Below are 113316 nucleotides of genomic sequence, written 5' to 3'. Positions count from 1 at the left end.
GTTGCCTTTTTCCCGCCCGTTACCGGCGGCTAAGAAAAAGCCACCAACCGCATGCGGTTCGTGGCTCTTGCAATCTTCAAATCATTTCGGACGTTGGATCAATTAGGCGTGAACCAATGCGCTATAGCCTTCAACCATTTTGCGGCAAATTTCACCCGGGGTGAATTGATAGTCACCGATTCTAGAAACCGGCGTAACCTCGGCTGCCGTGCCGGTTAAAAAACATTCCCGCATTGCGCCTAACTCATCTGGCTTAATGTGCCGTTCGACCACTTCAATTTGCATTGATTTGGCCATCGAAATCACGCTTTGGCGCGTGATGCCATTCAAGAAACAATCGGCAATCGGTGTATGAAGCGTGCCGGCATCATCAACAAAAAACACATTGGCGCCGGTGGCCTCGGCAACATAGCCGCGATAATCCATCATCAATGCATCTTGAAAGCCCTTGCGCTCAGCCTCATGTTTCGACAGCGTGCAAATCATATAAAGACCGGCTGCCTTGGCATGAACCGGTGCTGATTCGGGCGATGGCCGTTTCCAGCTCGCAATATCAAGCGTAATGCCCTTCATTTTGGTTTCAGGGTCAAAATAGCTTGGCCATTCCCATGCAGCAATCGCCAGATGCGCGGTTGTTTGCTGCGCAGAAATCGCCATCATTTCGGAACCGCGCCAACAATAGGCCCGCACATAACCATCAACAATGTTATTGGCTTCGATAACCGCCTGTTTGGCAGCATCCACCGCATCATCTGGAATCGGCAGATCAAAATCCAACAATTTGCTTGATTGGCGGAGCCGAACCGTATGTTCGCGCCCTTTGAAGATTTTACCGGCATAGACGCGCTCGCCTTCGAACACCAGACTGGCATAATGCAGCCCGTGACTTAACGTATGCGCTTTTGCGTCACGCCATGGCACAATTTCGCCATCCATCCAAATGCTACCATCGCGATCATCAAACGGAATCAATGCCATATCCTGCTCTCCCTAAAAACAGCCAAAGCGTTTATCTCACGAATTTAAATGGTTCCATTTCGGCCATTTCATGCTAAAGACTAGATGTTTTTTTTACCACTTACATTCTATATTGGTCAACATGGCTGACGTAAAACCAATTGGCAAGGCTCTTTTTCTCCGCGAAGAAGAATTGCGCCGCGGCATTGAATTAATGTTTTTCGCTTACCGCGATTTCACCGGTGAAGCCGACTCGATTCTTGCTGAACAGAATATGGGGCGTGCGCATCATCGGGCAATCTATTTTATTGGTCGCAACCCCGGAATCACGGTAAGTGATCTTTTGACCATCCTTTGCATCACCAAACAAAGCCTGTCGCGTGTTCTGTCTGGATTGATGCAAGATGGCTATGTCGCGCAAAAACCGGGGGCAACTGACCGCCGCCAGCGTTTGCTATATCTTACCGAAACCGGCATTGCGCTTGAATCACGCCTAACCTCGTTGCAGGGGCGCCGTTTTGCCGCTGCCTATCGTGAAGCCGGTGTTGATGCAGTTGATGGCTTCCAACGGGTATTGCGAGGATTACTCGACAGCTATACGATTGACCAGATTGCGCAGCAAGATCAGGCAAGTGATATCTGATTACGACGATTACGCCAATCGAGTCGAAATGACCAGAATTGGGCTAAATTGAATTGACGTGAAATTGAGTTGAATTGACGGGCCTTAAATTCACTGAACCCAGCATTCAATCATAGAGGGGCTTTATGTCAGAGCATCACATCCTTGTCATCGATGATGATGAACGACTTCGCATTCTGCTTCGCCGGTTTCTCGAAGAAAGCGGCTTTCGCGTCACTGATGCTGGCAATGCCAGCGAAGCGCGCAAAATTCTGCAAGGCATTGCCTTTGATCTTTTGGTTGTTGATATCATGATGCCTGGTGAAACGGGGCTTGAATTTCTGGCTGATATTCGGAAAAACAATGCAGTGCCTGCGCTGTTCCTAACCGCAATGTCCGACACGGAAAACCGCATTGAAGGGCTAGAGGCGGGTGCTGATGATTATATGTCAAAGCCATTTGAGCCGCGCGAACTTGTGCTGCGGATCAAACGTATTCTCCAGCGCAACCGCAGCAATGACCATTTTGACATGCAAATCAATTTTGGCCCGTTTCTGTTTGATCCCGATACCGGCATGTTATCGAAATCAGGCGACCGGCTGCATATCACAACGGCCGAGCAACAGCTTTTGACCAGTTTCGGCAAACGCCCCAATCAAATCCTATCGCGTGATGATCTTGGCGCAGCGCTTGATGGGCGCATGGAAGGCCGGTCAATTGATGTGGCTGTTGCCCGACTTCGCCGCAAGCTAGAGCCTGACCCCCGCCATCCTGTTTATCTGCAAACTGTGCGGAACCGTGGCTGGATGCTGCGCACCGACAGCGCCGCACCAAAACGTTAGGCAGGGCTGATCATGCAATTGCGCGAATTTCTTCCCAAAACCCTGTTTGGCCGCATGCTGTCAATCATTTTGGTGCCAATGATTTTTGTGCAGGTCATTACCGTTTTCATTTTCTATGAACGTCACTGGGATACTGTCACCCGCCATATGGCGCAAAACCTAGCTGGCGAAATAGCCTTGCTGATTAGTGATATTGGCACAAATCCAGATCCTGAGAGCATCACGGCCATCACCGAAAAAGGCTGGAAATATTTTAGCTTTCCGATTGATTTTCAAGCGGGCGCGGTTTTGCCTGCCACCTCAATCGCCCCGCCGGAAACCTATGCCGAAACCATGCTTCGGCGTGAGTTGAAACGGCAGATCAAACTGCCCTGGATTCTTGATATCAGCACTGACCCAAATCTGATTTTCATTGATCTGCAAATGGAAAATGGCGTTTTGCGGATCTATGCAGGTCGTAAACGGATCTTTAGCTCAACAAGCTGGACCTTTATTGGTTGGACGGTTGGCAGTTCAATCATTCTGTTTGGCATTGCCTTGATGTTTCTTCGCGGACAGGTGCGCCCAATCCACCGTTTGGCCGCAGCGGCACGCCAGCTTGGGCTTGGACGCGCTGCCCCCGATTACCGGCTTGAGGGGGCGCGCGAGGTTCGACTTGCTGGCCGCGCCTTTCAGGCAATGCGCTATCGCATCATGCGGCAATTGAATGAACGCACCGAAATGCTTGCCGGCGTTAGTCATGATTTGCGCACGCCACTGACTCGCATGCGTCTTCAACTGGCCTTGATGACCGATAATGAAGACACCAAAGCTATCAGCAGCGATATCAGCGAGATGGAAGAAATGATTGACGGCTATCTTGCGTTTGCCGCTGGCGAGGGTGACGAGACTCCGCAAGAATTGGCGGTTGATGAGCTTTTGAACCGGCTGGTGACACAAGCGCAAAAAAGCCACAAATTTGATATCACCCTATCACCAGTCAAGGATGAGATTCCGGCGTTCCCGATGCGGCGCAATGCCATCCAGCGCGCCTTTTCCAACATCATTTCCAATGCCATTCGCTATTCAACCAAAACCATTGTGGCAATCCGCATACGCAATGATGAAGTGATCATTACCTTTGATGATAATGGTGCTGGCATTCCGCAAGAACGCCGCGCCGATGCAATACGCCCCTTTATCCGGCTTGAAGAATCACGCAACCGACGCACCGGCGGTGCCGGTCTTGGCCTGTCGATTACCAGTGATGTGATCCTAAGCCATGGCGGCGAGCTAACGCTTGGTGACTCGCCGCTTGGCGGGCTTCGTGTTGCGATCAAATTACCTGTCTAAAACAGTTTTCCACCATCTGGCACCGGCTGATCTGGCATGACCAGCACAACCTCGCCTGCGGCATCCGGCACGCCAAGCGTCAAGACTTCTGACATAAATGGCCCAATCTGGCGCGGTGGAAAATTGACCACTGCCATGACTTTTTTGCCAATCAATTCGTCTAGCTGGTAATGGGTGGTAATTTGCGCGGATGATTTGCGCGTTCCCAGCGGCGCACCAAAATCAATCTCCAGCTTATAGGCGGGCTTGCGCGCTTCGGGAAAAGGCCGGGCCGCAACAATCGTTCCGCATCTGATATCGAGTTTCAGAAAATCGTCAAATGACGCCTCAGTCATTATCAACACCATACCACCTCGCTGATGCGTCATCATGATGATCTTGATCGGCTTGGTCGCCATGCTTGCCGCCAAACAGGCGAAGGCTGACGCCCCATTCTTCGGCTTTCACCATCCGTTGATCGAGCATTTTCATGGTTGCTGCAAGATCAGGACTGTCATCTTTCATCCAAACGCGTGCTGTTGCCAAAAATACCGCAACAACCCCTTTGACCCGCAACATGCCTTTTAACCCCTGCGCAGGATCACCAGCCATCACCAGAACACGCCGCACCACGGCTTCCAGCCCATCAAGCAAACGCAACGCCAATTCAGGATGGCAACGAGCCGACCGGTTCAACTGATCAATCTGCGCACGATATGGGGCATAGGTTTCAAACCGGTGAAGCAGGCCCTCGATGATTTTCTCACGAATAGATACCTCACCAGCATCCTCAATATCGTCAAAACTTTCCATGACTGATTGGTGATCCAGCGCGGCCATCTTGGCCAGAGCCAGTCTTTGCACACTGCCGCCAAGGGCGCCTGCCAAACCATGCTCAATACCTGCCATATCGGCAACCATATCAAGACTAATCTTATCGATTTCATGCGTGGCCAAAAGCGCCCATGCCGCATCGGCAAGCGCGGCGCGTTTTTCATCATTTGAGTGCGGAGAGGCAGTATCCTGCAACATCAGACATCCTTTTCATAAATTTGTATAACAGTCTGAACAGATGATGGCACCGTTCAACAGCTGCAACAAATATAGCACAGATTCGGCATGAAATCTAAATAGAGGATATTTTGGCCGTCTTTTGGCCTATTCGCCAAGTTCGATTGACCGTGCTTTTGCCGCGGCAACTGCCTTTGTCATCAAGCTTGCCAACCCATCATCGGCCATCAAAACCGCCAGTGCCGCCGCCGTTGTACCGCCTTTGCTTGTCACATTTTCACGCAGAATAGAAGGTGCTGCATCAACCGCCGCCATCAGCGCGCCAGCGCCACAAACCGTTGCCTTTGCCAATTCAGCTGCCAAATCATCGGGAAGCCCTGCTTTGATGCCTGCCTCGGTCATGGCTTCGACCAGTAAAAAAACATAGGCAGGCCCTGATCCGGACAAAGCGGTGACGCCATCCATCAGGGCTTCATCTTGAACATACACAACCTGCCCGACAGCCGCCAAAAGCTGGCTTGCCAGATTACGCGCTTGATTGGGCGCTTGATTAGGCGCTTGATTGGGCGGCTGATTTGATGCCTGATTTGGCGCATCGGCATAAAGCGCGGTAATGCCTTTGCCAATCGCCGCCGGTGTATTCGGCATCGCCCTAATGACAATCGCCGCATCACCAAGCCGTTGTTTCAACCAGCCTGTTGAAATGCCAGCAGCGATCGAAAGATAGGCGCAATCAGCATGTTTCATCACGCCAAGATTGGCAATGGCGTCATCCATCATTTGTGGTTTAACGGCAAGAACGATCATTGTGCTAACCGTTGCGCCATCGGCAATCGCCGCCGAACAATCGGCATAAAGCCGAACAGTCTTTTGCCCTTGCAGCCAACCAAGATGGGTTTGATGCGGTTCGATTATGGTAAAATTGGCGTCAAGGTTAGTATCGGCAAGCCAGCCTTCCAGCATTGCGCTTCCCATCTTGCCACACCCCAACAGCGTGATCTGCTGCTGCGCCATGATAATTAGGCCTCGCCCTCGGTAGTGAATAAGGCTGCCGCTGCCGCATCACTTGCCGACAGCTGGTTACCCGCCACCTGAAAAATTGCTGGAAAACAATGTTCACATTCGCCAAGCATGATATCGACAACATCTTCAATCTGTTCAGGTGTCGCTCCACCAGCCCCGCGAAGCGGCAAAGTATGCCGCAATTCCAGCTCGCCAGTGCCAATATCGAGTGCCAGATGCCCCATGAATATCTGCTGGTTCAACAATGCGGCAAGAAGCGCGATCTCGCCAAGACGGTCAGTTTCACATTGAACATCAATGCGACAAGTGACTTGCATCGCTTCTTCATTGTTCTGCCACGTAACAGCCAATTGGTAATCACACCATTTGCCCGGCACCTCAACAAGAACCGCATTTTTGGCACGCCGTTGCAACAGCCAGTCCTGATTGGTGACAAAACGCGTGACCAATTCGATGGGATCACCAAGAGGGATATCATGCTGATTTTGGCTAGGTGCCATGCGATGCATTCCAATAATCCGGGTTCGGCTTCATTGCCGATGACCAGCCTTAAAATGCCAAATTCGGAGCGCGCATTCAATCTAATTCAATACAATATTTTGTGGCTCAAACAGACATGACCCACATGAAATTGTGTTTTTCCCGCCTTTTCCGCTGATTCGCGGCGGGTTCAAATCATCGATTATTTTCTAGTCTTTTTTGCTGCTGACTTGGCTTTTTCCACTGGTTTAGCAGCCGCAGCGGCCTTGCCCGCCGACTCGGCCGGTGATGCCATTGTCGATTCGAGAAACGCCAAGCGCGCCGCAAGCGCTTCATGGCGGGTACGAAGCGCGTCAAATTCTTCGCGCGTCACAAGACCGCGGGCATTCAAGGTCCGTTCCATACGCTGGCGAATCAGATTATCCACTTCTTCGCGCATCCCGCCAAAGGCTGACGCCGCACCATTTGCCATTTGCGCAATATCGGCCATGAAATTTGAACGCGGTGCCATGATATCTCTCCTACTCGGTTTTCACCGTCCGGTTTACGCAACCAGTAATTGTTACGATCTTTTCGCGTGACTGATGTTTCTTATCATAGATAATGCCGCTAGAGTAACGTTGCAATCGTTGTTGATGGCGACAAATCGTGTCGCAGATGCATATTTTGATGACAAATGCCATTGTGGTGCTGCTGAAAACCCGAAAGACACGATATGACAATCCAGCCGAAGCCCGTTGAATTTCTCCATAGCGCCATCACGCTTCCTGAATTTAATGTCTTTGCCATTGATTTTGGCGGGTTTGGTATTCGTTGGTATGCGCTTGCCTATATCGCTGGGTTGCTTATAGGCATCTATATTCTGCGTCGTGAAACGCGGTCACCGCATGCGGTGATGACAGCCGACCAGACGGATTGGCTGCTTAATTATCTGTTGGTCGGCATCATTCTTGGTGGGCGGCTTGGTTATGTGTTTTTCTATAATACTGACTATTATCTGGAAAATCCACTTTCGATCCTGCATGTCTGGCAGGGCGGCATGTCCTTTCACGGCGCGTTGATCGGCGTTGGGCTTGCGCTTTTCACGATGGCAAAGCGGCATAATATTGCGTTTCTGGCCTTAAGCGATAGGGTGGCGATGGTCACCCCCATTGGCCTGTTTTTGGGGCGCTTGTCCAATTTCATCAATGGCGAGCTTTATGGCCGCGTTACCGATGTGCCTTGGGCAATGATCTTTCCGCATAGTGATGGCTTGCCGCGCCACCCAAGCCAGCTTTACGAGGCTGGACTTGAAGGGATTTTGCTTGGGCTTGCCATGTATCTATGCTGGCGGCGGGGCTGGCTAAAGGCAACCGGACGGCTGACCGGCCTATTCTTGTTTGGCTATGGTCTGGCGCGGTTTCTTGTCGAGTTGGTACGCCAACCCGATGCGCATATAGGCCTTCTTGCGGGTGGGCTTAGCATGGGGCAGATATTGTCATTGCCGATGATGCTTTTGGGATTATATCTGCTTCGACATGGGTTGCGGCCAAGCCGTGATGAAAGCAGTGATCATGAATGAGCCGCATCCGTCGCAAACTGCAAAAGGCAGCCCCCTATTTGAAGCAATTGCCAGCCAGATTGAACAAGATGGGCCAATATCAGTGGCAAAATATATCGGCCTTGCACTTGGTGATGCGGATCACGGCTATTATCACAAACAAGACCCGTTTGGGGCAGATGGCGATTTTACCACTGCCCCTGAAATTTCCGGCCTGTTTGGCGAGATGTGCGGGCTTTATCTTGCGCATATGGCTGATCTGTGCGCCCTTGGCCAGCCGGCCATTCTAGAGCTTGGCCCGGGTCGCGGCAGTCTGATGGCCGATATGCGGCATGTCTGGTCGCAAATCATGCCGCAACTGGCCAAAGGCCCTGTGCATCTTGTCGAAACCAGCCCCACGCTTCGCCAGCGGCAAAAAGACCGGTTAGCGCCAGCCGATCTTTATTGGCATAAAGATCTTGATGATTTACCAGCCACACCAATTTTTGGCATTGCCAATGAATTTTTCGATGCCTTGCCAATTGATCAAGCGATTTGGCGCGACGGTCAAAATGGTACCGCCGGTTCATGGCGGCACCGGCTTGTTGGGCTTATCGATGGGCGGCTTGGCTTTGTTGATGGCGCACCGCTTAGCAAAGCCGAAATCGACATTTGGCATTTGGCGTCACAACCCACACCAGCCGATGGCAACATTGCCGAATATTGCGCGATGGCGGATGCCTATGTGGCCAAGTTGGCAACACATATTGCATCTTATGGCGGGGCTTGCTTAGTTATTGATTATGGGCGTGATGGGTCAATTGGCGACAGCCTGCAAGCCGTTGCCAATCACCAGCCCGTTGACGTGTTTCACCAGCCAGGAGATGCCGATTTGTCGCATTGGGTTGATTTCAGTGCTTTGCGTCGAACCGCAACAAATTGCGGCGCTCGCCTTGTGGGGCCCGTAACACAAGGTGATTTTCTGCAAGCCATCGGCATTGCCCAACGAACCGAAGCGGTCACAAAACTTGCCGATGCCGAAACAAGGCGCGGCCTTTATGCCGCGGTTGACCGGCTTGTCAGCAGCCAGCAAATGGGATCGGCTTTCAAAGTTGCCATGATACTTCCATCCGGAACCGGCCTGCCCCCGGCTTTGCAGCTGCCGATGATCAAGGATCAACAGCATGATCGCCACGGTGCCAGTCAATCTTAAAGGTGGACCCCAATGTTATCAGCATGCTGGCTGGCAGGATGACGCGGCGCGGAGATGGCACATAAGGCATGGGTTTTTCACCGCCAATGGCGGGGTAAGCACCGGTCTTTATCAAAGTCTGAATTGCGGTTTTGGATCGAATGATGACCCGGCATTGATTGCCGAGAACCGGCGGCGCGTTGCCAACAGCCTTGGGCTTCAACCTGACCAGATGTTTGGCCTTCGCCAAACGCACTCGGCACGCGTTGTGACGATTGACTCGGTCAGCGACGCCAGCATTGATGCTCGCGCCGACGCTGATGCGCTGATCACAAACAAAAGCGGCTATGCACTTGCAATCCTGACCGCCGATTGCGTTCCGGTGCTGTTTGCCGCACCGGAAATGGGGGTGATCGGTGCGGCGCATGCCGGATGGCGCGGCGCGGTTGATGGTGTTTTGGAAGCAACGATTGCCATGATGGCCAAACAAGGGATTGCGCCCGATCAAATCGAAGCCGTCATTGGCCCCGCCATTCAACAGGCCAATTATCAGGTTGGTGATGATCTTCGCTATGCCGTTCTTGCAGCGCATGATGATGCTGAGGTTTTTTTTGACCCCGATCAGGATATGGATGGGAAACACCGGTTTGATCTTCCCGGATTTGTCCAATCCCGCCTTCGCCAGGCCGGGCTGGGCAAAGTGACCGATCTTGGCATTGATACTTATGGCGAATCATCTGGCCTGTTTTCGCATCGTCACGCAACACATGCGGCTTTGCCCGATTCAGGCCGCCAAATTTCGGTGATCGGCCTTGTGCAAAACCCAACCCCAAAAATGACCTAAAAGAGACAATAACCATGCCGCATCTTTATATTTTCCTTGGATTGATGTTTCTTGCATTGATGGCATCTTGCTTTATTTCCTAGGCATGATGCGACAGTTTTTAACAAAATTCTGGCATATCTTCTTGCCCCGTCCGACCGTGATTGCTATAGCAATCGTCCAAGCAAAAGCGGGTCGTCCTACACAGGTTTTTGACGCATGAAGATTTTATCCTGCAATAGCAATCGACCGCTGGCTGAGGCCATCGCCGCCTATTTGGATGTTCCCCTTACCAAAGCCGATGTAAAACGCTTTGCCGATATGGAAGTTTTTGTCGAAATTGGCGAAAATGTCCGCGGTGAAGATGTGTTTGTTGTGCAATCAACATGTTTTCCGGCAAATGACAATGTGATGGAACTCTTGGTGGCACTTGATGCGCTTCGCCGTGGATCTGCTCGCCGGATTACCGCTGTCATCCCTTATTATGGCTATGCGCGCCAAGACCGTAAGTCTGGCCCGCGTACGCCAATCTCAGCGAAATTGCTAGCCAATCTTATCACCTCGGCGGGGGCTGATCGTGTTTTGACGATTGATCTTCACGCTGGGCAGATTTAGGGCTTTTTCGATATCCCAACCGATAATCTGTTTGCCGCACCGGTTTTTGTAAGCGATATCAAAGAACGTTATGACGGCTCGAAACTGATGATCGTATCACCTGACGTTGGCGGTGTTGTGCGGGCGCGGTCATTGGCACGCCGCCTCGAAGCTGATCTTGCCATTATTGATAAACGCCGGCCAAAAGCCGGGGTTTCTGAAGTGATGAATATCATTGGCGATGTAGAAGACCGCCATTGCATCATGGTTGATGATATTGTCGATTCCGGCGGCACGTTATGTAACGCTGCGGTTGCCTTGATGAAAGCTGGTGCGCTTTCGGTTGATGCCTATGTGACACATGGTGTTTTGTCGGGTGGTGCAGTTAGCCGTGTTGCCGCCTCACCGCTGAATTCGCTTGTCACAACCGATTCGATTCCGGCCACTGAAGCGGTTCGGGTTGCCCGCAATATCCGGCAATTATCGATTGCGCCACTTCTTGGCGAAGCGATGCTTCGGATCAATGAAGAACGGTCAGTTTCGACGCTGTTCTAGGCGGCCTTGTGAATCACTGCTGAAAACGCAAAAACGCTTGTATTTTCCCGATAATAAGCCTATTAATCCGCTGCCGCGCACCCCTGGAGGCGCGGTACATTGTTTTTAAAAAGGAGTTAGCAATGTCTGACAATACAACCATTAGCGCAGAACAGCGCGAACGGGTCGGTAAGGGGTCCGCCCGTGCGGTACGCCGTGCAGGTCGAGTCCCTGCCGTCATTTATGGCGACAAAAAGGACCCATTAGGCATCACCCTAGAGACACGTGAGATCACTAAGCTTGTTCATCAGCCCGGCATTTTTGGTCGGCTTTTAGATATTCAGGTTGGCAGCGGTAAACATACTGTTCTAACCCGTGATATTCAGTTTCATCCGGTGACCGATAATGTCCTTCATATGGATTTCCTCCGCGTATCAGGTTCGGCCAAAGTGGCTGTTGCTGTTGCTGTTGAATTTATCAATGAAGACGAATGCCCGGGAATTAAGGTTGGCGGCGTATTGAACGTTGTTCGTTACGAAGTTGAACTGTTATGTCCAGCAACGTCAATTCCGGAAAAAATCACGGTTGACCTTAGCGGTTTGAAGATTGGTGATTCGGTTCATATCAGCACCATCGAACTGCCGGATGGCGTTACCCCGACAATTACCGATCGTGACTTCACCGTTGCGACCATCGCCTCACCTGGCGGCGGCGTAAAGAATGAAGATGACGAAGATGCCGAAGCTGGTGAAGGCGAAGACGCCGGTGCCGCAGACGATAGCGCATCTGACGACTAGGCTTTTGCCGATCCAACCCGAACGGGACAATCATGCGTCTATTTGCAGGACTGGGAAACCCCGGATCAAACTATGCCATGAACCGGCACAATGTCGGTTTTTTGGCTATTGATCGTCTTGCCGACCGGCATGGATGTTCACCGTGGAAAAAAAAGGGGCCATCGCTGATTAGTGATGGCCGCATCGGGTCTGAAAAAATCATACTTGTGAAGCCGCAAAGCTTTATGAACAAATCCGGCTTACCAATTGCCGAGATTGCGCGGTTTCACAAGATCGATACCAATGATATTTTTGTGTTCCATGACGAGCTTGATCTTGCAGCCGGAAAGCTGCGCGTCAAAACCGGTGGTGGCCATGGCGGTCACAATGGGCTTCGTGATATCGACCGGCATATCGGTGTTGATTATTGGCGCGTCAGAATTGGCATTGGTCGCCCCCCGCATGAGGCGATGGATGTCAAATCATGGGTTTTGGCCGATTTCGGCCGTGATGAACAAACGGGCTGGCTGCCAAAGCTTTTAGATGCAATGGCGGATGAAGCCGACCGGCTTGTTGCGCATGATGATTGCGGCTTTATGAGCCGCGTTTCCTATCTTGCACCAGCACCACAGCCAAAAGGCGATAACGGCAAAGACCAACCCGCTGGCGCCGGATCAAAACAAAATTAACCAAAGACAGGATTTACCGGATATGGGATTTAATTGTGGCATTGTTGGCCTGCCAAATGTGGGAAAATCAACCCTGTTCAACGCTTTGACCCAAACAGCGGCGGCCGAAGCGGCCAATTATCCGTTCTGTACAATCGAGCCAAATACTGGACGCGTTGCGGTGCCAGATATCCGGCTTACCGCATTGGCCGAGCTTGCAAATTCGAAAACTGTTATTCCGACCCATCTCGAATTTGTTGATATTGCCGGCCTTGTTCGCGGCGCATCCAAAGGCGAAGGGCTTGGCAATCAATTTCTTGGCAATATCCGCGAGGTCGACGCGATTGCGCATGTTTTGCGCTGTTTTGAAGATGGCGAAATCACGCATGTTGATGGCGATGTTAATCCGGTTCGCGATGCTGGCACTGTTGAAACCGAATTGATGCTTGCCGATATTGATTCGCTTGAACGCCGAATGACGGCGCTGGTGAAAAAATCACGCGGCGGTGACAAGGACTCAAAGGCCGATCTAGCCCTTATGGAAAAGATCTTTGCCCATCTATCAGATGGCCAACCTGCCCGCAGCACCCCCGGCCTGACCGACGATGAGACTGCCCGCCTTCCCCATTTACAGCTATTGACCGCAAAGCCAGTTCTCTATGTCTGTAACGTTGCCGAGAGCGATGCAGCAACCGGCAATGCCTATTGCCAGCTTGTTGCCGACAAGGCCGCTGCCGAAGGCGCCGCCTATGTGATTGTCTCGGCTGCGATTGAATCGGAAATCGCCCAACTTGACGAGGCTGACAAGACTGAATTTCTGGGCGAGCTTGGGCTTGAAGAAGCCGGGTTGGCGCGGCTTATTCGTGCTGGTTACAGCTTGCTTGACCTTTTGACCTTTTTCACCGTTGGCCCAAAAGAGGCACGCGCATGGACGGTTGCCAAAGGCGCAACTGCACCACAAGCGGCAGGTGCAATCCACACTGATTTCCAACGTGGCTTTATTCGGGCGGAGACGATCGCCTATGCCGATTATCTGGCCTGTAAGGGCGAAAATGGCGCTAAGGAAGCTGGTAAATTACGCATCGAAGGAAGCGACTATAAAGTCGTTGATGGCGATGTGTTTCATTTCCGCTTTAACGTCTAGGCCGCCAGTTAGGGTAGCAGTTGAGATAGCCGTAGGGCTAACGCTTAAGCCACCAGCACAGGCGCGATTGCTCATAAGCACCAGCGATATGATCATTTACCAATCATTGCCCACATTTTGCGGCCAATTGCGTTTGGCCATTGGCAGCATTTTGCCAAATCAGCAAAACCTTAAAACAGCTAAGGCGTAAAAGCTGATAAGAAAAAACCCCGTCACAAGAACGGGGTGATTTCTTTTCAATATCTAGCCCCTTAATGGAGCTTGTCGCTTAATGGACGTCAGCCCATACGCGGCGTTTTGCCATATATGACACCACCACAAAGATGCCAAGGAAGAACACCGCAGCCACACCAATGCGTTTGCGGACTTCCATCTTTGGCTCGGCAGCCCACATCAAGAACTGCACCAGATCACTGGAAATACCTTCAATCGAAGCATCAGCATCACCGCTGTAGGTCACATCTTGACCATAGAGTGGCTGGGGCATCGCAATCAGACGACCAGGATAAGCCGCGTTATAATACATGCCGTCTGGCACTGTCATGCCTTCAGGTGCTTCTTTGTAACCAGCAAGAAGGCTGAACAGATAATCTGGGCCATTACCACGTGCCTTGGCAATCAGTGACAAATCGGGTGGCAGGGCACCATTATTGCTGGCACGTGCTGCATTGTCATTGGCATAGGGAGATGGAACATGGTCGGCAGCAATACCGGGACGCATAAACATTTCGCCATCGTCATTCGGGCCGTCCTGCACTTCATATTCGGCGGCAATCGCCTTGATCTCGTCATTGTTATAACCAAGATCGGCAAAATTACGGAATGCAATCAGCTTCATGCCATGACAGCCAGCACAGACTTCACGATAGGCCTGAAATCCACGCTGCATGGCGGCTTTGTCAAAAGTACCGAACGGGCCAGAAAAGCTCCAGTCGCGCTTTTGCAATTCAACATCGCCACCAGCGGCCATCGCTGGGCCTGCCAAAGTCACGGCAAGCAATGCTACAAAAAGACGTTTCAACATTAGGCTGTCCTCCCCGATGATCCGAGCACCGGTTCCGAAATCGATTTCGGCAAAGGTTTGGTTGTTTCAAACATGCTCAACAGCGGCAAAATGGCTAAGAAATGCAGGAAGTACCAAGCCGTCGCAACGCGCGACAGAATGACGTAGATTCCTTCAGCAGGCTTGCCGCCAAGATAGCCAAGGGCGATGGCATTGACAAAGAACAGCCAGAAGAAAATACGGAACAAAGGTCGGAACCGTGCCGAGCGAACAGGTGATCTGTCAAGCCACGGCAGGACAAACAGAACAGCAATCGCACCAAACATCAACAACACACCGCCAAGCTTGTCAGGCACCGCCCGCAAGATCGCATAGAAGGGCAGGAAGTACCATTCAGGAACGATATGCGCCGGCGTCTGCAAGGCATCCGCCGGAATATAATTGTCTGGGTGACCCATTGCATTCGGGAAGAAAAACACAGCCATCGCCAGCAAAAGCAAGAATACCGCAATGCCGAACACGTCTTTGATTGTGTAATAAGGGTGGAATGAAATTGTGTCTTGCGGGCCTTTTGTGTCGATGCCGATTGGGTTGTTTGACCCAAATCTGTGCAAGGCAACAATATGCAGAACCACAACACCGGCAATGATGAATGGCATCAAATAATGCAAGGAGAAGAACCGGTTCAATGTTGCATTATCAACCGAAAAGCCACCCCACAACAGGGTAACGATGCTTTCACCGACATAAGGAATGGCCGAGAACAGGTTGGTGATAACGGTCGCCCCCCAAAAGCTCATCTGACCCCAAGGCAGAACGTAGCCCATGAAAGCAGTTGCCATCATCAGCAAGAAAATAACCACACCAAGCATCCACAGCAATTCACGCGGCGCTTTGTAGGACCCGTAATAAAGCCCCCTGAACATGTGGAGATAAACAACAATGAAGAAGAAACTCGCCGTATTCATATGAATATAGCGAATCATCCATCCATGGTTCACATCGCGCATGATCCGTTCGACTGAGTCGAATGCGTAATCAACATGAGCCGTATAGCTCATGGCAAGCACAATACCTGTCACAATCATGATGGCCAGCGATAGGCCTGCAAGGCTGCCAAAATTCCACATGTAATTGAGGTTTTTGGGCGTTGGATAATCATGCGCTGTATGATGCAACATTGAAAAAACAGGTAGCCGATGATCAATCCATCGTACTACCGGGCTTTTAAACTGAGTGGCAGACATCGTTTTTGCACCTTTAATTTTCAGTGATTAGATAAACAATTAGCCGATACGGACGACCGAGTCGGATAGGAAACTATAAGGCGGGACTTCTAGATTTGTCGGCGCAGGGCCTTTGCGAATCCGGCCTGACGTATCATAATGTGATCCATGGCATGGGCAGAACCAACCATCATAGTCACCACGCACCTCGCCAGTTTTCTGACCAAGTGGAACGCAACCAAGATGCGTACAAACACCAACCAGAACTAGATATTCAGGCTTTTCAGCGCGTGCCGTATCAACTTCTGGGTCACGCAGATCATCGAGATTCGTATCATTTGCACGGGCAATTTCATCGGCGGTACGATGCCGGATAAACACCGGCTTGCCGCGCCATTTCACAGTGATCGACTGGCCAACAGCAATTTTCGAGATATCAACTTCGATATTGGCAAGTGCTAAAGTATCGGCAGCTGGGTTCAACTGATCGATCAGTGGCCAAGCAACCGCTGCAAGCGCCAAGGCCTGCCATCGCATAGGTTGCCACAACGATAAAATCACGACGTCCAGGTTCTTGAACATCACCTTTAGCGGAGTTTTTGTTTGTATCCGAATTAGCCATCTTGTCCTCTTTAACGCTGTTTTCCGAACATGTTATTCGACATGAATAAAAGTCATTTCGATCTTGCGAGATCAAACATGCCGGCTGGCAAAATTTCTCGAAGTTTTCCTAGCATGGTCACGCCCTGTTTTCCTACCCTAATTTTGCATGATTCGCGCAAAAATTTGCCGAAAACTAGCCAGTCTAATGATTTCAAACACCAAAACCATCACGGCCAGCGCACTTCAGGCGGTAAACTCATCAAAATCGCTTCGATATTTCCGCCAGTTTTCAAACCGAATAACGTGCCTCGGTCATAAAGCAAATTAAATTCAACATAACGGCCGCGGCGCACAAGCTGGGCATGACGATCTTCGTCAGTCCAGGGTAAATCCATGCGGCTTTTGACAATCTCGGCATAACCATTTTTAAATGCGGTTCCAACATCGCGGGTAAAGGCAAAATCCTTGGCCCAATCGCCGCTATTCAAATTATCATAGAAAATCCCGCCAGCGCCACGCGGCTCATCCCGATGTGGTAGATAAAAATATTCATCACACCATTTTTTATATTTTGGATAATAATCAGGATCATGGCTGTCACAGGCGGCTTTTAACGCTGCATGAAATTCAGCGCCCGCCGCCGCATCGGGCAAAAGCGGGGTTAAATCGCCACCACCGCCAAACCAGTTTTTTGAGGTCGCAATGAACCTTGTATTCATATGGGCAGCTGGTACATGCGGATTGCGCACATGCGCTACCAATGAGATGCCGGACGCCCAGAACCGGCCATCATCTTCAGCACCGCTGATCTGGCCTTTAAAATCATCTGAAAATGTGCCAAAAACGGTAGAGATATTTACCCCAACCTTCTCAAACACGCGGCCATGCATAAGGCTGATCTCGCCGCCGCCGCCGCCATCACGCTGCCAGTTCTTGCGCGCAAAACGGCCAGCCGGACGATCATCATCCCGGCCGGCATCTTCAATCGTTTCAAAAACTGCGCAAATCTCGTCACGAAGCGTTCGAAACCAGTTGCTTGCGTCAGTCTTTTTCTGCGCAATTGATGGCGTGGATTGGCTTGCTATTGCGGCCATGATTACCTTCATCTAATTTCCAAAAAGCCATTCCAGCAACGTTGCTTTTCCGAGCGTGAAATTCGACGTCACCCAGCGGTGTTCGGCTTCTTTTAACATCTGGCCCAGACCCGGGCCATTGTCAACGCCGTGCGACAATAAGTCTGCCCCGCAGATTGGGTTTTGTGGCGGCGTCCATGCGGTGAATTCGGCAAGGCGCGACGCATCTAGCACTTGGCCATTGCGCCATGATTGAACGGCGAAAAGCAACGCCGCCATATCGCCAAGATAATAGACAGCTTGCCGCCATCTTGCGCCGCTTAACATCGTAATGTCATCTTCGCCAAGTCCACGATCAAGCCGGGTAAGACAGCGTTCTTCAGCGCGGCTTAGCCGCAGCCGCTTTGCCAAAAGCGCGGCTGACCCAGACGGCATGGCCACAGCCAAATTGACCAGCCACGCAAAATCGACATTCTCGCCAAGACCAGCAATCATTGACCCAATGTCATCATCATTTGCCAATCGTGATGGATCAAGCGATAGGCCAAGTGCAGCTTGGTCAATTTTACTGTCTTGCATCAGACCAATGACATCTTTGAGGCGGCCACCAACCATGATGCGCCGCATTTCATTGGCCACACGCTCACCAGACAGGCCAGCGCATAGGCTGCCATATTCGCGCAACGCGTTTTCGGCCTGCGGCTCAATACCCATTGCTGCAAAGCGCGGCAAAAACCGGCAATAGCGAATCATGCGCAAGGCATCTTCTTGTACCCGCAGGCCAGCATCACCAGCAAAGCGCAACCGGCCAGCCTGCAAATCTGCCCTGCCGTCAAGCGGATCAAAAATGCCGCCAGATTTATCAAGATATAAGGCATTGATGGTGAAATCGCGCCGCGCCGCATCACGCGCCCAATCCTGATCATGCGCCACGATTGCATAACGCCCATCGGTTTCCAGATCGACGCGTGTTTGGGTTAATTCGATATGATCATCATCGTCATACAGCGTGATTGTGCCATGTTTCAGGCCGGTTTCAACAACGCGCATGTCGCAAGCCACCATATGACTTGCCACAGTTTCGATTGGCAAATTAATCGCCATATCAATATCACCAACTGGATAATTGGCAAGCCAATCACGAACCGCCCCACCAACAATGCGCGCCTCACCGCCTAGCGCCTGCGCGTGGGCAAAAATTTGCATTACAAGTGGCCGACGCGCCCAATCGGGCAAGCCGCCAAAATCATGGTTACTTCGGCTGCTCAAAACCGCCCCCGGTCACTGTTCCATTTTCAATTTTAGCAGGCGAATAGGTTGCATTCGCCGGTGCGCTATCTGATTCCAACCACCAGACGCCAAGCGCAAACACGACGAATCCGACAAGCGCCCCTAAGATGTAATTATTATTGATCGCTTCAACTGGCTTGCCGGTTTTGATGGCCTTTCGCATCTGCCAGTTTCGTACATATCCCATAACCAGAAACGCCGCGCCAAGGGCGGACAAAATTACCAGTAAGGCTCGCATCTTGAATCCACTCCAATGTTGCTTCTATTTTATGTCACCATTTTGGTGATTAGCTTATCGCCATATCGATTATATATGGGGTTTGCGCGCGGCAAGATCAAACAGCTTCACCGATGCGCCGATGAAGATCGTTCAACACGCGCGCCGAAAGCCCCCAAATCAGATGATCATCATGGTCAACAACCCAATAATCATTGCGCCGACCGTCGGTTTCGCGCGGTACCAAACGGAAATTGCTGGGATTGATGACATGCGACAGGGGAAGGGTAAAAATTAAATCAACTTCGGCCGGATCAGCCACTAAACCATCCAGACCGTCATCCCCACCAACAATACCAACAATAGGCTGGACGATAAATCCCGCCGGACTGCGCACCGCGTCAAGCCTGCCAGCGATGCTAACCGATTGTGGCATCAGGCGCACTTCTTCAAAAGCCTCACGAAGCGCCGCCGAAACCGGCCCATCATCATCAGGTTCGACCTTGCCACCGGGAAAGCTGATCTGTCCTGCGTGATGCGCCAGATGGTCGGCGCGCTTGGTCATCAAAACATGCCAGTGTCCCGCCGATCGCAGCAACGGAACCAGAATCGCGGCCGGCCGATCAGGCACTGGCGCCGCGTCAAGCCCCATTGCCGCCATGTCGCCAAGCGGGTTCAAACAGGCATCAAGACGCTGTTGCAGATCCAGATGGGTGATTTGCAACGCGGTGCTTGTCATTGTGGCTGGATTATCAGACAAGCGGGACATCAGGCCTCTAACGCAAAAAATCGATCATGGCTCCATACACCAAGCCGGCCATCTGGCCCGACCTCGGCATAATCGGCAAGCTGGTAATAGACCGGCCGCGATAATTTGGCCAGCAAACCGTCACGCACCTCAATATAGGGACGAAGATCGGGCGATTGCTTAGCAGCGCGCAATTGCAGCGGGTGTTCAATGTCCAGCAAAACCGTTTGATCAATATTGCTGTGAAAGCATATTTCATTTTGCTGGGGTCGGACGCCGGTTTTTACCGTCATATCACGAATGATAAAAGGCGCGTCATCAACCGTAATCCGCCCCTTTTCGGCAGGCGTTGCCAGCCAGTAATCACCGTCGTCATCAAGAACCAGAATTGAGGCAAATAATTTGACCAGCTCAAAACGGCGAATTTCATCACCTTCATGGAACCAGCGGCCATCACTGGCAATCCGAATGTCAAATTGCTGCGCGGCAACATGGCGCAAACGCTCAAGGCTGATTTTAGGTGAAATGGGTGTTTTCATGGCCGCAGTTTAGCAACTCTTGGTCTCTTACCAACAAAATTTTGCAAAAAGCACATCACAGAAACGCATGATCCGCCGCATGGCTCGCAAAAATTTGAAAAGAAATCAGGAGAACAAAATGGCAAGATCACCTGACTTTGAAGGTGAACAGTCAAAGGTCACTTCAATATTAAGGGCAATCGGCAACACCAAAAGGCTGCGCATCCTGAATGAATTATCAGATGGTCAGGAACGATCCGTGTCTGAGTTGGAAAATATAATCGCAACACTTAGCCAATCGGCTTTGTCGCAACATCTAGGTCGATTGCGACGCGCCAACATCGTGCGAACACGCCGCGAGTCGCAGACGATTTACTACTCAATTGATGATCATGATGTGCTTCGCATTTTGCGCTTATTGTCGCATATCTACGAAGATGGCCCAGTGATGCGCCTAACCCGTCATTAACCGAATTTTGGCGCAGATTTATCTGATTTGTTTTTCGCAAAGCAACGCAATTCAATGATTTTACAGCTTTATCGTTGCTTCATTTACCCTTGCGTCAAAAGCTTTTGCACCCTTGATCGGCCAAATTAATTTCGCAGATCAAACCAGAAATCGACCCATTTCGGCACAAGCGAGGAGCAAACCAAAGAGGCGGATTGCCCTTGCATCGAATGACACTCTATGCGACACCGAATTAGCAAAACGGTTTCATGTTTTTTGGGTTTCCCCCGACCTGCCCTTTTGCGTCAAATCCACATTCCTGATGCTGGCATCAATGTATATTTATTTACCTATTGCTGAAATTTCGATGCATATCGGCATCATCATCGGTCTGGGCGGTGGTGTTGGGTTCCTATCCGGGCTTTTCGGCGTTGGTGGCGGCTTCTTGATGACGCCATTATTGATCTTTTTTGGTATTCCGCCAGCGGTTGCGGTTGCGACCGAAGCCAATCAGATTGTGGCATCATCAGTATCAGGCGTTTTGGCGCATATGCGGCGCGGCAATGTTGATTTCAAAATGGGCGGTATTTTGCTGCTTGGCGGCGTCGTTGGATCATCGCTTGGCGTGGTGCTTTTCACCACGCTTCGCGAAATGGGTCAGATTGATCTTGTGATCAAGCTGTCTTATGTGGTGTTTCTTGGCATCATCGGGTTTTTGATGCTTTTAGAGAGCGTTCGAACCATTTTACGCACGCGTCGCCCAGGCAGCCGCAAAACCAAACTGCATCAGCATAATTGGCTTCACGGCTTGCCGTTAAAAATGCGGTTTCGCCGGTCAAAGCTCTATATCAGCGCACTTTTGCCACTTGCCATTGGCGCCTTTGTTGGTGTTTTGGCGGCGATCATGGGTGTTGGTGGCGGCTTTATCATGGTGCCGGCGATGATCTATCTTCTTGGCATGCCAACCTCGGTTGTTGTCGGCACATCTTTGTTCCAGATTATTTTTGTGACAGCAAACGTCACTTTCTTGCAATCGGTACAAACCCAGACGGTTGATTTCATGCTTGCCGGATTGCTGTTGTTTGGCGCGGTTATTGGTGCGCAGTTCGGCACAAGGGCAAGCGCATTATTGCGCGGTGAACAGCTTCGCGGGCTATTGGCGCTGATAGTGTTGGCAGTCTGTATCAAGCTTGGTTTTGATCTCGCCCTTCGGCCAGATGATCTGTTTAGCGTGGAGCTGTTGAAATGATCCGCGCACGCCATTTTATGCTCAGCTTTGGTCTGCTGCTTGGCATGAACAGTCTTGCCGCGGCAAATTCCGGCCGTTTGGTTGCTGATCTATCAAAATCAAATATCGCCATTACTAGCGGATTCCACGGCACTGATTTATTGTTATTCGGTGCAGTTGATGGCGCGGTTGGTGATGATATTCTGGTCGTGATTAGCGGTCCGCCAACCAATATCGCCCAGCGGCGCAAAGCAAATCGTGCTGGCATCTGGATTAATGTCGAAACAAATATTTGGCAAAAGGCACCAAGCCTTTACACCATTCTTGCCACCAGCCCGATCGACAAGATTGCCAACCCTGAAACGCTTGCCTCGCTTGCGATTGGCACAAATAATATTGGGCTGGAAATCGCGGCCGAGACGCCTGTTGCTGGCCAGTCGAAACCAACGGCAAATGAGTTTATTGCTGCGCTTCAGGCCAATATGGCAAGCATTGATTTATGGCCCGATCAAACTGGTAATGTCACCTTGACCGAAAACGCCCTGTTCCGCGCTGAGGTGAAATTGCCAGCAAATATTCTGTCTGGTACTTATAATGTACGGGTCTTGCAATTCCGCAATGGTGTTGCAATCAGCGAAGACATCACCAATCTCTATATCAAGAAAGGGGGGTTGAGTGCTGGCATTTACAATTTCGCGCACAATTATTCAGCACTGTATGGAATATTTGCGATCCTATTTGCGGTTGCTGCTGGCTGGTTGGCCGCAGTGGCATTCCGACGCAAATAAACCTTCATGCCCCCGATGATTGTGGAGATCTAGATATTATGGCAAAAGCAACAGCGAAACCAAAACAGCCGGTCTTTCTTGTTGTTGTTGATGATAGCGAGGAAATGCATCAGGCATTGCAATTCGCCTGTGGACGCGCCCGTTCGGTCGGTGGTCGCGTAGCATTAATGTATTGTATTGTTCCTGCTGAATTTGAATATTGGGCTGGTGTCGGTGAATTAATGCGCGAAGAAGCGCGTGAAGAAGCCGAAGCAAAAATGGCCATCCATGCCGATTATGTTAAAAAGCTGACCAACGGGACGCCAATCCTCTATGTCCGCGAAGGTGATATTCGTGATGAATTGTTGGAATTGATTGATCAGGAACATGAGATTAGCCTTCTTGTTCTTGGTGCCGACACCCAGTCGGAAACGGCTGGCCCTCTGATTACATTCCTGATGGCACACGGCGCATCACGTTGCCGTGTTCCCATCACTGTTGTTCCCGGGAATCTGACAGACGAACAGCTTGATGCGCTGTTCTAGTCACATTGCCTTTTTTGCAAGGATTTTGGTATGAAGTCTTTTCTGTTACGCATGCTAGGAGTTGGATTTTTAATTATGAGTGAAACAAGCGTGGCCGCGACCGGCTCAAATCTTCTACTTGAAACAAGTCAGGGACAGATTGAAATCAAACTGCTTCCCAACATTGCCCCAAACCATGTTGCCCGCATTTCCGAACTGGCAGCGTCTGGATTTTATGACGGCATTATTTTCCATCGTGTGATCCCCGGATTTATGGCGCAAACAGGCGATCCAACAGGCACCGGCATGGGTGGATCAGGAACCAAATTAACAGCCGAATTTAGCGATTATGAATATCGCAATGGTACTGTTGGCATGGCACGCTCAATGAGCCCTGATAGCGGTGACAGCCAGTTCTTTATCTGCTTTGACGGCTGCGGCCACCTAACCGGTCAATATACCGTTTGGGGACAGGTTGAAAAAGGCATGGATGCTGTTCAAAAGCTGGCCGTTGGTGAGCCGCCTGCCGAACCCGATCAGATCATTTCAGCAAAATTAATTGATTAGGCAATCGCCAATCGCAAAACAAAAGCCGGACTTTTGTCCGGCTTTTTTCATCCCACGTCAAAGCACCCGTATCAAAGCGCCCAATTATCGAGACGCTCAAATGTTACGGTGCCGGAACGGCAAGCCGCGCCACCCGCGCCCGTGTTGTGAAATAAACTGCAATCCCGATCCATATCAGCCCAAAAGCCACTAAATCACGCGGCATAAATTCCTCGGAAAAAACCACCACGCCAAGCAAAAGCTGCAGGGTGGGATTGCTGTAAAACAATAGGCTTGCCATCGTCATATGCAACGCGCGATTACCCTTTAAAAACAGCACAAGCGGCAAAACCGTAATGCCACCAGCCAGCAGCGCCAGCGCAATATTGACCGCACCACCGCCAAAAAACGGCACTTGCCCATTTGCCGCCATCCCCAATAGAAACCCAATGGCAAAGGGTAGTAAAAATAGGGTTTCAATAAACAGCCCTTGCAACGGATCCATATCCATCCGTTTGCGAATAACGGCATAAAGCGAAAAGCTGCCTGCCAGTGCCAAAGAAATCCATGGCACATCCATAAACATCATCGCCTTTGCCATCACGCCAAGACAAACAAGCCCAATGGCAAGCCACGCCCATTTATCAAGCCGTTCGCCAAGCACAAGAATGCCAAGCAGCACTGTGCAAAGCGGATAAATGAAATAGCCAAGCGCTGCCGACACCACCTGTCCGGTTTGCACGGCATAGACATAAATCCCCCAATTCAGCGATAAAAACAATGTTGTAATAAAAAAATTTAACAAATTCTTAGGCTGCTTGATCGTGATCCAAATCTCGCCAAGCTGACCCGCAATCCAGCAAATGATAAACAGCAATACCGCCGACCAAAGCGACCGATGCGCGACAATTTCATAAGGATCGTCAGCATCAATGAATTTGATGTAAACAGGAACAATTCCCCATAAAATTCCGGCACTTAGCGAAAAGCAAACGCCCGTCAGACTGTTTTTCTTGGGATTTTCCATAAATCGGCATCCACCACCAAATTACGACATATAATGGTCATTTAGATTGACATCGCGCCATCACTGTAGGCCCTGCCACCCCCCTCATTTTTACGCAGAAAAATAGCCCCGACGCCAGCACTCAAGCCATCGACGATCATTTATTGTTTGACTTTATATATTGCTGTTCCCATATGTATTTTGCCGAAAGGGCTTTATGAGACTAGAATCCAACGAAGGTTCGATGCCGCATAGAAGTCGTGTTAAAAAGATAATGGGCTGCGATCACCGGCAGATCAAGGCTGAAGTTGGAGACTAGATAATATGGCACAGGGTACTGTGAAGTGGTTTAACACCCAAAAAGGTTATGGCTTTATCAATCCGGATGATGACGGCAATGATGTATTTGTACATATAACTGCCGTCCAGAATTCAGGCCTGAACGGTTTGAACGAAGGTCAGAAGGTATCTTACGAACTCGAAGAACAGCGTAACGGCAAAATGGCCGCTGTTGGTCTCTCAATCGTCGAATAAGCCATCGCCTTTTGCGATAAAACAAATTGTACTTTGGCCATGTTAATCATGGACTAGATACAGGTGGGTCGCCCAACGTTTTGGGGCGACCTTTTTTGCTATTCAGGCTCGGCTGGGTTGGACGGCAGCGCAACAGGATTATGAATCCGATAGCGAACCACCAGATAATGAAGCATCCCACTCCATAAGGGTGATAAAAACAAGCTTGCGGCAATCACCGCCAGCAAGAAGTCTGCTTCAAAACTTGCAAAAATGCCCGATGCGACCCCGCTTGCTGTCAAAACAAAGCTGAATTCGCCGATTTGTGGGGTGACAAGCGATGACACAAGCGCCCGTCCCGCCGGCTCGCCGCCAATGGTTAAAAGCGCCCATCCAAGAAGGGTCTTGCGTAAATTTGTGTGGGCAAGCGCCAATCCATACCAGCAACGCCGCCAATATCACTAATGCAATCACCACCCGCACCAGCAATAATGGCCATTGCTGCAACACATCGATGCCCGATTGTGCAAAAACCAGCATCGGCACAACCGCGATATCCTGCGCCACCAGCACACCAACGGTCAGCTGGCCTGCATGGATCCGGCTCTGGCAAAGCCCTTGCAATACCATCAGGACCACCGCCGTTGATGATAATGTCAAAATAAAACCGATCAGCAGGATTTGCGGCAATGTCCAGTTGAAATAGGCATTCACCGACAGCGCCAAAAGAATTGATAAACATATAGCGTCAATCAGCGGCGTTGATGCGAGCTATAAGTTTTTCCGCAGTTTCGACGCGCTCGCTATATCTATCCGTAAGATAATCTGAGCAAGAACGGGTCAATAGTGTGAATTTCATCAACTCCTCCATCACATCGACCATTCTGTTGTAAAATGCCGATGGCTTCATTCGGTCATTTTCATCAAACTGTTGAAATGCCTTTGGTACTGATGATTGATTTGGGATGGTTATGCACCGCATCCAACGCCCTAATATCCGCATCTGGTTGACGGCGTTGAAGCTTTGTGAACCTCCATTCACCTGCATAACCGCCAAGACCTTGCCCTGTGTTGGGCGGATAGCGCCAAGCGACAGGGGAATCCAATCAATTTGCGCTTTCATTATGCCGGTCATTGCGCCGTGCCGTTCAGGGGAACACCAAACCATCGCTTCACTCCAGCTGACTAAATCACGAAGCTCGGCAACTTTAGGATGTGTTGGTTCAGCATCATCCGGTAACGGCAGTCCAGTTGGGTTAAATGTTTTTGTTTCAGCCCCTAGCTTGGATAAAACGAGCGTAGCCTCTTCTGTCATTAGCCTGCTAAATGAGCGCGCTCTCAATGAACCATACAAAAGAAGCACCTTTGGCTTGTGGCTTACTTGTTCAGATTTGCGTAGACGCTCGCCATCTATCGGTTGAAAACTATTTTCATCAATCTGATATGTATCTGACATCTATTGCTTTCTTTGGATTTCTATGCTGGAAAGTGCTGATTACCATTGCGGCATATAAAGTTGTCGCATGTTACTACAAAATATACCGGGTTTGACATCGTCTCTAGGGAGCAATTACGGTATTGATGCATCGCACATAACCCGCTAACGCCAACTCACAGCGCGTCAAACGGGTTTCGCGCCTTGGCGTCAGTAACCGCAATAATAAAGGCATCGTGATCCATCTTAGTTTCAGCGGCAAGACGGCTTGCGGCGGTTTCGCCATCTACCCATTCGGTGCTGGTGATAATCTGCCAGGCGTAATTGCCATCAAAATCAAGGCTTCGCGCCAGTAATTTATGACGCCCATCAAGCGCATCAATATGCACAAAAATGGCACCCGCATCGGCGTCGCCGCGGCGTGCCAGAACGCAATCAATAAAATTCGCGCTGGCGTGCCGAAGCGCCGCACTTACTAATATGCCCGATTTCACCCGTGTCATCACAACGCCTCATTTGCTAGCTGGCAAGCCGAAAAGCCAATCCCGCCAAAATCACATGGCTTAAAAATCGGTGCAACGTCCCTTTTGTTCCCAATCGCCATAGCGCGTTGGCTCGGGTCCTTTGGGACCATTCACCTCGGGTGGCAGTTCACTGTCAACCGCCTTATCCGGCAGATTATCGCTATTTTGCACGGTTTTATCGATCGCTTCACCAGCCATTGCAGGCGTGTTTTTCTTGTCTCTTTCCATAATTGGGTATATGCCCCTTTAAACGCGCAAAAACAAGTCATCAGCCGCTTTATGCAGATGAACCATCGGAATTTTCAATGCCTGATCGCAAAACCTCATCGACACCGACCCGCCTCGACAAGCCTCTTTTGCGTTTGGAAACGCCGAAACGTGCCGCAAAGCCGCGGCCAGCAAACCGTGGTGAGCGCCAATCCGCTGATCATCCCTCTTCGGGAGGTAAACCATCTTCGGGCAAACCATCTTCGGGGGGCGCACCATCGGCAAATAACAATCGGCCAACCTCGCGCCCGACTGGTGAGAAAACAGCCAGCCCCGCATCGCGGGCAAAGACCGGTGGCAAACCGGCAAAACCAGCTGGCAAAAGCCACGATGCAGCGCCAAAAAAAGCCGTTCCAACATCGCTGACAAGCCGCCGTATCGTTTATGATCTGTTGGTTGCTGTTGATGAAGGCATCCAGCTTGATAAGGCGCTTTCATCCAATCATGAATTACCCAAATTAGAAGATCGTGATCGCCGTTTTGTTCGTTTGCTGGCAACGACCAGCCTTCGCCATCGCGGCCAATTAGAGCGCGTGCTTGCCCCACTTGTTGCGCGCAGACCTTTTGGCGCACAAGCCAATGCCAATCTTATCCTGCTGATGGGCGCAGCGCAGCTTTTACTGTTGAAAACAGGGGCGCATGCCGCCGTTGACAGCACGGTCGAGCTGATGCGCCAAACCGGGTTTGACCGATTATGCGGGCTTGCCAATGCGGTCATGCGCCGCCTTACCCGTGAAGGCGAGGGCTTGTTTGAAGCGACCAGCCATATGGATAATCTGCCGGGCTGGCTGCAACAAAGCTGGCGGCATTATTGGGGCGAGGAAGCCACCACCGCCATTGCCGATCTTGCCATGCTGCCACCGCCGCTTGATATTTCCGTCAAAGACGATGCCGCCGGATGGGCGTTCAAGCTTGACGCCCGCGTGATTGATACTCACAGCCTGCGCCGTGAATTTGATGGCGACCCATCTTTGCTTGTTGGTTTTGAAGAAGGCGCATGGTGGGTGCAAGATGCCGCCGCTGCCTTGCCAGCCCGCCTGTTAAATATCGCCAAAGACGAGGCAGTTATTGATTTATGCGCCGCGCCCGGTGGCAAAACCGCGCAATTGATTGCCGCTGGTGGCCGCGTCACCGCGATTGATAATAGCCGCAAACGGCTCGACCGGTTACGGCGCAATTTGAAACGCCTGAAACTACCGGCTGATCTTGTGCTTGCCGATGGCGCCGGCTACAGCCCAGATGCGCCGGTTGACGCGGTTCTTGTCGATGCGCCTTGTTCGGCAACCGGCACGGTGCGGCGGCGCCCTGATATTTTGAACCAGCGCGAAGCCGAAGACATTATTGCCTTGCAGCAAATCCAATGGCAACTCGTGACAAATGCGCTTGGCTGGCTTCGTTCGGGTGGCCGCATGGTTTATGCCACCTGTTCATTACAACCCGAAGAGGGTGAAGATATCATCAGCGCAGTCATTGATGCCGCTGATGGGCGCTTTGGCATTGACCCCATCACCGCCGATGAGGCCGGCATCTTTGCCAAATCAATCACTGAAACAGGGTGTATCCGCATCCTGCCAAGCGACTATGTTGACATTGGCGGGGTTGATGGTTTTTTCATCGCGCGGTTAATGTCTTTAGAATAGGCAGCAAGGCCTTCATTTCGTGATCGTGATAAACGACAGGCAGTAATGGCGAAACGCGACAAAAATCCTGAACCATGGCGTGTTGGCAAGCTTGAACAGCTATTCCGGCATACCGGCCTGTTTTTGTGGAGTTTACGCGGCAGCAAGCCAAATGTGATCATCACCGGCTATTCCGATCATTGGCGCGGCGCGGCAAGCAAGGGATCGCAAATCATGACCAGCGATTCCAGCTGGCGGGTCAGCAGTGACGGCTTTGACGATTTTGAATGGCTTCGTGATTTACGCACATTTGGCGGCAGTCAGGCGCGCAGTCGGGCGCGAAGCCTGATCAGCAACTGGCTTAAGGTCAATGGTCGCTGGAACGCCAAAAGCTGGCAACCTGATATCATGGGAAAACGTCTGGCAAACCTTGTTTTTTGCTATGATTGGTATGGCAGTTCTGCCGATGAAACATTCCAACAGAAAATTAGCGACTCAATCGGGTTGCAGGCACGCTGTTTGGCGATTGATTGGAAGCGGCTTTATGACCATGATGCCCGCGTTGGCGCGTTACGCGGGCTGATCATTGCCAACGCCGCGCTTGGTGCCGAGGCCAGCGACCTTGATAATCTGGTAGAATTTCTGGTGCCGTTGATTGACGGCATGATCTATGCGGATGGCGGCCATAAAAGCCGTATGCCCGATAGGCATCTGGCCATCATGCGCGACCTGATTGAAATTCGGAACAGCGGCATTGCAAACCAGCTTGAACAGCTTGCTTGGCTTGATACAACCATTGCCAAAATGGGCGCAATCTGCCGCATGTGGCGTCATGCTGATGGACAATTTGCCCGCTTTAACGGTGCTGGCCTTTGCAATCCTGAGATAATCGAAGAAACGCTGGCGCGCGCAGGCCAAAAGGGCAAGCTGTTGCAACAAGCCCCCTACAGCGGTTTTTTGCGATTCTCATCGGGGCGATCAACCGTGATCATGGATGTTGGACAACCAGCTGAACATGCCGATGTGGCAGGGCTTGGCACGCTTGGTTTCGAATTTGCCGTTGGGCAGAATCTATTGGTGGTAAATCCAGGGCAGATAACCGGCGATGTTAACCTTCAGCGCCTGCTAAGCTCGACCAAAGCGCATTCGACCCTGACCCTTGATGGCCAGAATTCATCTGATTTTGCCACCGGCCGTCTTGCCAAAATATCTGATGTTGAAATGGGGCCAGCCGAGGGCGGGCTACTCGCAGTTGCCGGCCATAATGGCTATGAGGCATCGCATGGCATTATTCATCATCGCAAATTATACCTATCAACCGGCGGCGGCAATCTTCGCGGGGCTGATCGGCTGGAATATTCCGGCGCGCCGGGTGAAATTGCCCGTATGGCTGTTATTCGGTTTCATTTACACCCCCGCGTAACTGTTGCCATGCTTCGCGACCAGCGGGTTTTGATCAAGATTCGTGGCAATCGCGCAGGCTGGGTATTTCGAGCAAGCGCACCGGTAGCATTGGATACATCACTGTTTTTTGATATTGATGGGCGCAAGAATTGTCAGCAGATTGTTATTAATGTTCCGCTCGCCGATCTCCGGTCAATCGGCACAATTGACGTCAAATGGGCATTTCAGCGGAACGAGCCGTTGTAAAACACGATCTTGGCGAGTAATAGTCGTTGCAGCATATGTTTGACCCAAGAATTTGACCTTCATTGAAAGTTTGCATTTTTGACCCAGACCCCCCCCCAATCCAGACCAGATCAGATCGGCACAACTACACCGCCACCACTTGTGCAATCAACGGCCATCTGGGGCAAGATCGGGCTGTTGTCCTTTGGCGGGCCAACCGCACAGATTGCGCTGATGCATCGGCTGATTGTTGCCGAACGACGCTGGCTTAGCGAAGCGCAATTTTTGAATGCGCTTAGTTTTTGCATGTTGCTTCCGGGCCCCGAAGCGATGCAGCTTGCCACCTATGCTGGCTGGCGGATTCATGGCTTTCTTGGCGGGCTTATTGCTGGCTTGTTATTTGTTCTGCCCGGTGCCTTGATCATGCTTTGTCTTGGCATTGCCTATGTCTATTTCGGTACGTTCGGCATTGTTGGCGCGCTGTTTTTAGGGGTGAAAGCGGCGATTGTCGTCATTGTTTTACAGGCCTTGATCCGGCTTGCCAAAAAAGCCTTGCAAAAACCGCATCAATGGGTGACTGCCATCATCGGCTTTTGCGGCATTTTCATTCTTGCCCTGCCCTTTCCCTTGATCATTGCGATGGCAGCAATCTATGGTTTTGTCAGCAATCGCCAACCCCAAGCAACATCAACATTGCCGCCTTTGCCAAACGGCAAAGACACCGCCAAAACCATTTTGATCTGGGCTGGAATTTGGTGGGGGCCATTATTGGCAATTGATCTTTTTGCTGATGCGCCTCTGCTTGCCGAAATTGGCTATTTCTTTAGCAAGCTTGCCGTGGTGACTTTTGGGGGTGCCTATGCGGTGCTTGCCTATATGGCACAAGATGTCGTTGGCCAGCTTGGCTGGCTGCAACCAGCTGAAATGATGGACGGGCTTGGCCTTGCCGAAACCACCCCCGGCCCATTAATCCTTGTGACTGAATTTGTCGGCTTTCTGGCGGCGTTTAAAACAGCGGGCATTGCCTATGGGATCGCGGGTGCCGGCATTGCGCTTTGGGCAACTTTCATTCCCTGTTTTTTATGGATTTTTGCGGGTGCGCCCTATCTTGATTGGCTAACATATCAACCAGGTTTGCAAGGCGCATTGGCAAGCATTATGGCCGCCGTTGTTGGCGTGATTGCCAATTTATTCGCGTGGTTTGTGCTGCATTTGTTTTTTGCCAAAACCAGCATGACCGATCTTGGCATGATTCACATCCTGACCCCCGATCTGGCAAGCCCTGACCTGCGGGTGATTGCGATTACGCTGGTTTGCGCATTTCTGGCCTTTGGGCGCGGGCTTGGGCTTTTCTGGCTTTTGGGATTGGCCGCCTTGGCTGGCGCAATGATGCATCTTATCCCGCTTGGCTAGGTTGCTTGAACGCGTTTTATGGCGATCGGCAATTGCCTTTCCAGCCAAGCTCGGCCATAAAGACCGCCGTAAATTCAACCTTTCTGCTAGGCAGGATTGGCAAGCCATATCATGACCTCTTCTTCATCTGTTCCTATTCGCCGCGCCCTTCTTTCGGTTTCAGACAAGACCGGCCTTGTCGAACTTGCCACCCGGCTTGCCGCGGCCAATATTGATCTTTTATCAACCGGCGGGACGGCCAGCCTGCTTCGCGATGCCGGCCTTCGCGTTACCGATGTTGCCGATGTAACCGGATTTCCTGAAATTATGGGTGGGCGCGTCAAAACGCTTCACCCCAAAATTCATGGTGGGTTGCTGGCGCGGCGCGACCTTGATGACCATGTTGCCGCCATGACGGCCCAAGGCATCGAGGGAATCGACCTTCTGGTGGTAAATCTTTATCCGTTTGAGGATACATTAGCGCAAACCACTGACCATGATTCGCTTGTTGAAAAAATTGATATTGGCGGGCCTGCAATGCTGCGCGCTGCGGCTAAAAACCATGATTTTTTAACCGTTCTTTGTGACCCTGCCGATTATGGTGATGTTGCTGATGCCATCGAAAATCAGGGTGGAACAGACCTTGCACTTCGCCGGCGTCTGGCTGCAAAAACCTTTGCCCGTACGGCCGCTTATGACAGCGCCATTTCAGGGTGGATGGCAACAAGCCTTGGTGAAGACCTGCCGCAAATCACATCGACCGCTGGCCGGAAAATCATTGATTTGCGCTATGGCGAAAACCCGCATCAGCAAGCCGCCCTTTATAAAACCGGCGAGAACCGACCCGGGGTTGCCTCGGCTTTGCAAATTCAGGGCAAGCCATTATCCTATAACAACATCAATGATACCGATGCGGCGTTTGAACTTGTTGCCGAATTCGACAAGCCAACGATCGCCATTATCAAACATGCCAATCCGTGCGGCGTGGCAAGCGGTGAAAATCTTGTCGCGGCATGGCAAACGGCATTAGCGGCTGATCCTGTTAGCGCTTTTGGTGGTATCATTGCCATGAACCGGCCACTTGATGCCGAAACCGCCGCCGCTGTTGCCAGCATTTTTACCGAAGTGGTGATTGCCCCTGATGCCAGCGATGAGGCCAAGGCCATTATGGCGGCAAAGCCCAATCTGCGGCTGCTAATCACCGGCGACATGCCCGATCGAAGCACAAGCAGCATCAAAATCAAATCAGTTGCGGGTGGGTTTTTGGCGCAATCACGCGATGGCGGCATGGTTGGTGCTGACAATCTGAAAATCGTTACCAAACGCGCCCCAAGCCCAGCGGAAATTGCCGATATGTTGTTTGCGTGGAAAGTCACCAAACATGTGAAATCAAACGCCATTGTTTTTGTGAAAGACGCTAGCACCGCCGGCATTGGCGCCGGCCAGATGAGCCGTGTTGACGCTGCCCGCATCGCCGTTCACAAGGCGTCGGACATTGCCAAAATTCATGGGTGGCCGCAATCCCGCACGATTGGATCAGTCGCGGCGTCAGATGCGTTTTTTCCATTTGCCGATGGTCTTGAAGCCTTAATCAAAGCGGGGGCAACCGCGGTGATTCAACCCGGCGGATCAGTCAAGGACAATGACGTGATTGCGGCGGCTGATGCTGCCGGTATTGCCATGGTATTTACTGGCATACGCCACTTTAATCATTAAGAGCGCAATCATCAAAGGTCGCCGCTAGCGGCTGGCATGTGGCGGTAACAACATTGCCGCGGCGGCTTTCCATATTTTGCGCATCAGGCTTGGCAAATCGGCTGGACGCGGTTTTGCCCAATGACCTTTGATATCATCCGCGATTGGTTGCGGTGTCCCCTCAATGCTGGCAAGGCAAATTTTCATCTCAAGTGCAAAATGCGTAAAGACATGCAAAACAGGTTCATCCAGCAAAACCCAATCAGCGGCAAATGGTGCCATTGTCTGATCAAGATTTTGATCCGCCTGTTTTGACGCAAGGCCAATTTCAGGAAAGGCCAGCATACCGCCAAGAAGCCCTTGATTGGGGCGGCGATGCAAAAATATGTCGCCTTGATCATTGACCGCCACAAAGGCAATCGCCCGCCGAACCGGCTTGGGTGTTTTGACCGGCTTGACCGGCAATTGATCAACCAAGCCGCGCGCCAAAGCCTGACATGATTCGGCAAAACAACAGCCATCACAAAGCGGCTGTTTCGGTGTACAAACCGCATTGGCAAAATCCATCAAGGCCTGCGGCCAATCCGATGGGCGATCAACTGGCAAAATAGCCGCATAGGCCGCGGCAATTTCAGTTTTAGCCGCTGGTAGCGGGGTTGTAATCGCAAAATAGCGGCTGAACAGCCGTTCGATATTCCCATCAACAACCACCGCCTGCTGGCCAAACGCGATGGCAGCGATCGCACCGGCAGTATAGGGGCCGACCCCCGGAAGAGCGCGCAAATCAGCAACTGCATTGGCATGGCGATGATCACCGGAAAATTGTCCGCCCCATTCAGTCGCCACCATCACCGCCGCTTTATGCAAATTGCGCGCGCGGGCGTAATAACCAAGACCCGCCCATGCTGCCAACACATCATCAAGCGGTGCTGAGGCAAGGTCATTGATGGTTGGCCAGCGGCGGGTAAAATCGAGAAAATAGGGAATCACCGTTGCCACAACGGTTTGCTGAAGCATGATTTCCGACAGCCAGACGTGATAGGCCGAGGCTAAATATGGCCAGCGGCGACGCCATGGTAAATCGCGCCCATGCTTGTCATACCATCCAAACAAAGCGGCCGTTGGGAATGTTTGCGATTTTTGATTACCCACGCGATTATGTCCTGTTATTCGAAAAATTGATTTAGCGTTATGGATGTCTATCTATTTGGTCTGGCATATTTTGCATCAGGGATCGGTCATGCTAGTATATTCGGCAATCGGGTCAAGTCGCCCAAAACCTTTATTCTTATTCATCAACCAACAATTGAACCGGCATCGTAAATTATGGTGAAACCGCCCAAAAACCGATTGAATAAAATGCGGCGGCTATCGACCATGATCGAACCTATGGTCGCGCCATCGGCGAATGAGCGTGGTTTTGCGATTAGCCGCCTTATTTCGCATTGGCATGATATTGTTGGTGATACGGCTGCATGGTGCCGACCGGCAGATATTCACTTTCCGCGTGGCAGCAGCAATAACGGAACGCTGAAATTGCAAATCACCTCGGGTCGCGGCCCACAAGCCCAAGCCATATCAGCCCAAATCATTGATCAGGTAAATGCCGCCTTTGGATATCAGGCTGTTGGCCGGATTACCCTTGTGCAAAATCTGCCACCATCAACCCCCAAAACGCCGCCCAAAAAACCGGCTACAATTTCGGATGCGCCTGATATTTGGACGCTTGATGAAAAACTGAAACATATCAAATCACCCGAACTGCGCGCGGCGCTTCGGCGGCTAGGCGGGCCGGTTGGCGAAGATGAAGGCGCAAAGAATTAGCGCAAAAGATCAAACAAAGGATCGACGCCCAAATTAAATGCTATTGTCCTAAAATCGTGCATTGCCCCGCTTTTCCCCTTGGATTATGATTGCCCCATGAAGAAACAAAACCAAATGAATTTCGCCCTTGATCGCCGCGCTATCCTGCTGGGGGGTGCTGCGATATCGCTTTTGCCAACCGCTGCCTTTGCCCTTGAACCAACGATCGCGCATGTGACCTCACCGCGCGTTCTTGGCAAGGATGATGCCCCGATCAAAGTTGTTGAATTATTTTCAATGACCTGTCCGCATTGCGCCAGCTTTCACAACAACACCTTTCCCAATGTGAAAACACGGTTGATTGACACTGGCATGGTGCGGTTTGAGATGCAGCCCTTCCCGCTTGATCAAATTGCGCTTCGCGGCCATGCGCTGGCACGGGCTTTGCCAAAAAATAAATATTTCCCAATGATTTCGATGCTGTTGAAAGATATTGATCGCTGGGCGCGCAATCCGGATCCGCTTGCCGCCTTGTCGCAAATGGCGCGGCTTGCCGGAATGAGCGCCGCCGATTTTGACGCCGTTATGGGTAATAGGCCTCTTCTTGAAGCGATTGTTGAGATGCGTCAAAAAGCCTATAAAAGCTGGAAAATACAATCGACACCATCTTTTGTGGTCAATGACAAAACCATCATTTCTGGCGATCTGTCATACGAAGATTTTGCTGCCAAGATAAATGCAACAGACGCCTAATTTCAGACGTCACCAATGACAGGTTGTTAACGTGATTTTTCGAAGCCTGAAAATGGCCGGATTCAAATCCTTTGCGGAATCCGCCGAGGTTGAGATTGATTCCGGCCTAACAGGCATTGTCGGGCCAAATGGCTGTGGCAAATCCAATATCGTTGAGGGGCTTCGCTGGGTTATGGGCGAAAGCTCGGCGCGCCAAATGCGTGGCGGCGAAATGGATGATGTGATTTTTGGCGGCACCGAACAGCGCCCCGCGCGCAATCTTGCCGAAATCACCCTTCAGCTTGATAACCGTCATCGCCAAGCCCCTGCCGAATTCAATGATGTGGATGAATTGGAAATCACCCGCAAAATTGAGCGCGGCAAAGGCAGCAGCTATTATGTGAATGCCAAACCGGCGCGGGCGCGTGATGTGCAATTGCTGTTTGCCGATACCGCCACCGGCGCGCGATCATCCGGCATTGTCAGTCAGGGACGCATTGGCGCGATTGTTGGTGCCAAACCCGTTGACCGGCGAACCCTGATCGAAGAAGCGGCAAATATTCGCGGATTACACGCGCGACGACATGAGGCCGAATTACGGCTTCGCGCCGCCGAAACCAATCTTGAACGGCTTGATGATGTCATCGCCGGTCTGATCGAACAGCGTGATTCCTTGCGTAAACAAGCCCGCCAAGCGGCACGTTACCGGTCAGTTGCCGATCGCATTCGTAAAGCCGAAGCACAATTCCTTCTTGCTCGCTGGATGGCCGCTGAACAGGATCGCGATGCCGCCACCGCGGCGCTTGGTGCAGCCAAATTAGATGTTGGCGCGCGTGCCAAAATTGCCGCCCGTTGCGCCACAGCCCGAAGCGAGATTGCCGCATCGCTTCCGCCCCTGCGGGCAAGCGAGGCCGAAAAAGCCGCCGAATATCAACGCTTGGCGCTTGGCCGCGAAGAATTGGATCGTGAAGAGGCGCGTGTTACCGATGCCCTGACCCAGCTTGCCAACCGGCAAAACCAGCTTACCCAAGATATCGCCCGCGAAACCAGCCTTCTTGATGATGCAAAATCAGCCGTTGCGCGACTTGCCGATGAAGCCGAATCCCTAGCCGTTCAAATTGCCGAAGCCAGCCCGCAACAGGCTGCGGCGAAAGATGTTTTAGAGGCGGCACGCCTGACCGCGAGCCAGAATGAGGCCAACCTTGCCGAGGCTAGCGCCGCTCTTCGCGCCGCTGCGACCACCCGCCATAGTTTGGCCAGCCGCAAACAGGATATCGAAAATCGTATTCAATCGGCAAATGCCGCGCTAGCGCAATTGTCGCTTGAAACCCTGCTTGCCGAGGCCACTCAGTCAGATCAGGCCAAACAAGAAACTGAAGCCGATTTCATGGCGGCCAAATCAGCCTTGGAAACAGCCGAACAAACCCTCACCGATGCGAATGCTGCTGCCGAATCTGCGCTGAATGCCAAACGTGACAGCGAATCGCACATGACTCGCCTTCAGGCGGAAATTGACGCGCTACAATATCTTCTGGCCGATCTTGGCGACCATGATGCTGCGCCAATTGCTGATCAGCTTTCGGTCAGTGATGGCATGGAAACCGCACTTGCCGGCTATCTTGCAGATGAATTAGCGGCACCGGTTGGCAGCGGCAATCAGGGGTTTTGGCGCGAAGGCAGCAAGGCCAGCCTGTCCCCGCCAGATGGCACGATGCCGCTTGCCGATTTTGTAACAGGGGCACCAGCACTGGCAGCGTCACTTGCCGGTGTTGGGGTGGTTGATGACGCATCGACAGCCGAAGCCTTGCAATTCAGCCTTCTTCCCGGCCAAGCCATTGCTACCAAATCGGGCAGTCTTTGGCGTTGGGACGGATTTGTACGCCATGCCAATCAATCTGACAAAAGCGCCGAGCGTATCCGCCAGCGTCGCCGCCTTGACGCCTTGCAAGATGACGCGGCAAAGGCTGGTCAAAAGCTGGATCAAAGCGGTGCCATCGCCAGCAGCAGCGAAACAACGCTTATTGCCGCGCGTGAGCATCTTCAATCTTGCCGTAGTGCCAGCATGCAGGCCGAACAGGCTTTTGGTGACAGCCGCCGCCACGCCGAATCCGACGCCTTGAAACTGGCCGCAGGGCGCGACCGGGCGGCCGAGCTAAATACCAGCCTTGATGAATTAGCCACCAGTCTGGCAAATTGCGAGGTTGAAATTGCGGGGCTTGCCGATGATGCCGCCCTTGCCGCTGGCGAAGTGGCGGCTCGAAACGCTGCCGAAACATCACGCACTGCCCTTACCGAGGCGATGCAGGCCGAATCACGCCTTGCCGATCTGGTTGGCACGGCGACCCGCCGCCAATCAAGCTGTAATCAGGAAGCAAGCGCATGGCAGCAACGTCTTGACGGCGCAAGCGGCCGCATTGCCGAATTGGAAAAACGCCTGATTGACGACAATCAAGAACAGCACCGTTTGGAAACGCTTCCCGAAACCATCGCCAAACAGCGTCTTGAGATTGGTGATCGGCTGGAAATTGCCGAACAGAATCGTCAAGATGCGGCGGATGCGCTTCGGCTTGCCGAAACCAGCCTTGCCGAGGCCGAATCACTGCAACGCGATTCTGATAATGCCCTTGCGACAGCGCGTGAAACCCAAATCCGCGCCGAGGCTGGCGAAGAACGCTGCAATGCCTCCCTTGCCGAATTAAAAGACCGCATTGCGGATAAATTGAATTGTGCGCCAAAAGATGTTGCCGAAATTGCTGGCATCGAAGATGGCGAGGCGCTTGCCAGTCTTGATGTTCTGGAAGAGCGTGTTCATCGCCTGATCCGCGAGCGCGATAATATCGGCCCTGTCAATTTGCGCGCCGAAGCGGAAATGGAAGATGTGGCAACGCGCATTACCAGCATGGAAACCGAACGTGATGATTTGATTGCCGCCATTGGCAAGTTACGCGCGGCGATCAGCCAATTGAACCGTGAAGGCCGCGAACGTCTTTTGAAAAGCTTTGGCGACGTGAATGAGCATTTCAAACGGCTATTCAAAAAGCTGTTTGGTGGCGGCACGGCGGAATTACAGCTGACCAATGCCGATGATCCGCTTGAGGCTGGGCTTGAGATTCTGGCAAGCCCACCGGGTAAACGCCTTCAATCACTGTCGCTTTTATCGGGCGGTGAACAGGCGCTAACCGCGCTGGCGATAATTTTTGCCGTCTTTTTGACGAATCCGGCGCCGATTTGCGTTCTTGATGAGGTGGATGCCCCGCTTGATGATTCGAATGTGGTTCGATTCTGTGATCTTTTGCGTGATATTTGCGACCAGACTGACACCCGATTCCTGGTGATTACGCATCACCGCATGACAATGGCGCGCATGGATCGGCTTTTCGGCATCACCATGGAACAGCGCGGCATCTCGAAATTGGTTTCCGTTGATCTTCAGACAGCCGAAAGAATCCGTGATAATGCGGTTGCTTAGCCCCTGCTTTTCAGCGATTCACCAAGAACATTTCCGCAAGCCAGCTAATCCGCAGAAATCTGCGGCAAAAGAACACCCATTGAAGGCTTGACAAAGACCAACCCACCCCCCTATTTTGAGCGCGATTTAGGTAGGGGTGGTCGCTGTCCATAACAGTGGCATTTCGCCTGCTCAATTCGGTATTGGATAACCATAGGAATAGCTTCGTGTGAACCCGCCATATCCTGCTGCAACGGACGCGGCTTTTTAGGATTGGGACGACCAGATGAACGACAAAGACACGCAAGGGGACAAACAACGTCTCGCGGACATTGACCGTCGTCTGGACAAGCTGCAAGCGCAGCGGGAGGAAAAAGACCGGCCCGGCCGATCTGCCCTTCCCGAAGGCATGGCAGCAATCATGGGACGCGTTGCCACCGAGCTTGTTGCAGGTGTTGTGGTTGGTGCCTTTATCGGCTGGGCGCTGGATCGATGGCTTGATACATCGCCGCTATTTATGTTGGTGATGTTTTTTATGGGAGCAATCGCTGGCATGTTAAATGTTTGGCGTGTATTTACTGGCCGAGGATTGGCCGCAGGTTATTTCGATGAGCATAAAAACTCATCAGACAAGGAAGATTAAGGGAGCTGACAGGCAATGAGCAATTCTGAAGGAATGCATTCCCCAGTCGAGCAGTTTGAAATCAAATCATTGGTTGAACTGTCACTTGGTGGTTATGATGTGTCATTCACCAATTCCAGCTTGTTTATGCTGCTTGCCATTGGCGTCAGTGCCATTTTTCTGATCAGCGCGATGCGCCGGGCCGATATGGTTCCAGGTCGCATGCAGGGCATGGCAGAAATGATGTATGAATTTGTTGCCGAAATGGTGCGAAGCAATGTCGGCAACGAAGGCCGCCCCTATTTCCCATTCATCTTTACGCTTTTTGTGTTTTTGCTGTTTGGCAATATGCTTGGGCTTATTCCTTATTCTTATACCTTTACCTCGCAGATCATAGTGACCTTTGCGATGGCGGCTTTTGTGTTTGTTGGCGTGACGATCATTGCGCTGTTCAAGCATGGCCTGCATTTCTTCAGTTTTTTCGTTCCAGCTGGCGCGCCAAAAGTGCTGATCCCCTTCTTGATTGTCATTGAAGTCATTTCATATTTCGTGCGTCCGGTCAGCCTGTCGGTTCGCCTTTTCGCTAATATGTTGGCAGGACATACCATGTTGAAAGTTTTCGCCGGTCTTGCCGTGATGATTTCTGGCGCTGGCGGGCTTGCAATGGCTGGGTCATTGCTGCCGTTTGTTGCTCTGATTGGCCTGACCGGCCTTGAAGTGCTTGTTGCCGCGCTGCAAGCCTATGTCTTCACCATCTTGACCTGTATGTATTTGAACGACGCCCTGCATCTACACTAGGCGCAGAGGCCTACCCGAATCCGCTGGGGAATCGCAGCGGTGTGAATTGAACTAAACAAAATAGAAACTCATGGAAGGACTATGATTATGGAAGTAGAAGCTGCAAAAATGATCGGTGCCGGTTTGGCCGTTATCGCTCTTGCTGGTGTTGGTGTTGGTATTGGCAACATCTTTGCTGCACTTGTAACCTCTATCGCACGCAACCCTGCGGCTCGTGGCGAAGTTTTCGGTATCGGCATTCTTGGTTTTGCCTTGACCGAAGCGATTGCTTTGTTCGCACTGGTTGTTGCCCTGTTGCTTTTGTTCGCTCTGTAAAAAGACCCGAATTCGCAACAAACATTCCATGACTTGCTTGCCGGCATTGCGGTTCGTTTTCGATCCACAACCGGCAGGCGGGCAAGGGGATAAAAATGACGGAAAATACAAGAAACCGGCTAACCGCAATTGCAGTCGCCCTTCCGGCATTCATGTCGGCAAAGGCTTTTGCAGCTGGCGCTAGCGAGCCGGGTCTGCCACAGCTTGATATTGCCACATGGCCATCACAGCTGTTCTGGCTCGTTGTGCTATTTGGTGCAGGCTATCTGGTTATGGCCAAAATCGTAACGCCACGCATTGGTGCTGTTCTCGAAGAACGTCGCCAGACCGTGGATGGCGATCTTGAAAAAGCCCGTGCAGCTAGCGCCGATGCCGCCAAAATTCGTGCCGATTATGAGAGCGATCTTGAAAAGGCGCGTATCGAAGCTGCTGAATTTGCCAAGCAAGCCGCAATGGAAGCCACCAAAAAAGCCGAAGCTGCTGATGCAAAAATTGCAAAGAAGCTTGCGGACAAAGTTGGGGCTGCCGAAGCCAAACTAGCTGAAGCCAAAACAAGTGCAATGGCCAATTTGAATGATGTTGCCGCTGAAGCTGCCATGGCAGCGGTTGCCTCGCTTGCCGGTATCAAAACTAGCAGCGCGCAGGCCAGCAAAACCGCATCATCAATTGCGACAAAACTTGCCAAGCAGGAGACAAACTGATGGAACAGGGAATCGTTCTTGAATCGGTATGGGTAGCCGTTGGCTTTGTGGTCTTCATTGCCCTTGTCTGGCGCAAAGCGGGCGGTGCCATCGGTGCCATGCTTGATGAGCGTTCAGAAAAGATCAGCAGTGAGCTGAAAGAAGCATCGGCATTGCGCGACGCGGCGCTTGAAGAACTGCAATCATATCAGCGGCTTCATCGTGAAGCAGCAGAAGAAGCAAAAGCCATTTTGCAATCGGCCGAAGCGACTGCCCAGCGCATTCGTGAAACAGCCGAGAAAAATGCTGTTGCAGCGGTCAAACGCCGTGAACAGCAGGCAGATGCCAAGATCAAGGCTGCCGAAGCCAGCATGGTTGCCGAACTGCGCGAGCGGGCCGCTGCCTTGGCTGTCGCCACAGCAACCGAAATCATCACTAGCAATCTAGATGAAAAGGCCAGTCTTGCCCTTGTCGATAGTGCGGCTGCCGAGATTGAAAAACTGAATTAAGGTCGTTAATGACGCATAAAAAATGCCTGTTCGGATGAGCAGGCGTTTTTTATGCGTTATATTCGGGGAAAATCCTAATAGGCAGGCCGGAGACTAATCACCAGCCTTGCCTCGGCCGGGACAAGCTGCTCGATATCGGCAACTGGGAATTTGCTGTCACTGCCTTTATCAAAGCCAACACGATAGCCAAATTCCTGATTAGAAATAACCGTTTGATTGGCATCAACAATCGCCGACATCATCGGCACAGCGACAACATCATTTTCCGCACCTTCCGCCAGCGAACGCTTTATCTTCAGCCCAACACTCAACGCCACCATCGTGCCGCCTGAATTATGCCGCGTACAGATGGCATTCACCCCATTCAGGCGAACATCGAAAACCTGTTTGACATTATCCGATCGCACAAAGGCACGCGCTCCTTCTTCGGGCGCGCTTATCGTTGGGCAAAAAACCACTTCATCTTGGCTGGCACAACCAGCCAAAAGAACCGAGCAGCCAATCAAGGCCATAAATGACATTTTTTTCATAGGTCCAACATAAAGCTTTTTTTCTTTAACAGCAATTGACCTAAACACAGGAAACGGGCAACAACAATACTTATGAAAACAAGTCGTAAAAAACTGACCATTGCTGCACCGCGCGGGTTTTGTGCTGGCGTTGATCGTGCCGTTCGCATTGTCGAGGTTGCCTTGGAAAAATTTGGGGTGCCCGTCTATGTTCGCCATGAGATCGTGCATAATAAGACGGTCGTTGACGGGCTGGCCGCACAAGGCGCAATTTTCGTTGATGAGTTGGACGACGTGCCAACAGATGCCCCGGTTGTCTTTTCCGCACATGGCGTTGCCCGTGCCGTTGTGGATGAGGCTGAACGCCGCAATATGATTGCCGTTGATGCCACCTGCCCATTGGTCACCAAAGTTCATATTGAAACGCGGCGTCATGCCGATAATCACCGTCATATTCTGCTGATTGGCCATGCTGGTCATCCCGAAGTCGAAGGCACAATGGGTCAGGTGAATCCAGACGAAGTGACCTTGATCGAAACGGTTGATGATGCACGGCATGTTACACCGCCCGAAGGCGTAGATCTTGCCTTTGCCACCCAGACAACCTTGTCAGTCGATGACACTGCCGAGATTATTTCGGTTCTGCAATTCCGCTTTCCCGATATATCGGGTCCGCGCGGCGAGGATATCTGCTATGCAACGACCAACCGGCAAAAGGCGGTCAAGGATATTGCCGGTGCGGTTGATCTGATGCTGGTGATCGGGGCTGAAAATTCGTCAAATTCAAAGCGGCTTGTCGAAGTTGCCAAGCTGGCTGGTGTCAAAGCGGCCTTTTTGATCGCTGATAAGGATGCGATTGATTGGTCACTTATTGATGAGGCTGATCATATTGGCCTGTCGGCAGGCGCATCAGCACCGGAAACATTGGTTGAAGATGTTGTTGCGGCGCTGCGCCAACGCTATCAGATTGACGTTAGCGAGCATGGCAAAATCCGTGAAACGGTGAATTTCAAATTACCGGCCATTTTAGCAAGCTAGAGGTTTCATGGCGGTTTATACCACAGTAGATGATCTGACGCTGGCGGCGTTTCTGTCGGGCTATGATCTTGGAAATGTTCTCAGCTTTGCTGGCATTGCCGAAGGTGTTGAAAACTCAAACTATCTTTTGCGAACTGACAAGGCGCATTATATTTTGACGCTTTATGAAAAACGCGTTGACGCTGATGATCTGCCGTTTTTCATGGAAGTCATGACTCATCTTGCCAGCAAAGGCATGAGTTGCCCCTTGCCGGTGGCCGCGCGTGACGGCAGCATTTTGCAGAAATTAATGGGGCGGCCTTGTGCGGTATTTTCATTTCTTGATGGCACATCATCGCGCTATCCTAACCGTGAAAAATGTCGCGCGCTTGGCGCCAGCCTTGCCGAGATGCATCTTCATGCCAGCGGCGTGACCCGCCGCCGTCCAAACGCGCTTGGCCCACAATCATGGCAGCCGCTTTTAGACAGTGTTGGTGTCCGCGCCGATGAAATTGCCCCGTCAATGCAGGCAATGACACAAACGCGGCTTGATTCGATTCTCGAATCATGGCCAAAAGATTTACCGCAAGGCGTCATTCATGCCGATCTTTTTCCCAATAATGTCTTATTCATCGGCGATCATTTAACCGGTGTGATTGATTTCTATTTCGCCTGTGATGATGTTCTTGCCTATGATATTGGCATTTGCCTGAATTCTTGGTGTTTCGAGGCTGATGGCAGCTTTAACATAACCAAATCGCGGTCGCTGATTCGCGGCTATCAGACAATACGGCCTTTATCAGATGCCGAAATTGCCGCTATTCCAGTTTTGGCGGCTGGCTCAGCCATGCGGTTTTTCCTGACCCGCCTATATGATTGGCTTCATACGCCAAAAGATGCGCTTGTCAGTCCAAAAGACCCGATGGAATATTGGTCAATCCTAGGGTTTCACCAATCGGTTTCGGGTGTTGGTGCCTACGGATTTGACTAGATAGGGGCAAAACAGCCAATGATCACGCCATGCCCCATAATTTTCACCACCCTTTCCCATTATAGGAGCCGTTAAATGCCGCAGGATGCGCCAGAACCGGTGGTAATCCATACCGATGGGTCATGCTTGTCAAACCCGGGCCCGGGCGGCTGGGCGGCAATCCTGCAATGGCAGGGCAATGAACGCGAACTGACCGGATCCGAGCCTGACACAACCAACAACAGGATGGAATTGATGGCGGCCATTATGGGGCTGAATGCAGTGACGCGTCCAATGCTTGTCGATCTGCATACCGATAGCCGTTATGTCATGAATGGTGTGCAGGATTGGATGCCCCGCTGGAAGGCCAATGGCTGGAAAACCGCCGCCAAAAAGCCGGTTGCCAATCAAGATTTATGGCAACAGCTTGACGAAGCGGTGATCCGCCATCAGGTGCGGTGGCACTGGGTCAAAGGGCATGCTGGCAACCCGCTGAATGAACGTTGTGACGTTCTTGCCCGCAGCGCCGCCGAGGCCATTGCCTTAAATTAATAATGCAAGGCCAGTTATAACCATCACCAAAAGGGGCAGCACGCCCCCTTGCCGGTTAAAGATTGGCGAGAACATGCTCGGCGCTTGACACTTCAAACGCGGCTGGCTCTTCCATAAACATATGCGTTAGAACGCCATTATCGATGACCATCGCACAACGCGCGGCGCGGCGACCCATGACTGGCCCCATAAAACGGCTAATGCCAAGCGCATCTGAAAAGCTGGCCAGCGGATCAGCAAGCATATCAACAATGCCATCGGCTTTGCTGTCGAGGCTCCACGCCCGCATCACATGCGCGTCATTGACCGCAAGACAGGCAATCTTGTCAATTCCGGCTGCCTTAAATTTATCGGCATGTTCGATATAGCCTGGCAGATGCCGCGCTGAACAGGTTGGGGTAAATGCACCCGGCAGCGCAAACATGACAACCCGGCAATCCTTGAAATAATCGGCGGTTTCAACAGCATCAATGCCATCTTCAGATTTGGTATGAATGGTCGCCTCTGGCATTTTTTGGCCAGCTTCGATGGTCGGGATTTCGTCGGTCATGGAGTCGCCTTCATTGGAAAAATTATGCGGTGAAAGACTGATGAATGCTATTTATACCGCTGCTCGTGATGATGCAAGTCCGACAAAGCGCCTAACGAGTCATGCCCGCCTTGATTAGCGCATTTTCAAGCATATCCGCGCGCAGCAATTCGCCAAGCAGAACACCTTCAGGTGCCTTTGGGCCATAAATGATATTGAACGGAATGCCAAACCGGTCATGACTTGCCAGAAATGCCGCAATGCGTGGGTCGGGACGCGTCCAGTCAGCTTTCAGCATCACCAGCTTGCCATCATCAACCAATGCCGCCAGCATCGGGGCTATGGGGGCCGTTTCAAGAACCAGCGCTTTATTGGCTTTGCAGGTGATGCACCAATCGGCGGTTACATCGACAAAGACCAGCTTGCCTTCGGCGCGGGCAGCCGCAGTGGCGTCATCTGACCAAACCTGCCAGACAAGCCCATTGGTCTGCGGTGCAAGGGCTGCAGGTGCGGGCAAAAATCCCAAACCCGCAAAAAGGCCAGCCCCAGCCAGCAAAATCCCGATTTTTTGACGGCATAAAATGGCCAAAAGCACAAAACCGATCAGGACAAACAGCAGCAACGCTGCCTGCCCGCCTTGAATTGTTTGTAACAGCCAACCAAGCCAGATCATCGTTGCGATCAGCAATCCCGCCAAACCGCGTTTTAACCAAACCATCCAATGCCCGGGTCGCGGCAAGAATCCAACCAGCGCCGGAAATAGAACAACCAGCCCCCACGGCGCGGCAAGACCAGCCCCCATCGCCATGAACACGGCAAACAGCTGTGCCATATCGCCGGTAAGCGCCACAGTGACCGCACTGCCGACAAATGGCGCCGAACAGGGCGTTGCCAACAAGGTTGCCAGCATACCAGCCATAAAGTCACCAAACAGAATTGTCAGACGCCCCTGCTCATTGGTATTTTGGCCTTTGCCGCGAAGACTGGCCTGCAAAAAAGCCGGAATCGGCAAAAAAAACCGGTCGAGCATATTCAGTGTAAACAGCCCCAGAACCAGCAGCATGATTGCCAGAAATACCGGACTTTGGAACTGAATCCCCCAACCAATCTGCCCACCAGCAAGCCGCAGCGCGGCCAGCCCCGCCGCCAAAATGGCAAAGCTGGACAAAATGCCCATCGCACCAGCCCCAAACCGCAACCGGACAAAACCGGGACTTTGACCAGAGGCTTCAATAATCGCCGCCAGCTTGATCGCAAGAACGGGCAAGACACAAGGCATCAAATTTAAAATCAGCCCGCCAAGAAAGGCAAAGCCAATCACCGTCCAGAATTGCGCCATCGCGCCAGCATCAGTTGGCATGGGCTTGCCTGCCACGAATGATCCGGCAAGCGGCGCGTCTTTTGCCACAATGATGCTTTGCGTTGTAAAATCATCACCAGCAATGACGGTTAGATCGACCGTCTGGCCGGCAAGCGGCGTTTTCAAATCGCCTTCTACATCAATCACCGCAATATTATTGGCAAATACCGGCTGTTTAAAGGCAATGCCCGCAGGCCCTTCGACAAAAATCTCGGTGACTGGCTGGCTGGTTGCGGCAAAGCCGATTTTTAGTTGCGATCCTGACTGCCATGCGGTTGCAATCTTGATTGGTGATGGCGCATCAATGCGCGGCACCTTGGCGGCAAATTGCGCGATCACCATTGCCATAGATGACGGTTCGGCGGGGCCATCAGCAAGATCAAGCCGCAGCGCCCCCGCCAAAGGAACACAAATATCCGAACAGACCAGCGCCTCGACCTGCCCACGAATCTGCAGTGCCGCGCCGCGATCATAACCGCGAACAGCAACCGGCAGGATTACCGCATCAGCATAACCAAAATTATCAAAGCCAAAGGCGTTAAACCGTTTTGGCACTGGCCATTCGATCTGGCTTTGCAGCGGCGCACCATTCGCCATTTGCAGATCAAGCGTTGGCGGTAATCCGGCCTCACCGGGGGTGCGCCAATAGATTTTCCAGCCGGGTGCCAAACGAAATTCAAGACCCAGCGGCAATTCTTCCAGATTGCCCATTGCCGAAACCGCCGAAACAAGCCGCACCTCTCCAAAGGCAGGATCACCAACCCAAGCGCCCGTTGCCATATTTGATTGGCTGGCGGCATGCAGCGGCGCGGTACTGCCAAGCATGACAAGCACCCATGCCATAAACCACCGTGCCAAAAACCGGCAAAACGGCTCGATTTGGCGCAGATCACCCATGGTGAATGATCGCTTGGATATGGATGGTTTTGACATGATCTGATCCATCGACGCATAGCTTGTGGCTAGTTTGCAAAAATGGTTTTGCTTTACCTGTTAAGGCTTTGCTGTCTAGTGTAAATAATGACGGTTAGAAAAGATACAAGTCAGACAGACAATCATTTGCATCATGTGACGCCTTTTGGTGCTGCGGCCAGCCTGCAAGGCCAACTTTTGATTGCCAGCCCTCATATTGATGACAGCCGCTTTCAACATAGCGTCATCATGATGTGCCAACATGACCAAAATGCGTCAATGGGCGTTGTGATCAATCAACGGTCAGCCCAGCTTGACCTTGGGCATCTATGTGAAACACTGGAAATGGGCGCGCCGCGGTTCCACGGCGACCAGCCCGTTTATATTGGTGGGCCGGTTGAAAGCACGCGCGGCTTTGTGCTGCATTCCCAAGATCATATGCGCCCCGAAAGCGTTGCCGTAACGCATGACATTGGCCTGACCTCAAGCGTCAATATCCTTCGCGATATCACCAATGGTACCGGACCGATTCATTCAATTGTTTCGCTTGGCTATGCTGGATGGCATGCAGGCCAGCTGGAACAGGAAATGGCCGCCAATGTCTGGCTTAACCTACCAGCAAGCAGCGATCTTTTATTCAGTGTTGAAAGTGACGATATCTGGGACAAGGCCTATGCGACCCTTGGCGTTGATCCAGCGCATTATGTTGCCGATGCAGGCACAGCCTAGGCAGCGAGCCGCGCCGCCAAATCATCATTCGACATTACCGCCAAAGACGGCCCAACACAGGCCATTGCAGGTGCATTTCCGGAAATCAGGCTGGCCGCCATTGCGGCGATCTTATGCCCGTCAATTTCGTCGATCGCAGCCAGCAATTCAGCATCCGATTGTGGCCGCCCAAAAAGCATGATCTGGCGTGCCAGCGCATCGCCGCACCCTGAAACCGATTCACGGCTCATCAATAGATGAGCGCGAATCTGGGCTTTGGCGCGCGCCACTTCATCAGCTTGCACGCCGCCTGCCACCGAGGCCAATTCATCCGCGCATACCGCCAACATTTCATCAACCTGATTGGCAGATGTGCCAGCATAGACCGAAAAGCTGCCACCGTCGGAATGAAGGGATGAAAATGAAAAAATCGAATAGCAAAGCCCGCGTTTTTCGCGCACCTGCTGGAATAATCGTGATGACATGCCGCCGCCATAAAGGGTCGATAACGCCATCAAAGAAAACCGTTCAGCCATTGTGTCAATTTTGGCCGGAAGCCCGAAAACAATATGCGATTGTTCAAGATCGCGCTTGGCCATTTTGCGGCCGCCTGCCCATGATGCGGCATGGCGCATCGCCGATGTGGCATTGCCGATATGGCCAAGCCGTTCGTCAATGCGCTGAACGAGATCATCATGATCAACTGATCCGGCAGCACAAACGAGCATTTGACCTGCGCCATAGTGACGCCGCAAAAACGCTTCCAAATCTTGCTGGCGAAATGCCGAAACGCTGTCGACTGTCCCTAAAATCGGCCGCCCAAGCGTATGACCATCATAACAGGCCGCTGAAAACAAATCGAAGACCAAATCATCTGGCGTATCAAGCGATTGCCCAATTTCCTGAATAATGACGCCGCGTTCGCGTTCGATTTCCAATTCAGGCAAGGTTGATTCGGTCAGAATATCAGCAAGAATATCAACGCCAAGATCAAGATGCTCGGGCAATAGCCGCAAATAATAGGCGGTTTCTTCGCGGCTTGTATGAGCGTTCATAAAGCCGCCGACATTTTCCACCTCGGTGGCAATGGCCTGCGCATCACGCCGTTTGGTGCCTTTAAAGGCCATGTGTTCAAGCATATGCGCAATGCCCTGTTCGTGATCGCCTTCATCGCGAGCGCCAGCATTAACCCATATACCAACTGACAAGGTGGTGGCATGCGGCATCGACCTTGTTGCGATTTTCAGCCCGTTCGCAAGCTCGCTCACTCTTGTTGTCATACGCTTCGCTTTCGTGCCAGAACCAATGATTTCACAGCATCGGCATTGGCATCAATTGTCTGCATTTTTTCAGGGCGCGTCATCAGATCGGCCATATGCGGTGGCAAAACAGGCTTTTGACCGGTTGCCGTTTCCACTGCTGATTCAAATTTTGCCGGATGCGCGCAGGCAAGGCTGATAATCGGCACATCTTTTGGCACTGTTCCATCAGCATGCGCACGCCGCGCCGCTGACAAACCAACCGCGCTATGCGGATCCAGAACCATGCCGTCATTCTTGGCTGTTGTCGCAATTTCGGCAACCGTTCCCGCATCATCAAGACGGTAGGCCGAAAACAACGCATAGGCCCGTTCCATCACATCAGCGTCAAGGGTGAAATGACCGCTTGCTGCGAAATCCTGCATCACAGCTGCTGTCTTGGCACCATCACGGCCAAGCAATTCAAATAGCAACCGCTCAAAATTACTCGATACCTGAATATCCATTGACGGGCTGAGTGACGGCACCACGGTTTCCCGCGCCATTGTGCCAGCCTCGAAGAACCGCGGCAGAATATCATTCTGATTCGATGCCACAATCAACCGTTCGACAGGCAAACCCATCTGCACCGCAGCATAGCCCGCAAACACATTTCCGAAATTACCTGTTGGCACCGAAAAGGCGACTTTTTGATGGGGCGCACCCAAGGCAAGTGCCGAGGAAAAATAATAGACAATTTGCGGCATCAAGCGCGCCCAATTGATCGAATTCACCGCCGACAGCCCAACCTGATCGCGGAATTGATGATCATTGAAAAGGGTTTTGACAAGCGCCTGACAATCGTCAAAATCGCCCTTAACCGAAACCGCAAAAGCACCATCAGTAATCACCGATGTCATTTGCCGCTGTTGCACTGGCGAAACACGGCCATCAGGGAACAGAATAAATACATCAACCGCATCGCGCCCCTGAAACGCCTCAAGCGCGGCCGAGCCTGTGTCTCCGCTTGTCGCCCCTAGAATCACCGCATGCTTTTGCTGTTTTGCCAAAGCGCGGTCAAAAGCGCGTGCCAAAAACTGCATGGCATAATCTTTAAAGGCGATTGTTGGGCCGTGAAACAGCTCAAGAATATGGATATCGTCATTTAATTTCACCAGCGGGGCAATCGCCGGGTCATCAAAACCAGCATAGGCATCCGCCGCCATCGCGGTCAATTCGGCCTCGCTGATTTCGCCATCACAAAATGGAGCCATGATGCGGCCCGCCAGCTCAGCATAAGTCAGGCCTTTCATCGCGGCAATTTCGGCCTTGGCGAAACGCGGCCATTCCACCGGCAGATACAGGCCGCCATCGCGTGCCAAGCCGCTTAGCAGTGCTTGTTCAAACCCTAATGGGCCATCTTGTCCACGCGTGCTGATGTAATCCATCTCTAGTCCTCTTGCCGACGCCCGAACTGCAAACGGCCAGCCTGATAATGGAAGGCGATGTAAACCCCGATCAAAGCCAAGGCAATGCCATACCATGTCATCGCGTAGCTTAGATGCGCATTGCGTAAATTCAATTTCGTTTTTGCCGCAATCGGCAAGGTCACAACATCCGACGTGCGAACCGCATCAGCATAAAATTGGCCAATCGCCTGCGCGCCCAAACCAAGATGCGCATTGATCTGGCTTGGCACGAGCGTAAACCAGAACCCATTATCCGGCTCGTTTTCAGGCACGAAATATCCTTTGACGCCCGGCCGCCGCAAAATGCCAGCAACCGTTACCGGCCCAGTGATCTGCGAAAAGGCACGCTTGGCCGGATCGCGGTAATCTTCAGAGACCCAACCGCGATTGATAAGAATGATTCGTCCATCATCAAGCTGGAAGGGGGTAACGATATGAAAACCGGCATTGCCTTCATAGGTTCGGCCAGTCAGGAACACTTCCTTGTCATGCTGGAAAGTGCCGACCAGCGCCAAACGGCGAAATTCGACATCATCAAGGCCGACATCTCCAAGGCTGGCATCAGCGGCCGGAACGGCAATTGGCGCCGCCGCCGCACGCGATTCAAAACTGGCGATCAGGTCATTTTTCCACTGCAAACGCTGCAGCTGCCATGACCCAAGCCCAACCAACACCAACAAGGCCGGCAGGGACACAATCGTTAACCATAGAAACGGGCGAAATCGCATTTTCATACCTCATGGCATCGCCATGTCAAAAGGGGTGCCAACGCCTGTTTAAGCCAGCGCCAGCACCCCGATTTTTTACAATATCAACTGCCGAACATCATGCCCGAAACAGCGGTTGAAGATCAACCGCCCCACCAGTAAACGGCAGCAAACAGGAACAACCAGACAACGTCAACAAAATGCCAATACCATGCCGCAGCTTCAAAACCGAAATGCTGCTCAGCGGTGAAATGGCCAGCCCGACCCCGGACCCAGCAAACTGCTAGGAACAGGGTACCAACAAGAACATGAAAGCCATGAAAACCGGTTGCCATGTAAAAAACAGACGGATAGATGCCGTCAGTAAAACCGAATGGCGCATGGCTATATTCAAGTGCCTGCAAACCGGTAAAAATAGCGCCAAGGGCAACGGTCAATGCCAGACCGGTCATGAAATCCTTGCGGTTTCCATGCTGTAACGCATGATGCGCCCATGTCACGGTACAGCCCGACAAAAGCAGTACCAGCGTATTGATCAATGGCAGATCAAACGGATCAAAAGTGGTGATGCCTTCTGGCGGCCATACCCCATCATTCGGGTAAATGGCACGGTCGAAAAACGCCCAGAAAAATGCGACAAAGAACATTACTTCTGAGGCGATAAACAGCATCATGCCATAGCGCATACCAATCTGAACGATCGGTGTGTGATGCCCTTGATATTCGGCTTCACGAACAATGTCGCGCCACCACATGAACATGGTTGCCAGAACCAGCGCAAATCCAAGTCCCAAAACGGCAACGCCATAGGCAACCTCATGCATATACATGACGCCACCAATCGCCGCGGTAAAGGCGGCGGCCGACCCGACGGCGGGCCATGGACTTGCTTCTACTAGATGATAGGGGTGTTTATTTGCACCACTCATGTTCGTCTCCTCAAAATCTGGCTGGCAATGATTTTACCAAGCCACCTCTCCTCGATTATTGACTGCCACTCTTCGCCGAGTTGCCCCCGAGTGCCGGAAAAAATGTGTATGACAGGGTAATTTCCTGAATATCACGCGCATTTTCATCCGTCACAATTTCTGGATCGACAAAAAACCGTACCGGCATGTCGACTGATTCACCAGGCTGCAATGTTTGTTCGATAAAACAAAAGCAGTCGAGCTTCATAAAAAATGGACCCGCCTTTACAGGCGTCACATTAAAGGTAGATGTTCCGGTGCTTGGCGTATCACCAAGGTTGGTGGCGCGGTAATTAATCACCACTTCCTCACCCGGATTCAATGTCACTTTGCGGTCAACGGCAACAAATTGCCAATTTAGCGCCGGATTCACATTGGCATCAAACCGCACATCAACCGGATGCCCCATGACAATCTGGCTAGACCCGCTGTCGGCGACCTGCGTTGTGCCACCATAGCCGGTGACTTTGCAGAACAATTCATAAAGCGGAACCGATGCATAAGATAATCCAACCATGCCAAACACCAAGGCACCAAGAATGGCCAAGGTGCGGCGGTTGCCATTCGGTGAAATATTGTTGCCGGACGCAATCATGTCGCCCCGCCAATCTTGACCAAGGTCAGGACGTAAAACAATACAACCAGTCCGGCAATTACCCCAACCAGCGCCAGATTACGCTTTTTACGCATCTGCTGCATTTCAACTCCGGTCTTTGGCTGACGACGACGATCCATTAGGCAGCCCCCGCCAAATAGCCAAGAACCGCATGGTCAATGACCAGCCCTAAAAACAGCAGGAATAAATACAAGATTGAATAGGCAAATAGCCGCATCGCATGTTTATGATCGCCAGTTTTAAAAAGCTGCAGGCTCATCGCCACAAACAGCAAGCCAGCAAGCGCGGCAATCACGCCATAGCCAACCGACGCCATGCCAATAAATGATGGCACAACCGCAAGCGGTGCCAACAAAACAGCATAGATCACAATCTGCCGGCGCGTCTCAAGTGATCCAGCGACAACTGGCAACATTGGGATATTGGCGGCCTTGTAATCGTCATTCTTTACCAACGCCAAAGCCCAGAAATGCGGCGGCGTCCACATAAAGATGATCGCAAAAAGCAGCAACGGCTCGATTGACAAGCTGCCGGTAACCGCGGCCCAGCCGATGACTGGCGGCAAGGCACCAGCAGCCCCGCCAATAACGATATTCTGCGGCGTGCTGCGCTTTAACCAGACGGTGTAAACAACAGCATAAAAGAAAATGGTAAAAGCAAGCAAACCGGCGGCAAGCCAGTTGGCAGCAAGACCAAGAAGCAGAACCGAAAGCGCCGAAATCACCAAGCCCATTGTCAGGGCTTCGGCGGGTGCCATAACACCGGCAGGGATCGGGCGGGTTTTGGTGCGGGTCATGACCGCGTCAATATCACGGTCATACCATTGATTTATCGCTCCCGAGGCACCAGCCCCTGCAGCAATGGCGAAAAGCGAGATCGCAAACACCAACGGATGCAACGCACCAGGCGCAACATACATGCCAGCAAAGCCGGTAAAAATAACCAGACTCATCACCCGTGGTTTCAGCAGCGACCAAAAATCGGCAACCGACGGCTCAAACAAGCCGTCGGTGTCACTGATCAATTGCTGATTTGATGTAACTGCCATCAAAATGCCTTTCAAATTCGGGCTATTGCCCTGCCTTACTTGACCTTCGGCAATTCGTCAAAGGTGTGGTAAGGCGGTGGAGATGCGACTTGCCATTCCAGCGTGGTTGCACCTTCGCCATAAGGATTGGCTTCGGCGCGACGCTTTGAAACAAAGGCTTCGATGATCACGATCAAGAACAAAATCGCACCAGCAGCACCAATATAAGACCCGATTGAAGCAACCATGTTCCAGCCAGCAAACGCGTCAGGATAGTCGATATAACGACGCGGCATTCCAGCAAGACCAAGGAAATGCATCGGGAAGAAGGTCAAATTCACACCGATAAAGGTGACGTAGAAATGCAGCTTGGCAAGGCCTTCCGAATATTCGTAACCGGTCATTTTTGAGAACCAGTAATAGAAACCGGCAAACAAGCCAAACACAGCACCAAGTGACAGCACATAATGGAAATGGGCGATCACATAATAGGTGTTATGCAAAACCACATCCAAGCCAGCATTTGACAAAACCACACCAGTCACACCACCAACGGTGAACAGGAAGATAAAGCCAATCGCCCACAACATTGGAACGCGAAAGGTGATTGAACCGCCCCACATTGTGGCAATCCATGAAAAGATTTTCACGCCAGTTGGTACGGCAATAACCATCGTTGCTGCGGTGAAATAGGCACGCGTATCGACGCTAAGGCCGACCGTATACATGTGATGCGCCCAGACCACAAAGCCGACAACGCCAATAGCCACCATCGCATAGGCCATTCCAAGATAGCCAAATACCGGCTTTTTCGAGAAGGTCGAGATGATGTGGCTGACAATGCCAAAGGCTGGCAGAATCATGATGTAAACTTCAGGATGGCCAAAGAACCAGAACAAATGCAGGAACAAGATCGGGTCACCGCCACCTTCTGGAATAAAGAAGGTTGTTCCAAAGTTACGGTCGGTCAACAACATGGTGATCGCACCAGCAAGAACCGGAACCGCAAGCAATAGCAAAAAGGCAGTGATCAACATGGCCCATGCAAATAATGGCATCTTGTGCAAAGTCATGCCTGGGGTGCGCATGTTGAAGATCGTGGTGATAAAGTTTGCAGCACCAAGAATCGATGAAACACCGGCAAGGTGAAGCGAAAAGATCGCCAGATCCATCGACATGCCAGGCGTACCGGCAGTTGATGACAATGGCGGATAGATCGTCCAGCCAACACCGGCACCGCCATCCATCACCGCTGACAAAAGCAGCAGGATAAAGGCTGGTGGCAATAGCCAGAAACTGATGTTGTTCATCCGCGGAAAGGCCATATCTGGCGCACCAATCATAATCGGCACGAACCAGTTACCAAATCCACCAATGAGACCCGGCATCACCACAAAGAACACCATGATCAAACCATGAGCGGTGGTGAATACGTTCCAAACATGACCGCTATCCATATATTGAACGCCAGGATTCATAAGTTCCATGCGCATATAGATAGACAGACCACCGCCGATAAAGGCCGCCAGAATGGCGAAGACCAAATACATGGTACCGATATCTTTGTGGTTAGTTGAATAGAGCCAGCGACGCACAAAACTTGAAGGTGCGCCGTGATCAGCGTGGGCTTGAGCACTCATTGTTAAATCCTCTTCGCTTAATTATTTGGCTGAAGCCAAAGTAACTTCTGGTTGCACAGGAACGATATCGTTCGATGCAAATTCTTTTTTCGCCTCAACTAGCCAAGCTGCATATTCAGCTTTTGGCAACGCTTTTACCTCAATTGGCATATAGGCGTGGTTTACGCCGCAAATCTGGTTGCACTGACCATAATAGGTCTGGCTACCAACAGGCACATCAATCCAGGCCTCATTGGTGCGGCCGATAAAGGCATAAATCTGCACGGCAAGTGATGGCACAAAGAATGAATGCATCACGTCATTGCCCGTTATAAGCAATTTGATGCGGGTGCCTTCAGGCACGACCATCGGGTAATCTACTGTCAACAAACGTGGCTGGCCCGGCTTCAAATCGGCCTCATCGACCATATAGCTATCAAAGGTAATGCCTTCGTCAGGATAGGTGTAGTTCCAATACCACTGATTGCCGGTAACCTTGATCACCATGTCAGTTTCGTTGGTACGGTCCATGTAATAAAGAAGACGGAATGACGGAACGGCAATACCAACCAAAATCAGCACCGGAATAACCGTCCAAAGAATTTCGATCACCGTATGGTGCGATGTCTTTGATGGGTTCGGGTTGCGGCTTGCACGGAACCGGACGCCAACATAAATCAGCAATCCAAGAACGAAAAGCGAGATCAGCGTGATCACCACCAACAGCAAATTATGCAGGTCGGTAGCCATCTCGGCAAGTGATCCGGCCGGCGGCTGCAGATCCATCTGCCACGGCACAGGTGCAGCAGCTTGAGCCGCACCAGATGCGGTCAGCGCTAGAACAACACCACCAAACAAAACACCGGCGAGGTTAGCTGCCTTGCGTCCCGAAAGAAACTGCGCGAAATGCGCATTGAATTTGGCCAAGATTGGCATGGATTCCTCTCCCAAAATTCGTCATCTGCCGTTCAAAATAATCTCTCTAGGTGGCGTAGGCGACAGACCTTTCCACCAAACCGAATTTGTTTAGACTGTTTGGGCTGAATAGAAAAGCCCCATGCGGCAGCCTGTCGCTATATTTTTTACTTTTTTCCTTTTTTTGGATGGAAAATCCAACATGGTGCCTATCTTCCCCCAAATGAGCGCGGCCACAAGCCTTGAATTTCATAGCAAACACGGCCATCATCATAAGGGCGGCAGAATATATTTATATGGCGCTTTTTTAATTTTAACCTGTCTTGTCAGGATGGATCATGGATCTGCTTCAGCAAACCGACGAACTTTTTTTCACCCGTACCAATCTCGATCTCGAACGAACCGGCAAAATCGTGCGCGATGCGCTTGCTGGCGGCGATGATGGTGAATTATTTCTTGAAATGCGCCATGCCGAAATGCTGGCCTTCGATGATGGTCGTCTAAAAACAGCAAGTTACGACCAATCAAGCGGGTTTGGTCTTCGTGCAGTGGCTGGCGAGGCGCATGGCTATGCGCATGCTGGCGAATTATCCGAAGCGGCTTTGCAGCGCGCTGCCGACAGCGTGTCTGCGGTAACCAAGGGCTATAGCGGCAATGCCGCATTGGCGCCAAGCGCGGGCGCGAACAACCCACTTTATTCGGATCAAAACCCATTAAACGCCACCTCATTCGATACTAAAATCAAATTGTTGCAGGAAATGGATGCCTATGCTCGCGATCGGATTCGCGGGTGAAACAGGTTAGCGCCAGCCTGACCGGATCATGGCAGGCGGTGCAGATCATGCGTGCCGATGGTATCCGCGTTGCCGATATCCGGCCTTTGGTACGAATCAATATCTGGGTTGCGGTTGAACAGAATGGACGTATGGAATCCGGCGGTGCCGGGGCTGGCGGCCGGGTGATGCTGGATCAGTGGCTTAGCCCGGAAAGCTGGCAGTCACAAGTCGATGAGGCGTTGCGCATTGCCATTTTGAATTTGCAATCCGTGCCGACACCCGCTGGTGAAATGGAAGTTGTTCTTGGTGCTGGCTGGCCCGGTGTCATGCTTCATGAAGCGGTTGGACATGGGCTGGAAGGCGATTTCAACCGGAAAGGCACATCCGTGTTTAGTGGCCGTGTTGGCCAGCAAGTGGCAGCCAAAGGCGTTACCGTCATTGACGATGGAACGATTGCCGATCGTCGCGGCTCGATTACTGTTGATGATGAAGGCACGCCAAGCCGCCGGAATATATTGATCGAAGATGGCATCTTGAAAGGTTATATGCAGGACCGGCAGAATGCGCGGCTGATGGGCGTTGACGCCACCGGCAATGGGCGGCGCGAATCCTATGCTCATGCCCCAATGCCACGCATGACCAATACCTATATGGAAAATGGCGATGCCGACCCGCAAGAGATTGTTGCTTCGATGAAAAAAGGCATTTATGCGGTGAATTTTGGCGGCGGTCAGGTGGATATCACATCTGGTAAATTCGTCTTTTCAGCGGCCGAGGCCTATCTTGTTGAAAATGGCAAGATTGGCGCACCGGTAAAAGGCGCAACGCTGATTGGCAATGGGCCTGACGCCATGTCAAAAATCACCTTGATTGGCAATGATACCAAGCTTGATAGCGGTATCGGCACCTGCGGCAAGGCTGGACAAAGCGTTCCGGTTGGCGTCGGCCAGCCGACCGTCAAAATGGGCGGGGTCACGGTTGGCGGCACCGAAGCGGCCTAGCCATTAGCACGCAAGGCTTTCACGTTTCCTGAAGACCGTAACCTATCACCAAGCTTTGGCTAGGCGGTCTTGATGGTTGGGCGTCGTTTCAGCACGATCACAACAATTAGCAAAATAAATGTGATACAGGCACCAAAGCCAAAAGGATAATGCGATCCGCCAAGCTGGTATAAAGGGCCGGCCAGAACCAATCCGGCCACCTGCCCAAGCGAGGCAAAGCCCTGAACCGTGCCAAGCGCACCGCCCATTGTTGTTTTGCCAGCCGCATTGCTTGCCGCTGCCGACAATGCCGGATTGCTAAAGCCAAAGCCAAAACAAACCGCGGTTGTCGTTAAAACGATTTGTGCCAGCGGATAGGCATCACCAATCAAAAACCCGACCGATAATAACGCCGTGATGATCTGTCCAAATACCAGCATGCTGGCACCAAACCCGACAGTGCCAACCTCGCCAAACCATTTTACCGCAACATTGATCAATCCGGCCTGCACCAAGACAATACAGACACCGATATAAGTAAATAGCCAGCCAGTTTGGGTTGCGCCAAAACCAAGATAGTCACGAAGCAACAGAATATAGCTTGCTTCGACCTGCGCAAAGGACAAATTCAAACAGAAAAAGGCCAAAGCATAAAGCGCAAGCTCGCTTCGCAAAACCGTCATGATGCGGATGCCAAGTGGTGCTGGCGGTGCTTTTTCAGCTGGTGCCTTTGCCGCGCTTTCGGTAAGCCGCATCGACAAGAACAAGGCGATAATGCCGAAACCGGCAGCCAGCAAAAACGGTGCCTGATGAAGCGGGCCGTCACCAAACCCGCTAAACAGCCCGCCAAGAGCTGGCCCAGCAACGAATCCAGTGCCAATCGCCGCACCAAATAGCCCCATATAGCGAGCCCGATCCTTGGCCGCAACACGATCGGCAATCATCGCCTGAATCACACCTGTATTGCCTGCAGCAAGACCCGCTAGAATCCGCGCGGCGAACATCTGCACAATATCACTGGAAAAGGCAAACCAGATATGCGCAAGCACATTGACCGCAAGGCTTACAATCAGCACTGGCCGCCTGCCAATATAATCGGACAAACGACCAAGGAGCGGGTTTGATAAAAACATGGCAAAGGCGAATGACGCCAGCAGCAGCGTCATCACCGTTGCCGATAAGCCAAGCGTTTCAATCACCGTATAGGGCAATACCGGAATCAGCGCGCCAATGCCGACGAAATTTATAAACACCACAAGCAGCAAGACGGGCATGATTTAAGAATCCTTAATGCGCGGCACAGCTAAATCTGGCGGCAATTTCGATGCTGTTAATATTGGTTTGACGTGAAAACCTGATCAATATCTTCTGCCCAATCACCATGATAAAGATCAAGCATCACTTCAGCTGGTGTTTTTTGCGTTGCAATCACTTTACGCAATGGCTGCAAGAACCCGCTTTCATCATCACCGCCATCATCAAAAATGCCACGGTTACGCAGCCCTTTTGAGGCAATATCAATGGTCTTTTTGGCAAGGGTGGCGACATCATGCGAACCAAGCTTTCCGCGAAGCCCGTCCTTTGCCACTGACAAGCGCGCCGCCATTACATCATCAGCACCGATATCACGAACCAGATCTTCGGCCTCAGCCAGCGCATCATCACAATATAATAGCCCAACCCAATAGGCAGGAAGCGCGCAGATATTGGCCCAAGACCCGCTATCAGCACCACGCATTTCCAGATATTGCTTTAACCGCACTTCGGGAAAGGCAGTGGTAATATGATCTTCAAAATCGGCCATTTGCGGCGGTTCGCCCTCAAAACCGGCAAGCGTTCCCGACAGATAATCGCGGAAAGATTTTCCGGCAACATCGACATAATCTTCGCCGCGATGCAGAAAATACATCGGCACATCAAGAATATAATCAATCCATTGTTCATAGCCAAAATGCGGGTCAAACACACAAGACGGCACGCCGCATCTTGCATTATCCGTATCGGTCCAAACATGCGCGCGCCCCGATAACCAGCCAGACGGTTTGCCATCTTTAAAAGGCGAATTGGCAAAAAGGGCTGTTGCGATTGGTTGCAGGGCAAGCGATGTGCGAAATTTCCGCCGCATATCGGCTTCGTCTGCATAATCAAGATTTACCTGAACTGTGCAAGAACGCAGCATCATATCAAGCCCCATTGTGCCGACTTTCGGCATATGGTTTCGCATGATCCGATAGCGGCCTTTTGGCATCCATGAAATATCGTCACGGCGCCATTTTGGCTGAAAGCCAATGCCAAGCATCCCGACCCCAAGCGCCGATGACACTGCCCGCATATGGCGCAAATGGCGGCCGGTTTCGGCACAGGTCTGATGTAGGTTCAACAAAGGCGCGCCCGATAATTCTAATTGCCCACCAGGTTCAAGCGACACAGACCCGCCATCACCATCTTTCAGGCCAATGATTTTGCCTTTTTCAATGATCGGTGTTGCCTTGTCACCAATCACCTTGCAAAGCGCATTGAGCATTGCCTCAACGCCGCTATCGCCGTCATAGGCAACAGGCCGCAAACTATCACGATGAAACAGAAATTTTTCATGTTCAGTTCCAATGCGCCAATCAACAGCCGGTTTTTCACCTTTGGCTAGCCATTCCACAAGCTGTCCGACATCTTTGATGATCGTGCTATGATTACCCATGCGGTTTGCCCTTTGCATTCAGGCCATGATGACATAAATCACCCAAGCCGGTTTCAGCCAGATTAAATGGCTAGCTTTGCCAATCTCCGCAAATTGACTGGTAACAGGAAAGTGCCGAAATGGCGGCGGTATCAGCGCGCAATATGCGCGGCCCTAGGGAAATTTTCAAACACTTAATTCTTGTCTGCAAATCGTGTCTCTCAGCCGGTGAAAACCCGCCTTCTGGCCCGATTAAAATAGCCGCCTTGTCATGCGGTGGCGCGGCGGCAAGCGCGGTGGTGATATTCAAAGCCGGATGCCCTGCACTCGCCTCATCACACCAAATCAAAAGACGATCATCGTCACAGGCGGCAAGAACGTCATGTAATGGATCAAAAGATCTGATTTCGGCTATATCCAGACGTTCGGTCTGTTCGGCAGCTTCAATCGCATTCGCCGCCAGCCGGTCATCATTAACCCGGCTAATCTGGCAATAATCGGTTTTGACCGGCCAGATTACCCGCACGCCCAATTCGCTGGCTTTTTGGGCAATGAAATCAAGGCGGGCTTTTTTCACCGGCGCGAATAGCAACCATAAATCACGGCAATATATCTGCTGGCGGCGCTGATCAGCGATGGTGATCGAACACTGCTTTTTCGCCACCGCAGAGATTGACGCGTTAAATTCACCATCAACACCATTAAAAACACCAATCACCGCGCCAAGATTCAAACGAAGCACATGAAGCAAATAATGCATCTGATCGGATGGCAGCGCGATAACGGCACCTGCGGCAAGCGGCGCATCAATATAAAGACGCGCTTTGATATCTGTTTGTTCCATCTTTTGATATGTACTGTTCATTATAAATCCTGACAAGCAGTCTTGGCGTGAAACATTTTTGCTTTTTACCGCTTTTTTCGCTAATGACTAACCGCATGACTATTGGCACCCCTTCACCCCATACGGATATCCAGTCGCGCGGCTGGTGGCATTGGCTGCCCGCATCATGGCATCCCTTCATTTATCTGGCACGACTTGACCGGCCAATTGGCTGGTGGTTGCTTTTGCTTCCGGGTTGGTGGTCGATTGCGCTTGGCGCACCCAGCCTTGGCGCAATGGTCTGGATCATGATGCTGTTTCTGGTTGGTGCCATTGCCACGCGCGCTGCGGGATGCATCATTAATGACATGTGGGATCGCCAGCTTGACCAGCGCGTTGCCCGCACCATCGCACGGCCACTTGTCGCTGGCACCATCTCGATGCTGCAGGCAGGCCTGTTCTTGTTAATGCTTGGGCTGATTGGCCTGTTTATCCTGTTTCAACTGCCGGTTCTGGCGATTTATGTTGGCCTTGCCGCCGCGCCTCTTGTGGTTTTGTATCCACTTGCCAAGCGTGTGACTTGGTTTCCGCAATTTGTGCTTGGACTCACATTTTCATGGGGGGTGTTTCTTGGCTGGGTTGCCGTGACTGGCACCCTTCCCGATCAATCAATCATGCTGATTTATGCAGGCTGTGCCGCATGGGTTTTCGGCTATGACACGATTTACGCCATTCAAGATATGCAAGATGACCGCATTGTCGGGGTCAAATCATCCGCCCTTGCCTTTGCCCATCATATCAAAGCTGGGGTCGCAACCGCCTATTGTCTGGCAATCGGTTTGATTGCGGCTGGGTTATTGGGATTTGATCATCAACCGTTTGTCGCCGCCTGGTTTGGCCTTGCTGGCATGGCTGTTCATCTTGGCCATCAAATTTGGCGGCTGAAAGGCAATGATGCCGTTTTGGCGCTGGCGCTTTTCAAATCAAATCGCAATGCCGGTCTTTTGCTTGTCGCCGGATTGGTGCTTGATCGGCTGCTTGCCATCTAACCAAACTTGTTCAGGCTGTCATAAATAGGCGTCAATGCCGTCAATCTGAACCACCTGCAATTGCCATGGCGGATTTTGCGGCTGGATGGCAAAGGGGCGCAACCGGTCAATAATCGCATCACGCGCCGCTTTATCTGCCTGCATTTCGGCGATGAATTGCGGCATTGTCCGATCATCATCAACCTTGGCAAGCTGGCGTAATTTGGTGGCGGCCTGATCTTGGGTCAGCGTTGCAAATTGCCGCCCCACGACCGGAATCGCCGCCAGACCGGCAGGCATGCCATCACCACAATCCAGAACACCAGCACGCGCCGCATAGCCGAATACCGGCGCAATTGGCAATTTGAATTGATGTTCGACGGTTTGCATTTCAACAAAATCATAGGCAACACCAATGCCTTCGGTTAGGTGCATCTGGATCAATTGATCATCATCAAGCCATGCAACATTCAGCTGCACAATGGTGCCTGATGATGGAAAAGCCGTACAAGGCACCGCTGCGTAATAGCCCAAAATCGCCGCATGGACGATATCACAATCATGCAATCTTGCTGGCGTTACCGGCACTGTGGCACGCACGCCAAATTTCCGCAGCAATTGCACCGGCGCCCGATTGGACCCAACCGATAAAACCGCCGTCCGGCCAGCCAGAATACCATCTTTATGATCATGGCTTAGATGCGATTCATCAAGATGAAACAAATCGCCATTTGACAGAACAAAGCCGCCCGATGGGGCGTGATAGGGATATTTGTGGGCGCGATCAATTTCGCTGACTGGCGTTAGAAAGGAAGCAGAATCGGCAATTTTCACAAGATCATCGCCACCATGAAACCGCATCTTGATTCGCCCTACCCTAAAATAATGAAACGCTGGCCATCCGAACAACAGCTTGGCCTGACCGGCCGCGACTGGTTAGCTGAGCCCGAAATGATCATCAAGGCCAAGGGCAATATTCATGTTCTGCACCGCAGCACCAGACGCGCCTTTGCCAAGATTATCCAGCCGTGCGGTTAACCAGAAACGCTGTTCAGTGGCATCACTAAACACGAATAATTCCATATCATTGCGCCCAGCAAGCGCATCGGCAGCAAGCATTGGCGGCACATCGGCATGATTGGCAGCCGCCGCCCCCATGCGCACCAAAGCCGACCCATCATACCAATCGGCAAGACAATTATAAATCATTGCCGCGGTGGCAGACCCCTCAATTTGATCGGCATGAAGCGGCATATGAACAAGCATACCAGCATAGAAATCGCCAACCGACGGCATGAAAATAGGCGGCGTTTTCAAGCCGGAATAAAGTGTCATTTCGCCAAGATGCTTATGCTGTAAATTCGTGCCATAGCTAAAGGCGGGATGAAGATCACCGGCATCATGCATTGCGATCATCGCCTTGCCGCCGCCACTATAGCCGCTGACCGCTGGCGCACAGACAAGTGCCGTATCAGACAATAGCCCGCTGGCAATCAATGGTCGCGCCAAGGCCAGAAAGCCGGTTGGATAACAACCCGGATTGGTGATCAATTTCCCATTGGCAATGGCGTCACGTTGACCGGGCTGTAATTCGGCAAAGCCGTAAACCCAATCGGGGTCGATCCGGTGCGCCGAAGATGCGTCAATCAGCCGTGTTTGTGATGCTTGCGCCAACGTGACCGCCTCAATAGCGGCCTCGTCGGGAAGACACAGAATGGTTACATCACTTGCCGCCATCATGTCGGCACGCGCTGCCGCATTTTTGCGTTCGGCCTCATCAACCCGCAAAATTTGGACATGCGGATGCTCTTGCAGACGTTCTGCGACTTTCAGGCCGGTTGTCCCCGCCTCACCATCAATAAAGACTTTAAATTCCATGACGCATTCATAAACCTAATCAAGCAGGACGACAAGCGGTTGAATTATGTGATGGCGCAGGGTATCAGATAATATATGGACACAAATCATCAAAACCTTATCGCCCAATTGCTTGACGCCGCCCAAACCGCCGGAGCCGATGGTGCCGACGCAATGCTGGCGCGTGGTCAAAGCAATAGCATCAGCCTGCGGCTTGGCAAGGTCGAAGCCAGCGAGCGTTCCGAAGATTTCGATATCGGATTGCGCGTATTTATCGGCCAGCGAACCGCGTCAATCTCAACAAGCCAGCTCGATCCGGAAAATATCAAAAATCTGGCCGAACGCGCTGTGGCTATGGCCAAGTTGGCACCCGAAGATCCGTATGTACGGCTTGCCACCGATGCCGAAATCGCCAAATCCATTCCCGATCTGGATATGTTTGACGAAACCATGCCAGATAGCGAACGCCTTCGCGAAAGAGCCGCACGCGCCGAAGATGCCGCCTTGTCACATAAGGGCATCAAAACATCTGATGGTGCCGATGCCGGTCATAGCATTGTCGATGTTCTGATTGGCACATCGAATGGCTTTCTTGCCGGTTACAAACGATCATCGCATGGCGTATCAACCGTGGTCATTGCCGAACAAGACGGGCATATGGAACGCGATTATGATTACAGCGCTGCCGTTTATGAAAGCGATTTGCAGCCAGCCGAAGAAGTTGGGAACAATGCAGCGAGCCGAACATTGGCAAGACTTGGTGCCCAAAAGCCCAAAACTGGCAAATTTCCAGTAATCTATGACCGGCGGGTCGCCGCATCGCTTGTTGGCACAATGGCTGGTGCAATCAATGGCGCATCAATTTCGCGCGGCACAAGCTTTCTAAAAGACAGCCTTGGCAAACAGGTTACCAGCAAAGGGCTTTGTTTTGTTGACGACCCATTGCGGTCGCGTGGGCTTGGCTCGCGCCTGTTTGATGGCGAGGGGCTGGCGGTTCAACGGCGCGTTATGGTTGATGACGGCGTGTTAACCGGCTGGTTTCTTGATCTTGCTTCGGCGGCCAAGCTGGAAATGACACCAACCGGCAATGCGCGACGCGGCCTTGGCAGCGCCCCATCACCCGGTGCCAGTAATTTTTACATCGAAAATTCGACCATCAGCCGTGATGCGCTGATTGCCGAGATTGACGAGGGTTTTTTAATTACCGAAATGATTGGCAGTTCGGTTGATATGATCACCGGCGATTACAGCCGTGGTGCGGGTGGATTCTGGATTTCCAAAGGCCAGATCACCCATCCGATCACCGAAGCCACAATTGCCGGTAATCTGGCCGAAATGTTTATGCAGATGACCGCAGCAAATGACATTGATCTTCGCGACAGTGTCGCATCACCATCACTTCGCCTTGACAGCATGATGGTCGCCGGATCATGAAATGGACCGCCCCGCCCGGAAAACGGCGCGGGGTCGCCGATTGGCTAGACCTGATCTTTAAGGATCATGGTTTCTTGCGTCTTTGTTGGCATAACCAGCATCTTGTTAGCGACGATCTATGGCGAAGCAATCAACCCGGGCCATCGCGCATTGCCGCATTAGGTCAGAACGGCATCAAAACCATTATCAATCTGCGCGGGCCACGCCAGGATGGCGGCTGGCAGCTTGAAGCCGAGGCCTGTGCCAAGGCTGGCATTACCCTTCTTGATTTCACCGCACGGTCACGCGCCGCGCCGTCAAAAGAAATGCTGTATGAAGCGCGTGATCTTTTTGCCGCGATCAAAACACCAGCATTGATGCATTGCAAATCGGGTGCTGATCGTGCTGGGTTAATGTCGGCACTTTATCTGTTGATTGCCAAAAAACAACCCACACGCGTTGCAATGGCTCAGCTTGCGTGGAAATATGGCCATGTCAAAGCGGCAAAAACCGGTCTTCTTGATGCGTTTTTTGCGGCCTATATCCCCTATGAAGACCAAGGCATGGCGTTTTTCGACTGGGTTGAAACCATTTATGATCCTGACGCTTTAGCAGCAAATTTTATGGCACAAGGCTGGGCTGTCAGGCTTACCGACACGATTCTTCGCCGTGAATAGGCAAGGTTAGTTGGACTGCGTCAATCTAGCCGGCCTTTTCATCATCAAAGAACTGCAATTGGCATAGCCTTGTATAAAGGCCGTTTTTGGCCATCAGCGCATCATGCGTTCCCTGTTCAGTGATGCGCCCCGATTCCATCACCAAAATCAAATCGGCATTGCGCACTGTTGCCAAACGATGCGCGACAACAAGCGTTGTGCGTCCGGCCTGCAATTTTTGAAGCGCGGTTTGAACCTGTTGTTCGGATTCGGCATCAAGCGCAGCGGTGGCCTCGTCAAGCAGCAGAATTGGCGCATCTTTTAACATCGCCCGGGCAATGGCAATGCGCTGGCGTTGCCCGCCTGAAAGCCGGTTTCCCATTGCACCAACGATTGTGTCATAGCCATCGGGAAGCGCGCAGATGAAAGCATCAGCCGCCGCATCCCGCGCCGCCGCCTCGACATCTTCGCGGCTGGCACCCTGGCGACCAAAGCCAATATTGGCCGCAACCGTATCATCAAATAGCACCGATTCCTGACTAACAAGCGATATGGCGCGGCGAAGGCTGGCAATCTGCACATCACTAATTGGCTGGCCATCAATGGTGATTATCCCGCTGCTCGCCTCAAAAAAGCGCGGAAGCAGGTTAATCACCGTGGTTTTGCCAGCACCGCTAGGACCGACCAAGGCGATGATCTGGCCTGCCTTGGCGGTAAAGCTGATTCCCGCAAGCGCTGCTGCGTTGCCATCACCATAGGCAAATCCAACATTATCATAGGCAATCTGTCCCTGTTTCACCGCCAGCACCGGCGCATTTTGCCGATCAGTAATCATGCGCGGCGTATCCAACAGCGCCAAAATACGCTCACAAGCGGCAAGCCCTTCTTGGGTGACCGCATTCAAGGTGCCAATGGCGCGCACCGGCTGCACCAGCAAAATAAGCGTTGTGATAAAGGCAATCACATCACCAACCTGCATATCGCCATTGGCAACACGCCAACTGGCAAGCGCAACAACACCGCCAACGGCAATCCCGCCGACCACTTCCAAGATCGGATCAATCTTGGCGCGACCTGTTAATAGCCCAACAAGCCGTCCATATAGCCCATCAAAAGCCTGATGCGTTCGCGATGTTTCAGCATCTTCGCGCTGATAAGCCTTAACCATTCGCGCCCCTTGCAAGGTCTCGGCAAGAAGCGCGGTCACGCTTTCCATATGGGTTTGCAGATTTCCCGAGGCTTTGCGCTGGCGGTTGCCAATCTTGATGATCGGCCCCATTGCCAGCGGATAGACACCAATCACGACAAGCGCCATCAGCCAATCAAGCCAGATCATCGCGCCAATCAAAACCACAATGGTTAAACTGTCACGAACCAGATTATTGGCCAATCTGACCAAGGCTTCACGAACCAGGTTCAAATCATTCATGATGCGTGACATGAACACCCCTGCCGGTTCACGGGTGATGGTTTGAAGGTCGGCCTCGATCAGGGTTTTTGCCATATCTTTTTGCAAATCGGTACTCACCCGAAGCGCAAGCGCATTCACCATGACCGTTTGCGCAAATAATGCCGTGCCTTTGACAAGCGCAAACAGAATAATCACCGGCGGTGCAAGCCAGATGATTTCATCCGCCCTGCCATCGGCAAGCCCATTGAAAATATATTTTGTTAAAAGCGGATAGGCTGACGCGCTGGCCGCCACGACAATCATCAGCAAAAGCGCCGTGATAAGGCGCGGCAAATAGCCTGCAATCCAGCCCTGCCAAATCCGCCTTATAATGTCACGATTGACCTGTTTTGGGCGTTTCGTTTCGGTCAAGCCGACAATCCTATCAAAAAAATGCCGATATCTTTTTCAATGACCAATGCCCATTTGCATCAGGCCATGACGGCGACACGGCACATTCACCGCAAGCCAACTGTAGCAATTTGCCACCCAATCCAAAAGCATTGATCGCAGTTTGGCTGGCATATTTGCAAAAAAGCGCGCCAATGCATAATTGATCAGCTATTTTTGCATCTGCCCATTCCGCAATTACCTTCTTACATGCTAGGGTTCGGGGGCAGATGATTTAACTCCAACGCAGTTTCGAGCGCATGATAAAAAAATTGATACGATCGCCATTTGGCAATGCCCTTGTTGGCTGGACAATTGGCAGCATCATCGCGCTTTTGATGGTCACTGTTCGCTGGCGGACGGTTGATCAGGAAAAATCCGATCAATTCATGGCCAGCCAGAATGGCATTATCATGGTGTTCTGGCATGAACGGGTCATGGCCATGCCATGGCTTTGGCCGTCGGCCTTTGCGCTTCACGCGCTGCAATCGCCACATCCTGATGGCCGCATGATGTCGCATGCGATTGGCTGTTTTGGAGTAAAAACGGTTTGGGGTAGTTCAAACCGCAACCCGCTGTCGGGATTACGCGGATTAAAACGCGTTCTTGATCGTGGCGAATCTGTTGCTATCACGCCTGATGGGCCGCGCGGCCCGGCCCGCAAATCGGCGCTTGGGCCTGTTGCGATTGCCCAAATGGCCGGAAAACCGATTGTGCCAATGTGCTGGTCAGTTGACCGTTACTGGCGTGCCACCGGCTGGGATCGGCTGATCATTCCAAAACCGTTTGCCCGTGGCCGGTTTATCATTGGCGATCCGATCTATCTTGATGATATCTCAAAAGACCAGCTCGAAACCGCCCGTCAACAGCTTGAAGATGCGCTGAATGCTCAGGCTGATGCGGTTGACCGACTTTTTATCGAGCCGCCGCAATGACCTTTGGCCTATATAATCTAGTTTGGCATTTGCTGCGCCCATTGATCCCGTTGATTTTGCGTTTGCGTGCATGGCGCGGCAAGGAAATTGCCAGCCGCCTTCAAGACCGGTTTGGCCAGCCCCAACTTGATCAAAAAATAAAAGGTGCGATCTGGATTCATGCGGTCAGTGTTGGCGAAACCGTGGCCGCCATCGGCCTTGCCAAAGCGCTTGCCAGCACCCTGCCAAAAGCCAGATTTCTGATCACCACCAACACGGTTAGCGCCGCGGCGATGGTTGAACGAGAAAGCGCCAATGGCATGGCGCTATCACATGCGTTTCAGCCGCTTGATCACCCGCATTTTGTCGATCAATTTTTGCAGCACACCCGACCGACATTGGCCATTTTCATGGAATCCGATTTCTGGCCCAATTTGATATCAAAAACCGCAGCCAAGGCAATTCCGGTCATTTTTGCCTCATCCCAATTATCCAGCACCGCCTTTCACCGCTGGACGAAACAGCCAGCAATGGCAAAGGCGGTTTTTGCGGCACCGCAAATGGTTTTGGCCGTTAATGATGCGCAGGCAGCGCAATTTCAACGCCTTGGCACGCCAGCCGATATTATCACCGTTTTAGGGTCACTCAAGCTTGGCACGATGGCAGATGCCGATCCAGCCCTTTGCCAAAGCCTGAAAACCGCCATTGGCAAACGGCAAATTTTGCTTGCCGCCTCAACGCATGATGGCGAAGATGCAAGCATGATCGCCGCTGCCAATGCGCTTGGCGATAACTGGCTGACAATCATTGCGCCGCGCCATCCCGATCGGGGCAGCCAGATTGCCGCGGCAAGCGGCGGCGCACCACAACGAAGCCTTGGCCAATTTCCGTCCAAGGATCATAACCTTTACATCATGGACAGCTTTGGCGAGATGGGCAGCCTGTTCAGCCTTGCCGATCTGGTTATTCTTGGCGGTTCCTTCATGCCGAAAGGCGGGCATAACCCGCTTGAGCCAGCGGCTTTCGGCTTGCCGATCATCACCGGCCAGCATATTTTTAAAAACAGCGCCGAATTTGCTGGCCTTCGCGATGTGGGGGTTGTGTTTGATGTGGCAGAAACCGATGGTGGGCTTGATGCCACGATAACCGGTCAAAAGCTTGCCAAGCTGGTGATCGCCATTGCAAATGACAAGCCGGCACGCCGCCGCATTGCCAGCGCGGCAAAAGCCTATGCGATGGCGGCAAATGAACGCTCTAACATCGCCGCGCGAAAAATTGTGCTAGAAACAATGAAACAACCCGTCAAGACCAACAGATGATCAAGACGAAACCATGATAAAAACGCCTGATTTCTGGACAAACCGAGGATTGCTGGCCGTGCTGCTGCTGCCATTTGCAGGCTTGTGGGCAGGCGCAACATTCATTCGCAATGCGCTGGCGCATGAAACAAAAACGGCATTACCAATCATCTGTATTGGCAATCTTAGTGCTGGCGGCACTGGCAAAACGCCAGTGACCTCGTTTTTATATGACCAATTGCAAGTCCGCGGTCACAAGCCGGCAATTCTAATTCGCGGCTATGGCGGAACGGCAAAGCGGCCTTTATGGGTCGATCCCAGTCTTCACCACGCAAATGAGGTTGGTGATGAGGCGTTAATGCTTGGCGAAAGCCGTGATGTTTTGGTGGCGCGTGATCGGGTTGCCGGTGCCGCAATGATCGCGGCTAATGGCAATCATGATGTAATTTTAATGGATGATGGTTTGCAGCATCCCTATATCGCCAAAGATTTTGCCATTGGTGTGTTTGATGGCAATGTTGGCATTGGCAATGGCTGGCTGATTCCCGCAGGTCCGCTTCGCATTGGCTTGCAAAGCGGCATCAAAACCATTCACGCTGCCATAATCAATGGTAATGATGAAACCGATATCACATCAAAGCTACAGCCCCATATGCCTGTCTTTGCAGGTCATCTGACGGCTGATCAAAGCATCATCGACGCGCTTGACGGCGATCCGGTGATGGGTTTTGCCGGTATTGGCCGCCCAAACCGGTTTTTTACCAGCTTGAAGGCAGCGGGGGCAAATCTTGTTCGCAGCTTGGCATTTGCCGATCACCACCCCTATAGCGAGGCTGATTTGGTCAGGCTGCAAGAAGATGCAGCCCGTCTTGGTGCCGCGCTTGTCACCACAAAAAAAGACTGGGTTCGCCTGCCTGCCGAATGGCGAGAACGGATTGGGTTTTTGCCGGTATCGCTTGATCTTGACGCTGCGGATGCGCTCGTGGATGCTATCATTGCAACCATCGCCAAAAAAGGAGCCTGACCAAAATGGCATTTTCGGCGGGTCAGATTTCACAAAAATGGTTTCGGCAAATCATTCGCTGGCCGCTTGAAGCATTGTTTGGCTTTGGCCTTTTCTATTTTGCCCGTTTGCTGCCAGTGCGCTTTGCCAATTGCGCAATGGGTGGGCTTTTGGGGATTATGGCACCTTTGACGCCGTGGCATAACCGTGCGCTTCGTAATCTCACCCATGCCATGCCAGATCTTGATGATGCCGAAAAAGACCGGATTTTACGCGCAATGTGGCGTAATCTCGGACGGGTCTTTGGCGAATATCCGCATATCAATTCAATTGTCGATAAGGGCTGGGTTGAATTTGTCGGGCTTGACCATCTAAAGGTGCTTGAAGGTGGCGGCTTTTTGATTGGGGCGCATATCGGCAATTGGGAATTTGGTCCCTTTGCCGCTTTGACAACTGGCAAAAAAGTGGCGGCGATTTACCGGCCGTTGAATAATCCACTTTTGTCGGGCCTTTTGCATCGACGCCAAGAAACCTATGGCGGCGATATTTACCGCAAAGGCCGCGAGGCCGCGCTTGGCATGGTTAGCGCGCTTCGCAAAGGGCAGATGATGTGTCTTCTTGTTGATCAACAGCTTCGTGAAGGCGTTTCGGTTCCCTTTTTCGGGCATCCCGCCCGCACCTCGATCAGCCATATTAAAATTGCCGTCAAAAAACAGGTGCCGCTATTTTATATGCGAACCGAGCGGCTTGGTGCCTGCCGGTTTCGGGTGACGATTTCACCGCCAATTACACTGCCCGACACGGCAGATGATGCGGCGGTTTTGGCCTTGGCCACCGAAATTAACCACGAAATCGAAAGCTGGATTCGCACCACTCCCGAACAATGGTTCTGGCCGCATCGCCGCTGGGGAAAAAACATCTAGCTAGAAAAGCTTGTCCTGCCGGTCGTCATCTGCTGGTTTTCGTGCCGGTTTTGGCTTTGGTTTTGACCCCCGATTTGACCCTGGATTTGAGATCGCCTTGACCGGCTGCGCCATACCTCCGGCACTGGCATTGGCATTTAAAACCGCCCCGCGCGTGCCATCGGCAAACCGGATCATGACATTCGCCTGATCGGGGGCTGCTGCGGCGCGTTTGATGGGCGCACCAGCAGCATCAGTAACAAGCGTAAAGCCGCGATCAAGAACGCGCTCAAAGGAATTAGCATCAAGCAATTTAGCAATATTATCAATCTTTTGCTGACGATTTGCGAGGCTGGTGGCGAATTGTTGCTCAAAACGCTGGCCGATCTGCGATAAACGCCCAGCGGCTTCGGCAAGCTTGGTTGCAGGCGGCTGCAATCGTCCAGCCAGACCCGATAGCCGCAAGGCGCGCGCCGACAACCATTGATCAAGCCCGCGAAACAGCCCGCCAAGCGCATAATCTAGGCTTTGTGCCCGCCGCTGGATCAAATCTGCCGGATCAACAAGGCCGCGTGCCGCCAGCGCTGTTTGCTGGCCAGCATTTTCAAGCTTGCGCGCTGTTGCCCGCATCAAACGCGCATTCACCTCGCTTAGATAGGCGGCAAGATCGGTTTTGACCGGAACGGCAAGTTCGGCAGCCGCGGTTGGTGTCGGGGCGCGCAAATCAGCGGCAAAATCAATCAAGGTTGTATCGGTTTCATGGCCGATGGCCGAAATCACCGGAATACGGCACTCGGCAACTGCCCGCACAACGATTTCTTCGTTAAACGCCCATAAATCTTCTAATGCCCCACCACCGCGCGCGATGATCAACACATCTGGGCGCGGCAGGCTGCCATCTTCGGGCATCGCGTCAAAACCGCGAATAGCAGCGGCAACCTGCGCCGCCGCATCACGCCCTTGAACCAGCGTTCCCCAAACCAGCACATGAACGCCAAACCGATCTTGGAGCCGGTGCAGAATATCGCGGATAACCGCGCCTGTCGGGCTGGTGACAACGCCAATGGTTGTTGGCATTTTCGGAATTTTCTTTTTGCGGTCTTGATCAAACAGGCCTTCACCCGCCAGCATCCGGCGGCGGTCTTCAAGCTGTTTCAGCAATGCACCTTCACCAGCAATTTCGATCTGGCTAACAACGATCTGATATTTTGACTGACCGGCAAAGGTGGTCAGACGACCCGTCGCGATCACCTCAAGCCCTTCTTCAGGCTGGACCGCAAGATTGGCTGTCATGGTTTTCCAGCACACAGCTGCAAGGGTGGATCGATCATCTTTCAAGGTAAAATAAAGATGGCCGGACGGGGCTTTATTGGGGCGCGAAATTTCGGCGCGAACCCGCACAAACTCAAAAGCAGTCTCAACCGTTGTCTTTACGGCGCGTGAGAGCTCGCTAATCGTCAGATAGGGCGCGTTATCGCCGCTGTTTTGCTGATCGCCCTCTTCCATGATGAACCCATCTTATGCCATATTGGCCACGCCGCAACACCAAAGGATTGTTCGATGAATATTTTACTGATTGGCAGCGGGGGGCGCGAACATGCGCTTGCCTGGTCACTTGCAGATTCGCCATTAACCAGCAATTTGGTCATTGCCCCCGGTAATCCGGGCATGGCACCCTATGGCGAGATGCGGCCAGTGGCAGCGGATGATCTTGATGGTCTATGTGCCCTTGCTGTTGAAATATCGGCTGATCTGGTGGTGATTGGCCCTGAAGTGCCGCTTGTCGATGGCTTGGCTGACCGGCTTGCCAGCCTTGGCATAGCCGCCTTTGGCCCCAGCGCCGCCGCCGCCCAGCTTGAAGGGTCAAAGGAGTTTGCCCGCGCCTTTTGTGCGCGTCACAATGTTCCGCAGCCAGCCTATTTTCCGGTTAGCGATTATGCCACCGCCTGCCAGCATATTGACCAGCTTGGTGGCTTTTGCGTGATTAAGGCCGATGGGCTTGCCGCTGGCAAAGGCGTGGTGGTTGCCGATGATGCCGAAACCGCCAAAGACGCGGCAAAATCAATGCTTGATGGTCAATTCGGTGAATCGGGCAAACGGCTGGTGATCGAACAGCGCATTAGCGGCCCCGAAGCGTCACTTTTCGCGCTTCTTGATGGTGATTCGGCAATTTTAATGGCAACCGCCCAAGATCACAAACGCGCCTATGATAATGATGAAGGGCCGAATACCGGCGGCATGGGTGCCATTTCACCAGCGCCGCGCCTTGATAAGGCGCTTGAAGATCAGGTGATGCAAGAGGTGGTGGGACCCGTGGTGCGCGGCATGGCCGCCGAAGGCACGCCCTATCGCGGCGTGCTGTATGTCGGGCTTATGCTTACCAAAGACGGCCCGCAGGTCATCGAATTCAACTGTCGCTTTGGTGACCCCGAAGCACAGGTGATCCTGCCCCGCCTGAGAACTGATCTTGTCAGCGCCATGCTGGCAACAACCAATGCCAGCCTGCATCATTTTGATATGCGCTGGGATCCCCGCGCGGCGGTGACTGTCGTGATGGCCAACAAGGGCTATCCTGGAAGCTATGAAAAAGGCAGCGTCATCCGCGCGATTGACGCCGCTGAAACCGTGCCTGATTGCAATGTTTTTCATGCGGGAACCGCGCTTGCTGACAATGGCGATTTGATTGCTGTTGGCGGGCGGGTTTTGGCCGTTACCGCGCTTGGTGATGATGCCAAAACAGCGCGGCGCAATGCCTATGCTGGCGTTACCAAAATTGATTGGCAAGGCGGATTCTACCGAAGCGATATCGCCAAGACCTAGCGGCGTTCGGCGAAAAACGCTTGAAGCATCGCGCGGGCTTCAGCCGCGCCAATGCCACCATAAATCTCGGGCCGGTGATGACAGGACGGATTGTCAAAAAATCGGACGCCCGATTCAACCGCGCCTGCCTTTTCATCATGCGCGGCAAAATAGACCCGCCGCAATCTGGCATGCGCGATGGCACCAGCGCACATCGTACAAGGCTCAAGCGAAACCCATAAATCATAACCATCAAGGCGCGACTGGCCAGTGGCGGCCATGGCCGCCTCAATTGCCAGAATTTCGGCATGATGAAGCGCGTTACCATCCCGAACCATTCGATTTTCCGCAAGCGCAATCAAATCGCCCTTAGCATCAGTGATCGCGGCAGCAACCGGCACTTCGCCAGCCTTGGCCGCCGCCGCCGCCACCGCCAGAACCTTATCCATATGACCTTTCATTTTCATGCCTTCCTTGGTGACATAGATGACCGGCTTTACCAAGTAGAAATAGCCGTCATCAGTGATTGGCATTTGCCAAGGCGCAGATTTCCGGCTACATCCAAGCAGATGACAAAACAAAGCTTTACATTAGACCAGCAGGCCGTGTCCGAACGCATTGCCAAACGCATTGCCCGCGCCGGCATTTGTTCGCGCCGCGAAGCCGAAGCACGGATTATTGATGGGCGCGTCACCGTCAATGGTGAGGTGATTTCCAGCCCCGCGCTGAATGTTGGTGCGCGTGACAAAATCACCATTGATGGCAAACCCTTGCCCGGACGTGAACCTGCCGGATTATGGCGCTATTACAAACCACGCGGTCTGGTGGTCAGTGATCGTGACGAGCAAAACCGCGAAACAATTTTTGACCATCTGCCCCAAGATTTGCCGCGCCTGATGACGGTTGGCCGCCTTGATCTTGATTCCGAAGGTCTATTGTTGATGACAAATGATGGTGATCTTGCCCGCCATCTGGAACTGCCTTCAACCGGTTGGAGCCGCAAATATCGGGTTCGCGCGCAAGGCCAGATCAATGAGTCCCAGCTTGCCGCGCTTGCCGATGGTGTTACTATTGACGGCATCCGCTATGGGCAAGTGATCGCAAAGCTTGACCGGCAAATGGCAAGTAATGCATGGCTTACAGTTGCCATCCGTGAAGGCAAGAACCGCGAGATTCGCCGTATCATGGAATATCTCGGCCATAAGGTCAGCCGCCTGATCCGCATTTCCTACGGACCATTCCAGCTTGGCGATCTTGAAGATGGCGCGATTGAACAAGTCAAAGCGCGGGTGCTTGCCGATCAGCTTGGGCTTGGCGATGGCACTTTAGAAGCCAGCGAAAAACCAACGCTTTCGATTAATAAGCCAGCGCATAAATCAGGCGCGACGCGAGGCAGACATGAGAATCATAGCGGGAAGCCGTCGCGGGGCAATCCTCACAAAACTGGACGCCGTTAAAACCCGGCCAACGGCTGATCGGGTTCGCGAATCCCTGTTCAATATTCTGCAAGCTGGCCGGTTTCAGGGACTTTTGGCTGATAGTCAAGTGATTGATGTTTTTGCTGGCACCGGCGCGCTTGGGCTAGAAGCCATTTCGCGCGGTGCCGCCTTTGCCAGCTTTATTGAAAATGACGCGGCCGCCCTTGTGGTTTTGCGGGCGAATATTGCCAAGCTTCGGTTTCAATCCGCGGCCGCCGTTTTGGCCGCTGATGCAACAAATTTGGTGCATTGGCGGGCGGCACCAGCCAATCTTGTTTTTGTCGATGCGCCGTATCAAACCGGGGGCGGCCTTTTGGCGATTAACGCTTTGGCCAAAATTGGCGCGCTTGGTGACGCGGCGGTAATCATCATCGAAACCGCCAAAACCGAAATATTGGATAGCGACGCTTTGGCCGCTGGCCTGACGCCGATTGACCAGCGTAATTATGGCAAGGCCTTGCTGAATATCCTGAGCTATCAAAAGCCGTAACCGCCGCCTAGCTTCGGCCAAATAACCGTTCGATATCGGCAAGTGATAATTTCACCCAAGTTGGCCGACCATGATTACATTGCCCCGATCGCGGGGTTATTTCCATATCGCGAAGAAGCGCATTCATCTCGCTTGCGTTCAGCGGACGGCCAGCACGAACCGAGCCATGGCAGGACACGGTTGCCAAAACATGATTGATCCGGTCTTCGAGACTGGTACTGCCGCAAAGTTCAACAAGTTCTTCAGCAATATCAGCAACAAGCTGTTTGACATCGGGCGTGCCGAGAAGCGCTGGCACTGCCCGCACAACCACCGCACCGGCGCCAAATCCTTCGATCACCAGCCCAATTGTTTCCAGCATATCAGCCGCCTCGATAACCGCCGCAGCATGATGATCAGCAAGCGTGACAACCTCGGGCAAAAGCAGGTTTTGTGACGCAACACCGCTTTCGGCAAGCGCGGTTTTCATCCGTTCCATCACAAGACGTTCATGCGCCGCATGCTGGTCAATAATCGTCAGCCCATCTTCGGTTTCAGCAATGATATATGTTTTATGCAGCTGCGCCTTGGCCGCGCCAAGAAGATGATGACGCTGGTCGTTGTGCTGTTCGGCCTCGCTGTCAGATGCCATTCGCGCCGCTGGTGCCGCATCATCACCAAGCAAACCACGTAGCGGCAGTTGATCGGGTCGGTAAAAAGCATGGGCAAAGGCCATTTTCTGGCGTGATGGTGGGGCTAGATAGGAGCGTTGCGCACCGCTGGATAGCGTATTACCCGCTGGTGCAAAGTCGTTTTCTGACACCCGATCCGGCGCGGTTGAAAATTTACCAATTGCCGCAGTACCGCCTGCGCTGCTGGCGTTAATGCTGCCATCACGAAGCCGCGCCATTAACCCACCAACCAAAAGACTGCGAACCGCGGCGGCATCTTTGAACCGCACTTCGGCCTTTGCCGGATGGACATTCACATCAACCGCAGATGTTGGCACTTCAAGAAACAAAACAGCCATCGGGTGACGGCCACGCGGCAATGTATCGCCATAACCCGCCCTAATCGCCCCCAAAAGTGCGCGATCATGGATTGGACGGCCATTCACGAATAGAAAGATATTCGCCGTTGTCGGCCGGTTCATTGTCGGCAGACCGACAAGCCCGGTGAGCCGGATGTCATCGCGCACTGCGTCAAGCACGACCGCGTCAGCGGCAAATCCCTGTCCCATAATCGTGCCAATTCGTGCCTGCAACCCGCTTTGGCCTGGCAAACAGGCGGGTAAATCCAGCAAAAGACGGTCATCTGCGGTCAGATGAAACCCAACTTCGGGCCATGCCATGCCAAGCCGCCGCACGATATCGGCGCATTGCCCCTGTTCAGTGCGCTCGGTTTTCAGAAATTTCAGACGGGCAGGAAAGACCTTGAAAAGCTGGGTAACTGAAATCATCGACCCTTTGGCAAGGGCGGCCGGTTCAGGGCCAGAGACAATACCGCCATCAACAACAAGCCGCCACGCATGATCAAAACCAGCAGTGATCGAGGTCAAAGATAGCCGCGAAACAGCGCCAATTGACGGCAACGCCTCGCCGCGAAACCCCAATGAATGAATGTGATCAAGCGAATCATCAGGCAATTTCGACGTGGCATGGCGTTCAATCGCTAGCGCCATATCATCTGGCGTCATGCCGCTGCCATCATCAATAACGGTGATTTCGTCAATACCGCCGCGCCGAAGGGTGATGCTAATCTGTTGCGCCCCCGCATCAAGCGCATTTTCGACAAGTTCTTTCAGCGCACTTGCCGGTCTTTCAACGACCTCGCCAGCCGCGATCTGGTTAATCAACCGGTCGGGAAGTTGGCGGATAACGGCCATAACGGCGGTCTAATTGACGGTAAGCGGTTGATCGCTTGCTGGATCAATGGCCTTGGTGCCGCCTTTGGTTGGCGATTGACCGGCAAGACGCGCTTTGCGAAGCCGCAAATCTTCGGCCATTTTATCGAGAACCGGCCCCACATCAGGAACACCGCCAAACAGCGTTTGCAATGGCAACCGCTTTTCCAACTGAATGCCATAGGTTTCTTCATCGACCTTGGTGCGGATATCATCAGGAATGCCGGAAAAATCAAACAAACCCAAAAATTCAGACCCTTCAACTGTTTGCGAGCCAAGCAAATTTGCCGTGCTGGCCTGTGCAGTCACCTCACTGTTTTGCGCCGATTTCACAATATCTTCGGGGCTATCACCAAATCCGGGTGGAAGCGACAAAGGCGCGCGCACCACAACTTGAAACTCATCTGGTGCTGATTTGCCTTCGCCAATCGCACGGCGAAAATCAGAACAGGCAGACAGTCCGGCTGTCAGCACGACGGTCATACCAAGCATCATCACCCGTCTGGCCATCACTTGTCTGGCCATCACTGGTTTGGTCTTCACTTGTGTGGTCATGTCTCGTTTGTCTCCTGTCCAAACAAAATGCTATAGGCCCAAAGCCCCGCGCCAATCGTAATCGCTGCATCAGCAACATTAAATGCGGGCCAATGCCACGCGCCAATATGAAAGTCTATAAAATCAACAACCCGTCCAAAACGCAACCGATCAATTGCATTTCCAATCGCTCCACCGGCAATTGCCGCACCAGCAAGCCGCTGCAACCGGTCAAGTTTTGGCAACATCCAAACAAACCAGCCACTCACCGCAAAGGCCAGAACGGTCAAGCCAATGCGAACCGCAAGGCCGCCATCGGCAAGCATGCCAAAACTCATGCCGCTATTCCATACCGGAACGATATTTAACAGCAAGCCAATTTCGATATAGCGCGGCGGATTGAAAACCAAATCAAGCATAATCTGCTTGCTAATCTGATCAGCGGTAAGCACCGCACAAAATACCGGCAAGAATAAAGACAGCCCTGGCCATTTTTGAGTCGGCGAGCCCATGGTCATGATTGCGCCGAAACCACATCTTGACACCGGCTGCAAATATAAACATCGGCGCTGACTTCAGGGGTGATTTTCCAACAACGTGCGCATTTTTCACCATCGGCAACAGCAACGACAACGGCAACATCATCAATTGCGTCAAGCCGGAAGGCACCGTCTGGTGCGGCATCGCTGCTAAGCGTCGCGCTTGAGGTGATAAACAAACTCGCCGCATCCTGACCGGCAAAGGCAGCTTGCATATCAGCCGAGATATACACCATTGGCGTTGCCTGTAATGACGCCCCGATCTTGCCATCATTACGCGCCGTTTCAAGCGCGCTCATCACCACTTGACGGGCTTTTCTGATCTGCGCCCATTTTGCAGCAACAGCGTCATTATGCCAATCGGCTGGCACCGGATCATAGCTCCGCAAATGCACCGACTGATTAAGATCAGCGTGACGTGACTGCCATGCTTCTTCAGCGGTAAAACATAAAATCGGCGCAAGCCATGCGGTTAGCCGGTTAAAGACCTCATCCATCACCGTGCGGCAGGCACGACGTGCGGTTGCATCCGGATTGTCGCAATATAGCGTATCTTTACGAATTTCGAAATAAAATGCCGAAAGGTCACTGTTACAAAACTGATGAAGCTCGGAAAAAATACCGTGGAAATCATAGGTTTCGGTCATCTCACGAATGGCAGCGTCAATTGATGCCAAGCGGTGAAGAACCCATTTTTCCAGCTCGGGCATATCGGCATAGCCAAGCTTTTCACCAGCGTCAAACCCGTCTAGCGCACCAAGAAGGTAGCGAAGTGTATTGCGGAAACGGCGGTAATTATCAGTTGTGCGCTTGATGATTTCAGCGCCAATCCGGAGATCATTGTAATAATCAGAACTAACCACCCAGAGGCGCAAAATATCGGCACCATTCTGTTCCATCACCTTTTGCGGCGTTACCACATTGCCAAGTGATTTCGACATTTTGCGGCCCTGCTCATCCAACACGAAACCATGTGTCAGAACGGCCTTGTAGGGCGCTCTTGCGCGGGTTGCACAAGATTGCAGCAATGATGAATGGAACCAGCCACGGTGCTGATCCGACCCTTCAAGATAGAGATCAGCAGGGCTTTCAAGATCATCACGGTCTTCCAGAACAAATGAATGTGTCGATCCTGAATCAAACCAGACATCCAGAATATCGGTAATTTTTTCGTAATCATCAGGGTTATAATCATCGCCAAGAAAGCGCGATGCTTCAGACATGAACCAGCAATCGGCACCTTCGGCCTTCATCGCCTCAACAATCCGCGCATGAACAGCCGGATCACGAAGCGGCTCACCAGTTTGTTTATGGGCGAAAATCGTCAATGGCACACCCCATGCACGCTGGCGGCTAAGGCACCAATCAGGGCGTTGGGCAATCATCGAGGTTAACCGTTTTTGGCCAGCAGCCGGATAGAATTTTGTCTTGGCCAACTCACCAAGCGCGATATCGCGCAAACCATGTGATTCCATCGAGACAAACCATTGCGCCGTATTGCGGTAAATCAGCGGGGCTTTTGACCGCCATGAATGTGGATAGGAATGCACCAATTTGCCAATGCCGATCACGCCTTTATGCTCGGCCATGATTTCGGCAATTTTGGCATTGTCACGAAGCACATGCATACCGCCGAAAACCGGCAAATGCGGCAAGATAACGCCATCTTCGCCAACCGTATCAGGAACCGCAATGCCATGTTTGAGATGGGCAAGCTCGTAATCTTCCACACCATGTCCGGGCGCGATATGCACAAAACCGGTGCCTTGTTCGGTGGTCACATGGCTTCCTGCCAAAAGCGGCACGTCAAAATCATAGCCATGCCCCGCCATTGGATGGGCGGCGACCGACCCTGCCATTTCACGACCCATCATATGCGCGCGAATCTTGGTTTCGCTGACACCAATCGCACTAATAACGGAATCGGCAAGATCATCGGCAATCACCACAAAATCACCCTTGCTGCATAGCGCGCCATCATTTGCGGCAAGCACTTCGGTCACCTGATAGCTGATATCATCGCCATAGGCGACGGCACGGTTGGCCGGCATCGTCCATGGGGTGGTTGTCCAGATGATGACGCTGGCACCCTCTAAAGCGGCATGCGCCGCTTGGGTAACCGGAAAACGGGCATAGATTGTCGTTGATGTGTGATCTTCATATTCGATTTCGGCTTCGGCAAGCGCGGTTTTTTCAACAGGTGACCACATCACCGGCTTGGCACCGCGATACAGGCTGCCATCCATCAAGATGCGCCCAAGCTCTTCAGCAATTTTTGCCTCGGCAGCATAGGCCATTGTCGTGTAGGGGTTCTGCCAATCGCCAAGAACGCCAAGACGCTGGAATTCTTCGGATTGCACGCCTAACCAATGCGCGGCAAAATCGCGGCATTCTTGGCGGAATTCAGCAACCGGAACAACGTCTTTATCCTTGCCCTTTTTCCGGTATTGCTCTTCGATTTTCCATTCGATTGGCAATCCGTGACAATCCCAGCCCGGAACATAATTGGCATTTTTCCCAAGCATTGATTGTGACCGGTTGACCACATCTTTTAGAATTTTATTCAGCGCATGGCCGATGTGAAGCTGGCCATTGGCATAAGGCGGGCCATCATGAAGGGTGAAACGCGGCGCGTCTTTGCGTGCCTCTCGAAGCTTTTTATAGATATCAATATCCTGCCAATTTTGCAGAATTTGCGGTTCTTTTGTCGGCAAACCGCCTCGCATCGGAAAATCTGTTCGTGGCAGGAAAACTGTATCTTTGTAATTCATGATTGGCTCGATCTACTATCTCGAAGAAAAGGCTTGTTAAAAAAGGCAGGGTCATTGCTGACCAAGGGCGAATGGCGGTAAAAGCTGGCGTGCGGCTTCGGCATCTAAAGAAATCTGATTGATCAATTCTTCAATACCAGAAAATTTCTGTTCAGGTCGCAAAAAGGCCTTTAGCCGCACCAATAAACGCTTGTCATAAAGATCCATATCACGGTCAAACAAATGAGCCTCGCATAAAACGCCGCGATTTTGCACGGTTGGTCTGATGCCGATATTGGCAACACCATTGCCAATCTGGCGAACGAGACCTGCGCCATCGTCAAGATCAATTTCAACCGCATAGACCCCAAAAGCGGGATGCTGTAACGATCCAAGTGCGATATTGGCGGTTGGAAAGCCGATGGTGCGCCCACGGGAGTCGCCCCTGATGACGGTACCGGTCACCGCCCAATCATGGCCAAGCATCGCCGCGGCGGCATCCGGTGCGCCTGCCTGCAAGGCAGCACGGATACGGCTTGAGGAAATAACCGCCATATTTGCATCAACAAGCAACGGCACCGCTGTTGCGCTGATGCCCGAAGGTTTACCAACCTGATTGATTGTCTGCAAATCCCCGCCCCGCCCCTTGCCGAAGGCAAAATCAGTGCCGGCATAAAGCTGGCGAACGCCAAGACCGGCAAGAATGTTAGATACAAATTGATCGGCACCCGTGCTTCGTAACGCATCATCAAACCGGATATGAATGACGCGAGCTGGCCCCATCTGGCCAAGCAAACCCGCCAAAAGCCGGTCTTTTTCGCGGCGGTCGGCAAGATGGAATGGCGCCTCATCCTGACGGAAAAACTCGCGTGGATGCGGATCAAAGGTAATGACCGACGGCAGCAGGCCATCGCGCCGCGCCGCGGCGACCGCAGCGGCAACAACCTTTTGATGCCCGCGATGGACACCGTCAAAATTACCGATTGCCGCCGCCAGCCCCTCGCCAGCAAAAACAGTGCCAGCCAGCGGCGCATCGCCAACGGCCCAATCAATCATCTCAACCATGTTTGTCTGTTGGTTTTTCATAGCGCGGCACTATATCGCCTAACGCCACTCAATATCAATCTCTGATCAAAAAAAGCGGCAATCCCAAACAGGTTTTTTACCAATTAAGCCAATCGCGTTTGCGTCATTTTGAATCATTCGGTTCTACCCAATAGAATACTTTTACATCACCTGGCGCATTTGATAAGATCGCGGCAAATGATCGGGCGCCAAAAACAGCTGGTAAAGACCGGCGTTATGGCACCTGCTATATCCGTCTTGCTTTTAACCGTGATTGATTGTGACAGACAGAATATGGAAACCATCACCAATAGTTTGTTCTCCGTGGATTTGTTAAATCAGCCCGGCGCCGATTTGATGCTTGGATTTGCCACGAAGATTCTAGCTGGCATTTTGACCATTATCATCGGATTTTGGCTAGCCGGTCGCGCCAGCCGCCTTGTCGTTGACTCAATTTCTAAAATTGATCGAATCGACAAAACCATTATGCCAATGATTGGCGCCCTTATTCGTTATGCTGGCATGATCCTAACTTTGGTTGTGGCGCTTGGTAAATTTGGCGTTGAAACCACATCCATCATTGCGGTTCTTGGTGCGGCTGGCCTTGCCATCGGCCTTGCGCTTCAAGGCACTTTGTCAAATGTAGCCGCCGGATTGATGCTAGTATTTTTGCGGCCATTTAAACTTGGCGACTGGATTGAAACGGCTGGTATGTCAGGCATCGTTCGCGAAATCGGACTTTTCACCACGGTGATCGACACGTTTGACAAGGTTTATATCAGCGTTCCCAATTCGTCGATCTGGTCATCCAATATTGTCAATCATTCACGCTATCGAACACGGCGTCTCGATCTTGATATCGGCATTGCCTATGAAAGCAATCTGGATGATGCCGAAGCGGCCTTGATGAGCCTTGCGACAGATCCGCGTATTCTGCCCGATCCAGAACCGCGCTTTCTGGTTGTCAGCTATGCAGACTCGGCGATCATTGTGCGGCTTCGTGTGCATGCCACCTATGATGATTTCTTTGATCTTGGCTATGATCTGCATCGCCAGCTAAAAGGCGCAATGGCGGCACATAATGTTTCAATTCCTTATCCGCAACGCGTGATCCGTCATGCCAGCGACGATGAGGCTGATGGATCTGTTGGCGGGGCATGACAAGCAAGTCAAAGCCCAGCCATATCACTCGTGAATCCCTGCAAAGCTGGCGCGTTGCCACGCTGGCACGCGAACGTGATGGCAGCAATACGTCCATTGCAAGCGAAGACCAGCTTCTTGCATCACGGCGCGCCATGATCCCCGATGATACCGATTGCCGCGATTTATGGGTGTTTGGCTATGGAAGCCTTATTTACAACCCAATCATCGCCCATGAACAGCGCCTGATTGCCCGCATTCACGGCTATCACCGGCGGTTTTGTTTATGGACTCAGATTGGTCGCGGCTCGCCAGAATGTCCGGGGCTTGTGCTGTCGCTTGATCGAGGTGGATCATGTGTTGGTGTTGGCTTCAAATTACAGCCCGATACCGCGATTGCCGAACTTGATCTGTTATGGCGCCGCGAAATGATGACGCTTGCCTATAATGCACGCTGGCTGCGGCTTCACACCGATGATGGAATCAAGCGCGGGCTTGCCTTTGTTGCCAATCCGCAGCGTCCGGCCTATGCGCCGCCAATGCCGTTTGAAGATCTGATCACGACAGTGGCGACGGCAATCGGATTTAACGGTCCTTGCCATGATTACCTGTTTGACACGGTTGCAGGCATGAAGGAATGCGGTATTCGCGATCATTCGATGGAAAAACTGGCAAATGCAGTATCACAGAGGCTTGCATCGGCTGAATAATTTGGGTAGGAACTGTTCTCCTGTTGGAAAGTGCGGCTGTGGCGGAATGGTAGACGCGGCGGATTCAAAATCCGCTTCTGGTGACAGAGTGGGGGTTCAAGTCCCTTCAGCCGTACCAACAAGGATTATTTTTGGGATAGTGACCTTAAAGTCTTTTGCAAAAGGCGAACAAGTCCCAAGGTCTGATTTATGGTGACCGATGCCAGTTTGGCGATTTTTAAAGCAACAATATGATTTCCTAATTCGCGCTGCTGCGACCAAATTAGCGGTACGCGCAATGTATGTTTTTGCCGTTCTAGAATCGATCATTATTCCTGTTCCGGTCGATCCATTGCTTGTTGCGACGGTGCTGGCCCGCCCCACCCGTTGGCGGCAATTGGCCATTGGCTGCGCAATCGCATCGGTTATTGGCGGGGTTGGCGGCTGGGTGATTGGCCGTTTTTTCAGCCTTCATATTCACGATTGGCTGGCTGTTCTGCCGACCAAGCTTGCCGCACCAGCCGCCTTTGCCGCGGTTGAAACCGGCTTTGCCGAATTTGGCATTTTTCTGGTGTTTCTTGGCGCTTTTTCACCGCTTCCTTACAAGGTTATTGCGGTGAGCGCCGGCCTTGGCGGTTTTGCTCTTGTACCTTTTGTTCTGACTTCGATCATTGGCCGTGGTTTGCGATTTGCAATTATCGCTGCTATTGCAAGACACAATGGAAACCCTATGATAGTGATCTTGCTGGTGACGGCGCTTGTCTGTTTATTTGCCATTGCAATAGGGATGACGCGATGAACAAACCTATCATTCCTCTGATTGGCTATCGGCTTGGCCTGATGATCGCTGGCGGCATTTCCACTGGCTTGCTTGGCGGCGCCTTATTATTTCAATATGTTGGTGGTTTGGCACCTTGCAGCCTTTGTATCTGGCAACGTTGGCCTCATCTGGCGGTGATGATTCTGGCCTTTATCGGCCTTCGCGGCATTATGCCCCGCCTGATGCTACAGCTGATCTTTATCAGCGGAACAATCAGTGCGGTGCTTGGCGGTTATCATGCTGGCATAGAGTGGGGATTCTGGGCGGGGCCAAACGGCTGCACGGCCAATCTTTCGCTTGATGGTGACATTTCGGCAATGACGCAGCTGCTTCTTGAAACGCCGTTGGTGCGGTGCGACGATGTGGCATGGTCGCTTTTCGGCCTATCAATGGCAGGATGGAACGCGCTGATCAGTCTTGACATTATTGCCGCGGCACTTATCTCGTCAAGACGTATTTGATCCAATCCTGTTCCTGTCCGGCAAAGGCTTTTTCATGACAACGGCAAAAACCACAACAAACCGGCAAGATATCGAACGCTATATCCGTGTTGACCATGCTGGTGAACGCGCCGCCCAGCAAATTTACCGTGGGCAGTTGGTGGTGCTAGACAAACATCCGATGGGCGAAGAAATCCGCCATATGATGGCGCAAGAGGTTGAACACCTGGAAACCTTTGACTCGCTGATCAATGAACGTCGGGTTCGGCCATCTTTGCTCGACCCACTTTGGGGCGCTGCTGGATTTGCGCTTGGCGTAGTGACCGCAGCAATGGGGCCAAAGGCGGCAATGGCCTGCACAATTGCGGTCGAAGAGGTGATTGGCGAACATTACCAGAAACAGGCCGAAAATCTTGGTGAAGATGAAGCTGAATTAAGAACAAAAATCGAACGGTTTCGTGATGAAGAACTGGAACATCGCGATATTGCTGTTGATTATAAAGGGCGCGAAGCACGGCATTATAAATTGCTTCATGATGTCATCCAGACCGGATGCCGCACCGCCATTAAAATTGCCGAAAAAATCTAGCCCGGAAAAGTTAGCCCAAAAAAATTCAGCCCGTAAAATCTGGCCAGCCTTGGCCACGATAACATTGTTTAGCTGTTAAAAGGCCAGATTATTCATCACTTTGCAATTCGCTATCCCAATAAAGATAGTCACGCCATGATTTATGAAGATAATTTGGCGGAAAAGCGCGACCATTTTCCTGCAATTGCCAAACATTCGGCGCTGCCGGTTTCGACAAGGGATGCATATTGCACTGGCTAGGCAGCAAATTGCCCTTGCGCAAATTGCATGAACCGCAGGCCGCAACCACATTTGTCCAATTGGTTCGCCCACCTTTCGAGCGCGGCACGACATGATCAAAGGTTAAATCAGCCGCCGAAAAGCCAGTGCCGCAATATTGGCAGGAAAAGCGGTCACGCAGAAAAACGTTAAAACGGGTAAAGGCAGGGTTGCGTTTTTGCGGCACATATTCCTTCAGCGCAATGACCGATGGCAGGCTCATCTCCATGCTTGGCGACGAGATTTTTTGGTCATATTCCGAAATGATGGTCACCCGATTAAGACAGACAGCCTTGATCGAGTCCTGCCACGACCACAAGGATAGCGGAAAATAATTCAACGGCCGAAAATCTGCGTTCAAAACCAAAGCTGGTGCGAAACTGCCTGCATTCATTCATGTCTCCCTGTCTAAAGACAAATTGTCTTTTCGAAGTCTTTCCATGACGCCTGCCAAGCAAAACATGCCAGCGATTGAAAAACAACCCTCTGGAATCAAGATATGGACAGGAATATTCAAATAGCCACTAGGTATTGGCGATCACAATCACAAAGACTCTCGAAATCAGACGCTTGGCTTAAGCTGGTAGATATTTCGCCAGAAATGCAATCGCTGCGGATAGGCCATCGGGATCAATGCCGTGACCAAGCCCGTCACAGGCCACGGTTTCAACCACAATTGACCGGCTTTGCATCACATCATATGACGCGCTTTGCAGCGCAAAGGGCACAATTTGATCATCGGTACCATGAACCAACAGAACCGGTGGGTAATTCACGCCATCAGCAAGATCATCATGCCGCAAAAGCGCGCCAGAAAAACTGACAATGGCCGCTGGGGGTGCGGCATGGCGTAACCCACAATGGAGACTCATCATGCCGCCTTGCGAAAATCCGGCCAATGCCAATGCCGATGCTGACAGGTTCAATCCGTCAAGCGCCGCCGTTATTGCGACGTCAATAACCGGTGCTGCGACAACCGGCCCATTCACCCGATCATCAATATCAAACCATTCGCGCCCTGCGGGATTCATCTTGCAAGGTGCTGGCCCATTTGGCACGAAAAAGGCCGCCCCAGGAAACCGAACCGAAATCGGATAGGCCAGATCGGCAAGATCATTGCCATCAGCGCCCCAACCATGAAGAAGAACAATCAGGCTGCTAGGTTGGCCGCCACGTGCAGGCGGAATAAATGGTCCGGATAGATCACCAAAACTGCACATTTCCATAAACTTTCTCCCGTGAAGCGGCGTCAAAATCTGTTTTCGCCTTATGGTCTGTCAATTGTTAACAGTAAACCGGCCTTTGCCAAAACGCTTATCTGATTGCCTGCCCGATTGCCTGCCCCCGATTGATGAAAAAATTGGCTGGCAGATAAGTCATCAAGCCGCGTTTCGCCAATTTTGTCTCCCCATATTCATTGACGAAATTGTTTTAAAGCGATAGGTCTGGATCAAGAAGAACAGCAGGATCACTGCCATGGATCGCCCCGTGATTACCCGATTTGCGCCAAGCCCGACAGGGCTTTTACATCTTGGCCATGCCTATGCGGCAAAGGTGGCGCATGATCTGGCATTGCAATCGGGCGGCAAAATGATCCTTCGCATTGACGATATCGACCATACGCGGTGCCGCGACATTTATTGCGCGCAGATTTTCAATGATTTGGACTGGCTGGGGCTGAATTGGTATGGCAGTGCCAGTGACGCGCAATCAGGCAACAATGCACCCCGCCAATCACAGCGGATGCCAGCCTATCAAGCGGCGCTGAAAACGCTTCAGGACAAGGGGCTTGTCTATCCTTGCTATCTTAGCCGCCGAGAATTGAACGAACTGTTATCAGCGCCACATGCGCCCCCAGCATCACAAATTGATAAAAATACTTCAGCCGCCGCAGCCCCGGCTTTGGTGATTGCCAATACCGATCAATTATTAAGCCAAAAAGAACAGGCGCGCCGTCATGCCGCTGGTCAAGGCGCAGCATGGCGACTTCGGATGGATACCGCCATTGACATCGCCCTTAGTAATAATTGTGGGCTTGGGCATGATGGGAGCGAGAATGGTGATGATGGCGAAACCCTGTCTTGGTTTGACCATCTGGCTGGCCGACAAATTGCCGATCCGGCACAATTTGGCGATGTGGTGATTGCCCGCGCCGATATTGCCGTATCATATCATTTATCAGTGGTGATTGATGACGCACTTGATGGGGTCACGCTGGTTACCCGCGGCAATGACCTTGCCGCTTCAACCCATCTTCACCGGCTTTTACAGGCACTATTTGCACTTTTGGTTCCCGATTACTGTCATCATGCGCTTGTTCTTGATCAGGCTGGCAAGCGGCTTGCCAAACGCGACTCTGCACATTGCCTTGAAATGATGCGGCAGATTCATGACGATCCGTCATCACTATTTGCCAAAATGCCGCCAATGCCGACGGTAAATTTACATGGCAACGCCTAAAAGGCGCTAATTCAGGGGCATCTGCACAAAGCTGTAAAGCATTATCTATTTTTCTAACATTTAAATTAGTCAGTGGGGTTGACTTAAATAATTATTAATCCCATATATTGCATCGCACCAAATGAAATTTTGTGCGTTTCCTCCCTGAACTCGGTCGTGAGCTTGCTCACGACCTTTTTTTTGGCTTGTATCTTCACAAAATCTAATTTGAAAATTAATTGTTTCCATTATGTGCATAATAAAACAGGCTGTTTTAAATTGCTGCACCGCAACATAGCCGAAACCATGCCCGCCTCGACATCGCACCTAATGTGCTAAAATATGAAAACAAAATAAAAATTAGGCATGGTTGGGACGGCAAACCATGCCAAGCCAAGCCACCGCCATGGCGATAATCATTACTGGCCCAAGGGCTGATAAAACCATTACTTCCCAGCCAAATTGGCTGTGCAACGCGCCAGCGGCCAAGGACGCCGTGGTGACCGATGTTGTGGTGACCAGATCAGCAATGCCTTGAACCCGCCCGCGTTCTTCAGGCTTGGCCGCGCTTGCCACAAGCGAACTGCCGCCAATATAAAGAAAATTCCAGCCAAGCCCCATACAGGCTAGCGCCACAAAATACCACCAGAACCCATCACCAAGAAGCGCGCTAGCAATGGCTGCCAGATAAATCAGCACGCCACTTGTCAGAATGACTGGCGCGCCAAATCGGGCAATCAGATTGCCGGTAAAAAAGGCTGGCGCAAACATGGCAACAACATGCCATTGAATAATGGTCGCATTGGCCGAGGTTCCAAGCTTGGCAACATTAACCACCTGCAATGGCGTGGCGGTCATCATATAGCTCATCATCGCATATCCAATGGCAGCACTGATCACGCCAACGACAAAAATTGGCATTTTGAAAAAACGACCAATCGGCCGCCCACCCGAACCGGTAAGCTCTGGTTTTGGAATCTTCACCCCACTTAAAAAGCCAAGCGAGACAAGCTGCACCGCGGCAACGCTGAAAAAACAGCCCGCATAGAGATGCCCCGGCACAAAATCAACTGTATTGCGCGCAATTTCCGGCCCCATGAACGCTGCCAGCAAGCCACCAGCCAGTACATAGGAAATGGCCTTTGGTTTTTGTGACTCTTCGGCGCTATCAGCGGCGGCATAACGATAAAAACCGGCACAGCCATGCGCAATACCAAGAAACATCGACGCCAGACAGAACAGCCAGAAATTTGAAATGAGAATGGCAATGCCTTGGGTAAAGGCAGACCCAGCCGCGATCATCACCCCGCTCATAAAGACCGGCCGACGGCCAAATCGCACCATCAGCAATGACGCTGGCAAGGTGGTTAGCATTGACGTAACAAATTGAAGCGACAGCCCCAGCGTCGCCAGCCATGGCAAGGGCGATAAAAGACTGCCGACAAGCGCGGTATTGATGATATTCACATTCATCGTTGTCATTGATAGGGCCTGCGCCGCCGCAAGCCTGATCACGTTGCCGGTATTGCTTTTTGCCTGCATGATAGTGATGTCCAAGATAGGCGCCAGCCATAAAGCCATCGACCAGCATAGCGCATGAATAACAAAGCCAATATCACCCTATAATACGATTTCCAACGAAGCACAATCAGCGGCCATCACCGCAAATGACAGGCCAGTGCTATCGGTCAAAAACCGCGCATTGACCCATGTTCAAGATCTTCATTTAAAACTAGGGCTTTAACTTCCGGCCGAACAACTCAAGACGGTGATCAACAAGTTCATAGCCCATTTCACGGGCAATCTGTTCTTTCAAGGCTTCCAGCTCGGCATGGTAGAATTCGATTACCTCGCCGGTTTCGACATCGACAAGATGTTCATGATGTTCGCCAGATTCTTCATAGCGGGCGCGTCCATCACCAAATTCCAGCCGGTCAATAACCCCTGCCTCTTCCAGCAATTTTACCGTTCGATAGACGGTGGCAATTGAAATTGTGCGATCCTGCTCAACCGAGCGCCGATGTAGCTGATCAACATCGGGGTGATCTTCTGACCCTTCAATGACCTCTAAAATAATCTGCCGCTGGCTCGTCATGCGAATGCCATTATTGAGGCATTTTTCAATAAGCCCGCTTGTCATGGCATCACCCATCTATTGAGTTGGTTACAAGATGGCTTAACTATAAGCCGGATAGATAAAGCAATCCAGCCCCAAGCGTGATTTTCACCATTGCGCTTTGCCCCAACCGAATTCAATTGACGTTGATCACGTTTGCGGGAACTGTTTTGCCCATGATACCACCAGCATCCAATCGCCTAGGCAATGATAGCGCAAGTGCGACAAAGGGCATTTTGCAGCTTTGTGCGGCCATGCTGTTTATTCCAATCCTTGATGTTTTTGCCAAGCTTCTTGGCCAGGCATTAGACCCTGTCGAAGTCACCTTCATGCGGTTTGTCATGCAGATTTTGCTGATGGCACCCTTGGTCATTTGGGCGCGTCAATGGCATGTCCCAGCTGGCACTTTGATGATGCAATTTGCCCGCGGCATCCTGTTGGCAATTGCCACCGTTTGTTTCTTTGCCGCGCTTCAGCATTTGCCGATGGCCGAGGCCATTTCGATTTATTTTGTCCAGCCATTGATCCTGACCGCGCTATCAGCACTTTTTCTGGGCGAGCAAATCCGACAAAGGCGGATTATCGCAATCATCATCGGGCTTTTCGGGGTGGTGGTGATTTTGCAGCCAAGCATCGTGATTTTTGGTGCGCCAGCCCTGTTTCCGCTGGCAACAGCACTGGCTATGGCAGGCTATGTTACGATCACCCGCCGCCTTGCTGGCAAAGCGCACCCGTTTCAAATGCAGTTCATTGTTGGCATTACAGCGACAATCGCACTTGGTGCTACCATGCTGATTGGCCAGATGTTTGATCTTGCTGGCACTGGCTTCATCATGCCAAATGCACAACAATTTGAATGGATTATCTATATGGGGATTGTCGCCACCATTGGCCATATCTTTATCGTCTGGGCGGCCAATAACGCACCAGCAAGTGTGCTGGCACCTTTTCAATATACCGAGATTATTTCGTCGGTGATTTTAGGCTATCTGGTGTTTGGCGATCTGCCCGCCAAAAGCACAATTCTTGGCGTTTGCATTATTGTTGGATGCGGCATCTATCTGTTTCATCGTGAACGCATTGCCGCACAAGAAGATCGCCAAGCCAGCCGCTAGTTGGTTTCGCTACCTTCATATTGCCGCCGCTCACGCAAGAACTGCAATGTCGACAAAGGCAGGCTAAGCGTGTAAATCACCACTACCGCCATATAAGTAAACCAAGGTTCGGTCACGACAGCAGCGCCAAGAAGGCCAATTACCGCCAAAATTGGAAGCACCGACTCGACGGGCAATTTCAACCGCTTGCCAGCAAAGGTTGGCAACGCGCTAACCGCGCCAGCACCAACCAAAACTAACCAAGCGGATACCCAATTTGGATCACGCGCAATTTCAAGATTGAATTGCAGATCAATGACGATCGGCAATAACACAAGAAAGCCTGATGCAGGTGCGGGAATGCCAGTAAAATAGCCCTTGGCATAATCAGGCGGGTCAGGCAGTTCAGAGTCAAAACGCGCCAGTCGAAGCGCAATTGAAACCGCATAGAACAATGTTGCCCACCATGCCATCGTGCCAGCATCCTGCAAGGCCCAGATGTAGAGGCATAACGCCGGAACAACGCCAAACACAACCAGATCAGACAAGCTGTCAAGCGCGGCACCAAAGGCGCTTGAAGTTTGAAACCGGCGCGCCGTGCGCCCATCAAGCGCATCAAAAACTGCAGCAACACTGATCAAAATAATCACCCCAGCCCAGCGTCCATCCATCGCAAATCGTAAAGCGGTTAGGCCTGAGGCAAATCCGGCAACGGTCAAAATATTGGGCAAAAGCCAATAGATCGAAACTGACCTGAAACGCTTTTTCTTTTGCGGACGCTCGCTCATCACCGGCAAACCCCATCAGTAATTTCGGCTGTCTTACCCGACAGATCGGCAAGGATTGTTTCACCAGCAATTGTTGTTTGCCCTGCCAAAACATAAACCGGCGTTGTTGCTGGCAACCATACATCAACACGGCTGCCAAATCGGATAATACCATATTGCTGACCAATATTCAGATAATCGCCAACCGCCGCTTCAAGCAAGATTCGGCGGGCAACAAGCCCTGCAATCTGGACAACACCAACAGGCTGACCCGATGCCATTTCGAGTACCATATTCTGGCGTTCATTCTGTTCCGACGCCTTATCCAGACTGGCGTTCAAAAACGCACCCTCGTGATAGGATGTGGCAATCACTTTACCGGCAACCGGCGCGCGGTTCACATGAACATCAAACACATTCATGAAAATCGAAATGCGCCGCCATTCGCCCTTTGGCAGATCAAGATCATCCGGCACCGGCACAATGCCAGTTGATAACACCCGCCCATCAGCAGGTGCAATGACAAGATGATCGGTCACCGGCGTTGTGCGCTTTGGATTGCGGAAAAAATAAATACACCATAGCGATAACAGGCTGCCCGGAAGCAGGAATCCTGCCCAAAAATAGGTGATGATTGCCGAAACAAGGATAAACAGGAAAATAAACGGCCAGCCAGCAGGATGGATTGGCACCAGAACTTCATCCTTGACGCTTTTGTAGATATTCATTTGTTTAAACCTGTTTTCCAATAACCGTTATCAGCGGTTGGTGCGCTTGCCGCGACAAAGCCAAAATTCGTTGCTGGCACCATATCCATTTGCAGCGCAAACGTCATCAAATAATTAACCTAGGAGCATTAGGCGATCTAGCGAGGCTGACGGCGACGATCATCGGCAAGGCGCATCGCCGCGCGAGCGGACTCGCGGGCAATCAAGCCACGTTCATAAAGATCATTCAGCTTGCCATGAAATGCGCCACTATTCAGCCGCCGCGTTGTGCCAAGTGACGGCACCTCGACATAAATGGCAAATTCGGCCATTTGCGGCGGGTCAATGGGCGTAGCCGCGGCAATTTTCTGCGCGGCCAGAGCTGGAACCATTTGCTGTGCATCGGTTTGGGCTGGGGCATTAACACCCAACCCCGCCGAATCATCTGCCGGATCACCTAGCGGCTGGCAGCCGCTTGCGTAAGCGGCGCCAACCGGTGCAAAATCGGCCGGAACGATATCCGGGCTGAGATCCTGCGGAGCGACTTTGGTCTGGCTTGGCACTACACCAAGTAATTCGGCGCCAGATACCGTCGGCACCATTACTGTTTGTTCTTCTTTGTCATTCCATATCTGGTTTGGTGCGGGCATCGCAATTTTTGTTGGCCGAACGCGGTAAAGCCCGATTTTATCGCCTTTTGGGCGTTGGCGTGGTACCGATCGGATACGACTGGATGACCAAGCCAGAAATTCACCCACCAGTTGTTTTGATGTAGCGTCAGCCTCAATCACCCATGCCCGTTCGGCATGGGGCAAAGCATCAATAAAGATGGCGCGTCTGCCAAGCCATCGCGCCTTTAACGCTGTTTCAAGTTGCCCGTCAATTTTCCGTTTTTTGGCAAATATTTCCAATCGCTGGCTCATAACCTGCGCAATGTGAACCATGTCAACAGCAACCGCATCCAATGCCGCCCGCATGCCGGGAGCCGATGACACCGTCATCTCGAACAGGCGGGGTGGGCGAAACCCAAACAGGCCTGATTTACCGGCAAACATATCAATGCTGATTGGCCCGCGCACCGGCTTGGCGGTGAATTCAATGAAAAAGCTGAGGCTTTTTTGCTGTTTGCGGGTTAACAGACGGTCGGCAAAAAAATTTGCCGCGGCGGCCAGTAATTCAACTTTACCTTTAGATGTTCCTACATCAGATCCGGTTTTGGCTTGGTTTGACGTTATTGCCGGGGTCACCTCAATCATCTTTACCCTATCCCTTTAGTCACTTCCCACATCACCCTGGGTCGATTGCAGAGCAGCCAATTTCTTGAATGAAAGCCATGCTCGCCAATTTGCAATTAATGATAGCCCGACTTCAGGTTTTCTCCAATTTACTAATTTAAATGCTACAAATCTAGAAAGAAACCAGGGGTTGTGATCTGATCAGATGACCGGCTTTGCCATGGAAAAACCCTATTGACTGGCTGGCCGACTGTCCGCAATCTTTATAGACAAAAATCTTAATTGATTGTCAGGTCTGACAAAAATGACCCACACAGCAAAAACGGCCGATTCGCGCCGCCAAACTCGATAACGGAATGGGAAAACCATGGATAAAGATCTATTTGAAACTGGCCTTGAAAAACGCAAAGCAACCCTTGGTGCCGAATATGTCCAGAAATCGCTTGATGGTGCTGATGATTTTTCACGCCCCTTTCAAGAAGCCATGACCGCTTGGTGCTGGGGTTTTGGTTGGGGCGATGAGGCGATTGACGTCAAAACACGGTCAATGATGAATCTAAGCATGATTGGCGCGCTTGGCAAGATGACCGAATGGGAATTGCATTGCCGTGGCGCAATCAAGAACGGCGTCACCCGCGAAGAATTGCGCGCGATCATCCATGTTGTTGGCATTTATTGCGGCGTACCGCAAGCGCTGGAATGTATGCGCGCCGCGCGGAAAGTTCTCGATGAGCTGGATCATCACAAAAACTGACCAAGGAACTACGCAGCATAACAGAATGATCGCAAAAAGAGTGGTAACAGCCCCAAAGGTCATGTCTTGAGAAATAAACAAGTGCTGAAAACTACTAGGTCATTGCTTTTTGTGTTATTTTCTTCTATCAGCTTAGAGTAGTCTAAACAATATGGATGAGCAGTCGTTTCTGTATTTGGGTTGCAACGCGTTGTCATCCACAGTATAAAAGCTGTCGCTGAAGTTATGGTCGCCTTGATAGACTTAAGGATTTGATACTATGTTACGCTCTTTACCTTATGCTTTTGGCGTCACGGTAGCGCTGTTTTTTTCTCAGTCTGTGATAGCTGGCGGCCTTCCAGAGAGCACGGATGCATCTGCACCCGCCAACTCGGTGCCAACTTCAAGTACCCAAACCACCACAAGCCAGAATCAGACGTCAACTACGTCGGGTCAAAGCACCAAAGATCAGGACGCCTCTGGAGCAGCTTTTGTTGCGATCGAAGATGATCCATTGATAGTCGATGTATCCGATATTGCAGACAGTGATGGAATGGGCACCTCACAAATTCAGTGGCAGATATCACGTGACGGCAAAAATTGGCTGAATTTATCCGGTGCCGTTCAGCAGTCATTCACGCCTCGAGAGGCCCACGTAGATCAGTATCTTCGGGTGGTCATTTCTTATGTTGATGGGCAAGGAAAATTAGAAACTCTGATTAGTCCACCTTCTACACCAGTGAAAAACATAAACGATAAACCTACAGGCTCGCCAAGGCTCTCTGGCGAAGCGCGCGAAAAGAGCACTCTCGTTGTCGATGCAAGTCTCATTTCAGATGAAGACGGCATTGGGAGTTATGAAATTATTTGGCAGCAATCAAAAACAGCAAACAATTGGCTATTATACCCATCCACGGAAGGCGGAGTACTTCAACTCACCCAGAAGGATGTTGGATATGCATTCCGTGCGGTAGTATCGTACGTTGACAGCCGTGGTACACGAGAAGTTTTAGTCACCAGCCCGTCAGAGGTTGTTATTAACGTAGACGATCCGGTAGATGGAGAAGCCATTATCGTTGGAGAGCCATTAGAAGGCACCACTCTCTCTGCAAACACTTCATCGATAGCTGATTTAGATGGAATAGCGAGCACAAATCTAACTTGGGAGGCGTCTAGTGATGGTCGAAATTGGGAAGCCGTTCCAGTCATCACCCCTAAGTCATTGCCGTTGACACAGGGATTAGTCGGCAAACAAATACGCATTCGCGTCAGCGTGGTAGACACATTTGGGGTAGAAACAATACTCTTCAGTAAGTCGAGCCTTGCTGTGCGAAATGTCAATAATAAGCCTGCTGGCAAAATCATTGTTCGCAGAGTGGGCAGTTAAAGCGTTGTCAAGAGATTTGGCATAGCAACATCAAACGAATTCAATACGCCGCTGGCATTGGACAGGTTCTCAGTAGTGAGTTTTTTAAGCCTTTCCGCTGAAAAAAGACCCGATCCAAGGAAATGCTCTCAATAGAGACCGCTCCTTTTTTCGCTTGAAGCTGATCATTCTTCACACTCGTTGAGTCGGTCAAGTGGAAGAACAGATTGTTCTCAAGGACTTTAGGGATATCATCAACCGCTCGTAATAAGCGCACCCATGCCCCCCAATTAAACCGGCTAGAGCTTAACAAGCAAAATGATTAGAAGGTTTTCGAGAGCGTATATGTGACTGACCATACAGTAGACTTTGATAGCGTCACATTGAATCAGTCACCCCACATTGCGCGGCTGGTTTACACTTCCCAGACACTGGAGCAGCATCAAGACCTGTTTAACTAAGTTCTGTTACTCTCGTTAAATCTCAACGTCCATTTTCTTTATAGCCAAGGCCGAACATGCACTTGGCCATTTCACTGGCTTTGACTGTGTCCATGGAAGTTGTTTCAACTACTTGCGTGGGTGACCCTGCCGTGTATGTTTTGTCTACAGACAGAACCGCAGCTATTTTTGCTGACTCGTCAGTTGCTTCTTTACTACAAAAATCTATGGCCGCAGCCAGAGGCAAAGCAGCGGACCCATTCTTTTCTTCCCATTGAAGATTTCTTGCGTCTGAACTCATTTTTGGCTGGTATTTCGAGTCAGCCACACATGAAGACACAGTACCAACGGAAAACACCAAAACAAATATTTGATAAACTTTTCTCACAACAGCAAAAGCTCCAGGCCGCGATAGATAAATAGATATTTTATTGATTAATTACAGTTACTAAAAATATTCATAATGAACTTGCGCAAGCTACGCTGACAAGAAGCATGTCTTAAGCATACGCAATAACAGACTTTCCTCAAGACACGATTGCTATGTTGGCTCAAAATGAGGCGCTTATTTACAAAGCCGAAAAATATCGATTCATTAATTTTGCTACGGTTTATTATAATGAAAATTCTGCAACTCAAACCATTAAATTTTTTGACCGTTACAACTTGATTATAGTCCGCAGTACATATTCATTAAGCTTATCTGGAGGCTAACCTGGGCAGGTATCTGACATCAGCGCAAAGACCCAGTAAAGGAAATAAACACAAATAAGAGCAACAACACCAGAAAAAACAATCAATTAAATAATACACCTGATTATTTGCGGTTTTTTGCATTTTTCACTTTCCCCAAAAGAAAAATCAAGACACACTACATGTCGTATGGAACGAGCATGGTTATATCAATTTGTTGATTTTTGGCGTGGTCAACGCCCAAACCATAACTTGACCTTCATTCATCCCCACAACGTCTCTTCGTTTATGGAGTATTGTCATGCGCATGACCGATCATGACTCACAGCAAGATTGCCGCGTCATTCCTTTCGTAAAGCCTGTCACCAATGAAGAAAATGTCGTGACAAGCAGCATTGCTGCCGTCATCGCCGTCACAATTTTGCATCATGAGGGCGAGTCGCCCGAAGAACACCTTCTTGAAATCATCGAAGCATCCGGTGAAGCCGAAGTTCTTGATATTGCTGATGTGCTGGAAGAATTTGAAACGCTTGGCAATGCGCCAATGCCGTTTGACCGACCGGCAAATGACAATCAATATCTAACGCGCATTTAAGCCGGGACCATAAAAAACGCTCCGGCAAATGCCGGAGCGTCATATTGGATTCAGCGAATGGTCAGCGATTAATCAGACAAAAAGCTGACCACGGAGGCCGGCAGAAAATTCAGGCTATCTCTGCGCCGATTTCACCAACCGCCATGCCACTGGCATCAAACAGGCGGCAATCACCAGCTTTAACGCATCACCATATAAAAATTTCGCCATACCAAGCATCAGCGCTTTTTCCATGCCGATAAAGCTTGTTAGCCATGATACGCCCATCGCATAGATCACGGCGTTACCAATCACCATCGCAATCACCGTGCTGATGACCGAGCGGCCCATGCCGCGTTCGGCCAAAAAGCCCATAACAACCGCCGCGACTAAAAAGCCGGCAAGATAACCACCCGTTGGCCCGACCAATGCCGCCATACCAACAGTAGCACCAGCAAAAACCGGCAATCCCATCGCCCCTTGAAGCAAATAAGCCGCAATTGTTGCCCCGCCAAGGCGCGGGCCGTAGGTCATGCCAATCAACAGAACAACCAATGTTTGGCCTGTTACCGGCACGGGATAAAACGGAATTTTGATTTGTGCCGACACGGCCAAAAGCAGGCTGCCAACCACAATCAGAAAAGCCTTTGCAACAGGCTCGGATATCGCCTTTCCTGCAAAGGGGCCAAAAAGAATAGCATCTGTTAGCACATGATGGCGCATCACTGCCGCAGTGGATGACACGGATTTTTGCATTAATCGTCTCCTGCCGATAAAATATATCAGGCCAAACTATAGGGCGGGGCGTCACACAAAGCAATAACGACACATCCGATTTCAAACAGGGCTGTTTTGACCATCGTCCAGATCAGACAAAGGCTGTTTGTTTATTGGTCATTCGTCTCGGTCGCAAATTTAGGCTGGCAAATCTGCCATTGCCACCACGGCATCAAGCATCGCATCAAATGCGGTTAAAGGTGCCATCACCACATAGCCATCACCAACGCCAGCCCCAATCGAAACCGGCGCGCCATTCACACGATTTGAGGTGCCGGTTCGTTTACCAAACGCCATCGTGACGTCATCCAACGGCCATTCCAGCCCGTGTGAGCGCAAAAAATGCTGTGTGCCAAGTGGCCAGACCGAAAACCGGCTTGCCAGCGGCAAGGTAATTTCGAAATCACCGCGCAAACGCAATAAAACATCATCACCACCAACCAATAAAACTGGCCGATCATGCGGCAATCGCGCCAGCGCATCAAGTGCCGCCAAGGAATGATCAAACCGGCCATCGAGAAAACCAATGCCAATGATTAGAGGCGCCGCAATCAAATCAAGCGATTTTTCAAAATCAGTATCATCTTGTCCGGATCGTTTTATCTGGCGAATATCATCGGCAAGCTGATCAAGATCATTTGCCGAATCCATATCGCCAATCACCGCTTGTGGACGAAGCCCGCATGACAAAGCCGTACCAAGCCCGCCATCTGCCGCCACAACCGGCCAAGTTTGACAGCGGTCAAGACAAGATAGAAGTGATCCGGCGATTGGGGCTGCACCAAATAACAGAATTGGGGCGGTAAATAGCAATTGATCTTCTCGGCCATATGCCATGCCGGAGCCCCCAAAATATCAGATTTAGCGATGCCGGATATAATGATATCAGATTATTAGCATCGCACCAAATTCACATATCGGGCAAGTTAGCATTAATCGTAATATTAGGCGTTGTAATTAAAGTTAGAACTTGCTAAGTTTATGTTATGAAACAGAACTTGTCACCAGTGGCAAACTCACAGCCCGCAACAGGCGGGCCACGCGACCCTGCGACCGCATTTCATAGTCTTTTGATTCTATTTCCGGTTCTATTGGCTGGCTATGTGATGACGCATATCGAATCTGAATTTAATGACATTCTGTTCAAGGCGATTGCCGATGCCTACATTCAGGTCAGCACCTTTGTTGCTGGTACATTTTTTATTTTCTACGGCATTGAACGGGTTTTGAACATTGATGCCGCTGCGGCGCTGCGTAAGGCGACGGTCTGGCAAGTGCCTGTTGCCGCCGCACTTGGCGCGCTTCCCGGTTGTGGCGGCGCCATTATTGTGGTGACGCAATATGTATCGGGCCGGCTTAGTTTTGGCAGTGTTGTTGCGGTATTGACCGCGACAATGGGCGACGCCGCATTTCTTTTGATTGCACAACAGCCGCTTGTCGGTCTTGCGATGGTTGTGCTTGGGTTTGTTGTTGGCACATTCAGCGGCTGGACCGTCAATTATATTCATGGCCGTGATTTTTTGCGCGGGTCGCTTGGCGATGGGCATGACGTCGACCATATGAACGAGGATGCCAGCACACCATGGCTAGACCGGATCTGGTTAATTATCATGCTTCCCGGGCTGGTTCTTGCCGCTCTTGTTGCCTTTCAGGTTGATGTTGATGCGTTGTTTGCAAGCGATTATCTCGATAAGCCTGCAAGCCTTCTTGGCGTACTTGGCGGTGTTTTAGCCGTTACCATGCGGTTGGCACCACGATTTGGTATTCGTGGCGATACCGCCTTTTCGGCAAGCGGAACAATCCTCCGGCGCACCGTTGCCGATACTAATTTTGTGACGGTCTGGGTGATTGGCGCCTATCTGGTGTTTGATTTATCGGTTTATTTCTTTGCGATTGACCTAAAACAAGTCTTTAGTGGCTTTACGCTTTTCACCCCGATGATCGCCATTTTGATTGGCTTTTTACCCGGATGCGGGCCGCAGGTTTTGGTCACGACAATGTATCTTGCTGGTATTCTGCCGCTATCGGCGCAGATCGGAAACGCACTTAGTAATGATGGTGACGCGCTATTTCCGGCCATTGCGATCGCGCCCAAAGTAGCGGTGGTGGCAACCCTTTATTCCGCCGTGCCAGCTGTGATTATCTCCTATGGCTGGCTATTTTTAGTTGAATGGTGATCGTATTGACCCGGATCACCCATTATCATTGATGTTTGAGATCATTTTATTTGCGCCGCAAATCCCGCCCAACACCGGCAATATTATCCGGCTGTCGGCAAATAGCGGCAATCGTCTGCATCTGGTCAAACCGCTTGGCTTTACGCTTGACGAAAAATCATGCCGGCGTGCGGGGCTGGATTATCACGCGCTTAGCGATGTTCATATTCATGACAATCTGGCGGCCTGTGTGGACTGGCTTGACCAGCCAAGGCTTTTTGCGATTACCACAAAGGGCGAAGGCACCATATATGACCGCGCCTTTGCCCCGGGCGATGCGTTTCTATTTGGCTCGGAAACCTCGGGGTTGCCAGCCGATATTCATGCCCGCATCGCGCCAGATCATAAATTACGTTTGCCAATGGTGGCAAATAACCGGTCGCTAAATCTTGCCAATGCCGTTTCGATTGTGATTTATGAAGCTTGGCGTCAGCATGATTTTGCTGGCAGCTAATTTCAAACCGGCGCAAAGGCCATTCATCACCCCGATAAAATACGCTATAATTTAAAGGTCTGTTTTTGATCCCGATCCAATAATCATCCAACCCTTGTTTCATCATTTTTGCGCCATTCTGGCCGCACAAGAGTAACGCCCATGCCAAACATGCCAAACCCGTCAATGCCCCCTCTTGCCATCGACCCGCCGAAGGCCGGTGAAATGGTTGCGCTTGCTGATGATCTTTACTGGATGCGCTTTACCCTTCCCTTTCGGTTAAACCATATCAATCTCTATGCCTTTGATACAAAAGATGGTTGGCTGCTTCTTGATTGCGGCATTCAAAGTCAGGCCATTGCCGATCAGTGGCAGGTGATGCTGGCAGGGGCCTTGGCTGACCAGCCGGTAATTGGCATTATCGTATCGCATTATCATGCTGACCATGTTGGCTATGCTGGGGCGCTGGCGGCGATCACTGGTGTGCCGATCTATATGGGCGCGGTTGAACATGCGCAGGCAAGCTGGAGCCTTGCCCAATCCGATGCCGCATTTGGCACGATCATGGGCGACACATATGCCCGTTTCGGGCTAGATGGCGACATTGTCGATCGCATCCGGTCACAGGGCAATTATTTCCGCAAATTATCGGGCGATCTTCCCGATGTCACAATCATTGATACCGATCACCGTTTTCACAGCAAATCAGGCATCTGGACACCGCGTTTTGATACCGGCCATTCACCAGGCCATATGAGCCTGTCCGATCATGACCGCAAGCTTCATATCTGTGTTGATTTTCTATTGCCCCGCATCTCGCCGAATATTTCGGTCAGCCTTCGGTCTATCGAGATTGATATGCTTGGGCATTATTACAGCTATCTCGATCAGATGCGCCATCTGACTGATGACTGGTTAATCATTCCAGGGCATGACTGGCCCTATTTTGGCGGCGGCGTGCGGGCGGCTGAATTGATTAAACATCACAATACGCGGCTTGATCTTTTACGCGGCGCTGCGGCCAACGGGCCCATCACAACGGCAGGTGCGATGCGCGCACTTTTTGCTTTTGATCTGACCGACCATGAATTATTCTTTGCCAGCTGCGAGGCCCGCGCGCATCTAAACCATCTTGTTGCCCGCGATGAAATGCAAATTCAGACCAAAGATGGGGTTGATTATTTTCACCTTGGCTAATCATCAAAAACAGCCTTTGCGCCCTCCAGCTTTTGCGATCGATGGTTTCGGCATGCTTTAGCCGCCGAAATGATCCATAAATGATGCCTTAATCGACTTGGCCTTATTGACTTGGCCTTATTGACTTGGCCTCATTGACTTGGCCTCATTGATTTGGCCTCATTGACTTGGCTTGCCGAAGCGGGCAGAAAGAATTTATCAAAACATCAAAAAAGGCGGCTTGAGATGAGCGGTGACTATAAATTTGACACGTTGAGCCTACATGCGGGTCATGTGCCTGACGAACGCCATGGTTCGCGCGCAGTGCCAATTCATCAGACAACATCCTATGTGTTTCAAAATACCGAACATGCAGCCGCGCTTTATAACCAAGAACTTGGCGGCCATCTATATACGCGCATCTCTAATCCAACTGTTGCCGTGCTTGAACAGCGTGTTGCCGCGCTTGAAGGCGGGGTTGCGGCAACGGCAACCGCATCGGGCATGGCGGCGCTTTCAACCGCGCTTTTGGTGCTATGTTCACAAGGCGACCATATCGTTTCATCATCGCGCATGTATGGTGCCAATATTAACCTGCTAGAAAACACCCTTACGCGCTTTGGCATCACCACAAGCTTTGTTGACCCGTCAGATCTTGCTGGCATCGAAAAGGCCATCCAGCCCAATACCAAATTGATTTTTGGTGAGGTGATTGGCAATCCGGGTCTGGATATCATGGATGTCGAAGCCGTTGGGAAAATTGCCGCCAAGGCCGGTATTCCATTGATGCTTGATTGTACATTTAACACCCCTTGGCTGTTAAAGCCTTTCGAGCTTGGTGCCAATCTGATCATTCATTCATTGACCAAATGGATTGGCGGTCATGGTGTTGCGATTGGCGGGGCAGTGGTTGATGGCGGTAATTTCGATTGGGGGCAGAATGACAAATTTCCCACCATTGCAGGCCCGCATTACGCGATGGATGGCATTAATTTCTACGAAGAATTTGGCCCTGCTGCCTTTACCGCAAAATTCCGCGCTGAAGGCATGTATAATTTTGGTCCGTCACTCTCGCCAACAAATGCCTTTCATATTCTGCAAGGCATGGAAACCCTGCCGTTACGAATGCAGCGTCACATGGATAATACTGCCAAGATGCTGGAATTTTTAAGCGGCCATGACGCGGTCGCTTGGGTACGTCATCCCAATCTTGCCGATCATCCGGGGCATGAATTGGCAAAACGCATGATGCCACGCGGCGCAGGCTCGATCATTGTATTCGGCCTGAAGGGTGGGCGCGATGCGGGACGCAGCTTTATTGAATCGGTTGAATTGGCATCGCATCTTGCTAATGTTGGTGATGCCAAAACGCTGGTGATCCATCCAGCAAGCACAACCCACTCGCATATTTCCGCCGAAGCGATGATCGAAGGCGGCCTGTCCGATGATATGATTCGCCTATCGGTTGGGCTGGAAGATTTCGACGATATCAAAGCTGATTTCGAAACCGGATTTCGGGCAGCCGCCAAATTTGCCAAGACCAAAGACTAACCGCACGGTCGATTAGGGGCAGTCACGATGAAGCATCAGCTATTTGACACACAAATCCATATCGCCACTGGCGGGCGATCCTTTGTCAATGATGGCGAGGCACTTGTTCTGCTTCATGGCAGCGGCCAGAACCATCTGACATGGGTTCTGCAAAGCCGGTATTTTGCCTATCGCGGCTATCAGGTTCTGGCGCCTGATTTCCCGGGTCACGGCCTGTCTGGCGGCACGCCACTGGAATCGATCGAAGATATGGCTGATTGGGTGATCGCCCTTCTTGATAGTCTGGATGTGAAAACGGCCTGTCTTGTTGGCCACTCCCAAGGCTGTCTAGTCGCCATTGATGCAGCCGCACGCTATCCAGAACGTGTCTCGCGCCTTGGCTTGATTGCTGGTGCTTTGGCCATTCCGGTAAATGATCAGCTTTTGACAATGTCAGACAAGGCTCTTAGCAAGGCCATCAGCGTGATGACAAGCTGGGGACATGGGCCAATGGCGCATATGCATGACAATACACAGCCCGGCCATTCGTTTCTTGGCTATGGAAACCGGTTGATGGCCAGCAATCATGCCGATGCGCTTCGCCATGATTTGACAGCTTGCAATAATTACAGTGGTGGCAAGGCGGCAGCGGCAAAAATCACCCACCCCACTTTGTGTATTTTGGCCGCATCTGACCGGATGACGCCGGTAAAATTTGGCAATGCAATGGCTGATAGTCTGGTCAATAGTGAACGTGTCACCATGGATGGCGCAGGCCATATGTTGCCAGCCGAACGCCCCGCCGAAGTCAATGACGCGCTTCGCGGCTTTCTGGCCAGCTAGATAACAAGAACCTGACAACAGGCCACTATTTTAAAGGATGATCAAATGAGCGCTGCAAATTTTCGTAATATTGCCGTGATTGGCGCTGGCACAATGGGAAGCGGCATCGCCGCGCAGATTGCTAATGCTGGTCATAATGTTTTACTGCTTGATCTTGGTGCCAAATCAGCGGGTGAAAAGACACCGGCCGAAAACGCCATTGACCGGCTTTTGGCATCGGATCCACCGCAATTAATGTCAAAAAAGAATGTTGCGCGTATTACCACTGGCGTCATTGATGATGATTTTAACAAGCTGGCCGATTGCGACTGGATCATTGAGGCCGTTGTTGAACGGCTAGATATCAAAAAAGCGCTCTATCGCCGTCTTGATGCGGTGATCGGCGCTGACTGTGTTGTCAGCTCGAACACATCAACCATTCCGATCAAGCTTCTTGTCGAGGATATGCCAAGCGTGTTTCGGCAGCGTTTCGCCATCACCCATTATTTCAATCCGGTTCGCTATATGCGGCTTCTCGAACTTGTTCGCGGCAGTGAAACAACCAGTGATGTTATTGACCGTCTTGCCGATTTCAATGACCGTGTTCTTGGCAAGGGGGTTGTTCGCTGCGCCGATACGCCGGGCTTTCTTGGTAATCGTGTTGGGGTATTTGCGCTTCAGGTTGGCATTGACGAAACCTTGAAATGCAATCTTGCCATCGAAGATGCTGATGCGTTATTCGGGCGGCCTATGGGCATCCCAAAAACAGGTGTCTTTGGTCTTTATGATCTGATCGGCATTGATCTTATGGCTGATGTTGTTGTCTCGCTTGGCAATATCTTGCCTGCCGATGATGCGTTTCATGCGGTTGGCGCTGCCAATCCAGCCATTGCTGCGATGATTGCCGCTGGCTTTACCGGTGATAAGGGCAAAGGCGGTTTTTACTGTTTGGATGGCACCAAACGCATGGCACGGCAATTTGCCGGTTACGAGGGCAATGATATGCCTCCCTTAAACCCCGCCAAAACAAAGCTTCCCGCCGCAGCAATTGCCGCTGCCGAAGCCGCTGCCCGTCAAGATGAACCTTTGTTCATGCTGCTTGATGGGCATGATGATCAGGCCAGATTCTGCCGCCGTGTCCTTGGCCGGATTTTGCATTATGCGGCAAGCCTTGTGCCATCAGTGACAACAACACCGCAGGATATTGACGATGCGATGAAACTTGGCTTTAACTGGCAACGCGGCCCGTTTGAAATGATTGACGCCATTGGCCAGCAGCGTTTTGCCGCGCTTCTTGACGAATGTGGTTTGACGGTGCCGGCATTTCTGGAAGATGGCGCGCCCAGTTACAGCGTTCAGGCAGGCAGCTTGATGATTCGCCATGCCGATGGCGCCCGCCAGCCGGTCAATTTACCCGAGGGGGTGATGCGCTTTCATATGACGCGGCGCACCCTTCATCCGATTTTGACAAATGACGCTGCCAGCCTCTTTGCCCTTGATGGCGATTTGCGGCTTGTTGAATTTCATTCAAAAGCCAATGCTTTAACCGATGCCTCGATGGAAATTGTTGCTGCCGCTGCCAATGATCATGGGGCAGGGATCATCATTCATAATGACGCGCAGCATTTTTCGGCTGGTGTTGACCTAAATGCGTTTCGCCGCATGACCGAGGCGGGTCAATGGGATGAAATTGACGGGTTTCTTTTGCGGTTCCAAACGGCTGTTGCCGCTTTGAAATATGCCCCAGTTCCCGTTGTTGGCGCGCCGTCCGGTCTTGCCGCTGGTGGCGGATTTGAGGTGCTGGCGCATTGTGACAAGCTTGTTGCGCATACCAATTCGGTTCTTGGTCTTGTCGAAGCGGCGGTTGGTGTTGTGCCAAGTGGTGGCGGGGTCAAGGAAAGCTATTTACGCTGGCATGCCCATCTTGGCGATTGGGAACAGGCCGCTTGGAAAGCATGGATGAATCTTGGATATGCCGCCACCGGATCTTCGCCCGAGCTTGCGTCACGCATGCAATATTTTCGGCAAGACCATGATGAAACCGTGATGAACCGAGACCGGCTATTGCCGCGGGCAATCCAGCTTGTTACCGAAATGGCCGCCTCTTACACGCCACCAAAACCGCCAAAGGCCGAATTGGCACCGGCAGCACTTGCCGAGAAAATGGCAGGCTTTATGCAAGATGGCGTTGATCGGGGCGATTTCATGCCGCATGACAAAACCGTTGCCATGCAGATTGCCACAATTATGGTGCAAAGCCCCGATGAGGATAGCCCGATTGATGAAGATGGGTTATTCGCCCGCGAAAGAGCCGCCTTTATCCGGCTGGCAAAGACGCCCGAAACCCACGCCCGCATCAGTGCCATGCTGGATGATGGCGCACCGGTTCGCAACTAGACCTGTGATGCCAAACCGTATAGAGCAGACCAGAACCGGCTAGAGCAAAATTTTGAAACGTGCCCGCAATTCGGCATCAAGCGCATCGGAAATATGGCTTGGATGTGAATTGGCCAGAATATCTTCTTTGCGTTGCCGCGCCACCTCAAGCAGATTTGGTTTGCCAAGCTCTTCCCATTCCTTTGGGCTAGAGCGGTCAGCAATCGCCGGATAGACATATTCGGTTTGCATCAGGTTGATGGTCTGGTCATGGCCAAGATAATGGCCAGGCCCACCCATGCAAATATCCTTCATCACCTGAACGGCCAAGGTTTCTTCATTTACCTCAATTCCGCGAACACAGCGTAAACATTGCCCCAACATGTCATTATCGATAATCAGACTATCAAGACAGAAGCCAAGCAATGACGCATGCATCCCAGCGGCCTCATAGACCATGTTCAGCCCTGACAGACCTGCCATGACAAGTGTACTACCTTTTTCATAGCCTGATTGCGCATCCGGCATTTTGGCATCGGCCATACCGGCGGCGGCACCTCCAGGCAAATCATAATATTGCAGCATTTGCGCACAGGCAGCGGTCAATAACCCTTGCTCACCCGATCCGCCCGACATTGCGCCAGTTCGCAAATCTGAAACAAATGGCCATGTTCCGCAAATACAGGGATGGCCCGGTTTCATCGCATTGACATAGATCAATCCGGCAATCACCTCAGACAGTGCCTGCGCCACCGCACCGGCAATGCTGGCTGGCGCTGTTGCCCCTGCTTGCCCTGCGGAAAGCAATAAAACCGGCATGCCGTTATGCACCGCTTCTTCCATCACCAGACAGGATTCAGTAGCAAACCGAAGTGGTGGCACGACAAAACAATTGCTGTTCGATACAAATGGACGCGCCCGCCATTTATCTTCGCCGCCAGCAACGCTGTGCAGCATTTCAAAAACCGGCTTCATAAATTCAGCTTCGGTAAAGCTGACGCCAACATGTTTTGTTGTTCCCTTGATCGCCGCATAGACCGTATTGAAATCCAGATCGGCCGGATCTGGGATATCGCGTGCTACCATCGGACGCTGAAAGAAATGAATATTATCCATCTGTTCGACAATCCGCGCCGCATCATAAATATCGGCAAGATAGGATTCACGATATTCATTCTTGGCCACATCAACAACATGAACCGCTGCACCCGCTGTGCCATAATGAACACGCGATCCTGATAACAGCAAATCATGTTTCGGGTTTTGACCATGAAGCGTGATATGGCGGGCGCATTTAGCAAGCGTATCTTCGACCAACCCCCGCGGGAACCGAAGACGGCCATCTTCGCCAAGAATGGCGCCAGCATCAGTCATATATTTCACGCCCGAATCTGGCGCTTGGCTAAGGCCGATTTCTTCCAAAATCTGATAAACAGTTGCATCAACCGCCTGAACAGCAGCCGCATCCAGAGGTTTGAAATTCCCCCCTTCAAGCCCAGCGCGTATTGGCCGCAAATCTTCGGCTAATGGTGCTGCCCGAAGGTTACGTCTTGCTTCACGGCCGCCGCTGCGCCGCGTCGAATATGGGATCAATCTATTCTGGATCATCAGCATGATCTCCTTAAAAGGGGCCCTATTTATAGTTTTATCTGACTTATAATTTTACCTGACTTATAATTTTACCTGCAGGGCCTTTGGGTCATACAGGGGACGCAAACTCACTTCGGCATCGACCAATTTACCGGCAACATCGATCTGATAATGGGCATTTAATTGTGACTCGGCAGTTTCGCCAATGCTGTTGCATTTGACATAGCCAAGCCCGATTGCACCGCCAAGATAATGACCATAATTGCCGCTTGTCAGATAGCCGATCACCGCGCCATCGCGGTAAATAGCTTCATTGTGATAAAGCAGAGGATCAGGGTCGGTCAGGCGGAATTGCATCAATCTTTGTGAAAGGCCGTCATTGCGTTTGGCCATAACTGCATCAGCGCCAATCATGCCGCCAAATTTGCTTTGCGCCTTATTTTCTTTAACGGCAAATCCAAGACCCGCTTCAAGAACATGATCTTCACTCGAAATATCATGGCCAAAATGGCGAAAGCCTTTTTCAATACGACAACTATCAAGCGCATGAAGTCCACACATAGCAATCGGATGATCATTGCGGCGTTCGGCAATGGCCTCGAAAACATGCGCTGACATATCGGCAGATACATACAGCTCCCATCCGAGCTCGCCAACATAGGTAACGCGGTGCGCGCGGGCGACGGCATGGCCAATTTCAATCTGCTGCATCGTGCCAAAGGGGAAATCATCATTGCCAAGGCTTTGCGGGATCATCGGCTGTAGGAAAGATCGCGCCTCTGGCCCCATGACCACCAAAACCGAT

The 113316-nt window shown here is 51.6% G+C and carries 114 protein-coding genes, 1 tRNA gene and 4 pseudogenes (2 of these 119 only partly in view); 61 read left to right on the top strand and 58 right to left on the bottom strand.

All coding sequences use genetic code 11. The annotated features are described in order from the left end of the window. On the top strand, positions 1 to 33 hold the final stretch of the coding sequence (gene moaD, locus ABXT40_RS02595) for a molybdopterin converting factor subunit 1 (protein WP_443646282.1). Its footprint begins 219 nt before the window's first position; 33 of the gene's 252 nt are visible here — the last part of the coding sequence; the start codon falls outside the window, past its left edge; its stop codon occupies positions 31 to 33. 69 nt (positions 34 to 102) lie between these two features. On the opposite strand, the gene ABXT40_RS02590 is transcribed toward moaD, so the two are convergent. Continuing rightward, a complete protein-coding gene (locus tag ABXT40_RS02590; RefSeq protein WP_443646281.1) occupies positions 103 to 978 on the bottom strand; it encodes a branched-chain amino acid aminotransferase in 876 nt (291 codons plus the stop codon). A gap of 121 nt (positions 979 to 1099) precedes the next feature. On the opposite strand from ABXT40_RS02590, the gene ABXT40_RS02585 reads away from it, so the two are divergent. The 3 genes from ABXT40_RS02585 (at position 1100) to ABXT40_RS02575 (ending at position 3753) form a co-directional block, all read left to right on the top strand. Beyond that, a complete protein-coding gene (locus ABXT40_RS02585; RefSeq protein WP_443646280.1) occupies positions 1100 to 1600 on the top strand; it encodes a MarR family winged helix-turn-helix transcriptional regulator in 501 nt (166 codons plus the stop codon). A 125-nt stretch (positions 1601 to 1725) separates the two neighbouring features. Beyond that, positions 1726 to 2421, top strand: coding sequence for a response regulator transcription factor (locus ABXT40_RS02580; protein ID WP_443646279.1), 696 nt, complete (start codon positions 1726 to 1728; stop codon positions 2419 to 2421). A 12-nt stretch (positions 2422 to 2433) separates the two neighbouring features. After that, positions 2434 to 3753, top strand: coding sequence for an ATP-binding protein (locus ABXT40_RS02575; protein WP_443646278.1), 1320 nt, complete (start codon positions 2434 to 2436; stop codon positions 3751 to 3753). On the opposite strand, the gene ABXT40_RS02570 is transcribed toward ABXT40_RS02575, so the two are convergent. From ABXT40_RS02570 to ABXT40_RS02550, 5 genes are all read right to left on the bottom strand, one after another. Continuing rightward, entirely contained in the window at positions 3750 to 4088 is a 339-nt protein-coding gene (locus ABXT40_RS02570) for a tRNA-binding protein (RefSeq protein WP_443646277.1), read from the bottom strand. The genes ABXT40_RS02575 and ABXT40_RS02570 overlap by 4 nt on opposite strands. Beyond that, entirely contained in the window at positions 4081 to 4764 is a 684-nt protein-coding gene (locus ABXT40_RS02565) for a hypothetical protein (protein WP_443646276.1), read from the bottom strand. The genes ABXT40_RS02570 and ABXT40_RS02565 overlap by 8 nt, the downstream gene beginning before the upstream one ends. Positions 4765 to 4890: 126 nt before the next feature. Then, a complete protein-coding gene (gene proC, locus ABXT40_RS02560) occupies positions 4891 to 5757 on the bottom strand; it encodes a pyrroline-5-carboxylate reductase (protein WP_443646275.1) in 867 nt (288 codons plus the stop codon). Between the two features lie 5 nt (positions 5758 to 5762). Continuing rightward, entirely contained in the window at positions 5763 to 6266 is a 504-nt protein-coding gene (locus tag ABXT40_RS02555; protein ID WP_443646274.1) for a YbjN domain-containing protein, read from the bottom strand. Positions 6267 to 6448: 182 nt separating this feature from the next. Beyond that, positions 6449 to 6757, bottom strand: coding sequence for an accessory factor UbiK family protein (locus tag ABXT40_RS02550; RefSeq protein WP_443646273.1), 309 nt, complete (start codon positions 6755 to 6757; stop codon positions 6449 to 6451). A 204-nt stretch (positions 6758 to 6961) separates the two neighbouring features. On the opposite strand from ABXT40_RS02550, the gene lgt reads away from it, so the two are divergent. The 7 genes and pseudogenes from lgt (at position 6962) to ychF (ending at position 13496) form a co-directional block, all read left to right on the top strand. Further along, positions 6962 to 7807 (top strand): prolipoprotein diacylglyceryl transferase, encoded by an 846-nt coding sequence (lgt, locus tag ABXT40_RS02545; RefSeq protein ID WP_443646272.1) that lies wholly within the window; start codon positions 6962 to 6964, stop codon positions 7805 to 7807. Then, positions 7800 to 8978 carry a class I SAM-dependent methyltransferase gene (locus tag ABXT40_RS02540; RefSeq protein WP_443646271.1) on the top strand — a complete coding sequence of 393 codons (1179 nt, stop codon included), beginning with the start codon at positions 7800 to 7802 and terminating at the stop codon, positions 8976 to 8978. Before lgt ends, ABXT40_RS02540 begins: the two co-directional genes overlap by 8 nt. Next, positions 8950 to 9801 (top strand): peptidoglycan editing factor PgeF, encoded by an 852-nt coding sequence (gene pgeF, locus ABXT40_RS02535; protein WP_443646270.1) that lies wholly within the window; start codon positions 8950 to 8952, stop codon positions 9799 to 9801. The genes ABXT40_RS02540 and pgeF overlap by 29 nt, the downstream gene beginning before the upstream one ends. A gap of 198 nt (positions 9802 to 9999) precedes the next feature. Next, positions 10000 to 10929, top strand: a pseudogene (locus ABXT40_RS02530) (ribose-phosphate pyrophosphokinase). Positions 10930 to 11051: 122 nt separating this feature from the next. Next, complete coding sequence (locus tag ABXT40_RS02525; RefSeq protein WP_443646269.1) at positions 11052 to 11705, top strand: 50S ribosomal protein L25/general stress protein Ctc; 654 nt, start codon at positions 11052 to 11054, stop codon at positions 11703 to 11705. 32 nt (positions 11706 to 11737) lie between these two features. Then, positions 11738 to 12373: an aminoacyl-tRNA hydrolase gene (gene pth / locus ABXT40_RS02520; protein ID WP_443646268.1), complete on the top strand. Its 636-nt coding sequence runs from the start codon at positions 11738 to 11740 to the stop codon at positions 12371 to 12373. A gap of 22 nt (positions 12374 to 12395) precedes the next feature. Next, positions 12396 to 13496: a redox-regulated ATPase YchF gene (gene ychF / locus ABXT40_RS02515; RefSeq protein ID WP_443646267.1), complete on the top strand. Its 1101-nt coding sequence runs from the start codon at positions 12396 to 12398 to the stop codon at positions 13494 to 13496. Positions 13497 to 13764: 268 nt separating this feature from the next. Here the strand turns inward: ychF and ABXT40_RS02510 are convergent, their stop codons facing one another. The 8 genes and pseudogenes from ABXT40_RS02510 to ABXT40_RS02475 form a co-directional block, all read right to left on the bottom strand. After that, on the bottom strand, positions 13765 to 14520 hold the full coding sequence (locus ABXT40_RS02510) for a cytochrome c1 (RefSeq protein WP_443646266.1): 756 nt from the start codon (positions 14518 to 14520) through the stop codon (positions 13765 to 13767). After that, positions 14520 to 15746, bottom strand: a complete 1227-nt coding sequence (locus ABXT40_RS02505; RefSeq protein ID WP_443646265.1) for a cytochrome b — start codon at positions 15744 to 15746, stop codon at positions 14520 to 14522. Before ABXT40_RS02505 ends, ABXT40_RS02510 begins: the two co-directional genes overlap by 1 nt. 39 nt (positions 15747 to 15785) lie before the next feature. Further along, positions 15786 to 16347, bottom strand: a pseudogene (gene petA, locus ABXT40_RS02500) (ubiquinol-cytochrome c reductase iron-sulfur subunit). A gap of 208 nt (positions 16348 to 16555) precedes the next feature. Continuing rightward, positions 16556 to 17434: an oxygen-dependent coproporphyrinogen oxidase gene (gene hemF / locus ABXT40_RS02495; protein ID WP_443646264.1), complete on the bottom strand. Its 879-nt coding sequence runs from the start codon at positions 17432 to 17434 to the stop codon at positions 16556 to 16558. After that, positions 17435 to 18607, bottom strand: a complete 1173-nt coding sequence (locus ABXT40_RS02490; protein WP_443646263.1) for a CCA tRNA nucleotidyltransferase — start codon at positions 18605 to 18607, stop codon at positions 17435 to 17437. 46 nt (positions 18608 to 18653) lie between these two features. Next, the gene (locus ABXT40_RS02485) at positions 18654 to 18929 is read right to left on the bottom strand and encodes a hypothetical protein (protein ID WP_443646262.1); all 276 of its coding nucleotides are present in this window, start codon (positions 18927 to 18929) and stop codon (positions 18654 to 18656) included. Between the two features lie 97 nt (positions 18930 to 19026). Then, on the bottom strand, positions 19027 to 19677 hold the full coding sequence (locus ABXT40_RS02480; RefSeq protein WP_443646261.1) for an NUDIX hydrolase: 651 nt from the start codon (positions 19675 to 19677) through the stop codon (positions 19027 to 19029). Beyond that, positions 19677 to 20195: a DUF1285 domain-containing protein gene (locus ABXT40_RS02475; RefSeq protein WP_443646260.1), complete on the bottom strand. Its 519-nt coding sequence runs from the start codon at positions 20193 to 20195 to the stop codon at positions 19677 to 19679. The genes ABXT40_RS02480 and ABXT40_RS02475 overlap by 1 nt, the downstream gene beginning before the upstream one ends. A 118-nt stretch (positions 20196 to 20313) precedes the next feature. On the opposite strand from ABXT40_RS02475, the gene ABXT40_RS02470 reads away from it, so the two are divergent. The 5 genes from ABXT40_RS02470 to ABXT40_RS02450 all read left to right on the top strand — a co-directional run bounded on the left by ABXT40_RS02470 (position 20314) and on the right by ABXT40_RS02450 (position 23708). Then, entirely contained in the window at positions 20314 to 20643 is a 330-nt protein-coding gene (locus tag ABXT40_RS02470) for an ArsR/SmtB family transcription factor (RefSeq protein WP_443646259.1), read from the top strand. A gap of 313 nt (positions 20644 to 20956) precedes the next feature. Next, positions 20957 to 21871, top strand: coding sequence for a sulfite exporter TauE/SafE family protein (locus tag ABXT40_RS02465; protein WP_443646258.1), 915 nt, complete (start codon positions 20957 to 20959; stop codon positions 21869 to 21871). Next, positions 21868 to 22638, top strand: a complete 771-nt coding sequence (locus ABXT40_RS02460; protein WP_443646257.1) for a TIGR02186 family protein — start codon at positions 21868 to 21870, stop codon at positions 22636 to 22638. Before ABXT40_RS02465 ends, ABXT40_RS02460 begins: the two co-directional genes overlap by 4 nt. A 38-nt stretch (positions 22639 to 22676) precedes the next feature. Then, complete coding sequence (locus tag ABXT40_RS02455; protein WP_443646256.1) at positions 22677 to 23162, top strand: universal stress protein; 486 nt, start codon at positions 22677 to 22679, stop codon at positions 23160 to 23162. A gap of 75 nt (positions 23163 to 23237) precedes the next feature. Further along, on the top strand, positions 23238 to 23708 hold the full coding sequence (locus tag ABXT40_RS02450) for a peptidylprolyl isomerase (protein WP_443646255.1): 471 nt from the start codon (positions 23238 to 23240) through the stop codon (positions 23706 to 23708). 103 nt (positions 23709 to 23811) lie between these two features. Here the strand turns inward: ABXT40_RS02450 and rarD are convergent, their stop codons facing one another. Beyond that, a complete protein-coding gene (gene rarD, locus ABXT40_RS02445; RefSeq protein ID WP_443646254.1) occupies positions 23812 to 24714 on the bottom strand; it encodes an EamA family transporter RarD in 903 nt (300 codons plus the stop codon). A 303-nt stretch (positions 24715 to 25017) separates the two neighbouring features. On the opposite strand from rarD, the gene ABXT40_RS02440 reads away from it, so the two are divergent. Next, complete coding sequence (locus tag ABXT40_RS02440; RefSeq protein WP_443646253.1) at positions 25018 to 25227, top strand: cold-shock protein; 210 nt, start codon at positions 25018 to 25020, stop codon at positions 25225 to 25227. A 98-nt stretch (positions 25228 to 25325) separates the two neighbouring features. On the opposite strand, the gene ABXT40_RS02435 is transcribed toward ABXT40_RS02440, so the two are convergent. The 5 genes and pseudogenes from ABXT40_RS02435 to ABXT40_RS02415 all read right to left on the bottom strand — a co-directional run bounded on the left by ABXT40_RS02435 (position 25326) and on the right by ABXT40_RS02415 (position 27393). Beyond that, the gene (locus tag ABXT40_RS02435; protein WP_443647024.1) at positions 25326 to 25640 is read right to left on the bottom strand and encodes a hypothetical protein; all 315 of its coding nucleotides are present in this window, start codon (positions 25638 to 25640) and stop codon (positions 25326 to 25328) included. Positions 25641 to 25674: 34 nt separating this feature from the next. Further along, positions 25675 to 25920: pseudogene (locus tag ABXT40_RS02430) on the bottom strand (cation:proton antiporter domain-containing protein); the annotation flags it as partial. Between the two features lie 34 nt (positions 25921 to 25954). Further along, positions 25955 to 26662 (bottom strand): arsenical resistance protein ArsH, encoded by a 708-nt coding sequence (gene arsH / locus ABXT40_RS02425; RefSeq protein WP_443646252.1) that lies wholly within the window; start codon positions 26660 to 26662, stop codon positions 25955 to 25957. Positions 26663 to 26817: 155 nt separating this feature from the next. Beyond that, positions 26818 to 27144, bottom strand: a complete 327-nt coding sequence (locus ABXT40_RS02420; protein ID WP_443646251.1) for a DUF1491 family protein — start codon at positions 27142 to 27144, stop codon at positions 26818 to 26820. Positions 27145 to 27204: 60 nt separating this feature from the next. Next, positions 27205 to 27393, bottom strand: a complete 189-nt coding sequence (locus ABXT40_RS02415; RefSeq protein WP_443646250.1) for a DUF1674 domain-containing protein — start codon at positions 27391 to 27393, stop codon at positions 27205 to 27207. Positions 27394 to 27470: 77 nt separating this feature from the next. On the opposite strand from ABXT40_RS02415, the gene ABXT40_RS02410 reads away from it, so the two are divergent. The 4 genes from ABXT40_RS02410 to purH all read left to right on the top strand — a co-directional run bounded on the left by ABXT40_RS02410 (position 27471) and on the right by purH (position 33788). Then, positions 27471 to 29072 (top strand): RsmB/NOP family class I SAM-dependent RNA methyltransferase, encoded by a 1602-nt coding sequence (locus tag ABXT40_RS02410; RefSeq protein WP_443646249.1) that lies wholly within the window; start codon positions 27471 to 27473, stop codon positions 29070 to 29072. 45 nt (positions 29073 to 29117) lie between these two features. Next, positions 29118 to 30701 carry a heparinase II/III family protein gene (locus tag ABXT40_RS02405; protein ID WP_443646248.1) on the top strand — a complete coding sequence of 528 codons (1584 nt, stop codon included), beginning with the start codon at positions 29118 to 29120 and terminating at the stop codon, positions 30699 to 30701. 78 nt (positions 30702 to 30779) lie between these two features. Beyond that, positions 30780 to 32093 (top strand): chromate efflux transporter, encoded by a 1314-nt coding sequence (gene chrA, locus ABXT40_RS02400; protein WP_443646247.1) that lies wholly within the window; start codon positions 30780 to 30782, stop codon positions 32091 to 32093. Between the two features lie 111 nt (positions 32094 to 32204). Continuing rightward, entirely contained in the window at positions 32205 to 33788 is a 1584-nt protein-coding gene (purH, locus tag ABXT40_RS02395) for a bifunctional phosphoribosylaminoimidazolecarboxamide formyltransferase/IMP cyclohydrolase (protein ID WP_443646246.1), read from the top strand. 24 nt (positions 33789 to 33812) lie between these two features. On the opposite strand, the gene ABXT40_RS02390 is transcribed toward purH, so the two are convergent. Beyond that, complete coding sequence (locus tag ABXT40_RS02390; protein WP_443646245.1) at positions 33813 to 34919, bottom strand: A/G-specific adenine glycosylase; 1107 nt, start codon at positions 34917 to 34919, stop codon at positions 33813 to 33815. A gap of 225 nt (positions 34920 to 35144) precedes the next feature. Between ABXT40_RS02390 and ABXT40_RS02385 the strand changes: the two genes are divergently transcribed. The 8 genes from ABXT40_RS02385 to ABXT40_RS02350 all read left to right on the top strand — a co-directional run bounded on the left by ABXT40_RS02385 (position 35145) and on the right by ABXT40_RS02350 (position 42674). Further along, a complete protein-coding gene (locus ABXT40_RS02385; RefSeq protein ID WP_443646244.1) occupies positions 35145 to 35591 on the top strand; it encodes a DUF721 domain-containing protein in 447 nt (148 codons plus the stop codon). 96 nt (positions 35592 to 35687) lie between these two features. Then, positions 35688 to 36323: a thioredoxin domain-containing protein gene (locus ABXT40_RS02380; RefSeq protein ID WP_443646243.1), complete on the top strand. Its 636-nt coding sequence runs from the start codon at positions 35688 to 35690 to the stop codon at positions 36321 to 36323. A gap of 31 nt (positions 36324 to 36354) precedes the next feature. Then, a complete protein-coding gene (locus tag ABXT40_RS02375; RefSeq protein WP_443646242.1) occupies positions 36355 to 39771 on the top strand; it encodes an AAA family ATPase in 3417 nt (1138 codons plus the stop codon). Between the two features lie 265 nt (positions 39772 to 40036). Next, positions 40037 to 40393: an AtpZ/AtpI family protein gene (locus ABXT40_RS02370; RefSeq protein WP_443646241.1), complete on the top strand. Its 357-nt coding sequence runs from the start codon at positions 40037 to 40039 to the stop codon at positions 40391 to 40393. A 33-nt stretch (positions 40394 to 40426) separates the two neighbouring features. Continuing rightward, entirely contained in the window at positions 40427 to 41170 is a 744-nt protein-coding gene (locus ABXT40_RS02365; RefSeq protein WP_443646949.1) for a F0F1 ATP synthase subunit A, read from the top strand. 87 nt (positions 41171 to 41257) lie between these two features. Further along, on the top strand, positions 41258 to 41485 hold the full coding sequence (locus ABXT40_RS02360; RefSeq protein ID WP_443646240.1) for an ATP synthase subunit C family protein: 228 nt from the start codon (positions 41258 to 41260) through the stop codon (positions 41483 to 41485). A gap of 95 nt (positions 41486 to 41580) precedes the next feature. Next, a complete protein-coding gene (locus tag ABXT40_RS02355; protein WP_443646239.1) occupies positions 41581 to 42186 on the top strand; it encodes a F0F1 ATP synthase subunit B family protein in 606 nt (201 codons plus the stop codon). Then, the gene (locus tag ABXT40_RS02350) at positions 42186 to 42674 is read left to right on the top strand and encodes a F0F1 ATP synthase subunit B family protein (RefSeq protein ID WP_443646238.1); all 489 of its coding nucleotides are present in this window, start codon (positions 42186 to 42188) and stop codon (positions 42672 to 42674) included. Before ABXT40_RS02355 ends, ABXT40_RS02350 begins: the two co-directional genes overlap by 1 nt. A gap of 74 nt (positions 42675 to 42748) precedes the next feature. Here ABXT40_RS02350 and ABXT40_RS02345 read toward each other — a convergent pair whose 3' ends face one another. Then, positions 42749 to 43204 carry a hypothetical protein gene (locus ABXT40_RS02345; protein ID WP_443646237.1) on the bottom strand — a complete coding sequence of 152 codons (456 nt, stop codon included), beginning with the start codon at positions 43202 to 43204 and terminating at the stop codon, positions 42749 to 42751. Between the two features lie 72 nt (positions 43205 to 43276). On the opposite strand from ABXT40_RS02345, the gene ispH reads away from it, so the two are divergent. The 3 genes from ispH to rnhA all read left to right on the top strand — a co-directional run bounded on the left by ispH (position 43277) and on the right by rnhA (position 45722). Next, positions 43277 to 44221 (top strand): 4-hydroxy-3-methylbut-2-enyl diphosphate reductase, encoded by a 945-nt coding sequence (ispH, locus tag ABXT40_RS02340; RefSeq protein ID WP_443646236.1) that lies wholly within the window; start codon positions 43277 to 43279, stop codon positions 44219 to 44221. A gap of 7 nt (positions 44222 to 44228) precedes the next feature. After that, on the top strand, positions 44229 to 45191 hold the full coding sequence (gene thrB / locus ABXT40_RS02335; protein WP_443646235.1) for a homoserine kinase: 963 nt from the start codon (positions 44229 to 44231) through the stop codon (positions 45189 to 45191). A 75-nt stretch (positions 45192 to 45266) separates the two neighbouring features. Further along, on the top strand, positions 45267 to 45722 hold the full coding sequence (gene rnhA, locus ABXT40_RS02330; protein WP_443646234.1) for a ribonuclease HI: 456 nt from the start codon (positions 45267 to 45269) through the stop codon (positions 45720 to 45722). Between the two features lie 55 nt (positions 45723 to 45777). Here rnhA and ABXT40_RS02325 read toward each other — a convergent pair whose 3' ends face one another. Continuing rightward, on the bottom strand, positions 45778 to 46272 hold the full coding sequence (locus tag ABXT40_RS02325) for a peroxiredoxin (RefSeq protein ID WP_443646233.1): 495 nt from the start codon (positions 46270 to 46272) through the stop codon (positions 45778 to 45780). 91 nt (positions 46273 to 46363) lie between these two features. Then, on the bottom strand, positions 46364 to 48544 hold the full coding sequence (locus ABXT40_RS02320; RefSeq protein ID WP_443646232.1) for a protein-disulfide reductase DsbD family protein: 2181 nt from the start codon (positions 48542 to 48544) through the stop codon (positions 46364 to 46366). 87 nt (positions 48545 to 48631) lie between these two features. Here ABXT40_RS02320 and ABXT40_RS02315 point away from each other — a divergent pair, with 87 nt between their 5' ends. Continuing rightward, the gene (locus tag ABXT40_RS02315; RefSeq protein ID WP_443646231.1) at positions 48632 to 49252 is read left to right on the top strand and encodes a YqgE/AlgH family protein; all 621 of its coding nucleotides are present in this window, start codon (positions 48632 to 48634) and stop codon (positions 49250 to 49252) included. Here ABXT40_RS02315 and ABXT40_RS02310 read toward each other — a convergent pair. The 9 genes from ABXT40_RS02310 to coxB form a co-directional block, all read right to left on the bottom strand. Further along, the gene (locus ABXT40_RS02310; RefSeq protein WP_443646230.1) at positions 49249 to 50511 is read right to left on the bottom strand and encodes a M16 family metallopeptidase; all 1263 of its coding nucleotides are present in this window, start codon (positions 50509 to 50511) and stop codon (positions 49249 to 49251) included. The genes ABXT40_RS02315 and ABXT40_RS02310 overlap by 4 nt on opposite strands. Beyond that, the gene (thrC, locus tag ABXT40_RS02305) at positions 50508 to 51917 is read right to left on the bottom strand and encodes a threonine synthase (protein WP_443646229.1); all 1410 of its coding nucleotides are present in this window, start codon (positions 51915 to 51917) and stop codon (positions 50508 to 50510) included. The genes ABXT40_RS02310 and thrC overlap by 4 nt, the downstream gene beginning before the upstream one ends. Positions 51918 to 51919: 2 nt before the next feature. Continuing rightward, positions 51920 to 52666, bottom strand: coding sequence for an SURF1 family protein (locus ABXT40_RS02300; RefSeq protein WP_443646228.1), 747 nt, complete (start codon positions 52664 to 52666; stop codon positions 51920 to 51922). Positions 52667 to 52788: 122 nt separating this feature from the next. Beyond that, positions 52789 to 53574 (bottom strand): cytochrome c oxidase subunit 3, encoded by a 786-nt coding sequence (locus tag ABXT40_RS02295; RefSeq protein WP_443646227.1) that lies wholly within the window; start codon positions 53572 to 53574, stop codon positions 52789 to 52791. A gap of 55 nt (positions 53575 to 53629) precedes the next feature. Continuing rightward, positions 53630 to 54208: a cytochrome c oxidase assembly protein gene (locus ABXT40_RS02290; RefSeq protein WP_443646226.1), complete on the bottom strand. Its 579-nt coding sequence runs from the start codon at positions 54206 to 54208 to the stop codon at positions 53630 to 53632. Further along, positions 54205 to 54348, bottom strand: coding sequence for a hypothetical protein (locus ABXT40_RS02285; RefSeq protein ID WP_443646224.1), 144 nt, complete (start codon positions 54346 to 54348; stop codon positions 54205 to 54207). The genes ABXT40_RS02290 and ABXT40_RS02285 overlap by 4 nt, the downstream gene beginning before the upstream one ends. After that, complete coding sequence (cyoE, locus tag ABXT40_RS02280) at positions 54348 to 55277, bottom strand: heme o synthase (protein ID WP_443646223.1); 930 nt, start codon at positions 55275 to 55277, stop codon at positions 54348 to 54350. The genes ABXT40_RS02285 and cyoE overlap by 1 nt, the downstream gene beginning before the upstream one ends. A gap of 35 nt (positions 55278 to 55312) precedes the next feature. Then, entirely contained in the window at positions 55313 to 56896 is a 1584-nt protein-coding gene (ctaD, locus tag ABXT40_RS02275) for a cytochrome c oxidase subunit I (RefSeq protein ID WP_443646222.1), read from the bottom strand. A gap of 21 nt (positions 56897 to 56917) precedes the next feature. After that, entirely contained in the window at positions 56918 to 57811 is an 894-nt protein-coding gene (coxB, locus tag ABXT40_RS02270; RefSeq protein WP_443646221.1) for a cytochrome c oxidase subunit II, read from the bottom strand. Between the two features lie 317 nt (positions 57812 to 58128). Between coxB and tldD the strand changes: the two are divergent. Then, a pseudogene (gene tldD, locus ABXT40_RS02265) lies at positions 58129 to 59567 on the top strand (metalloprotease TldD). 59 nt (positions 59568 to 59626) lie between these two features. On the opposite strand, the gene ABXT40_RS02260 reads toward tldD, so the two are convergent. The 3 genes from ABXT40_RS02260 to ABXT40_RS02250 all read right to left on the bottom strand — a co-directional run bounded on the left by ABXT40_RS02260 (position 59627) and on the right by ABXT40_RS02250 (position 63085). Continuing rightward, entirely contained in the window at positions 59627 to 60820 is a 1194-nt protein-coding gene (locus tag ABXT40_RS02260; protein ID WP_443646220.1) for an MFS transporter, read from the bottom strand. A 56-nt stretch (positions 60821 to 60876) separates the two neighbouring features. Further along, positions 60877 to 62241, bottom strand: a complete 1365-nt coding sequence (locus ABXT40_RS02255; protein WP_443646219.1) for a glutamate--cysteine ligase — start codon at positions 62239 to 62241, stop codon at positions 60877 to 60879. Positions 62242 to 62311: 70 nt separating this feature from the next. Next, positions 62312 to 63085: a 16S rRNA (uracil(1498)-N(3))-methyltransferase gene (locus tag ABXT40_RS02250; RefSeq protein ID WP_443646218.1), complete on the bottom strand. Its 774-nt coding sequence runs from the start codon at positions 63083 to 63085 to the stop codon at positions 62312 to 62314. Positions 63086 to 63159: 74 nt separating this feature from the next. Between ABXT40_RS02250 and ubiA the strand changes: the two genes are divergently transcribed. Continuing rightward, positions 63160 to 64092: a 4-hydroxybenzoate octaprenyltransferase gene (ubiA, locus tag ABXT40_RS02245; RefSeq protein ID WP_443646217.1), complete on the top strand. Its 933-nt coding sequence runs from the start codon at positions 63160 to 63162 to the stop codon at positions 64090 to 64092. An 18-nt stretch (positions 64093 to 64110) separates the two neighbouring features. On the opposite strand, the gene ABXT40_RS02240 is transcribed toward ubiA, so the two are convergent. Further along, positions 64111 to 64932 (bottom strand): hypothetical protein, encoded by an 822-nt coding sequence (locus ABXT40_RS02240; protein ID WP_443646216.1) that lies wholly within the window; start codon positions 64930 to 64932, stop codon positions 64111 to 64113. 75 nt (positions 64933 to 65007) lie between these two features. Beyond that, positions 65008 to 65949, bottom strand: coding sequence for an N-acetyl-gamma-glutamyl-phosphate reductase (argC, locus tag ABXT40_RS02235; protein ID WP_443646215.1), 942 nt, complete (start codon positions 65947 to 65949; stop codon positions 65008 to 65010). A gap of 75 nt (positions 65950 to 66024) precedes the next feature. Between argC and ABXT40_RS02230 the strand changes: the two genes are divergently transcribed. Together ABXT40_RS02230 and ABXT40_RS02225 are read left to right on the top strand one after the other, a co-directional pair. After that, a complete protein-coding gene (locus ABXT40_RS02230; protein ID WP_443646214.1) occupies positions 66025 to 67362 on the top strand; it encodes a TldD/PmbA family protein in 1338 nt (445 codons plus the stop codon). After that, complete coding sequence (locus ABXT40_RS02225) at positions 67359 to 68018, top strand: fused DSP-PTPase phosphatase/NAD kinase-like protein (protein WP_443646213.1); 660 nt, start codon at positions 67359 to 67361, stop codon at positions 68016 to 68018. The genes ABXT40_RS02230 and ABXT40_RS02225 overlap by 4 nt, the downstream gene beginning before the upstream one ends. Before the next feature lie 25 nt (positions 68019 to 68043). On the opposite strand, the gene ABXT40_RS02220 is transcribed toward ABXT40_RS02225, so the two are convergent. Then, positions 68044 to 69819, bottom strand: coding sequence for an ABC transporter ATP-binding protein (locus tag ABXT40_RS02220; protein ID WP_443646212.1), 1776 nt, complete (start codon positions 69817 to 69819; stop codon positions 68044 to 68046). A gap of 278 nt (positions 69820 to 70097) precedes the next feature. Between ABXT40_RS02220 and ABXT40_RS02215 the strand changes: the two genes are divergently transcribed. From ABXT40_RS02215 to ABXT40_RS02200, 4 genes are read left to right on the top strand one after another with little or no spacing between them, the layout of a single operon-like run. Beyond that, complete coding sequence (locus tag ABXT40_RS02215; protein ID WP_443646211.1) at positions 70098 to 70772, top strand: lysophospholipid acyltransferase family protein; 675 nt, start codon at positions 70098 to 70100, stop codon at positions 70770 to 70772. Next, complete coding sequence (locus ABXT40_RS02210) at positions 70769 to 72070, top strand: 3-deoxy-D-manno-octulosonic acid transferase (RefSeq protein WP_443646210.1); 1302 nt, start codon at positions 70769 to 70771, stop codon at positions 72068 to 72070. The genes ABXT40_RS02215 and ABXT40_RS02210 overlap by 4 nt, the downstream gene beginning before the upstream one ends. A 13-nt stretch (positions 72071 to 72083) precedes the next feature. Beyond that, the gene (gene lpxK / locus ABXT40_RS02205; protein ID WP_443646209.1) at positions 72084 to 73073 is read left to right on the top strand and encodes a tetraacyldisaccharide 4'-kinase; all 990 of its coding nucleotides are present in this window, start codon (positions 72084 to 72086) and stop codon (positions 73071 to 73073) included. A gap of 5 nt (positions 73074 to 73078) precedes the next feature. After that, on the top strand, positions 73079 to 73975 hold the full coding sequence (locus tag ABXT40_RS02200; protein WP_443646208.1) for a lysophospholipid acyltransferase family protein: 897 nt from the start codon (positions 73079 to 73081) through the stop codon (positions 73973 to 73975). On the opposite strand, the gene xseA is transcribed toward ABXT40_RS02200, so the two are convergent. Next, positions 73976 to 75460 (bottom strand): exodeoxyribonuclease VII large subunit, encoded by a 1485-nt coding sequence (gene xseA / locus ABXT40_RS02195; RefSeq protein ID WP_443646207.1) that lies wholly within the window; start codon positions 75458 to 75460, stop codon positions 73976 to 73978. 54 nt (positions 75461 to 75514) lie between these two features. Between xseA and purD the strand changes: the two genes are divergently transcribed. Next, a complete protein-coding gene (gene purD / locus ABXT40_RS02190; protein ID WP_443646206.1) occupies positions 75515 to 76774 on the top strand; it encodes a phosphoribosylamine--glycine ligase in 1260 nt (419 codons plus the stop codon). On the opposite strand, the gene ABXT40_RS02185 is transcribed toward purD, so the two are convergent. After that, on the bottom strand, positions 76771 to 77220 hold the full coding sequence (locus ABXT40_RS02185) for a nucleoside deaminase (RefSeq protein WP_443646948.1): 450 nt from the start codon (positions 77218 to 77220) through the stop codon (positions 76771 to 76773). The two genes, purD and ABXT40_RS02185, sit on opposite strands and share 4 nt — an antisense overlap. 102 nt (positions 77221 to 77322) lie before the next feature. On the opposite strand from ABXT40_RS02185, the gene ABXT40_RS02180 reads away from it, so the two are divergent. After that, positions 77323 to 78210, top strand: a complete 888-nt coding sequence (locus ABXT40_RS02180; protein WP_443646205.1) for a pseudouridine synthase — start codon at positions 77323 to 77325, stop codon at positions 78208 to 78210. Further along, the gene (gene rsmD / locus ABXT40_RS02175) at positions 78152 to 78721 is read left to right on the top strand and encodes a 16S rRNA (guanine(966)-N(2))-methyltransferase RsmD (protein WP_443646204.1); all 570 of its coding nucleotides are present in this window, start codon (positions 78152 to 78154) and stop codon (positions 78719 to 78721) included. Before ABXT40_RS02180 ends, rsmD begins: the two co-directional genes overlap by 59 nt. Before the next feature lie 7 nt (positions 78722 to 78728). On the opposite strand, the gene mutL is transcribed toward rsmD, so the two are convergent. Genes mutL through ABXT40_RS02150 form a run of 5 tightly spaced genes read right to left on the bottom strand, consistent with a single transcriptional unit; the run spans position 78729 to position 85512 of the window. Further along, complete coding sequence (mutL, locus tag ABXT40_RS02170; protein WP_443646203.1) at positions 78729 to 80585, bottom strand: DNA mismatch repair endonuclease MutL; 1857 nt, start codon at positions 80583 to 80585, stop codon at positions 78729 to 78731. 9 nt (positions 80586 to 80594) lie between these two features. Continuing rightward, complete coding sequence (locus ABXT40_RS02165) at positions 80595 to 81158, bottom strand: DUF3035 domain-containing protein (protein ID WP_443646202.1); 564 nt, start codon at positions 81156 to 81158, stop codon at positions 80595 to 80597. Then, positions 81155 to 81655 (bottom strand): signal peptidase II, encoded by a 501-nt coding sequence (gene lspA, locus ABXT40_RS02160; protein WP_443646201.1) that lies wholly within the window; start codon positions 81653 to 81655, stop codon positions 81155 to 81157. Before lspA ends, ABXT40_RS02165 begins: the two co-directional genes overlap by 4 nt. After that, complete coding sequence (ileS, locus tag ABXT40_RS02155; protein ID WP_443646200.1) at positions 81652 to 84447, bottom strand: isoleucine--tRNA ligase; 2796 nt, start codon at positions 84445 to 84447, stop codon at positions 81652 to 81654. The genes lspA and ileS overlap by 4 nt, the downstream gene beginning before the upstream one ends. Positions 84448 to 84498: 51 nt before the next feature. Beyond that, complete coding sequence (locus ABXT40_RS02150) at positions 84499 to 85512, bottom strand: bifunctional riboflavin kinase/FAD synthetase (RefSeq protein ID WP_443646199.1); 1014 nt, start codon at positions 85510 to 85512, stop codon at positions 84499 to 84501. 177 nt (positions 85513 to 85689) lie between these two features. Between ABXT40_RS02150 and ABXT40_RS02145 the strand changes: the two genes are divergently transcribed. From ABXT40_RS02145 to ABXT40_RS02120, 6 genes are all read left to right on the top strand, one after another. Then, complete coding sequence (locus ABXT40_RS02145) at positions 85690 to 86652, top strand: mechanosensitive ion channel family protein (protein WP_443646198.1); 963 nt, start codon at positions 85690 to 85692, stop codon at positions 86650 to 86652. Continuing rightward, positions 86649 to 87341, top strand: coding sequence for a gamma-glutamylcyclotransferase (locus tag ABXT40_RS02140; RefSeq protein WP_443646197.1), 693 nt, complete (start codon positions 86649 to 86651; stop codon positions 87339 to 87341). Before ABXT40_RS02145 ends, ABXT40_RS02140 begins: the two co-directional genes overlap by 4 nt. 32 nt (positions 87342 to 87373) lie before the next feature. Beyond that, positions 87374 to 87459: transfer RNA gene (locus ABXT40_RS02135), tRNA-Leu, on the top strand. An 81-nt stretch (positions 87460 to 87540) separates the two neighbouring features. Then, positions 87541 to 88119 carry a YqaA family protein gene (locus ABXT40_RS02130; protein WP_443646196.1) on the top strand — a complete coding sequence of 193 codons (579 nt, stop codon included), beginning with the start codon at positions 87541 to 87543 and terminating at the stop codon, positions 88117 to 88119. Then, on the top strand, positions 88116 to 88601 hold the full coding sequence (locus ABXT40_RS02125) for a disulfide bond formation protein B (protein ID WP_443646195.1): 486 nt from the start codon (positions 88116 to 88118) through the stop codon (positions 88599 to 88601). The genes ABXT40_RS02130 and ABXT40_RS02125 overlap by 4 nt, the downstream gene beginning before the upstream one ends. 34 nt (positions 88602 to 88635) lie before the next feature. Next, positions 88636 to 89169, top strand: coding sequence for a demethoxyubiquinone hydroxylase family protein (locus ABXT40_RS02120; protein WP_443646194.1), 534 nt, complete (start codon positions 88636 to 88638; stop codon positions 89167 to 89169). 88 nt (positions 89170 to 89257) lie between these two features. Here the strand turns inward: ABXT40_RS02120 and ABXT40_RS02115 are convergent, their stop codons facing one another. Next, a complete protein-coding gene (locus ABXT40_RS02115; protein WP_443646193.1) occupies positions 89258 to 89821 on the bottom strand; it encodes an HNH endonuclease in 564 nt (187 codons plus the stop codon). Positions 89822 to 90002: 181 nt separating this feature from the next. Next, the gene (locus ABXT40_RS02110; RefSeq protein WP_443646192.1) at positions 90003 to 90653 is read right to left on the bottom strand and encodes an alpha/beta hydrolase; all 651 of its coding nucleotides are present in this window, start codon (positions 90651 to 90653) and stop codon (positions 90003 to 90005) included. A 250-nt stretch (positions 90654 to 90903) separates the two neighbouring features. On the opposite strand from ABXT40_RS02110, the gene gluQRS reads away from it, so the two are divergent. After that, a complete protein-coding gene (gene gluQRS, locus ABXT40_RS02105; RefSeq protein WP_443646191.1) occupies positions 90904 to 91887 on the top strand; it encodes a tRNA glutamyl-Q(34) synthetase GluQRS in 984 nt (327 codons plus the stop codon). A gap of 339 nt (positions 91888 to 92226) precedes the next feature. Here the strand turns inward: gluQRS and ABXT40_RS02100 are convergent, their stop codons facing one another. After that, positions 92227 to 93408, bottom strand: a complete 1182-nt coding sequence (locus ABXT40_RS02100; RefSeq protein ID WP_443646190.1) for an MFS transporter — start codon at positions 93406 to 93408, stop codon at positions 92227 to 92229. A 190-nt stretch (positions 93409 to 93598) separates the two neighbouring features. Next, positions 93599 to 94006: a Fur family transcriptional regulator gene (locus ABXT40_RS02095; protein ID WP_443646189.1), complete on the bottom strand. Its 408-nt coding sequence runs from the start codon at positions 94004 to 94006 to the stop codon at positions 93599 to 93601. Between the two features lie 152 nt (positions 94007 to 94158). On the opposite strand from ABXT40_RS02095, the gene ABXT40_RS02090 reads away from it, so the two are divergent. Beyond that, on the top strand, positions 94159 to 95097 hold the full coding sequence (locus tag ABXT40_RS02090) for a DMT family transporter (protein ID WP_443646188.1): 939 nt from the start codon (positions 94159 to 94161) through the stop codon (positions 95095 to 95097). On the opposite strand, the gene ABXT40_RS02085 is transcribed toward ABXT40_RS02090, so the two are convergent. From ABXT40_RS02085 to ABXT40_RS02075, 3 genes are all read right to left on the bottom strand, one after another. Then, a complete protein-coding gene (locus ABXT40_RS02085; protein WP_443646187.1) occupies positions 95094 to 95864 on the bottom strand; it encodes a CDP-alcohol phosphatidyltransferase family protein in 771 nt (256 codons plus the stop codon). The two genes, ABXT40_RS02090 and ABXT40_RS02085, sit on opposite strands and share 4 nt — an antisense overlap. After that, positions 95864 to 96571, bottom strand: a complete 708-nt coding sequence (locus ABXT40_RS02080) for a phosphatidylserine decarboxylase (RefSeq protein ID WP_443646186.1) — start codon at positions 96569 to 96571, stop codon at positions 95864 to 95866. Before ABXT40_RS02080 ends, ABXT40_RS02085 begins: the two co-directional genes overlap by 1 nt. A gap of 137 nt (positions 96572 to 96708) precedes the next feature. Next, positions 96709 to 97806 carry a hypothetical protein gene (locus tag ABXT40_RS02075; protein WP_443646185.1) on the bottom strand — a complete coding sequence of 366 codons (1098 nt, stop codon included), beginning with the start codon at positions 97804 to 97806 and terminating at the stop codon, positions 96709 to 96711. 346 nt (positions 97807 to 98152) lie between these two features. On the opposite strand from ABXT40_RS02075, the gene ABXT40_RS02070 reads away from it, so the two are divergent. Together ABXT40_RS02070 and ABXT40_RS02065 are read left to right on the top strand one after the other, a co-directional pair. Continuing rightward, on the top strand, positions 98153 to 98539 hold the full coding sequence (locus ABXT40_RS02070; protein WP_443646184.1) for a carboxymuconolactone decarboxylase family protein: 387 nt from the start codon (positions 98153 to 98155) through the stop codon (positions 98537 to 98539). Positions 98540 to 98798: 259 nt separating this feature from the next. Next, the gene (locus ABXT40_RS02065; protein ID WP_443646183.1) at positions 98799 to 99905 is read left to right on the top strand and encodes a hypothetical protein; all 1107 of its coding nucleotides are present in this window, start codon (positions 98799 to 98801) and stop codon (positions 99903 to 99905) included. Between the two features lie 462 nt (positions 99906 to 100367). On the opposite strand, the gene ABXT40_RS02060 is transcribed toward ABXT40_RS02065, so the two are convergent. Next, entirely contained in the window at positions 100368 to 100712 is a 345-nt protein-coding gene (locus ABXT40_RS02060) for a hypothetical protein (protein ID WP_443646182.1), read from the bottom strand. Positions 100713 to 101324: 612 nt separating this feature from the next. Between ABXT40_RS02060 and ABXT40_RS02055 the strand changes: the two genes are divergently transcribed. Next, complete coding sequence (locus tag ABXT40_RS02055; protein ID WP_443646181.1) at positions 101325 to 101612, top strand: hypothetical protein; 288 nt, start codon at positions 101325 to 101327, stop codon at positions 101610 to 101612. Positions 101613 to 101726: 114 nt separating this feature from the next. On the opposite strand, the gene ABXT40_RS02050 is transcribed toward ABXT40_RS02055, so the two are convergent. Further along, on the bottom strand, positions 101727 to 102347 hold the full coding sequence (locus ABXT40_RS02050) for a biotin transporter BioY (RefSeq protein ID WP_443646180.1): 621 nt from the start codon (positions 102345 to 102347) through the stop codon (positions 101727 to 101729). Between the two features lie 159 nt (positions 102348 to 102506). Then, positions 102507 to 103205, bottom strand: coding sequence for a thiamine diphosphokinase (locus tag ABXT40_RS02045; protein WP_443646179.1), 699 nt, complete (start codon positions 103203 to 103205; stop codon positions 102507 to 102509). 149 nt (positions 103206 to 103354) lie between these two features. On the opposite strand from ABXT40_RS02045, the gene ABXT40_RS02040 reads away from it, so the two are divergent. The 6 genes from ABXT40_RS02040 to ABXT40_RS02015 all read left to right on the top strand — a co-directional run bounded on the left by ABXT40_RS02040 (position 103355) and on the right by ABXT40_RS02015 (position 110942). Continuing rightward, positions 103355 to 104545, top strand: coding sequence for a putative manganese transporter (locus ABXT40_RS02040; RefSeq protein ID WP_443646178.1), 1191 nt, complete (start codon positions 103355 to 103357; stop codon positions 104543 to 104545). A gap of 31 nt (positions 104546 to 104576) precedes the next feature. Next, on the top strand, positions 104577 to 105038 hold the full coding sequence (locus ABXT40_RS02035; protein WP_443646947.1) for a tRNA (cytidine(34)-2'-O)-methyltransferase: 462 nt from the start codon (positions 104577 to 104579) through the stop codon (positions 105036 to 105038). A 141-nt stretch (positions 105039 to 105179) separates the two neighbouring features. After that, positions 105180 to 106214 (top strand): MBL fold metallo-hydrolase, encoded by a 1035-nt coding sequence (locus tag ABXT40_RS02030; RefSeq protein ID WP_443646177.1) that lies wholly within the window; start codon positions 105180 to 105182, stop codon positions 106212 to 106214. Positions 106215 to 106439: 225 nt separating this feature from the next. Beyond that, positions 106440 to 107744, top strand: a complete 1305-nt coding sequence (locus ABXT40_RS02025; RefSeq protein ID WP_443646176.1) for an O-acetylhomoserine aminocarboxypropyltransferase — start codon at positions 106440 to 106442, stop codon at positions 107742 to 107744. A 27-nt stretch (positions 107745 to 107771) separates the two neighbouring features. Next, a complete protein-coding gene (locus tag ABXT40_RS02020; RefSeq protein ID WP_443646175.1) occupies positions 107772 to 108566 on the top strand; it encodes an alpha/beta fold hydrolase in 795 nt (264 codons plus the stop codon). 45 nt (positions 108567 to 108611) lie between these two features. After that, a complete protein-coding gene (locus ABXT40_RS02015) occupies positions 108612 to 110942 on the top strand; it encodes a 3-hydroxyacyl-CoA dehydrogenase NAD-binding domain-containing protein (protein ID WP_443646174.1) in 2331 nt (776 codons plus the stop codon). Positions 110943 to 110981: 39 nt separating this feature from the next. Here the strand turns inward: ABXT40_RS02015 and ABXT40_RS02010 are convergent, their stop codons facing one another. Both ABXT40_RS02010 and ABXT40_RS02005 read right to left on the bottom strand, forming a co-directional pair. Continuing rightward, complete coding sequence (locus tag ABXT40_RS02010) at positions 110982 to 112529, bottom strand: trimethylamine methyltransferase family protein (RefSeq protein ID WP_443646173.1); 1548 nt, start codon at positions 112527 to 112529, stop codon at positions 110982 to 110984. 63 nt (positions 112530 to 112592) lie between these two features. Then, positions 112593 to 113316, bottom strand: partial view of a GcvT family protein gene (locus ABXT40_RS02005; protein ID WP_443646172.1) — the final stretch only. It continues 1748 nt past the right edge of the window; only the last 724 of its 2472 coding nucleotides appear in the window; its start codon lies beyond the right edge, outside the window; its stop codon occupies positions 112593 to 112595.

The organism is Candidatus Ponderosibacter sp. Uisw_141_02 (assembly GCF_048087665.1).
GTDB lineage: Bacteria > Pseudomonadota > Alphaproteobacteria > Puniceispirillales > Puniceispirillaceae > UBA3439.
The sequence above is the reverse complement of the archived record's forward strand: the minus strand, read 5'-3'. Positions and strand labels throughout refer to the sequence as shown.

What these genes read in the sequence shown, in the direction of transcription:
- ABXT40_RS02590 (WP_443646281.1), bottom strand. Translation starts at nt 978, where the DNA reads ATGGCATTGATTCCGTTTGATGATCGCGATGGTAGCATTTGGATGGAT.
- ABXT40_RS02585 (WP_443646280.1), top strand. Translation starts at nt 1,100, where the DNA reads ATGGCTGACGTAAAACCAATTGGCAAGGCTCTTTTTCTCCGCGAAGAA.
- ABXT40_RS02580 (WP_443646279.1), top strand. Translation starts at nt 1,726, where the DNA reads ATGTCAGAGCATCACATCCTTGTCATCGATGATGATGAACGACTTCGC.
- ABXT40_RS02575 (WP_443646278.1), top strand. Translation starts at nt 2,434, where the DNA reads ATGCAATTGCGCGAATTTCTTCCCAAAACCCTGTTTGGCCGCATGCTG.
- ABXT40_RS02570 (WP_443646277.1), bottom strand. Translation starts at nt 4,088, where the DNA reads ATGACTGAGGCGTCATTTGACGATTTTCTGAAACTCGATATCAGATGC.
- ABXT40_RS02565 (WP_443646276.1), bottom strand. Translation starts at nt 4,764, where the DNA reads ATGTTGCAGGATACTGCCTCTCCGCACTCAAATGATGAAAAACGCGCC.
- proC (WP_443646275.1), bottom strand. Translation starts at nt 5,757, where the DNA reads ATGGCGCAGCAGCAGATCACGCTGTTGGGGTGTGGCAAGATGGGAAGC.
- ABXT40_RS02555 (WP_443646274.1), bottom strand. Translation starts at nt 6,266, where the DNA reads ATGGCACCTAGCCAAAATCAGCATGATATCCCTCTTGGTGATCCCATC.
- ABXT40_RS02550 (WP_443646273.1), bottom strand. Translation starts at nt 6,757, where the DNA reads ATGGCACCGCGTTCAAATTTCATGGCCGATATTGCGCAAATGGCAAAT.
- lgt (WP_443646272.1), top strand. Translation starts at nt 6,962, where the DNA reads ATGACAATCCAGCCGAAGCCCGTTGAATTTCTCCATAGCGCCATCACG.
- ABXT40_RS02540 (WP_443646271.1), top strand. Translation starts at nt 7,800, where the DNA reads ATGAATGAGCCGCATCCGTCGCAAACTGCAAAAGGCAGCCCCCTATTT.
- pgeF (WP_443646270.1), top strand. Translation starts at nt 8,950, where the DNA reads ATGATCGCCACGGTGCCAGTCAATCTTAAAGGTGGACCCCAATGTTAT.
- ABXT40_RS02525 (WP_443646269.1), top strand. Translation starts at nt 11,052, where the DNA reads ATGTCTGACAATACAACCATTAGCGCAGAACAGCGCGAACGGGTCGGT.
- pth (WP_443646268.1), top strand. Translation starts at nt 11,738, where the DNA reads ATGCGTCTATTTGCAGGACTGGGAAACCCCGGATCAAACTATGCCATG.
- ychF (WP_443646267.1), top strand. Translation starts at nt 12,396, where the DNA reads ATGGGATTTAATTGTGGCATTGTTGGCCTGCCAAATGTGGGAAAATCA.
- ABXT40_RS02510 (WP_443646266.1), bottom strand. Translation starts at nt 14,520, where the DNA reads ATGTTGAAACGTCTTTTTGTAGCATTGCTTGCCGTGACTTTGGCAGGC.
- ABXT40_RS02505 (WP_443646265.1), bottom strand. Translation starts at nt 15,746, where the DNA reads ATGTCTGCCACTCAGTTTAAAAGCCCGGTAGTACGATGGATTGATCAT.
- hemF (WP_443646264.1), bottom strand. Translation starts at nt 17,434, where the DNA reads ATGAAGGTAATCATGGCCGCAATAGCAAGCCAATCCACGCCATCAATT.
- ABXT40_RS02490 (WP_443646263.1), bottom strand. Translation starts at nt 18,607, where the DNA reads ATGCAAATTTTTGCCCACGCGCAGGCGCTAGGCGGTGAGGCGCGCATT.
- ABXT40_RS02485 (WP_443646262.1), bottom strand. Translation starts at nt 18,929, where the DNA reads ATGCGAGCCTTACTGGTAATTTTGTCCGCCCTTGGCGCGGCGTTTCTG.
- ABXT40_RS02480 (WP_443646261.1), bottom strand. Translation starts at nt 19,677, where the DNA reads ATGTCCCGCTTGTCTGATAATCCAGCCACAATGACAAGCACCGCGTTG.
- ABXT40_RS02475 (WP_443646260.1), bottom strand. Translation starts at nt 20,195, where the DNA reads ATGAAAACACCCATTTCACCTAAAATCAGCCTTGAGCGTTTGCGCCAT.
- ABXT40_RS02470 (WP_443646259.1), top strand. Translation starts at nt 20,314, where the DNA reads ATGGCAAGATCACCTGACTTTGAAGGTGAACAGTCAAAGGTCACTTCA.
- ABXT40_RS02465 (WP_443646258.1), top strand. Translation starts at nt 20,957, where the DNA reads ATGTATATTTATTTACCTATTGCTGAAATTTCGATGCATATCGGCATC.
- ABXT40_RS02460 (WP_443646257.1), top strand. Translation starts at nt 21,868, where the DNA reads ATGATCCGCGCACGCCATTTTATGCTCAGCTTTGGTCTGCTGCTTGGC.
- ABXT40_RS02455 (WP_443646256.1), top strand. Translation starts at nt 22,677, where the DNA reads ATGGCAAAAGCAACAGCGAAACCAAAACAGCCGGTCTTTCTTGTTGTT.
- ABXT40_RS02450 (WP_443646255.1), top strand. Translation starts at nt 23,238, where the DNA reads ATGAGTGAAACAAGCGTGGCCGCGACCGGCTCAAATCTTCTACTTGAA.
- rarD (WP_443646254.1), bottom strand. Translation starts at nt 24,714, where the DNA reads ATGGAAAATCCCAAGAAAAACAGTCTGACGGGCGTTTGCTTTTCGCTA.
- ABXT40_RS02440 (WP_443646253.1), top strand. Translation starts at nt 25,018, where the DNA reads ATGGCACAGGGTACTGTGAAGTGGTTTAACACCCAAAAAGGTTATGGC.
- arsH (WP_443646252.1), bottom strand. Translation starts at nt 26,662, where the DNA reads ATGTCAGATACATATCAGATTGATGAAAATAGTTTTCAACCGATAGAT.
- ABXT40_RS02420 (WP_443646251.1), bottom strand. Translation starts at nt 27,144, where the DNA reads ATGACACGGGTGAAATCGGGCATATTAGTAAGTGCGGCGCTTCGGCAC.
- ABXT40_RS02415 (WP_443646250.1), bottom strand. Translation starts at nt 27,393, where the DNA reads ATGGAAAGAGACAAGAAAAACACGCCTGCAATGGCTGGTGAAGCGATC.
- ABXT40_RS02410 (WP_443646249.1), top strand. Translation starts at nt 27,471, where the DNA reads ATGCCTGATCGCAAAACCTCATCGACACCGACCCGCCTCGACAAGCCT.
- ABXT40_RS02405 (WP_443646248.1), top strand. Translation starts at nt 29,118, where the DNA reads ATGGCGAAACGCGACAAAAATCCTGAACCATGGCGTGTTGGCAAGCTT.
- purH (WP_443646246.1), top strand. Translation starts at nt 32,205, where the DNA reads ATGACCTCTTCTTCATCTGTTCCTATTCGCCGCGCCCTTCTTTCGGTT.
- ABXT40_RS02385 (WP_443646244.1), top strand. Translation starts at nt 35,145, where the DNA reads ATGATCGAACCTATGGTCGCGCCATCGGCGAATGAGCGTGGTTTTGCG.
- ABXT40_RS02380 (WP_443646243.1), top strand. Translation starts at nt 35,688, where the DNA reads ATGAAGAAACAAAACCAAATGAATTTCGCCCTTGATCGCCGCGCTATC.
- ABXT40_RS02370 (WP_443646241.1), top strand. Translation starts at nt 40,037, where the DNA reads ATGAACGACAAAGACACGCAAGGGGACAAACAACGTCTCGCGGACATT.
- ABXT40_RS02365 (WP_443646949.1), top strand. Translation starts at nt 40,427, where the DNA reads ATGCATTCCCCAGTCGAGCAGTTTGAAATCAAATCATTGGTTGAACTG.
- ABXT40_RS02360 (WP_443646240.1), top strand. Translation starts at nt 41,258, where the DNA reads ATGGAAGTAGAAGCTGCAAAAATGATCGGTGCCGGTTTGGCCGTTATC.
- ABXT40_RS02355 (WP_443646239.1), top strand. Translation starts at nt 41,581, where the DNA reads ATGACGGAAAATACAAGAAACCGGCTAACCGCAATTGCAGTCGCCCTT.
- ABXT40_RS02350 (WP_443646238.1), top strand. Translation starts at nt 42,186, where the DNA reads ATGGAACAGGGAATCGTTCTTGAATCGGTATGGGTAGCCGTTGGCTTT.
- ABXT40_RS02345 (WP_443646237.1), bottom strand. Translation starts at nt 43,204, where the DNA reads ATGAAAAAAATGTCATTTATGGCCTTGATTGGCTGCTCGGTTCTTTTG.
- ispH (WP_443646236.1), top strand. Translation starts at nt 43,277, where the DNA reads ATGAAAACAAGTCGTAAAAAACTGACCATTGCTGCACCGCGCGGGTTT.
- thrB (WP_443646235.1), top strand. Translation starts at nt 44,229, where the DNA reads ATGGCGGTTTATACCACAGTAGATGATCTGACGCTGGCGGCGTTTCTG.
- rnhA (WP_443646234.1), top strand. Translation starts at nt 45,267, where the DNA reads ATGCCGCAGGATGCGCCAGAACCGGTGGTAATCCATACCGATGGGTCA.
- ABXT40_RS02325 (WP_443646233.1), bottom strand. Translation starts at nt 46,272, where the DNA reads ATGACCGACGAAATCCCGACCATCGAAGCTGGCCAAAAAATGCCAGAG.
- ABXT40_RS02320 (WP_443646232.1), bottom strand. Translation starts at nt 48,544, where the DNA reads ATGTCAAAACCATCCATATCCAAGCGATCATTCACCATGGGTGATCTG.
- ABXT40_RS02315 (WP_443646231.1), top strand. Translation starts at nt 48,632, where the DNA reads ATGACGGTTAGAAAAGATACAAGTCAGACAGACAATCATTTGCATCAT.
- ABXT40_RS02310 (WP_443646230.1), bottom strand. Translation starts at nt 50,511, where the DNA reads ATGACAACAAGAGTGAGCGAGCTTGCGAACGGGCTGAAAATCGCAACA.
- thrC (WP_443646229.1), bottom strand. Translation starts at nt 51,917, where the DNA reads ATGGATTACATCAGCACGCGTGGACAAGATGGCCCATTAGGGTTTGAA.
- ABXT40_RS02300 (WP_443646228.1), bottom strand. Translation starts at nt 52,666, where the DNA reads ATGCGATTTCGCCCGTTTCTATGGTTAACGATTGTGTCCCTGCCGGCC.
- ABXT40_RS02295 (WP_443646227.1), bottom strand. Translation starts at nt 53,574, where the DNA reads ATGAGTGGTGCAAATAAACACCCCTATCATCTAGTAGAAGCAAGTCCA.
- ABXT40_RS02290 (WP_443646226.1), bottom strand. Translation starts at nt 54,208, where the DNA reads ATGATTGCGTCCGGCAACAATATTTCACCGAATGGCAACCGCCGCACC.
- ABXT40_RS02285 (WP_443646224.1), bottom strand. Translation starts at nt 54,348, where the DNA reads ATGGATCGTCGTCGTCAGCCAAAGACCGGAGTTGAAATGCAGCAGATG.
- cyoE (WP_443646223.1), bottom strand. Translation starts at nt 55,277, where the DNA reads ATGGCAGTTACATCAAATCAGCAATTGATCAGTGACACCGACGGCTTG.
- ctaD (WP_443646222.1), bottom strand. Translation starts at nt 56,896, where the DNA reads ATGAGTGCTCAAGCCCACGCTGATCACGGCGCACCTTCAAGTTTTGTG.
- coxB (WP_443646221.1), bottom strand. Translation starts at nt 57,811, where the DNA reads ATGCCAATCTTGGCCAAATTCAATGCGCATTTCGCGCAGTTTCTTTCG.
- ABXT40_RS02260 (WP_443646220.1), bottom strand. Translation starts at nt 60,820, where the DNA reads ATGCCCGTCTTGCTGCTTGTGGTGTTTATAAATTTCGTCGGCATTGGC.
- ABXT40_RS02255 (WP_443646219.1), bottom strand. Translation starts at nt 62,241, where the DNA reads ATGGGTAATCATAGCACGATCATCAAAGATGTCGGACAGCTTGTGGAA.
- ABXT40_RS02250 (WP_443646218.1), bottom strand. Translation starts at nt 63,085, where the DNA reads ATGAACAGTACATATCAAAAGATGGAACAAACAGATATCAAAGCGCGT.
- ubiA (WP_443646217.1), top strand. Translation starts at nt 63,160, where the DNA reads ATGACTATTGGCACCCCTTCACCCCATACGGATATCCAGTCGCGCGGC.
- ABXT40_RS02240 (WP_443646216.1), bottom strand. Translation starts at nt 64,932, where the DNA reads ATGCGGTTTCATGGTGGCGATGATCTTGTGAAAATTGCCGATTCTGCT.
- argC (WP_443646215.1), bottom strand. Translation starts at nt 65,949, where the DNA reads ATGGAATTTAAAGTCTTTATTGATGGTGAGGCGGGGACAACCGGCCTG.
- ABXT40_RS02230 (WP_443646214.1), top strand. Translation starts at nt 66,025, where the DNA reads ATGGACACAAATCATCAAAACCTTATCGCCCAATTGCTTGACGCCGCC.
- ABXT40_RS02225 (WP_443646213.1), top strand. Translation starts at nt 67,359, where the DNA reads ATGAAATGGACCGCCCCGCCCGGAAAACGGCGCGGGGTCGCCGATTGG.
- ABXT40_RS02215 (WP_443646211.1), top strand. Translation starts at nt 70,098, where the DNA reads ATGATAAAAAAATTGATACGATCGCCATTTGGCAATGCCCTTGTTGGC.
- ABXT40_RS02210 (WP_443646210.1), top strand. Translation starts at nt 70,769, where the DNA reads ATGACCTTTGGCCTATATAATCTAGTTTGGCATTTGCTGCGCCCATTG.
- lpxK (WP_443646209.1), top strand. Translation starts at nt 72,084, where the DNA reads ATGATAAAAACGCCTGATTTCTGGACAAACCGAGGATTGCTGGCCGTG.
- ABXT40_RS02200 (WP_443646208.1), top strand. Translation starts at nt 73,079, where the DNA reads ATGGCATTTTCGGCGGGTCAGATTTCACAAAAATGGTTTCGGCAAATC.
- xseA (WP_443646207.1), bottom strand. Translation starts at nt 75,460, where the DNA reads ATGGAAGAGGGCGATCAGCAAAACAGCGGCGATAACGCGCCCTATCTG.
- purD (WP_443646206.1), top strand. Translation starts at nt 75,515, where the DNA reads ATGAATATTTTACTGATTGGCAGCGGGGGGCGCGAACATGCGCTTGCC.
- ABXT40_RS02185 (WP_443646948.1), bottom strand. Translation starts at nt 77,220, where the DNA reads ATGAAAATGAAAGGTCATATGGATAAGGTTCTGGCGGTGGCGGCGGCG.
- ABXT40_RS02180 (WP_443646205.1), top strand. Translation starts at nt 77,323, where the DNA reads ATGACAAAACAAAGCTTTACATTAGACCAGCAGGCCGTGTCCGAACGC.
- rsmD (WP_443646204.1), top strand. Translation starts at nt 78,152, where the DNA reads ATGAGAATCATAGCGGGAAGCCGTCGCGGGGCAATCCTCACAAAACTG.
- mutL (WP_443646203.1), bottom strand. Translation starts at nt 80,585, where the DNA reads ATGGCCGTTATCCGCCAACTTCCCGACCGGTTGATTAACCAGATCGCG.
- ABXT40_RS02165 (WP_443646202.1), bottom strand. Translation starts at nt 81,158, where the DNA reads ATGACCACACAAGTGAAGACCAAACCAGTGATGGCCAGACAAGTGATG.
- lspA (WP_443646201.1), bottom strand. Translation starts at nt 81,655, where the DNA reads ATGACCATGGGCTCGCCGACTCAAAAATGGCCAGGGCTGTCTTTATTC.
- ileS (WP_443646200.1), bottom strand. Translation starts at nt 84,447, where the DNA reads ATGAATTACAAAGATACAGTTTTCCTGCCACGAACAGATTTTCCGATG.
- ABXT40_RS02150 (WP_443646199.1), bottom strand. Translation starts at nt 85,512, where the DNA reads ATGAAAAACCAACAGACAAACATGGTTGAGATGATTGATTGGGCCGTT.
- ABXT40_RS02145 (WP_443646198.1), top strand. Translation starts at nt 85,690, where the DNA reads ATGATCGGGCGCCAAAAACAGCTGGTAAAGACCGGCGTTATGGCACCT.
- ABXT40_RS02140 (WP_443646197.1), top strand. Translation starts at nt 86,649, where the DNA reads ATGACAAGCAAGTCAAAGCCCAGCCATATCACTCGTGAATCCCTGCAA.
- ABXT40_RS02130 (WP_443646196.1), top strand. Translation starts at nt 87,541, where the DNA reads ATGCCAGTTTGGCGATTTTTAAAGCAACAATATGATTTCCTAATTCGC.
- ABXT40_RS02125 (WP_443646195.1), top strand. Translation starts at nt 88,116, where the DNA reads ATGAACAAACCTATCATTCCTCTGATTGGCTATCGGCTTGGCCTGATG.
- ABXT40_RS02120 (WP_443646194.1), top strand. Translation starts at nt 88,636, where the DNA reads ATGACAACGGCAAAAACCACAACAAACCGGCAAGATATCGAACGCTAT.
- ABXT40_RS02115 (WP_443646193.1), bottom strand. Translation starts at nt 89,821, where the DNA reads ATGAATGCAGGCAGTTTCGCACCAGCTTTGGTTTTGAACGCAGATTTT.
- ABXT40_RS02110 (WP_443646192.1), bottom strand. Translation starts at nt 90,653, where the DNA reads ATGGAAATGTGCAGTTTTGGTGATCTATCCGGACCATTTATTCCGCCT.
- gluQRS (WP_443646191.1), top strand. Translation starts at nt 90,904, where the DNA reads ATGGATCGCCCCGTGATTACCCGATTTGCGCCAAGCCCGACAGGGCTT.
- ABXT40_RS02100 (WP_443646190.1), bottom strand. Translation starts at nt 93,408, where the DNA reads ATGCAGGCAAAAAGCAATACCGGCAACGTGATCAGGCTTGCGGCGGCG.
- ABXT40_RS02095 (WP_443646189.1), bottom strand. Translation starts at nt 94,006, where the DNA reads ATGACAAGCGGGCTTATTGAAAAATGCCTCAATAATGGCATTCGCATG.
- ABXT40_RS02090 (WP_443646188.1), top strand. Translation starts at nt 94,159, where the DNA reads ATGATACCACCAGCATCCAATCGCCTAGGCAATGATAGCGCAAGTGCG.
- ABXT40_RS02085 (WP_443646187.1), bottom strand. Translation starts at nt 95,864, where the DNA reads ATGAGCGAGCGTCCGCAAAAGAAAAAGCGTTTCAGGTCAGTTTCGATC.
- ABXT40_RS02080 (WP_443646186.1), bottom strand. Translation starts at nt 96,571, where the DNA reads ATGAATATCTACAAAAGCGTCAAGGATGAAGTTCTGGTGCCAATCCAT.
- ABXT40_RS02075 (WP_443646185.1), bottom strand. Translation starts at nt 97,806, where the DNA reads ATGATTGAGGTGACCCCGGCAATAACGTCAAACCAAGCCAAAACCGGA.
- ABXT40_RS02070 (WP_443646184.1), top strand. Translation starts at nt 98,153, where the DNA reads ATGGATAAAGATCTATTTGAAACTGGCCTTGAAAAACGCAAAGCAACC.
- ABXT40_RS02065 (WP_443646183.1), top strand. Translation starts at nt 98,799, where the DNA reads ATGTTACGCTCTTTACCTTATGCTTTTGGCGTCACGGTAGCGCTGTTT.
- ABXT40_RS02055 (WP_443646181.1), top strand. Translation starts at nt 101,325, where the DNA reads ATGACCGATCATGACTCACAGCAAGATTGCCGCGTCATTCCTTTCGTA.
- ABXT40_RS02050 (WP_443646180.1), bottom strand. Translation starts at nt 102,347, where the DNA reads ATGCAAAAATCCGTGTCATCCACTGCGGCAGTGATGCGCCATCATGTG.
- ABXT40_RS02045 (WP_443646179.1), bottom strand. Translation starts at nt 103,205, where the DNA reads ATGGCATATGGCCGAGAAGATCAATTGCTATTTACCGCCCCAATTCTG.
- ABXT40_RS02040 (WP_443646178.1), top strand. Translation starts at nt 103,355, where the DNA reads ATGAAACAGAACTTGTCACCAGTGGCAAACTCACAGCCCGCAACAGGC.
- ABXT40_RS02035 (WP_443646947.1), top strand. Translation starts at nt 104,577, where the DNA reads ATGTTTGAGATCATTTTATTTGCGCCGCAAATCCCGCCCAACACCGGC.
- ABXT40_RS02030 (WP_443646177.1), top strand. Translation starts at nt 105,180, where the DNA reads ATGCCAAACATGCCAAACCCGTCAATGCCCCCTCTTGCCATCGACCCG.
- ABXT40_RS02025 (WP_443646176.1), top strand. Translation starts at nt 106,440, where the DNA reads ATGAGCGGTGACTATAAATTTGACACGTTGAGCCTACATGCGGGTCAT.
- ABXT40_RS02020 (WP_443646175.1), top strand. Translation starts at nt 107,772, where the DNA reads ATGAAGCATCAGCTATTTGACACACAAATCCATATCGCCACTGGCGGG.
- ABXT40_RS02015 (WP_443646174.1), top strand. Translation starts at nt 108,612, where the DNA reads ATGAGCGCTGCAAATTTTCGTAATATTGCCGTGATTGGCGCTGGCACA.
- ABXT40_RS02010 (WP_443646173.1), bottom strand. Translation starts at nt 112,529, where the DNA reads ATGATCCAGAATAGATTGATCCCATATTCGACGCGGCGCAGCGGCGGC.